Below are 115,343 nucleotides of genomic sequence, written 5' to 3'. Positions count from 1 at the left end.
GTCATCTCATCACGAATTGTCCATGGCAGCCTTAATCCCATATACCTGTTAAACGGAAATTTTGGTGCGACGTTTCCCAAACCAATAATAACTACAATAACAAAAGTAAGTTCCATAATACTCTGATTATCCTTAACAAACGGTAACTCCGATGACCAATTCATGATCCCAAAACAGACAGCTACCAGTAACATCGAGAGCAGATTCATTCTTCTCATAGTCTTAACTTTGGGATTATCTGCTGATAATCCTGCAATCTTAGGCGTATAAACGTGAAATATTATCAAAAGAATAAATATTAATATTCCTACCATAGTAAGTGCTGCATTGGTGTCCGGTGCTAGGAATCCACAAATCAATGCGACTAAAGATAAAATACAAACTATTAATTCGAAAACGCTATAATTTTTATTCATAATCTGCCCTACTCCTTTTCAAAAAATGTCATAAAGTTACTTATTGCTTCTTGTAATACGGATATATTTATTGAATATATTACATACAAGCCTTTCTTTTCAGAAGATATCAACTCAGCTTCTCTCAGAATATCTAAATGCTTTGTTATGGCCGGTTTCGACATATTAAAATTTTCAGAAATTTCACCTGCACTCATATCTTTTTCTCTGAGCAATTTTAAAATTTCCCGTCTTGTCGGATCTCCCAAAGCCTTAAATACATTCGCCACGTTACGCCTCCTTTAACTCATTTAACTATTTAACTATTTAGTTAAATAGTATCATTTAATTTTACTATTGTCAAATTGATCATTATATATTGAATGGATTTAAAATTTCGCATAAAGTTCTATCTTCTCACGAAAAAAAGTTCCATATCAACCCCGAGATAAGTTGATATGGAACTTTTTTTACATCTGAATGAAAACTCGAACCTCCTTACGGAGAATTACGTATCTTATTTATTGTTCAACACTATATTCATAAAATATCACCATTTCAAAAATCTCGTCTGAAAATCCTGTTTGCTGCTGAAAGCGTCAACAATTTCTATACGGCTATCTGCCACACGGTATACCAAAAAATGCTCTCCTTGTATTAGCTTACGCAGGTTATCATCACCAAAGCGCTCGTCCGCAACGCCTAAAAACGGAAATCCTTCAAGCCGCCTTGCATAAATTACCAAATTACTACTACTTTTTCAGCTTTATTCGGAGAAAACTGCGTTATATATGCCTTGATGGATTCAAGGCTTTCAATTGCTTGTTTGGACCAATAGATGCTGTATTTCATCGGCAAAACATCGCCTCTACCTGCTCCTGAGTGTAGACATTATCAGATTTTATATCAGAAAGACCAGCGTTGATTCCAGCCTTCAAATATGCATTATACAGTGCATCTACTAAATATTCCTCATCAAACATTATTTCGTCAGGTAATTTCATAAGCATATTAATGACATCGTTCTTTGACATCGCTTTCACGCTCCTTTATCTATAGTAAAGCATATATATAAACTATTTACACGATGGTCTCACACTTTGGTCCGATATATATTTCTTTAATCAAACTTCACTGCGGCCTGAGCGGCTGCAAGCAAAATAGGCCACATTATGGTACACTCCAACTAATTGGCATCTACTTGATTTATATATTTTAAATTTTTAATAATCAAATCACATTTCCACCAGTTTTTCGCAATCGCCCATTCTTCCTGATATTCACTCCATGACCAGGTTATCGCCCATGTTCCATCCTCTCTCTGTGTTTTAATAATAAACTTACATTCATAGTCTGCAATTTCTTTATTCTCTTTATAGAATTCATCCTCTTTTGAGCTTATGAACAAAGATGGCTTACATACATATTCAATCGCCCATTTGCTTTTATCATATGTAATAATCTCTTTTATCTGCTGACTTAAGATGTCCCTAAATTCTGTCATATCAATCAGCTCATTCACATTTGCTTCTGTCAAATACTCATATAACCGAGTAAAACAGGAAACTGTATGCATTGAATCCAATGGATAATTGTCTTTAAAATATTTATAGGATTCCTTTGCCAGCTTGCATCCTAATGTATAAATCGAACTGTCTCTGTCTGCATACTTGACAATAAACCCTGCCAGACATGCCGTCGGATTATAGGATTGCTCCTGCCCTGATGTATATCTCCACCAAGGTGCATGTGGATAATCATTATTTGTTGGTATTGAATTTGCCCAAACTTTTCCGTCAAAATCTTTATCGCTGTTTAAATAACATAGTATCCCTTGAACAATCGGATGTTTACCATCTTCTATATGTAATTCTCTGAAAATTTCTGTTGCAACCCATGTTTGTACCGGGGCTGAAGCAGGATTCCAGCAATCCGGCTCTAGTGCATTCCCAAATCCCCCATCGCGGTTTTGATACATCTCCAAAGCACTCAATACATCTTCTTTACACCCATCTTCAAATAGAAATTTCCACCTCGCTATATCTAATGGTCGTGCATTTTTGTATATATATTTTTTTGCTTTTTCAAAATGCATTTTTAAAATCCCTCCGCCATCTTTTTGCAAACATATGTTCGTAATAATTATATAGTATATCCATCTTCAAATCAAGCTTCTCACAGAACCGCACGAGAAAGTCTCCTTTCATACGGCTCTTACCTTTGAATTCATAGTTCCATACCGATTTTCCAATGAGCAAATGGTTCTCTTTTCTATATGCCTATATACAGTTTCTATTCGTCAGTGCAGGACTTTGCCTATAGCTTCCTTCAGATTCCTCCGTCGCCAAGGACACCCTTGCTATTCGGCAAATGGTTCCCACTACCAAGTCCATAGAGGTCTTTCACCGTCCAGTTACTGCCCATGTTGGGCAAACTACAAAAAACAAGGGAAGCCATAAAAGCCTCCCTTGTCCTATGCTTTACAATCTTTATTTCATCTTATTTCTGACCCAGTCCTCCGCCGCCAATTGCTGCCTGAGCCGCAGCAAGTCTTGCGATGGGCACCCGGAACGGTGAGCAGCTGACATAGTTCAGGCCCGCCTTATGGCAGAATTCTATTGAGGAAGGATCTCCCCCATGTTCTCCGCATATTCCAAGCTTGATGTCAGGTCTTGTCTGTTTTCCAAGTCTGGCCGCCATCTCCACCAGTTTGCCTACGCCTGTCTGGTCAAGCCTTGCAAAAGGATCTGATTCATAGATCTTCTTGGCATAGTAATCCTCCAGGAATTTTCCCGCATCATCACGGCTGAAACCAAAGGTCATCTGAGTCAGGTCGTTTGTACCGAAGGAGAAGAATTCAGCTTCGGCAGCAATGCTGTCTGCAATCAGAGCCGCCCTTGGTATCTCAATCATGGTGCCTACCTTGTAATCCAGATTGACTCCGGCCTTCTCTATTACTTCGGCAGCAGTCTTTACAACTATGTCCTTGACATATTTCAATTCCTTGACGTCACCAACCAATGGGATCATTATTTCAGGAACCACAGACATGCCGTTCCGGTTCACATTGATTGCGGCCTCAATAACGGCTCTGGTCTGCATTTCCGCGATTTCAGGATAGGAAACCGCCAGACGGCAGCCTCTGTGCCCCATCATAGGATTGAATTCATGCAGTCCTGCTACGATACCCTTAAGATCCGCAAAATTCATACCCATCTCGTCAGCAAGTGCTTCTATATCTTCATCGGCCTGGGGCAGGAATTCATGCAGAGGAGGGTCCAGGAACCGTATGGTTACAGGATAGCCCTGCATCTCTCTGAAAAGGCCTTCAAAGTCACTTCTCTGCATGGGCAGCAGTTTGTCAAGTGCCTTTCTCCTCTGCTCCTCGGTTCTTGCCACAATCATTTCCCTCATGGCAGGAATCCTGTCGGCTTCAAAGAACATATGCTCGGTACGGCAGAGACCGATACCTTCGGCCCCGAACTTGATGGCCTGTGCCGCATCGGAAGGAGTATCGGCATTTGTCCTGACCTTCAAAGTCCTGGCTTCATCGGCCCACTGCATAAGTGTGGAAAAATCACCGGTCATTTCAGGTTCTATTGTAGGAAGTTTGTCGCCGTAGACATTTCCTGTGGATCCATCCAGTGAGATCCAGTCACCTTCGCCGTATTTCTTTCCGTCCTTGTCTATAAAATATTTCTCTTCTTCGTTGATTTTTATTTCACTGCAGCCTGCAACACAGCAGGTTCCCATACCACGGGCAACAACGGCAGCATGGGAGGTCATTCCCCCGCGTCCGGTCAAAATACCCTGTGAAACATGCATGCCTTCTATATCTTCAGGAGATGTCTCCATTCTGACAAGTATGATCTTCTTTTCCCCGCCTTTTGCCGCTTCAACAGCTTCTCCGGCTTCGAAATATACACGTCCGGTTGCGGCACCCGGTGAGGCAGGAAGACCTTTTGCAACCGGCTTTGCCGCCTTCAGCGCTTTGGGCTCGAAGTTTGGATGCAGCAGTGCATCCAGCTGCTTTGGATCAACCTTCATCAGAGCCTCGTTCTTTGTTATCATACCTTCGCCGACAAGGTCAACAGCTATTCTCAAAGCAGCTGCTGCAGTTCTCTTGCCGTTTCTGGTCTGCAGCATGAACAGTTTGCCCTTCTCAATGGTAAACTCCATGTCCTGCATGTCTCTATAATGTGATTCAAGCGTACCTGCAATTTTGACAAACTCATTGTAGGCATCTTCATTTACAAGCTTCATTTGTTCCATGGGCTGAGGCGTCCTGATGCCTGCCACAACGTCTTCACCCTGTGCATTCATGAGGAATTCCCCATATAGCTTCTTTTCCCCGGTTGACGGGTTCCTGGTAAACGCAACGCCGGTTCCGGAATCATTGCCCATGTTGCCGTATACCATTTCCTGCACATTTACTGCCGTACCCCAGTCGCCCGGAATATCATTCAGTCTCCTGTACACTATGGCACGCGGATTGTCCCATGAACGGAAAACGGCCTTAACTGCCTCCATAAGCTGAATTTTGGGATCCTGAGGGAATTCAGCGCCCTTTTCGTTCCTATATAATTCCTTGTACCTTTTTACGACTTCCTTGAGGTTTTCTGCTGATAAATCTGTGTCAAATTTTGCACCGTTTTCTTCTTTAACCGCATCGAGAATTTTTTCAAACTTTGGTTTTTCAACCTCCATAACCACATCAGAGAACATCTGAATAAATCTTCTGTAGCTGTCGTAGGCAAACCTCTCATTATTAGTGAGTTTTGCAAGTCCGTCCACAACCTGATCATTCAGACCAAGATTCAAAATAGTATCCATCATACCCGGCATGGAAGCTCTTGCTCCTGATCTTACCGATACGAGGAATGGATTTGTTGGATCACCAAAGGTTTTCCCGACAATCTGCTCCGTTTTTGTCAGCATCTGATAGATTTCAGCTTCTATCTCAGGTGCTATTACCTTTCCGTCGTTGTAGTATCTTGTACATGCTTCAGTAGTTACTGTGAATCCTCTGGGAACAGGAAGACCCAAGCCGGTCATTTCAGCCAGGTTTGCTCCCTTGCCTCCCAGAAGGTTTCTCATCGATGCATTTCCTTCACTAAAAAGATAAACGTACTTTGACATTTAAAACCCTCCTGTACAAACTAGAATTAGATATATAAACAAAATTGCATCACAGGAACTGTTGGTTCCAGGCAATTCAGCTTTCAAATAGTGTCTGTTCCGGATAGCCCAAATACTTTAATACAGTAATTTCTGCGTTGGAAGAAAACAATTGCAGCAAATGAAATGAATTTGTTAATTACTTAACTTTCTATATAGGCAATTAATGCAGGCATAGTTATTATGCCTGCATCAGTTTATTAAAATTCAAATTTCCCGTTGAAGTATGCGTTTAATTCATCAATTTTTATCCTTACCTGCTGCATGGTATCCCTGTCCCTTATTGTAACACTCTTATCTTCAAGGGAATCAAAGTCAAAGGTAATACAGTACGGAGTTCCGATTTCGTCCTGCCTTCTGTATCTCTTGCCGATACTGCCGGTCTCATCGTACTCACAGACATAATTTTTTGTCAGCATCTGATAAACCTTATCGGCCTCTTCCCCAAGTTTCTTGGAAAGCGGAAGAATAGCAATCTTAACAGGTGCCAGAGCTGGATGAAATCTCAAGACTGTTCTTACATCACCTTCAGCCACTTCTTCTTCATCGTATGCCTCACACAGGAATGCCAGTGTGACTCTGTCGGCACCCAGAGAAGGTTCAATACAATATGGTACGTATTTTTCATTGGTTGCCGGGTCAAAATATGATAAATCATCCTTTGAGTGGAGCATATGCTGTTTCAGGTCGTAATCGGTCCTGTCGGCTATACCCCACAATTCCCCCCAGCCGAACGGGAACATGAATTCTATGTCGGTAGTCGCATTGCTGTAATGTGACAACTCTTCCTTTTCATGATCACGTAGCTTTAATGACTCGGGTTTCATGTTGAGAGCCAGCAGCCATTTATAACAGAAATCCTTCCAGTAATTGAACCATTCAAGATCCTTACCGGGCTCACAGAAAAATTCAAGCTCCATCTGCTCAAATTCACGTGTCCTGAAGGTAAAATTCCCGGGTGTTATTTCATTTCTGAAAGACTTTCCTATTTGTCCGATACCAAAGGGTATTTTCCTTCTGGTAGTTCTTTGAACATTCTTAAAGTTAACAAATATTCCCTGGGCTGTTTCAGGCCTCAAGAATATCTCAGCCTTGGAATCCTCTGTAACACCCTGGAAGGTTTTGAACATAAGGTTGAATTTTCTTATATCGGTAAAGTTGGCTGAGTCACAATTAGGGCATTTTACTCCCCTGTCCTTTATGTATTGCATCAGCTCCTCATTTTTTAAACCGTCAACTTTGAATTCTATATTATTTTCCTTGTTCCAGTCCTCGATAAGTTTATCTGCTCTGTGGCGGGTTTTACAATCCTTACAGTCGATCAGAGGGTCGCTGAAACCTCCAACGTGTCCCGAAGCCACCCAAACCTGCGGATTCATAAGTATTGCACAGTCAACTCCTACATTATAGGTGCTCTCCTGAATAAATTTACGCCACCAGGCTTTTTTTACGTTGTTTTTCAGTTCAACTCCAAGCGGACCGTAATCCCATGCATTTGCCAATCCGCCGTATATATCTGAACCCGGATAAACAAAACCTCTGTTTTTGGACAAAGAAACTATTTTTTCCATTGTTTTTTCAACTGCCACTGTTAATACCTCCTATATATGTTGGAAAACCCGTTTCCGGATTTTCTTATGCGAAGAGTAAAAAGTCTTTAATTTTGCTGAACCGGTCTGCGCATTTCCTTATTTTATGACATTCTTGGTTCTTACATAGGTTATTTTGTCTTCTGCTATTTCATGAATAGCAACAGTTACTTCCTTGTCGGAATTTACCTTTGTAAGCTTATTTGCTCCATCCACCAGCTGTCTTGCCCTCTTTGCCGTCTCAACTACCAAAGTGTATCTGCTGTCAACTTTTTTCATCAATTCATTGATTGAAGGGTAAATCATAAAATACCTCCCATTACTTTATTAAGCTATTTAAAAATTCTATATTGCGGGATGGCTTTAAACGCTCGGCATCCAAAACCTTTTCTATATTCAAAACAGCGTCGTCCACACTGTCATTTAGAACCAGATAATCATACTTGGCAACATATTTTAATTCATTTGCTGCCTGTTCCAATCTCTTTTCAATAATATCCCAGCATTCGGTAGCTCTGCTTTCAATTCTTCTTCTCAATTCCTCAAGTGAAGGCGGAACTATGAAAACCAGTACGCATTCGGGATATTTCTGCTTGATTTCGAGAGCTCCCTCAACCGTTATTTCCAGGATTACATCGGTCCCGGCCTCTATACAGCTGTCAACAAATGCCTTTGGGGTTCCGTAATAATTGTCGCAGTATTTATCCCATTCTATAAGGGCATCCTTCTCAAGCATGTCAAGGAACTGGCCTTCAGATACAAAAAAATAGTTTTGACCCTCAACTTCTCCTTCACGCGGCTTTCTGGTGGTTGCAGAAACCGAATATCTGACATTATCCCTTTCAGCCAGCAATTTTTTGCATACCGTACCCTTACCAGTACCGGAGGGCCCGGATATTACCACTAACAGACCTCTTTGCTGCATTCCTTCCTCCATAAATATCTTATTGGCAAATATTATTCTTCATCGGAATCTACTTCGGGCTCGGTCACATCAACGTCTTTTGCATTGAGTCTGTGAGCCACTGTTTCAGGCTGAACTGCCGACAGAATAATGTGGTCGCTATCGGTAATAATAACCGCCCTGGTCCTTCTGCCGTAGGTGGCATCAATCAGCATACCCCTGTCTCTGGCCTCCTGGATGATTCTTTTTATTGGAGCTGATTCAGGACTGACTATGGCAACAAGTCTGTTCGCTGAAACAATATTTCCAAATCCAATATTAATAAGCTTCATATATTTCCTCCTGGTTAATTTTAATAATGCCTTATTCTATGTTCTGAATTTGCTCTCTGATTTTCTCTGTTTCACTTTTCAATTCCAATACGTTTTTTGTTATAACGATATCATTTGATTTTGACCCTATAGTATTGATTTCCCGGTTTATTTCCTGGACCAGAAAATCCAGCTTCCGTCCTACGGGCTGTTTTTTTATGCTGAGTATATCCCTGAGCTGGAGCAGGTGGCTTCCCAATCTGACAAGCTCCTCGTCAATACCGCACCTGTCTGCAAATATGGCTACTTCCATGGCCAATCTGTTTTCATCAACGGTTTGCTGATTTAACAGCTCTTTTATTCTGTTTTCCAGCTTTTGTTTATATTCTATGACAACTTCCGGACTTCTATTTGTTATTTGAGAAATAATATTTTCCATGTAGTCGGCTTTTTGAAGCAAACTCATCCGCAGCTCATTTCCCTCTTTTTCACGCATTTGAACAAGTGAATCAACAGCAGCTTCCAGAGCTTTATTCAGGATGCCCCACAACTGCTCTTCATCATCTTCGGTCTTCTCAATACGCAGCACATCGGGAAATCTGGATACCAGTGATACACTTATATCGTCCTTCAGGCCGTATTTATCCTTAAGGCTTTCCACTGCTTGTATGTATGCACCTGCCAGAGCCTCGTCAAGCATGACGTTTTTTGAATCCTCGGAACGGTCCTCAAAAGATATGAAAATATCAACTTTGCCTCTGAAAATACTTTTTGAAACTACTTCCCTTACACGTTCCTCAAGATAAGCAATCTGTCTTGGTAATTTTATATAAAAATCTATATAACGGTGATTGACACTTTTTATTTCTACTGTGAACTCTTTACCGCTTTCATTATAGTTTCCTCTTCCGAACCCAGTCATGCTTCTAACCATAATTTCCTCCAAAAATCCGCCATGCTACTCAATCTATTTACGTCCAAATCTTGCTAACAGTAATAATCACTAGTATTATAACACAATTTCATATTATTTAAAGAATAATTTACTACTTTTCTTATATTTTATCAATTTTTCTTCAATTTCCTTCCGATATTAAGTTCTTACTCTAAATTATTACCAAATTTATAAAATTAATGCTCACACTGTCTTATCAAGGATTTATATAAAAATCCGGGTTCACTGACTACTGCCATGCTTTCCTTAACATTAAAAAAATGAGGGTCTCCCCCCATTTAATTTTCCTCTCCCGAGCAAATCTATTGCATTTTTAATACATTATCAATAGCCTGCTGAACGCGTGACTTATCAAAAGGTTTCACAATAAAGTCCTTTGCACCCATTTTTATAGCATCTATTACCATTGATTGCTGCCCCATTGCCGATACCATGATTATTTTAGTCTTGGGTGACACGCTTAATATTTCCTGGATTGCCATTATCCCATCCATTTCAGGCATTGTTATATCCAATGTCATTATATCCGGCAATAATTTTTTAGCCTGGGCAATCGCTTCATGCCCGTTAGCTCCCTCACCAACCACAACATAATTTGTGTTTTCCTCAATCATCCTTTTGATTAGCGTTCTCATGAAAACAGCATCATCAACAACTACAAATTTAAGTTCTTCCATTAGACACATCTCCCAATTCATACATCATTAGTGATAAAGCAACCATCCCGGCAGTTTCGGTACGCAGAATCCTTGGGCCAAGTGTTATTTTACGTATTCCTGCGGTTTCTGCAAGTTCTACCTCCTGTTCGGTGAACCCGCCCTCCGGGCCTATAAAAATAGCTGCGCTTTTAATACTGGAACCGGTTGCTGCTATTGCTTTAAATCCGGCAGCACTTTCCTTTTCATAAGGTATTATGGATAACTCCCTATTTGCAGCCATATGGACGGCCTGGGAAAATTTAACAGGCATCCCTATCACCGGAACAATTCCCCTGTTGCACTGTTTTGCGGCTTCCATGGCAATTTTCTGCCATCTGGAGACTTTGGCATTTGCATCCTTATCAGTATTGATTTTAGCTATGCTTCTGTCTGTTATCACCGGCACTATTTCAGAAACTCCGAGTTCTATGCCTTTCTGGACAATGAACTCCATTTTGTCGGCCTTTGGAAGCCCCTGAAAAAGTGTTACCTTCAACGCGGGTTCAGTCACATTTTGAACACTGTCTATAATATCGGAAATGATACAGTCATTGCTGATTTCAGCTATAACAGCGTTGTAATCAATGCCGTCACAGCATACCGTAATGGCATCACCCTTTATTGCTCTCAATACCTTTTTAAGATGTTGATAATCCTCACCGGTTATTCTAATTTTGTTATCTTCGATCTGAGTCTTATTTACAAAGTATCTGGACATCTGAATACCATTGCCACCCATTCACCCATTTCAAGGTCGTCTATGAAGGACATGCCGTTTTTCAAGCAGGCATCAATGACGTCCTGTTTTCTTTCTTTGATTATACCCGAAGTTATAAACAAAGAGTTCTTTTTTAAATAATAAGGTATAAGTGAGGACAAGTCAATAATTACATTAGCAATGATGTTGGCCACTATTATATCAAATTTTTCATCTCCGGCCTTCAAATCGGACAGGACAGCCTGAAAAGCCTTTATTTTACCGGCTTCTCCATTTATTTCAATATTTTCCTTAGCCACCCTTACCGCAACTTCATCGATATCAATAGCTTCTATTTTTTTTGCGCCCAGCTTTGAAGCAATAATGGATAAAATTCCGGTGCCGCAGCCCACGTCCAGAACATCATGATTTGTACTCATATACTTATCCAGCAGAATGGAGCACATCTGTGTTGTCTCATGGGTACCTGTTCCGAATGCCATCCCGGGGTCCATCTCAACAATTATGTCATTTTCTTCAGCCCTATATTCTTCCCAGGTAGGCTTTATCACAATCCTGTCAGTCAGCCTGAAGGGCTTGTAGTACTTTTTCCAGGCTGTGGACCAGTCTTCATCATCCACTTCACCATAGCCCTCAAGGCCTTTACCCGTGTCAAGAAATTGGGAGATATTCATCAAACCGTCATTTATCTGCTTCAGGAGGTCATTTATATCCAACCCGTTTTGAAAATAGGCCGAAATTATTACATCCTCGCCCAGGGCCTCAAGGAAATCGTCATCGGCATAATCCAAAGTACCGGGTTTTTCTATTTCCTTTCGTATATCAAACGGATCCTTTATGGCAACTCCGCCGGCACCCATCGTTGTCAGCATTTCAGCTACCGCATCGCTGGCCTCATCGGTGGTGCTGATCCGTATTTCATACCATTTCATATAAATTTTATCCTCCGTATTTTTATTTAAAAGCATCCTTCATCTTGTCAAAAAACCCTTTTCTCTGTTCGTGGACCTCATCGCCTCCAAGCTCGGCAAACTCCCTGAGTATTGCCTTCTGCTTCTCATTCAGCTTCTTTGGAACATCAATATTTACCTTTACATACTGGTCTCCCCGTCCGTTTCCTCTCAGGAAGGGTATTCCCTTGCTTTTCAGTCTGAACACCGAGCCTGTTTGCGTTCCTTCGGGTACGGTATATTTTACTTTTCCGTCCAGGGTAGGTACTTCAAGCTCAGCTCCCAGAGCCGCCTGGGTAAAGGTTATAGGTACTTCGCAAATAACATCGTTTCCCTGGCGTTTGAACAAAGGATGGGGCTTAACCCTGATATTCAGGAACAAATCTCCGTTGGGTCCGCCCTTCGAACCCGGATCACCTTCCCCGCGCAGTGATATGGTCTGCCCGTCATCAATTCCCGCCGGTACGTTTATTTTAAGTTTAACACTATTTCTGAGTTTACCCTTTCCGTTACACGCAGGGCACGGATCGGTAATAATCTTTCCTTCACCCTTACACACGTCACAGGTCTTTGAATTGATGAACTGCCCGAACGGTGTGTTTTGCTTGATCTGAACCTGGCCGGTCCCGTTGCAATGCTGACAGGTGCTGGCATGTGTACCCGGTTTTGCACCGGTTCCGGTACACTTTGAGCAGACTTCCATTCTGCTTATGTTTATTTCACGCTCAATACCAAAGGCGGCTTCCTCAAAAGAAATCTCCATGGCGTATTTGATGTCGGCTCCCTTCTGGGGACCCCTTCTGGTACGTGACCTGCTTCCTCCGAAGCCTGAACCGCCGAAGAAGGTTTCAAATATATCGCCTATTCCGCCGAAATCAAAGTCGGAGAAGCCGCCGGCTCCGCCTCCGAAGCCATTGGGGTCGGTACCTGCATGGCCGAACTGGTCATACCTGCTTCTCTTTTCAGGATTGCTCAACACCTCATAAGCTTCATTTGCCTCTTTGAATTTGGCTTCTGCTTCTTTATTCCCCGGATTTACATCAGGGTGATATTGTTTTGCTAAATTTCTGTATGCTTTTTTTAGATCGGCATCGGTTGCATTTTTTTGTACTCCTAATACCTCATAATAATCTCTTTTTTCTGACATCCGATTCAACTCCCGTCTCAAGCTGTTAAGCCAGCCATAGATGAAACATTTATCTTTCTGAACAATGAATTCAATTAATTATTTCCCCATCTCAAAACAAGCCAGAGCCGGTTTTCAGCTTTGGCTTATAAAAAATCATATTGAACTGACTCTCATATTATTTATTTTTAAAGGGGCCTTAACTGCTCAAAGCCCCTTTTATTATTATATAATTATTTGTCGTCGTCAACTACTTTATAGTCTGCATCAACAACATTATCATCATTTCCTGCACCCGGCGCATCCTGCTGTCCGCCGAAACCAGCTGCATTCGGGTCGGCCCCGGGCTGTCCGCCTGCCTGCTGATAGATTTTTGCAGATACATCGTAGAAAGCCTGCTGCAGTTCCTCGGTAGCCTTCTTGATGGCCTCCAAATCTGTTCCCTTTAATGTATCCTTAACCTTGTTCACACCGGCTTCGATCTTTGACTTGTCCTCTGCTGTAACCTTGTCGCCGAGATCCTTCAGGGATTTTTCAGACTGGTATACCAGGGAGTCTGCATTATTTCTTATATCTATTTCCTCTTTACGCTTCTTGTCTTCTGCGGCAAACTTTTCAGCTTCCTTGACAGCCTTGTCAATATCGGAGTCAGAAAGGTTTGTTGAAGCAGTGATTGTGATCTTCTGTTCATTACCTGTTCCAAGGTCCTTTGCAGATACGTGTACGATACCGTTTGCATCTATATCAAAAGTAACTTCTATCTGTGGAACTCCCCTTGGAGCTGAAGGTATTCCCGTGAGCTGGAATCTTCCCAGAGTCTTGTTGTATTGGGCCATTTCTCTTTCACCCTGGAGGACATGGATTTCAACACTTGTCTGTCCGTCGGCGGCAGTTGAGAATATCTGGCTCTTCTTTGTAGGAATGGTAGTGTTTCTCTCAATTAATTTTGTAAATACTCCTCCCAGAGTTTCAAGACCCAGTGACAGCGGAGTAACGTCCAGCAGAAGCAGACCTGTTACGTCTCCTGTGAGAACTCCGGCCTGTATTGCTGCACCTACCGCAACACATTCATCAGGATTTATGCCCTTGAAGGGTTCCTTGCCAAGATACTTTTTAACTGCTTCCTGGACAGCCGGAATTCTTGTTGAACCACCGACCAATAAAATCTTGTCTATTTTATCGGGTGATAGTCCTGCATCCTGCATGGCCTGTCTTGTAGGTCCCATTGTCTTCTCAACCAAATCTGCTGTTATTTCATCGAATTTAGCTCTTGTCAGTGTAACATCCAGGTGCTTTGGTCCTGATGCATCAGCTGTTATGAACGGCAGGTTGATATTTGAAGAAGTAACACCGGAAAGCTCGATTTTAGCTTTTTCAGCCGCTTCCTTCAATCTCTGCATTGCCATTTTGTCGCCTCTTAAATCTATTCCGTTTTCTCTCCTGAATTCGTCGGCGAGGAAATCTATGACTCTCTGGTCAAAGTCATCTCCGCCAAGTCTGTTGTTACCGTTTGTGGCAAGAACCTCGAATACCCCGTCACCAATTTCAAGGATTGATACGTCGAAAGTACCTCCGCCAAGGTCATAAACCATTATCTTCTGGTCATGCTCTTTGTCCAGACCATAGGCAAGAGCCGCCGCTGTTGGTTCGTTTATTATTCTAAGTACTTCCAAACCTGCAATTTTACCTGCATCCTTGGTTGCCTGTCTCTGAGCATCACTGAAATATGCAGGAACGGTTATTACGGCTTGAGACACAGTTTCACCCAGGTATGCTTCAGCATCGGCCTTTAACTTTTGAAGTACCATTGCAGATATTTCCTGCGGTGAATATTTTTTATCATCTATAGGGACCTTTCTATCGGTACCCATATCTCTCTTTATAGAAATTATTGTTCTTTCAGGGTTGGTAATGGACTGTCTCTTTGCAACCTGTCCTATCATTCGCTCTCCTGTTTTTGAGAAGGCAACAACAGAAGGAGTTGTTCTATTACCTTCGGGATTTGCTATAACAACAGGCTCGCCGCCTTCCATAACCGCCACACATGAATTTGTGGTACCTAAATCTATACCAATTACTTTTGCCATAAAAAAGCCTCCTTAATATGTTTTTACATTAAACTGTTTATCAGTAATTTACAAAATTAGTTTGCAACCTTAACCACGCTATGTCTTACTACTTTGCCCTTCATAGTATAACCCTTTTGGAATTCCTCAATAACCACACTATCTCCGAATGCATCATCGTCAACATGCATTACGGCATTATGAAGTTCAGGATCAAAGGGATTATTTACCGCTGCTATGGGTTCGACACCCATTTTTTCCAGGCAGTCCTTAAGCTGTCTCATTACCAGCTCCACCCCCTCTTTCATGGGGTTGTCATCCACTTCCTGGACGGCCTTCAAAGCTCTCTCCAGATTGTCAACCACCGGCAAAAATGCACTTACCGTATCAATTGCAGCATCCAGACTCAAAGCCTCTTTTTCCTTTATTGTCCGCTTTTTATAATTATCAAACTCAGCAGCAGTACGCTGAACCATATTCATATATTCTTCACACTGGCGGGTCTTTTCCTCAAGCTTGTTCTTTAGCTCCTCAATTTCCTTGTTTGCTTCATTAGTCTCTTCGCCATTGCCTTCTGCCCCGACTTCGGCATTTACCGCTGTGTCGTTTTCCTCAACCATGTTTACCTCATCATTGGCAGCTTTGGAATTTTTGTCTTTTTTCATTGCTAAAAAATAACCTCCTTATTTTTTATAGCTATCCATCACCCAGAAGTTTTAAAATCTCCTGATTAATTTTATTTCTTATATAATTCAATGATGAAACCACCTTTGAATATTCCATCCTCGTGGGCCCTATAATGCCTATGGACCCAATTACATAATCGTCTATACTATATGAGGCTGTGACAATACTGCAATCCTTAATTCCCTGTATAACATTTTCATTTCCTATCTGAATAACTATTTCATTGTTATTGCCATGTGTATTGAGAAGTTCGGACATCAGCTTCTTTTCGTCCAAAAGGCTTAAAAATTCCTTGGCCTTCTGAACTTCCTTAAATTCCGGGAAATTTAAAATGTTTGTTGTTCCCTCCAGATAAATTTCAGGCCTGTCAATGAGCTTTATCAGGTCTTCAATACCGTCAAGTATGGGTCTCATTAAATCATAAGGCAGCGAAGTGAGCTGCTCGGCCTCGCCGTTGAGAAAATTAGTTTTCAGCATTTCCAGAGTATAACCCTTTAGCTTGTCATTAAGCATATTTGATACCTGTATGATAACGTCCGGGGTTATTTTTTCAGGAACCCTGATAAGATTGTTGCGAACTATGTTTGAATCTGTAACAACTATGACAAGTGCTTTGCCGGGCTCTATAGGAACAACCTGGACAGCTTTCAGAACACTTCTTTTTATATGGGGTGTCACTGCCATGGAAGTATACTTTGTAAATTGAGACATTACAACAGAAGCATTCCTGATCAACTGACTCAATTCATTTATTCTGATGTCCATGGCATTCCTGATGTTTTCTATGTCACTTTCAGACAGATCATTTATTTTCATAAGCTGATCCACATACAATCTATAGCCTTTGTCCGACGGAACTCTTCCCGCCGAGGTATGGGGCTGTTCCAGGAAGCCCATATCTTCCAGATCAGCCATTTCATTTCTGATGGTTGCAGAGCTGAGACCCAGTTCATGCTTTTTGGCAATAGTTCTGGAACCTACCGGCTCTGCGGTACTTATATAATCATCTATAATAGCTTGAAGTATCTTTAGTTTTCTATCGTCAAGAAGCATGTTTACCTCCGTTCCCAGGCAACTATCCTCATACGGTTCCCGTCACCTGCGTTTAAAATAAATCTGTTTTAATTCCTTTTTGTTAGCACTCTTTTGTGTTGAGTGCTAACATATACTTAAAATAACATTAGCATTTTTGTTTGTCAAGTAGTTTATGATAAAAATTTCCCTTCGCAGGTTTAATATTTTTAACATGAAAACCCTGCTCCACTTCCCTGGTGGAGCAGGGTTTTTTTCTCATTTTTACCTGGAAACTCTGTTACTGCACCCCGCCGTCCTGGAAGCCGCCAAACTGCGGAGGAGGTTCGGGCAGTGTATATCTTCCGGTCTTCTCACGGTATACTTCAAAATAGTAAACCATAAGAATAAACTCAGCTAATCCCGATATTACAGGAGCAACAATATTTCCGATAACAGGAATCAAACCGATTACACTTCCAAGAATGAAGCCTGCAACGCTTCCTCCGAAGGTAACCAGCAGTGTGATTCCAAGTATAGGCCAGAAGCTGCCTTTTACAGTTCTGAAGGAATTTTTCAGTCCTTGAATAATATCGCTGTCTTCAACACATACCGCCGGGAACCACAAATTCAAATAATTGAACAAGACTGCAACTCCCACAAAGAATGCAAGTACGAATAAGACTATCAGTAATACGCCCAGTCCGGTTGAAACCGAAGAAACCACTCCTCCGATAACCACAAGTATCAGTAATACTACTCCGAGACCAATTGCAAAAGCGATATTCAGCAGACCGAACAATACGAATCTGCCTATGTATTTGGACATACATCCGGTAAAGTTGTTGAGCTTTGCATTTCCTGTTTCATAATGCAGGTTTATAAGTCCGTAGGTAGCAGGCCTCACAAGTATCATCAATACAAAGGAGAGCAAACCTGAAATAATTGAACTTGCAATAAATGTACTCAGATTCAATCCTGCGAATAAATCACCATAGTTCGGTATTCCTCCCCCATAAGCATTATTTTCAATCATGCGCCTGAGATTTTCAGCGATTGCACCGCTGTTGGCCACGATCCCAAGACTTCCGACACCTGAAATCAAAGCCGGTATTGCCAATGAAATCAGTAAAGGCAGGGTGAGCAGGAAGTTCTTGAAAGTAAATTTAAAAGCGTTTTCGAGATGTCTCATATACTAACCTCCATAGTTTTTAATTTTGATAATAACTTTTACAAGTTATCATTAATATATGCATTGACAAGACTGTTATAGCCTGCCATAACATGCTGGGTAGTCGCATTTGCCGCTGAATTCAGTTCACCCTGGTCAATAATCCTGACCGGTAGAACTTTTATGGAGGTTCCGGTAATAAAAGCAGCATCAAAATTTTTCAGGGAATCCAGTCCAATCAATGTTTCAATCACTTCATATCCTAATTTTCTGCAGACATCAACAACATATTGACGTGTTATACCTATAAGCACGAAATCCTCAGGAGCCGTATATATCTTTTCACCTTTTACAAAAAACACATTTGATTTTCCACCCTCCGTTATCCTGCCTTCCTCATTTACCAGCAGGGCTTCAAAGGCCTTCTTTTCCATTACGGTACGCTGTAATTCTTCCTTATAGCCTGCGTGGATCATCTTGACATTGGGATTTTTCCTCTTAAGGCTGATGGTGCAGCAAGCCACCCCGTTATTATATTCATCGGGGGATGGATAATAGAACTTGTTTATAAAAAATAATATATTCTGCTCTTCTTTATCTTGAAGTACAATTATTTTTACATTGCACTCGGTAAGGCCGTTTTGCTCACAAACAACCTTTATTTGATTCTTAATATCTTTTTTTGAAGAATTCAGTTCATATTTCAGTTTTGCCATGGAGCCCTTAAGTCTCGCAAAATGATCTTCAAAAAACAAAGGAACTCCATTTATGATCCTTATTACCTCATAAAAAGCCGTATATTTATCACCGGAGTATGAGTCAAGCTTTTCAGAAGGTACGGCCTCACCATTTATTATACATATTTTACCGATATTTTCTTCAAAATTCATTTTAAATTCCCCTTTTTTAGTCAATTGAACTGCTTTTAAAGCTGGGAACAACATAATTAATTGTAAATAGATATACTTTTTTTGTCAATTAATAAAAATTTCAGTAATTAACGCGTTGTGCTAATTTAAATTTTGTTTTTCTTGCCAGGTAATTTAAGTAGTTCAACTGGTACGCGAGGACAACTTCATGAAATAGGATGCACAGTTAAAAAATAATTGCGATAAGCGATACAATTTTCGTAATTTTTTTGGTGCGTCCCTATTTTATGAAGTTAGTACGGAAGTTACCAGTTGATATAAAAATTAACGGGTAAAACAAAATTTAAATTAATTGGCACAACGGTTACTTCAATCAATTTCGTCAAGAGAAAGGTTAAAGCTTGGAACAAACCTATCCATAAAGTATTTTACTTCCTCCAGTTCAATCTCGGCAATTGTGTTCAAAATGGTCTCACTTGCCTTTTTAAATTCATTATTACCCGCTTTCACCTCTTCAATGCATTTTATGTATGCCGCAATCCGGTCTGCCGCTTTTACAAGCTTCCAGCATTCCATATCATCAGGATTTTTGAAAAAAAGCGAATAGTATTCGTCAGCCATTTCCTCCGGAAGCATTGATATGATTTTTTCTTTGGATATATCCTCAATATCCTTGTAAATCCTGCTGATCTGAGGGTTGTAGTACTTTATGGGAGTAGGCATATCACCGGTTATTATTTCATTGCAGTCGTGAAACATTGCAAGAATGGCGACTCTTTCCGGGTTTATCTCACCGTTGTAATATGTATTTCTGATAACAGCCAGCCCGTGGGCGATAATGGCTACCTGTAGACTGTGCTCCTGAATGTTTTCCGTATAAGTATTCCTCATAAGGCCCCATCTGTTTATATATTTCATTCTCGACAGGAACGCAAAAAAATGAAAATTTTCCTTATCCATAATAAACTCCTTTAAAACGTTAGTTTTTCTATGGAGAATGCTGAAAATGAAAGGTATTTAATTTTCAGCATTCCATTTACATCCAGTAAATTTCTTCAAAACAGCTCTGCGCAAAAGAGTCGGTCATACCTGCAATAAAATCTATAACCTTTTGGGCATCGCTTTCATTCTCGTCATAGCATTTATCCGCTATAAAGTTGTAAAACATCCGGTACACTTTTATATCACTGGACTGCAGCTTTTCAATATCCGGAACACTTTGCAGAAGGTTGTCAAACAAGCCTTCAAGGGTATTTTCCGCTATTTTTTCATATCTGGTTATCTTATCGGCCTTATATATGAGCCTGACATTTTCGTTAATAAGCTTTTTAAGCGCCTCTCCCTTGGAAGGACTGAGCTGTATGCAGTCTTTACCGTAACTGTTTTCTACCAGGTCACACACAAGTGTATTTATAATCTCTCCGTTACTGTGCCCCAGTTCATTTCTGATGTCTCCGGGAATGTCCTGCATATCCATCAGTTTAACCCTTACAGCATCCTCAATATCCCTGCCCACATAGGCAATTTTATCTACAAGCCGGACAACACAAGCCTCAAGTGTGAAGGGCAGCGCACCGCGGTTCTGTATATTATGCAGTGCTTCAGGGGTTTTATCCAGATCCCGTGTCAGAATATATTCATTATAATTTTCTCCGCAGTGTGAAACAATTCCGTCCTTTACTTCAAATGTCAGGTTAAGCCCGCAATAATCATTTATTTTCTCTTTCGATATGCGTGTAGCAAGCTTTTCAACCACTCTTAAGCTGTGCAGTTCATGTTGGAAGCCCATTGAACTGTCGATTTTTTTCATGCATTTATTAAGAACTCGCTCGCCGCTGTGGCCAAAAGGTGCATGGCCCAAATCATGGCCCAATGCGATGGCGTAAGTCAGATCCTGATTCAGGTTTAGAGTTCTCGCTATCGTAACGGCAATGGACCCCACGTTTAAAACGTGCTCCATCCGTGTGCAGATATGATCATTTTTTGCATTAAAAAAAACCTGGGTTTTATGCCTGAGTCTTCTGAATTCCATAGAATATAGAATCCTGTTCCCGTCCCTTTCATAATCTGTTCTGATAGGACATTTTTCCTCAGGGACAAGCCTCCCAAAAGAATTTATACTCCTTGCGGCAAAGGGACTCAGCATATCTTCCTGCTGTTCTCTCAGTTTTCTCCATTCCATTAATACACCTCCCGGGACTTCCCGGACAAGAACAAAATCGTATCAAGATTTATTCTTTTCCGGACATAAAAAGGCTGACATTTTAACTATAATATACCATAGCAAAACATCAGCCGCAACCTGATGACCTGTTTGAATTCAGATGTTACAAACCTCCGGTGTCCAGGTCTTTTAATATTGTGTTTTTCTTGATCTGCCGCTGCAGAACATAGCTATTCCGCCTGCAATCAAAGCAATGGGAATAAATATCTCAGGTCTGATAATTGACGTTACCCTGCTGAACAGCATGCAGACCATAAAAAATGCCGCAGTTCCCCCGATTATCAGACTCGCAATAAGCAAGCCTTTTTCCCTACGAGAAAAAATATGCATTTGAAACAGGCCGACTGCAACAGAAAGAATGTATACCGGCCAGGTATATGCTGCAAAATGCCAATTCGTTGCAACTTCAAACATAAATAACAAACCTATTGTGGTAATTATTCCGCCTGGAACCAGCAAGCCCGGTTTTGAACCTGTCAGGAAGAAAGCAAACTCAAAGGAAAGGCCCACAAGTAAAACAAAAAATACCCAAAAATCCTGTGTATTAAACTCAAATAATTTGATTCCAAACAATACCCTTAGCAGCAATACAATAACACCTGCTGCTATAAGCAGTAACCCTGCAAAACTTGTATTTCTTTTCATAAACAATTCCTCCATAAACCGCGGCTTTAATAAATTTCGTACAACTATTATACAGAGTATCCAATAAATTTGTCTGAAAAATTATGAATTAACCTCCCTTTTTATGCAAATAATAAAATTGCTAATTTTATACAATTGTTAAGGAGCATTCTTTTGAAAAAACTTAGTACGAAAGTGAAAATATTTATAAGTCTTGGCACTTTATTTATAAATCTTTATTGTTTTTTTATATTGGCCAATAATTACAATATCATTTATTATCCAACAGCACAAAGGGCCAATCTCATACAGCTACTGGACAGGGCTTCACTTACCGGGGCTGATTACGCACAGCTGCTGAGGCAAACTGGTCTGGGACGGCCTGCTGTCGATGACCTGTTAAGGCAAAGTGACGGGAAAGCAGAAATTATTGCTTTCCAGCAAAGCTATTATACAAAGAATCAGTTATTTACCGAGAAATTAAACCTGTTCACCAGCCAGGAAACACTTGTTGCAAACAGCCTGAACAAGTCCGATAACTTTGGGCTTGCACCCTTGAGAAATGGTGATATTCTTATTACAAAATCAACACAGACACTCTTTTGGAGGCACGGGCACTGCGGTATTGTTACAGACGCTGAAAAGGGTATAACTTTGGAGTCTCTGGAGCCGGGAACCATCAGCATGAAACAGGATATATCCAAATGGCGGTACTATCCCACTTTAAAAGTCCTGAGGCTAAAAAATGCTGACGAAAAAGTAATTGAGAATATAGTGAAATACTCCGAAAGCAGCCTGACAGGCTTAAAATACAGTATTTTTGCTTCAAAATACCAAAACGGCATAATCCCTAAAAGTGCAAACTGCTCCCAATTAATATGGCAGGCCTTTAACAGCTGCGGCTACAATCTGGACAGTAACAGGGGAATACTTGTTACGCCGGAAGACATAGCAAAAAGCCCCTTACTTGAAATAGTACAAATAAAAGGCTTTGATCCTGAAAAGTCCTGGTAGGTGCAGCTATGCTACAAACGAACTTACAACCAGTGTTAAGATTGAAGCCGTCATTGCAATATAATCCCTTCCGCTGAAATTATATTTTTTATAGCCGCTGTTCTTCTGCCTAACGTTAAATCCCCTGAGCTCGGCTGATATGGCACTCCCTTCAATCCTTTTGACCGACGAGATCAAAAGGGGCACGCATAAGGGCAGTACCAGCTTTAATTTTTTCAGGGGGTTCTTTGTATCAAATTCAACCCCTCTGGCGGTCTGTGCTTCAATAATACCGTTCATCTCGCTTTCAAAAATAGGTATAAATCTGAGTGCCGTTATGAAGGCAAAAGTATATTTATAAGGAATATGGAGCTTCTGCACAAAAACATTGGTCAAATCGCTCATTTTTGTAACCGTAAGCATGAGCACCAGCGGCATTGTGGCTCCTACAAGTCTTAGCACAAGCAGTACCGAGAAATTCAAGCCGGTATCGGTTATATAAAGATTAAGGGGCAAATCCAATATAACATTGCCCGTCCGTATAAAAAATATTTGAAGCAAAAATAGTATTAGACCTATTTTTAATAAAGTTTTTAAGAGTGAAAATGCTTTATTTGCTATGCCGGCCATTCCGGCAACAATGATATTTATAATTATGATGCCAACTGCCATCAATATATGGCTGCTGACAAAACTGCTCAGGCACAGCAGGAATGCCAGCAGCATTTTTGTCAATGGATTCAGTCTATGTATAACAGTATCTCCCTGGGAGTACTCCAGCATTCCTTTCATATCAGCCTCCATGAGCCACATAGTGCGGCCACAAAATAGTAATGAAATCTCCACTCCTCTACCCGCTATAAGGCGAATAAAGGAGGTTAATTGGCCATTTCCTCAATTCTTTCGGCCATCTCATCAACTGCCAGTATACCGTTAAAAGCTTCCCCAAGCCTTATGGCCAGCTGGGCTATCTGCGGCGGGGCAAGGGAGGTTCTCCTCAGAACAGTATCATTTGACATCACGTTTTTGCACACATCGTCAGCCAGCACTCCGCCTTCACCTATAACCAGAACCCGCTGCGCAAAATCGGTTACCAGTTCCATATCATGACAAACCATTACCACAGTTGTTCCACGGCTATTCAAATCCTTAATCACTTCCATGATCTGCATGCATTCCTTATAGTCCAATCCGGTAGTCGGTTCATCCAGGACCATTATTTTAGGCGATAACGCCAGAACCGAAGCAAGTGCTACCTTTTGCCTCTCTCCCCGGCTTAGTGAAAATGGATCCTTATCTCCTTCAAAACCAAAGCTTTCCATTGTGGCCAGGCATCTTTCCTCAATCTCATTCTTATCTGTAAGAATGCACTTTAATCCGAATTCTATTTCAGCCTTCACCGTATTCTGGCAGATCTGCCTGTCAGGATTCTGGAAGAGAAATCCCACATGCCCGGCCAGTTCGCTGGTTCTGGCAAGCCTGGTATCCAGCCCCTCAACCGTTACAGTACCTGAAGTAGGTTTCAGAAGGCCGTTGAAAAGCTTCATCAAGGTGGTTTTTCCTGCGCCGTTGCGCCCCACTATAGCAATAAACTCTCCATCGTCTATGGTAAAGTTTATGTTCTCAAGTATATTATTTTTATCATAAGCAAAACAGACATTGCTGAATTCTATCAATCTTAACCTCCGTCATTTTATTATGTTTCTGACCATTACCTCGGCATCATTTATATTAACGGGAACTTCACCCTCATATAGCTTCCTTTCAGCCAGGGCATTGGCGAGGGATGCAACCCTTGGACAGTTGACCCCGATATCCTGCAGTTTGGAAGCATCCTTCAAAACCTCCTGCGGAGAACCGTCAAGGTATATACTTCCTTCATTAAATATAAGCAGTCGTTTTGAGAACTCACTTAAAAGCATTATCTTCTGTTCAACAACTATAATGGTAATTCCCATCTTCTCGTTAAGCATCCTGAGCATACTGAAAATCTGGTGACTGCTTTGGGGGTCCAGCTCTGCCGTCGGCTCGTCCAGGACAAGTATATCAGGCATCAATGAAACAACGGCACATATAGCTACCTTTTGCTTTTGCCCTCCGCTCAATGTACTGATATTCCTATACCTTAAATCCTCAATTCCCACCATTTCCAATATATCCGTGATCCTTGCCTCAATTTCCTCATGGGGTACACCAAAATTTTCAAGCCCAAACAGGAGCTCATCTTCAACAACCGAGGAAACCATCTGGCCGTCAATATCCTGAAAAACACTGCCAACGCTTAAAGCAAGCTCTGAAGGAGAGGAGTCTACGGTATCAATCCCTTTTACCATAACCTCACCGAAAAAATCTCCTTCGAAATGATGGGGAATGACCCCGTTTACGGCATAGGTAAAAGTGGATTTACCCGCTCCGCTATTCCCTATCACCCCTACGAAATCACCTTTGTTTATTTTGAGATTAATTCCGCTTAATGCGTTTTTTTCTCCGTTCTTATATTTAAACGAAAAATTTTTGAATTCAATCATTCTTATCTCCATTTCCATTGAGCCGGAGCAATGAATGATTAAACTGCCGTGTATCAATCATCCCTGCCACGTCCCAATGCCAGTTTTAATGGTATATAAAGTACCTGCACAATTATTGAATTTACAACAGCAGTTCCCAGAACTATTACAAGAAATACGCCGATGGGCATGGTCTTTACATTAGCACCGGTATAAAATGCCGCATAGAGAATCCCTATAAAAGCCATACCGCTTGCCAGAGTACTGAAAAATGTACCAACTATCGGTTTGAGTGAAAATTTTCCGATCTGAAGCGGCAAATATACCAGTACGGCCATTACAATTGCACCCACAGGCTCACTGATCAGGTTGATGTAGGGAGTTCCTGGGAATACCTGACAGATAGCACCTGCTATAATTCCGATTATAATTGCTTCAATAAATCTCGGTTTGATTAGCAGAATTGCAAGACAATACATGGCGATAATAAAATTTGGTTTCATACCGGCTGAAAATAATGAACCTACAAAGAATTTAAGAACTGCACCTACTGCAAGCAATACGCCTACCAGAATAATGTCTGAAATTGAAAGGCCTGCTTTCTTTTCCTTTACGACTACTCTCTTCTGAGCTGTTTCCATATAAAAAACCTCCACAAATAAATATTAGTAGAGGTTTGAAGTAATTTTTAAAATAATGTCAACTTAAGCGGTTCAATTAAAATCTTAATAATATGCCTAAATTAACAAGCAGCATTTTATATGCCGCCATGGTGGATAAATTTTTACCCTTTGTCTCATCTCATCTAATCTCATCTAAACTCTTCTCGTCTCTACTTGTAAAAAATATAGCATCAAAGAGCCTGGTTTGTCAAGCTAATCTTATGGACACAACACCTATTTTACCAGCTTTACGGGAACTGCATTTATCTTTCTTTAAAGACTTCCGCATAATAGTTTTTGTCCAGAATTTTTGTTGAATAGGTAAATTTACCGTTAACCTGTTTTGCTATTGCGGTTTTATATTCTTTGGTTATTGTGGCTTCAGACTCTCCATCAGCAGGAATCAACTTTCTCAGCTTGGAATTATACCTGGCTTTATCTGTAAGCCAGCTCCAATTGGAGAAGATAACCAGCGGCGAAGCATCCGACAGGATATCTCTGCCCATAAGCAGTCTTGAATCATACTCGACCCCCATGAGGTTTGACAATGTTGGCAGTATATCCATACTGGAGCAGGGTTTGTCAATTTGAACAGGAGTCATGCCCTTTGACCACAATAGGAATATCCCTCTGTATAGCTCGAAATTCTCTTCTACCTTGTGTCCCGCCAGCTCTCCTATTTCATCCAGGGTAAGGCCGTAAGGATAATGATCCGGGCTGATAGCTATGAGTGTATCCTCAGCCACCCCTGCCTTTTCAAGTCTGGAAATCAATTCTCCCATAGCCCGGTCCAATTCAATCTGGCAGGCCAGGTACGCCTTCACATGCTCCGAATAGGGAAGGCCTTTGACAAGTTCTTTGTTTTTGCTGGCCATGGCATTTCCTCCGAAGTTATACTGGAGATGTCCGCTGACAGTCATGTAATAGGTATGAAATGGTGCCGCACCCAGATATTCATCGGTGGTCTTCTCTATCATTTCCACATCCGATTCGGGCCAGGTTTTTTTTACGTCAAGTCCATGTCCTACAGCTTTAAAGTCATAGCCCATATTGGGATGTGACACGTCCCTGTGGTAGTAAGTATATGTGTGATCATGGTAGGCTTTAGTGCCATATCCCAGTTTTTTAAGCTGATTCCCCATGCAGAAGGGCATATAGTTTCTGCCTGATACATAGAAACTCCAGACACCTGATTTGGGCACAAGTGAATTGCATGCAACATATTCCCCGTCGGAAGTACTAACTCCCCAGATAGGTGTATAAAAATCAGTAAACCTGAAGCCCTCCTGCTGCATTTTATATAATGTAGGTGTCAGCTCCTTTTTGACAGCATAGGGTGAAAAACCTTCAGCTGTTATGAATATAAGGTTCTTCCCCTTGTACATACCGGTATATTCATTCTTCCTGGTCGGTTCTACCTTTTTGAAATATCTGTGCATTGACTGTATTTCCGGGTCGGTCTCACCGGCAATCAGTCCGTCAAAATCAATATCCATTACATTATAAGCATTCTCTGCTTTCTGTGGATTTGACCGTACCGCGTTCTGAACTGTATTTTGATCGGTATTTGGGTCCTTGTGCTCCAAACTGTCCGTTGATGGATTATTAACCTGATTATCAGTGGAAAGAGCCATTTCACCCCTTTCGGAGGAATCTGTTTCATCTGCGGCATCAAAACCATCCTCTTCCGGTAATCCCTCCTCTGCAGATTGAAACCCAAAAATCAGGTGTTTCACATCAAGCCTTGTAGTGGTAAGCATACCAAATCTGTTAACAGATAAATCGGGTATTATGGCTTCAGAATAAAGGAATCTGGTGCTAAGCTCTCCGTTGTTTGCACTGTAAACCGCCAGGGTAGCAATTATCTGGATAAATAGTACGGCAGATGCAATTATCCCCTTGATACTCCAGGCAGTTTTATCTGCTGGAATAAGTTTATTGCCGAACGCGCTTATAAATATCAGCGGAACCAGCAGAAACAGTATGGGAATAATATTCTTGCCTATTGCATTGAGTATTTCCCTCCAGAACTGTAAAACCTGTCCGGCGCCATTTATCGAGAACAATGCGAAGAAAGTGGTAAAAACCTGATAGTATACCACCTGCACAATGTATATCAACGTGATGGAAGCAGTAATTATAATGGATATTACCCTGTTTACCCTGCGTTTGAAAAATGTAGATAATATGTATAGTAAAAGTCCTGAGGAGGTTGAAAATAAAATCATGTAGAACAAACCGGAGTTAAACAGGGTTTTGAAAACAGATATTTTAAATACTATTTCCATATAAATTATTGCCAGCGGGTAAAATAGAAAAAATCTGTACAGATGCAGTATCAATCCTATTTTCCCAACTTCTTCAGCCAGCTTTGGCTTTGTATGAAGTTTACCCAGTTTGCCCGGGAGTTTACAATTTAATAGATAATTTTTAGTTTTTTCCAAAAGCTTTTCTCTTTTATTATTTAAATCTGTTGTTATTTGATTGATTTTCACAAAATCATACTTCCTGTTCTTTTATATTTTTGAGTATTTTTATTGTGCCGAACTCTCAGCTTAATAAGAATCATTTATATTAATTATTATTAATTAACTCTTCAAATATTCAATCAATAAAAACATAATTACTTTTTCTTTCCTTCCAAAAAGTATGTAGCTTCCATATCGGCAGTGTTTAAGGCAAACGCCAGAGGAAACTGTTCAAATGCATCTCCCACATTTCTCTTATCCTCAACACCTGAGAATCCCATATGATATCTTATTGCAAATGCTTCCTCCCTTGTCAGCTTCATAAAACCGGTGATAATATATACGGATTTTTCACCATGCCCATAGGGCAGCCTGTCATCATACTCATATGTAGGGACACTCTGCCAGATACCGTTCTCGTCCTTTACATTCCTGGTCCCTGCCTTATAGCAATTAATCTTGCACAGGTCATGAAGCAGGCCGACAATCGCAATACTTTCCTCATCATAATCCAGCCTGTAGACACTGTGTACCCTTTCTCTCGCCAGGTAATCCTTCAGACACTCGTAAACATTCAAGCTATGCTCGACAAGACCACCCTCGTAGGCTCCATGGAATCTTGTACTGGCAGGTGCCGTAAAAAAGTCACTTGATTTGGATAAAAGATATTCCAGCAGTTTGTCGGAGCCTTCACGATGTATGTAAGTATTATATATTTCAAGAAAACGTTCTCTATAATCCATAATAATCCCCTTTTTTTCTTTAATTATATCTTACATCTGCCGGCTTATCAATTAAGTAAATGCTGAGATGCTACCCTGTAAAAACAGCGGCAACCTTTACAATTTAAAGGTTGCCGCTGTTTTTAAATCTATATGAAAAAAGCTCTGTAAATTGAAATACCGAAGGATATTATAATCAGGAGAATACAACCAATGGCCGGATATATTTTATTGTGCTTTATGTTGTATACCGCGTAACTTAACGGATATATGGAAACAAGCATTAAAACCACCAGAAGTAAATATTTCATTGTTTACCATCCTTTGTCGGATTGGTTTTTATAAGTGTACCTGTCCTGCGTATTACAAATTGTACTTCCGTTTTAATACTGGAATCCTTAAACTTTTCAAGCCACTTGTATTCTTCCCAATCCTGGATTGTTAAAAACTTCATACTCGCCTTTTCCCCAAAACCAAATACGTCACTGTTCAGAGCCAGTGCTTTACTTATGCTTTTATCGATCTGTTCTTTTAAAAAGGTCTCCACTTTGTTCTCCAAAATGGGTTTATATTCCATACTCTCATAATTTACCGTACTTTGAAGAGCCTGAATTTCTCCTTCGAGAAAAATCTTAACCTCTATGTCAGGCTTTCCTTCTTTTTTAAAATCAATTTTTGTATCGGGTTTTTTCTGCTGATTTACAATAATAGTATCCAGCAATTTTGAGTTGTAGGGATCATGAATTACATAAGATCCTGTCTCGTATTCTCCTTTTATCATCAGTAAGGCACGGGTCTCATCACCATTAAACTCACCGACCATTTTACCCCCATTAAAAATGGCAGTTCCCAGATATTCCGTTTTATTGCCGTCACTTCTTGGCAATTCACCTGCGTAATAATCGCCGGCCGATTTGATCTCATCGGTAGGCTGCCCTTCCTTTTTATAGTTTGAAAAATCATTTATTGCTGCAAGAACAGAAACAGGCTGTATCTTATGGGATTTTATGTCGTCAATGAAGCTGCCTAAATCGTTGTCGTCAAAAAAGCCGTTGACTTTTTCCATATTCATCATACCTTCCTGAGTTTTGGACAAGGCAGTACCCAGAACCGGATTTATTTCTTTAATGAAATCTCTGGCTTTACCCTTGACAACTATCATATGCATGGTTCTTCTTATTTGTCTGTCCCGTACAAAAGCACTCATCAGATTTCCCATACCCTCCTTCGCAATATCCTCCGAAACAACAAAATATTTGGAGTGACTATAGTTTATTTTTCTTGATAGAGAAGAGTTTATCATATTAACTCCTGTGTAGAAGGTCGGACAGTCCAGAGATATTACAACAAAGTCCTTGTTTCCCGATCCTGTGGAACTCTGTCCTCCCCCGTCTATCCCGCCCCCCGAACTTTTCATGGTCGGAAGTTGAACGGTTATACGAAGTTTATTGGAGATGCCCTTATCAACTCCCATCGTATAGACATATGCCCAATCATCAACTTCCAGTGCATCATAACAGGCTGTTAAGGCAGGAAGACCGGATAGTATCAGTATTAAGACCAGGATTCTACGCATTTTGAGTACCTCCTTTCTTTTTTCTAATTGCGGCAACTATAAGTGTAATCAACGGCAATACATAAAAAATGACCCAGCCATATTCCCTTATGGCATGGACATTTCCCTCAATAACACTTGTAAAATCCCTGGGCAGCATTGCCAAAGTATATAGGAGGACCGCCATGGGTCCAATAATAGGTCTCAAATCAGACAATCTGAATATTTTAGAATAGCAGCTGACCGCACAGTAAAAAAGAATTGAAATAGCAATGTGTGAAGCAAAAATCCATAAGAATAAAAAAATTGGATCCAGTCTCTGGAAAAAGGTGCCATACTTGATTCCTCTTGCCAGAACATAAACCGGTGCGATTAATTCCTGGGTAGTTTCATACGGATATGCCATACTGAAAGCCAATAAACCAAGTGCTAATATCAAACAGGAAAAAATTAATGATATAAACCCTGCTTTCTTAATATATCCTGTTCCTTGAAGCGAACCCGCAAATACTGTTAATATCATTACCTCCCCATAAGCAGAACTTCGCCGTATTCCATGAATTAAAGTTTTATCTATACCATAACCAAAAAACGGGAATAAATTCGTAGGATTATACTGAGGTATTGCAAGCAGCAGTAAGATAAAATAGGTAACAAGCAATATATAAGCCGTTAATTTTGATATTCTGGCCAGTGTTTCAAGACCTAAAAAAGAAGAGAGCACTGCAGCAATAACCACTGTCCATATCAGAATGTCCGGCGGTGTCTCTCTGAATACATATACCTTGATAACGTCCACAAACTCCCGCAAAAGCATAGCTGCTGTTTCCAGGAAAGCTGCCGCAAATACAAATGAGAAAATAAAACCTATCAGCCTTCCAAAAGAAATATCATATATTTGAATAATATCTTTACCTGGAAACCTTTTCAGCAATATATAAACAAAACTGAATACTATTATTGAAATAATAGCGGAAATAATTGTCATCTGCCAGCCTGCATTGCCAACGTAATTTGTCAGGAAAGCAGGACTTGTAAAAAATATTTTCGTGCTCATGGAAATTGTAGCCAGGCATACAGCCTCCTGGACACCAAATTTACCTTCATTTATTTCCATTGCTGTTATCATCCTTTTGTTTCGGTTCTTCTTTAAGCGCCCAGTTTTTTACATTCTTTCCCTGCTTTTGCCGGTTGGCAGTCTGAAATGGGTCAGGACGTTTATCCTGCATCCATATGGGTGTCCTTAAAACCACATCCGGATTAGCCTTGGTCTTGGGCGCCACAGGTGTCAGGAAAGGAATACCAAAAGACTTTATACTGCAGGTAATGCACCCTAAAGTAAATATGACAAAGGCTATTCCAAAAAATCCTAAAAAAGCGCCCGCAATTATAAAAAAGAATCTCTCTATTCTTATAGCCAGACCCATGCTGTAATTTGGGATAGCGAAACTTCCCAATGCCGTGACCGAAACGATTATTACAAGCATGGGGCTTACCAGACCTGCCGATACTGCAGCCTGTCCCAAGATAAGTGCCCCGACTATACCCAGGGTTTGACCGATAATACTTGGAATCCTTATGCCTCCTTCTCTTATCAGTTCAAAAGCTATTTCCATTATAAGAACTTCCAGCAGAGTCGGAAAAGGAACCAATTCCTTTGATTTGACAATTGAGGCAAGCAGTTCTGTAGGAAGCATTTCAGGGTGAAACATCACCATTGCCACATACAGGCCGGGAAGCAGTGTTGCGCAAAAAAGTCCGAACAGCCTCAGCAGTCTTAAGAAGGTTCCAAAGGGCCAGCGTGTAAAGGAGTCCTCCGAAGTGTGAAGCAATCTGAAAAACGTCACTGGAACAGCCATTGAAAATGGTGCTCCCTCAGTTATTATTACAACCTGCCCATCCATGATGAATGAAGCGGTTCTGTCAGGTCTTTCAGTTGAGAGAACTTGCGGAAACAGCATCAGCGGCCTATCTTCAATAAATTGTTCCACCATTCCGCTTCCGATGATCAAATCTGTTTTTATGCTTTTTATACGTTTTATTACTTCCTGTACTACTCTGGGACTTGCAACCCCGTCCAGATATAATATCGCGCACATTGTATTATTAATATCGCCTGCGGGAATCAATTCAGTTACAAGCTTTTGAGTTTTCAGAATTCTTCTTACAAGGGTAAGGTTTGTGCGCAAATTTTCGGTAAAGGCTTCCTGTGCACCCATTACAACCATTTCAGTCTTGGGGGATTCGACACTTCTTTTTTCATATCCTCTGGTTTCCATGACAATACATTCGGTACAGCCTTCTACAAACAGCACACTGGCTCCGCTCAATACCTGCTTGATGCATTCACCATATAAGCTCTCTTTCTTTAGATTGTGAACAGGTATGACAGTCTCTATCAAAAAATCGACAGGAGATTGCTTTCCCATATCTTCTAAAATATCTTTTGACATAAGTGTGGGAAGCATTGACAGATTTATTGAATTCTTATCAATCATCCCTTCCACATAAATCATAAAGCAATCCAGCTTTTTACCGATTTTGAATTTTCGGAAGACAATATCCTCATTTTTGGGTACTCCGAATTTCTCTTTCAGCACATTCAGACTGTAGCTCAAATCCTTTGAAATAGTATCATTTTGAGCCTGGTTTTGGTTTTGAGTCTGGCTCGGGTTTAATTTCTGATTTTCGCCATCACCTTTTCTGCTTTTATTCCACTCACTGACCCCAAGAGGCTTTATGGCATTTTTATTTCCCTTGCTCATCTCATTATTATTAAGTCCGCTATTTTTAGTATTCTGATTTGCCTGAGTTTGATTGGGAGGCTGAAGAGCACCTTCATCATCGCTTTCCAAAAGCTCAAATCCAAGGTTATGAATTTTAGGTTCCGAATATATGAATAATTTTCTCATCGCCGTAAAAATACTCATTTTGTACCGCCTCTTGCCATATTTGTTAATAAATAAATTATGTGAATGTGTCGGCCTATTTATCCATGCCAAATATATCTAGAACAAAGACGGCAATTAAAAATTTATATTACCGGATAATAAAAACAGGCAAAAAAACAACGTTCTCAAAAGTTAACGTTGTTTTTTGCCTTTATACTTTTTTATAGCTGTAATACGATGATACTATGTATCTGAACAGCTTTTACATCTTTTATTTTGGTTGTTCATTTATAGGTAGTTCGCTGATATGGTAAGTTATACATTTTGACGCTCTGGGCACCTTGGTAACTTTTGCCGCAGTTTTTTCAACTGCATCAGTTTTAATTGCCTTGGTACCGACGGTTTTGTTGTTCTTTGCGGGAGCTGCCGCCTTAACTGTCTTATTGCTGCATTTTTTGTTGGTACAATTCCCGTTTATCATAACGGATCCACATTTACAAAATTCTGCCATTAATTTCATCCCTTCAATAGTTTTGAAATTATAGTATACCATAAAAGGCTGACTTTTACACAGAATTTTATTTTTATCTATACTTTCTTTATAATGGGCAGCCAGGCTTCACACCTGTAATCCTCCGCTCTCTGATTGCCCTCAGAATATACTTCGATATCAGGCGCATCGGCATATTCATACCCTGAGGTTGGAAGCCATTCTGTTACAATACGCTTTTGAAGCTCCTGCAAGGTTTCGGGTAACGGACCTGTACTTTCAAAAATTGCCCATGTACATTCCGGCACCATATATTCGCACATCTTTTCAGGAACCTCTCTGTCAGATGCCACCGCAATAAAGTAGTCAAAATCCGTTCCGTTCATACAGGCACTGACACCTAAAAGCCCGTAGGGTTCTTTGTTCATCAAAGAAACTATTTCGGGTATAGTGCCCCTCTCGCCTGTCTCCTGCCAAAAAGCAGGAACTTCTGCAAAATTCTCTTCAATATTGATTTTGAAGTGTTTCTTTACACCTACAACTCTAAAAGCTTCTTTCTTTTCAATCCTGTAATTCATTTCCGCCTCTCCTTTAACGGTTAATTTGAAGCTGATTGGCGGAAATGCTTTGAGTATTATACCGTTTGACTTTGCTTCTGACGGCGATATTCCATGAATATTTTTAAATGCGCGGGCAAAAGCAGTTGGCGAATCATACCCGTATTTCAGTGAAACATCAATTATTTTATAATCGTTGTTCTGTAAATCAAGGGCCGCCCGCGTCATTTTTCTGCGTCTTATGTACTCCGACAAGGGAATATCGGCTATGTAGGAAAACATCCTCTGGAAATGAAAAGTCGAACAGCATGCTATTTCAGCGACTTTTTCAAGTTCGAACCCCTCTTCCAGATGGTCCTCCATATAGACAATTGCTTTGTTTAGTTGCTCAATCCATTCCATTCAATCCTCTCCTTACCAAAAAGTATAGCTTCCGGAATCTCCATGGACCTCTCTTTTTGTGCACAAAAAAGAGAGGTCCCCATCCAAATCAATACTATATTTGCGGTGCGTATTAGTCAAGTCCCACTAATGAATAAAGGCTGTCTCAAAAAAGACAGCCCTCGCCCGGCGTTGAAACAGCAACCCGATCACGCATTCCTCTGCCGCAGAAAATGAAATTCCTTTTTCACCATGAGCATTGTCCAGATTACTATAACCGCATCAATGGCAAATGATCCGTAGTAAATACCTGCAACACCCAGCCAAATGGGCACCAGCAGCATGACCGGCACATAGAAAACAAGCTGTCTCGCTATGCCTATCAGCGCCGCAGGCTTTCCTTTATCTATCGAAGGGAATAGCGTCATTGCCATAAAAATAAATGACAGGAGAGGAAGAATTGCCATATAAATACGGAAGCTCATCAACTGGGTCCCGGTGAAATCCTGAACTTTCATCATCACACCAAGAACCAGTCCCGGTGCCGCCATGGACAGCAGCCAGAACGGAAGTGTCAGTACCAGGGCCGCAACCGCAAACAGCTTATAGGCTCCAATGACCCTGTCATACTGCTTTGCGCCATAGTTGATGCCAATAGCCGGCTGAAGTGCACGCATCAAACCGAATATGGGCGTCAGCAGAAAAGTGAACACCCGGTATACAACGCCGTAAAAAGCAATATCCGCGGTTGTTCCGTATTTAGCCAACGCGTTAAATACAAATACCGACTGGACCAGGCTCATTACACTCATAATAAAGGCCGACATGCCCAGTCTCAGGATGGAGGTTCCAATCTCCTTATCCCAGCGTATGGAAATCAATTTTGATCTGAAGGATGCGCGGCCCCTTCCGAAATAAAACCAACCGATGACCGTATAAGCCAGCATCCCTATATTCGAAGCCCATGCCGCTCCTTCCACACCCAGAGGGAATATGACAACCAGAAGATATTTGGCGGCCACATCCACAAGAAGCCCTGCTCCCATCATGACGGCTGCCATTTTCATGCGGCCTTCGGCCCTTACGATCATGTTCCCGGCAAGTCCGTATATCCAGAAGAAAGAACCCAGAATGGTAATCCTGAAATAGCTGTCGCCCAATATAAGTTCCTGCCCGCTGGCACCCATTATTTGCAGCATCTGGCTTGAGAAGAGCAGCCCTAATACGATGTACACTACCGTCACTGCAAGGGAGAGCAGGTTGAGATTGCCCAGGAGCTTTTTCTGGGTATTCATATCCCGGGCTCCCAGAGCAATGCTCAATACGGCTCCCGCACCAGTTCCCAGAAGAGATCCAAAGCCCACGCTGATCTGAGACAGCGGATAGGCAACCGACACTCCTGCCAATGCGGTTTCACCCACATACCTTCCTACAAAAAAAACATCCAGCATGGAATTCATTCCATACAACACCATGGCAACTACAGCAGGCCAGGATAAATCAACCATGACTTTCCACATATTGCCTGTTAATATGAACTGTTTTTGTTTTTCTTTTTGATCTGTTAATACACCTTCCACGTAAATCCCCCAATCTCTTATAAATCTCATATTGCGAGAATGGTTAGCAACAGCTAACTGTATATTATTATAAACGCTTTAATTAATTTTCTCAGCTCCGATGTGTTTACTTTCAATCCAATCAGACAGATAGTTGTATATATCGCTTCTGTTCTTCAACCAATTGTCCTGCAATACTGCTGACCTTTTCCAGGGTTTCCGCCAGCTCCCTTTCGGGATTTGACATTTCAACAATTCCGGCTCCTACCCTGACCCAGGTTTCTTCCTCATTCTGAAATATGCTTCTCAATACCAGCGCTGCGTCCAGGGTTCCATTGCTATCATAGGTCAGCACACCGCCGCTGTATAAATCACGTGCATCCTTCTCAATCCTTCCAATTGCTTCAATTGCTTCTTTTTTAGGGATTCCGGAAGCAGTAACAGCCGGAAACAGCTTGAAAATTGCATGCCATGGATTGTACTCGGCCCTGAGCTTTCCTCTTAATCTGGAACCCAAATGCTGTACTGTTCCACGTTCCATAACCGACATAAACTCCGTTACCGCTACCGAACCCGGCACACACACCTGTTCCAGCTCTTCATCAGCCAGCTTTACCGAAATGGCATGTTCGGCTATTTCCTTTGGATCTTGCAGTAATTCTTTTTTTAAATTTTTATTTGTTTTTGAATCTCCGGTCAAAGCCCTGGTTCCTGCAAGAGGAAAGGTATAAACAGTACCGGAAGCATCCACTTCAGCAATGGTTTCGGGGCTAAAGCCCGTCACCTCTAAATTGGGAAAACTGTAAAAGTATGACCTTGCCGGAGTGTTTCTGTGCCTTCCGTGTATGTAAGTCTGCAGCATATCCAATCTGCTGTGCACCGGAATTTTTCTGGACAGGATGACTTTCTGGTATTCTTTATTTCCTATCTCTTTCACAGCCAGTCCAACGATATTCTTATAATATTCTTCGTCAAATAACAATACTTCTTTCCCATCATAAAACGTAACGTTTTCTTCCTTCTCACCGTTTAGAAATACATTGAATATGTTTTTCTCCATGGTTTTTATATAGTCCTCATTCAAAGCCCTCAGCAGGATTGTTTCCTTATCGATTCTATATTCCCTGTCCGGTATGATCAAATGAAGAAGCTCTCCAGTTTCGGCTCCAACGTTAAGACCATATATGTATCTTGCCAGCCCGAACTTTGCAATTCCATATGCTCTCCAGGAATCAACCTCTAAGGATTTGAATAGATTATCGAGGTCCCGGCAGAGATCAGATACCTTCATACTCTGTCCGGCGTTCTTCCTTTTAATAACAATCTCTTCTGCAGTAACTATTATCTCACTATATATCCCTACGCCCACAGAGACACAATCATTGTTTTCATATAAATAAACATTATCCTTTTCACCGCTGCATAAATGGGCAGCAGTCTCGTAAACTGTATTTCTGATCTCATTTGGGATGTTTTTTTCATAATATTTTCTCATAAATAACCTCGCTTTCAAAAATCAAATTAACGGGTGGTGCCGGTTAATTTAACCTGAGTACTATTTTTATATTTTGAAGCTATCTTACGGACCAGTAACAGACTTATAAGCTGGAAAGCATATTTAATTCAACCGGCATCACGCGTTAATTCCCGTTGAAGTGCTACCATACGTGCGTATAGCCCGCCCTTTGCCATAAGTTCGGCAGGCGTGCCCTGTTCGCTGACAAGCCCCTTATCCAGAACCACAATCTTATCGGCATTGGCAACCGTCCTCATCCTGTGGGCAATGACCATCACTGTTTTCTTTCCCAGCAGCGCAGACAAAGCTTCCTGCACCAGGGTTTCACTTTCAGCATCCATGGATGCGGTGGCCTCATCCAGCAGAATGACCGGAGCATCCTTCAGTAGGGCCCGGGCTATGGAAATGCGCTGCCGTTCACCGCCCGACAGGGAGCTTCCATTCTCACCGATATTCGTCTGGTAGCCCTGGGGCAGACGGTTGATGAATTCCTCACACTGGGCGGCCCGGGCTGCGGCCCTTACCTCTTCGTCGGTGGCATCCCGGCGGCCTAACCGTATGTTTTCCATTACCGTATCGTCAAACAGCAGAACATCCTGGAAAACGACGGCGAAGTTTTTCAGCAGGGTTTCCGGTTCCACACCGGTCACATCCACTCCTCCAAGTGTAATTTTGCCGGAGTCGGCATCCCAGAACCGCGCCGCCAGTTTTGAGGCCGTGGATTTTCCGCTGCCCGACGGCCCCACCAGGGCTGTTACCTCCCCCTGTTTTGCCGTAAAGGTGATACCATTCAGCACCGGCTCCTCATTATAGGAAAAAACCACATCCTTGAATTCAATATCATACCCCTTGTTATTGCATATGACAGAACCTGTCTGCTCGGGTGTTGCATCTATGGCTTTCATCCGTTTGATGCTGACCTGTGCCGAAAAGATTTCTGCCAAAAGCATAAAGCAGCTGTTAAAGGGATCATAAATCCTTCCGGCAATTATAAGAAACAGAATAAAAAACGGAACAGACAATTCTCCAACTGCTACAAGGTATCCCCCCACAAGAAGAACCGCAACCAATCCAAAGCGCAATAAAAATTGAGCGGCGGTGGTGGAGGCTCCTGGTGCCATTTCATTTTTGAAAGAGCAGCGCACTACGTTCTCCAGCTTCTTTTCCAGACCTTCCAGGTATTCCGCCTCTCTGGAGGAGGATTTCAGTTCCCGGATTGTATCCAGATATTCCTGAACTCCGTCGTAAGCAGCTCTTTTGGCATCAAGATTGGCCAGCTCGGCTTTCTCCTGGGCCTTCCGGGCCAATATGATAACCAGCGCGGCCACCGGCACCGGAATTACGATGCAAAGTCCCATTCTCCAGTCAAAAATAAGCAGTCCGGCAGAGGTGATAATAAACATAAAAATGGTGCCGAACAGCATTGGAATGGCATTGGAAAAAGTGCGTTCAAGTGCGGTACAGTCTCCCATGATGGTGGCTGTCAAATCCGCCATGTTCTTTTTTCCGAAAAAGGACATAGGTAATTTGCGCAATTTTTCTGCCAGAACGTTTCTCCTGTTTGCACTCTCCTCATATGCCACAGTATAGGTTTTATTATATTGCAGCCATTGGGAAGCAAACACTGCCGCAAACAATACGATTGCTGCAGCGCAGTATAAGGGTACGGATTTCCCCAGCGCAGCCTTCTCCCCTGAAATAATGTCCAGAAGTTCCATTACAAGCAGCATGAGCAGACCCACCGGAAACATCAGGCAAAGATTATGTAAGGTGGCGGCGGCGATTCCCTTGTTCAAATCCCCGGAACCCCGGTCACTAAGGGCAAATGCACGTTTCAGCATACTTTCACCTCATTTCCTATATGCCACTTTGTAGTTTTCTTATAGTTATCCCACATGCGGGCGTATTCGTTATCACATTTCAACAGCTCATCATGTGTTCCGCTTTCTGCCAGACGCCCCTGCTTCATCACAAGTATCCGGTCCGCCTCCTGTACCGCTGACAGTCTGTGGGCAATCATAATGACCGTTTTTCCCTTTACCAGACCCTCAAATGCCTGCTGAATCTGGTATTCGTTTTCGGGATCGGCAAATGCCGTCGCCTCATCCAGGATCACTATGGGAGCATCTTTTAAAATGGCTCTTGCTATGGCGATCCTCTGGGCTTCGCCTCCCGATAAATAGACCCCCTTGCTTCCAATCACAGTATCAATGCCTTTGGGGAACTTCTCCAGAATATCATCACATTGGGCAAGATGCGCTGCTTTCAGAGCTTCTTCCCTTGTAGCCGTGGGACGGGCCGCGCAGATATTTGCCAATAGTGTATCCTTAAACAGCTTGGGGTCCTGGAATACGAAAGCCACTTTTTTCATCAGATCCTCATGAGACAAATCTCTCACATCCACTCCCCCGATTTTGACAGCTCCCTCCTGCACATCATAAAAGCGGGGAATCAGACTGGCTGCCGTACTCTTGCCCGAACCGGAATGACCGACCAATGCGGTTGTGGTTCCTGCTCCGGCTTTAAAGCTGAGATGGGCTACGGCAGGCTTATCTGTGTTTTCGTAAGTGAAAGTAACATCCTCGAAGGAAACATCATGTGCATTGGCAGTTCTGGGGCTGTCTGTCTCAGTTTGAGGCTCTGCGGTCAGAATCATATCAATTCTCCGCATGGACTCCTCGGCCTGCATTTTGTAACTTGTCATATACATGATTTTATTAAGCATAACAGCACAAGCAGGAGAAAAAATCAGGTAGAAAATAAAACTTTGCATAAAGCCTGCCAGGTTTGCTGACAAAGCTCCGATGATAAGAGCCGCCGGTACCAGCACAATAAAGCCCGAGTTGATAACAGACGTAAACGCCACCATCCCTTTCCGGCAGGACATGGTATAGGCAAGCGCATAATCCCGGTAGGATTTTATTGCCCCGTTGAATTTTGTAAAAGACCGCACTGTCTGGCCAAATACTTTGACAACCGAGATACCGCGTATATACTCTACCGCTTCATGATTCATAGTTTCCAGAGAATCCTGGTAGGTTTTCATAAATTCCATGCTTTCCTTGCCGATCAAAGAACCCTGCAGGAAAAAACCAATTCCGAACAGCAGCAGCAGCGGTAAGCCAACCCGCCAGTCAAAGGCCAGCATCAGAATAACGCTGGCTGCCATGGTCACATATGCCCCTACCAGGTCGGGAAGCTGATGGGCAATAAAAGTCTGGGTCTGAAAGCTGTTGTCATCAATAATCTTTCTCAGCTTGCCGCTGGGATTTGTGTCGAAATAGCCCATGGGCATCCTTGCCAAATGTGTCAGAGCCGCCATCTTCAGATTCTTTTCGGTTCTAAAGGCAACAACATGGGAACACAGCAAGGCAATAAAATAAATTGCCAATCCCACAAACTCAAAAACCAACGCATATATTCCCCACCGGAGCAGCTGGCCGTTATCCAGGGCACTCCCGGAAAAAACGGCGATCAGCTCTCTGGCTGCAAAATATACACACAGAAACGGAATAAGAATAAAAAGTGCACTGATGCCTGATAAAATACGGGACAGTGTGAGCAACCAACGGCTTCGCCCACAAAAACTAAGGAGCCGTTTTATCCTATCGTTTCCTTGTTTCATATCAAAACCTTCTTTCTCCTATAAAATGGTTAAACAGTCTCTAAATCAAAAACTTTTCCCATCCTCCATTGTGAAATAAAATAAGCTTCCGTATATGCTCCCTGGCCTTTTCGCGGTCAAATCCATGTCTGACCGTCTCAAAAAAGCCGTCAAAGAACGAACGGCTCATCATATGGATGAATTCTGCCGTAACCTTGGGCAAATCTTTTATTTCCGAATCAATGGCAATAAGATATTTTTGCGTATGCTCTGTTTCCAGAGCTGCAATCTGCTCTATGAAGTTTTCATAAACCGTTCCTTTCGAACAACAGACAATCAGATAAAAGGCATCAAAGTTGTCATAAATGTAATCCAGCAGGGTAAAAGCGAAATTACTTGAATTTTCTTTTCTGCCTTCGACCTGCTCCTCTTTCGGTGATGCCGAGAAATCCTTTAAATACTTCTCCACACCGGCCAGGAAATAATCTGAATGTTCCTTTACAAAATGAGTAAATAATTCCTCCTTATCCGAAAACCTGGTATAAATCGAACGCGGACTTGTGTTTGCCTTATCTGCAATTCTTCTTAAGGAAGCATCTATAAAACCATACTTTAAGAACTCCTCTTTTGCAGCTGCAATAATATTTTCTGTTGCTTCCTCAACCCATAAAGCCATATTAACCTCCATGAGCCGCTTAGCGGCCATAAAACTGTAATGAAATTTGTTCTGTTAAAACACTGTTTTAATCATTATACAGCTATGGTTGATGACAAACAAGACAGAAAACTTACTTTACACTCCGGTCAAATATCTGCTGATCAACTGGGAAATCAATTGAGGCTCCCTGCTTAAGACCTCTGCATGGCCTTTATTTGGAAATTCATTTATCTCGGGTGTGTTCAGGCATATGCGCTCCACCAGGGGTATGGAGCTTTTGGCGTAAATCTCATTCCCTCCCAGCATAATCCCAACCTTCATTCCCAATCTTTCGCTTCTCTCCCTTATATCATAGCTGTAGGCAGCCAGAAATGCCCTGTACAGGGCTTCCTGGGTAATGTCCGGAAAGATCAGCGGCTGCAAAACCTCAACATCATTATTTGACAGATATCCCATATTTTCTTTGACAGGAGAGATTAAATGTTCGCCGTTGATAAGCTTTTTAAATTCACCGGTCATTACTGTGGAAAATTGCTCCGTCATTTCTCCCATGGACTCATATTGTCCGCTGTCCAAAATCAAATTCGAAATACTTATTTTGTTTTGCAAGGCAATTTCCAATGCTATGCTTGCTCCCAGAGAAATACCGTAAACAGCGTCTATTTCTCTGAAATGGTTTTGCAGCAATGAATGAGTGATATTGTTTGCACTTGCATTTACAGAAACCATATTTTCCCCGGGTTCATAGCAATGCCCCTCCAGTTCGGGTATCAGCAAACAAAAATTGTCCTTCAGATCATTTACAATACGCGCAAAGCAGGTTTCCCAATAAAACCCGACTCCGTGAATCAACATTACCTTCTTTCTGCAGCTGTCTCCCATAATATGCAACTTAGACTGCTCCTTCTTCGTACTCATGTTCAAGCCTCCTCTCTTCCACATCACAAATAGTCAACCTTGCATTTAAACCCGACAGTTCTTCAATCAAGGCTTTACTGTTGATAATATCCATTGCATAATAAATTCCATTGTTTAAATTTGAAGTCAGGACGGATTTTACCGCATAAGCTGCTATTATTGCACTTATTTCACTACTGCAGTCACTGGTCATTTCAGCCTTTTTAACAATTCTTCTATTGCCGGTAATACCCTGGCCTTCAATTTTAATATAAGTGAATTGATCATTGTCCTTTACATTCTTTTGGAACATTTCTATTACTTCTCTGACAATCGCCCTATATCCGTCACCTCCCGATTTCAGCTTTATAACTGCTTCCTGCAGCTTTTGTATTATTTCATCCCCAAAAGAGGAGTTGTACCAATTTGCCTTCTGGAGAGAATACTTTCTGGCTATCCTCTCTGTTTCAACCGTGAGATAATTTTGAAATTTATATCCCTTATTTCTTATAATCTCAAATATCTCACTTTCATCCTTTTTTATTTTTCCATTATCATAGCAGCTCATGGCCACCCCGAAGCCCGACAGGTTTGTCAGGATAAAGTCTTCAATTGCGGATTGGCTGGGCGTCTCTTCACTGACACTCAGCCCGCAGATTTTTTCCGGTTTGTCAAAAGCTTCACAGATATGGCGCATTAATAATCCGCTCATCCCGGGAAAATACCCGCTGGATAAAACAAAAATATTATTCTTCTCTATATCGGATATTTTCTCTTCCAGAAATGCTTCTCCCGAGGGGTCTACATAAGGAATGCGGAGATCAGCGGCAAGTCTGGCCACTTTCTCCCCATTCAGATATGAAGCTCCAGCACAGTTTACAATAATGTCGCATTGTTCACAAAAATGCCTTATCTCTTCGGGATTCGAAATATCTATTTTAACATACGCACAATTTTTTTCTGATTCACGGTATCTGGTATAGTAGGATGCCATAAGAGAGTATTCATTTTTTAAAATATTTACCGTTCTCTTTCCTATCTCCCCCGTGCCTCCCAGAACTCCCACTCGTTTCATGTTACTACCGCCTCTTTATATTCTGAATTGCTGTGAAATTTGCGTCCCGTGTAAATTCATAATCTGCAATTTTGTCATTGTACAAAACCACCTGATGAGTGTAATAAATAGGAGTATTCAGGCAATTGTCAGCCATGACGGTTAATATTGTATTATATATATCCTGAATTCTTTTTTCATCGGTCGCAGAATTCACTTCACTGATCAGTTGTGCCTTGCCCGGCAAAAAACCCGAGATTTGAGACATTATAGGGTCCATTGACATTGCCGGGTCTATATTGCTGATAACATTGGACGGGTCATAATATCCTCCCTGTGTTTTAAAAACTGTCAAACCATATTTACCGCCTGTTATCATGGCATACCAGTCCATCATGGGAGCGGACTTCGGTGTCAGTTGAATTCCTATCTTTTTTAATTGATCACAAATATAAACCACCATGTTGTCATCAGATGCCGAGCCTGTCTGATACAAGAAATCTGCGGCCATTTTGCTTCCATTTTTTTCTCTGATGCCGTCTCCGTCATTATCTTTGTACCCTGCCTCATCCAGCAGCGCTTTTGCCTTGTCTAAATCAAAATCGTATACGGTCTGTTCAACATCACAATATGGCAATGCTTTTGAAAAAAAGGTATCTGCTTTTTCATAAAGTCCTCCATATATGTTATCCACTATATTTTGTTTGTCTATTGCCATGGATATGGCTTCTCTGACAGTCTTATCCCCGAAAACCGTATCGCTTAGGTTATATCCTATATAATAGGTTTGTGTCGCATTGTCGTCTGCTTTTGCTCCAAAGCTTCCGGAATTTTTCATTTCTTCGTAACTCTCGGAAGAAATCTTGGAAATACCAGAAATAAAATCAATTTCTCCATTTTTCAGAGCAAGAATTTTTGCGTCATTATCGGCAAGCACCTTGATTGAGAAACTGTCCACATCGGGCGCTTCTCCCCAATAGAAAGGATTTTTCACAAAATTGTATGTCTGTCCCTCCCCATCTCCCTTGTACATATATGGACCTGTGCCATAGGTTGCAGTTTTAAAACTGTCTTTTACGGTCAAGTCGTCATTCAACTGTTCACCCGAAACAATGCCAAAGGGATTTGCCAGGCACAAATCCCGCAAAGTACTGTAATAGGGCTGCGTTAAACGCAGTTCAACAGTGTAATCGTCAGTTGCTTTCACATCCTGTATAATAGTTGAAAGTTTGCCGTAGGAGCCGTTATACTGTCCTAGATTTACAGGAGAGGCCTTAAGGGATTTTGCCACATCTTCGGCGGTCAGATCAGACCCGTCGGAAAATTTGACACCCTTTCTGATATTGAAGGTATACACCTTTCCATCCTCGCTTACCGACCACTTTTCGGCCAGCAAACCGGTGAGCTCTCCGTTTTTATCATATTGTACAAGCGTGTCATAAAAACTTGTCAAATAATAGGTTATTCCATATCCGCTTGAGGAATTGGCAGGAGTTATGATTGTATAGAAGCATTCAAAATTCCAGCTTTCCGGTAAATTTATATGTATGGCCTGGGCCGTATCCTTATTTGCAGCACTATCTGCCTCTTTTTCCCCGGCATTGCTGTTTGAAGTTTTTCCGCATGCTCCCAATGTGAACACCATAATTGCAGCTATTAATAATGTAATAATTTTTTTGATTTTCATTTTACCCTCCATGTCTTTTTCCTTTCTATTTCACCAAATTTTAATTATTTCTTTCGTACGAAAGCTTTACAGGTTTATGCCGGCTTGCTCTCAACAGGATTTTACTGTACTCGTTTTGGAATACCGAAATATCGCCTGAGAATTTTACCTTTTCCAGCAGTTTTGAATCTCTCATTACAAGGATTTCATCAGCAACCTCAACAGCAAGATCTATATCATGGGTAATAAATATCAGGGTAAAACCTATAGACTCCTGTAATTGGATAATTTCTTCAATGATCTTTTTCCTTAACGGCAAGTCAAAGCCATTGGTTGCTTCATCAAAGATGAGGCATTGGGGCTGAACAGCCAGGGCCCTTGCAATTGCAACTCTTTTCTGCTCTCCTCCCGAAAGTTCGCAGGGGAGTCTTGAATAATAGTCAGCAGGCAAATTGCAGATTCCCATGAGTTCTTCACATCTCTTCCTTCTTGTGTTTTTATCCATACGGAAAAAGCAAATTAAAGGCTCTTCAATTGACCTTCCCACAAGCATTTTAGGGTCTAAAGCAGAAAGAGAATTTTGCTGGATAATTTGAACATTTTTAAAGTGTTCCTTTAAATTTTTATTTTTTCTGTAAACAGGTTTTTCTCCAACAAATACATTTCCTCCGCTGGGTTTTTGAAGCCCTGAAATCATCCTGGCAAGTGTGGTCTTACCCGATCCCGATTCTCCAACGATTGCATACCGCCCTCCTTTCCTGAATTTTATGCTGAGAGGAGATACTGCTGTAAACTTATTCCTGGAAAAAAGACTGTCAGAAAAAGAACAGCTCAGTTCCTTAAGTTCTATCATCTATATTTATTCCTTTCTATACAGCCGCATTTAAAAGCTCTTTTGTATTTAAAATATCCTCTGTTCTCCCTGCCTCTATTACCTTGCCTTTATCCATAACAAGGATTTTGTCTGAATTTGCAGCAGCATGCAAATCATGAGTGACAAACAGAATGGAAACTCCCTGTTTGCAGAGATTTCTCAGCACCTTCATCAGTTCGATTCTATTGCAGGCATCAATTGCCGTAGTAGCCTCGTCTGCAATCAGAATTTGAGGATTGTTTATAAGAGCGGTGGCTATCATGACTCTCTGCAGCATTCCGCCCGAAAGTGCAAAAGGATAACTTTTCAGAATTCTTTTGGTATCTGAAAGCCCTAAATTTTGCAGTGCCTCTTCACACTTCCTGAATATTTCGGCTTTTGGCAGCTTTACGTTATGCTGCAGATAGGTCTTTTCCATCTGCCTGCCAATACGTATGGACGGATTGAATGCAGTCATTGGATTTTGCATTATCAGGCAAATCTCCTTTCCATATATCTTAAGAAGATCTTTTTTAGGAATATTTAAAAGCTCTGTATTATTGAAACTGATACTTCCCTCTGCTTTAAAATCAGCCCCCAAAAGCCCCATTATAGCTCTGCACACCGTTGTCTTTCCCGCCCCTGAGCTTCCCACTATGGACAGCATTTCCCCCTTTTCAATTTTGAAGGAAATGTCCTCCGCTACTTTTTGACCGGATGCAAAGGAAATTTTTAAGTTCTTGACATTAAACGACATTTACTTCATCCTCCCTCCCAATAAAATCTCTAAGGCCCTCTCCTAAAAGATTAAAGCCTGCACAGCATACAACCAGGCAAATTCCCGGATAGATGATCAAACCCGGATTTGTGTAAATACTGTTTCTGGCCTCATTAAGCATGGCTCCCCATTCGGGGGTTCCTGCCATAAGTCCGATGCCTAAAAAGGCAAAACTCGAAACCGCCATAATTGCCGAGGCAATTCCCGTTGTAAAATAGACCATAAACTGCGGTAAAACATTAGGCACCAAATGTCTTGCCACTATCCGGAATTCCGATGCCCCCGCAATCCTTGACGACTCTATGTATTCCTTTCCGCACTCGGTTTTTGCATAGGAGCGGACCATTCTCATAAACCATGCAGACATTGAAATACTGATAGCTGCCAAAACGCACAGGACTGAATTGTCTATTGAAGTGACAAGCGCCATTGCTATTACAATTAAAGGGAATGCCATCAATATGTCACATAACAATCTTGCAATTTCGTCTATCACTCCGCCTTTATAGCTTGTATAGCAGCCCGCAAATAATGAAACTGCCGCAAGTAAAATCAGTACAGGCACCGACAGGCCCATGGAATATCCTGCGCCGTATATTATTCTGGAGAGCTCACATCTGCCCATTTGATCACAGCCCAGAGGAAATTCTTTTGTTGCGGCAGCATTTTTCCTGGAAAGGTCGGTGGCATTGGGATCATTTGGGGCTAAAACAGGAGCCAGCAAAGCAATTAAAATGAATGCTGCTATCAAAGCCAACCCAATAATTATTTGCAATTTTGTTTTCATATTAACTATCATTCCTTTCACTGTGCTCAAGGCACAAAAAGTGATGAAAATTTATATCCTTTATCGCAATGCGGCGAATAAAGGAGGTTAATTGACCATGTGCGCCTTCAAAGCAACTTCCTCCTGTATGCAGGACATATGATACTGGAAAGAATATCTGCTGCCGCATTAAACAGTACAAACAGGACGGCACAAACCAGGATGGCACCTGATATACCATAAATATCCATACTTTCGCAGGACTCCATAAGATAATAACCCAGGCCCTGAATGGAAAATACCCGTTCTACCAGGGCAGAAGTACCAAAAAGTGCCGCACAGTATTGTGCAAATAAGGTTATTGCAGCAGGCAGTGCATTTCTCAGTACTTCACCATAAACAATCTGGGAATTGGTAAAGCCCCGTGCTTTGGCATAAGCTACATAATCACTTTTCAGTTCATTTAATACCGATGCCCTTAACACTCTCACAGATATGCACATTACCGGAAATGCCATGGATATGGACGGTAAAATCAGGGATTTCAAACTCCCGTCAAAAATAACCTTAAATATGGGAATTTCAACCGCAAAAGCGGTCAGTAATATTAAAGCAAGCCAGAAACTGGGGACACAAATACCTATGATGCAAATGATTCTCATCACATTGTCAAAAATGCCTCCTTTAAATATCACTGACACGGCTGCTATTAATATTGTAAATACTCCAACCCAAAACATTGCCAGAATAATAAGCATACATGTTACAGGAAGTGCTCCCCGTATATTTTCCATTACAGGCTTTTTATTGGTTATGGCCGTACCCAGGTCTCCTTTAAGCACACCTTTCAGGTAGCCGGCATATCTTTCTCCGAAAGGAGCATCCAGGCCCAACTCCTTCCTGACTGCCTGTATCTGTTCCTCAGTGGCAAAAACACTCTGCTTGCGGACAATGGTTTCTGCCGGATCAGTTCCGGTAAAAAGCTGTAAACAAAAACTCAAGGTTATAACACCGAATATGACTGCGGCAAGCCCCAGCAACCTCCTTAAAAGTACTTTACTGAAACTGATCTTGTTCATCTGGTTCTACTCTCTTTCCAACGATGTTCTATTTCGCTCACTTCTTCCATTAAATTGCACCCCGACGTTTTTCACTGATATATAAAATCCAGAATCTTATCCATGTTCTTTTGCAGGTTAGGTTCAATAATACAGTCAAAATGCTGGCCGGAAATTATATCATACCTGAAATTTCCTTTTATGTATGGCTTCCAGGTGTCTAAATCCTCTCCGAAAAATTCCCGGTAGAAGCTTGCTCCCTGCTGTTCACAGGAAAAGATCCTTACATTTCCGTAATAGGGTCTTGGCTGATGGCTTGCCACACAGCCGAAATTCTGTGCAAATATGTGAAACAGCGTATTTAGCATTTTACGTTCATGTTCCATTAAATCCGAGTCGGCCCTGTCTATTGTGGCATAGAGATTATTGAGTCTTTCGGATATGGGTTTACAGGATAATCTGCGGAATTCCTCTGCAACCCCCTCAAATTCCCCCCGTAAATTGCACAATGCTTCGGCGGTCACTTCACCATTGCCTTCCCGTACTATGTAATCTATACACTTCTCCATGGTTTCTTCACTTGTGGTATATCCGGCCTTATATTCGTCGGCATTGATGAGCTTTGCAAAGGTTCTTTCCAATAATAATTCATTCTCCAGGCTGGATTTCAAAGCCCTGTCGTAAAGCCTGTCTGTCAGCCCGCTGAAAGCAGTATTATCCTTGTTCTTCTGAATGGTGGCACTGATCAATGTCACATCTGAAACCTTGAGCCCGTATTCCCGTAAATATTCGGCAGCTTCCAGCGCTATCACGCCTCCTACACAGTGCCCCATCAATATGTAATTTGAATAGCCCAGCTGTTTCAAAATCCTTCCGTATTTTTTCCCCAGCAGCTTAAAAGTGTCCTGTGTTTCCATGGAAACATATTCGGCCTCATTTCCGAAGGAGAAGCCCAGTATGCTTTCATTTTCCCTGCTGTGCTTTTCAATATGGGAAAGTAAAGCCGTATATGCCGATAAGGTTCCGGTTCCGGCATGGAACAATACCTTTGCCACCGAATTCTTATTGGAGCAATTACTGTTTTTTATCTGTATCAGGGAAGGATCAACAAAACTATCCTTCTCATTGTGAAACTTGTGAATCTTTAAGGCAAGCTCCCTGACTGTGGGTGTCTGCATCATTTCAGTCAACAGGGCACTCCATTCCCAATCTTTGGCTTCCTCTATTTCTTCTACGGTCTTTCCCACCACCTGTGCTATTAAAAGAGAATCTCCGCCCACGTTATAGAAGTTGTCATCTCTGCCGATTGACGCTGCTTTCAGCTCCCTGCGCCATATTTCGGCTATCCGTTTTTCCAGATCTGTTTCGGGCATTTCCTTTTCATCCGGCGAGGAATTACTTTCACTATTCTCAATAAATGCCCTTATTTTTTTCATATCCACTTTCTTATTTTCAGTCAGCGGCAATGACGGCAATATGACAATATTGCCCGGGACCATGTATGAAGAGATTGTTTCCAGCAGATACTTCCTGACCTGGTTCTTTTCCAGCTTCTCATATTCGCTTCCGAACCTGGCAATATAAATTGTCTGACCGGACAAATCCAGTTTACTGTCCTTTTGTGGAAACTGGTAAACTATCCCTCCGTTATGCTTCTCAAGGATGTTTTCCCACTGGTCTCTTGTAAAGAAAGTTTCTTCTTCCATACGTTCATCTAAAAATCCGGTCAAACCATCCTTGAATTCCATGGAGGTGAGAAGCATATAACTCATCCGGGTTTCCTCCAGAATTATCATGCTTCCGTTTTCCACCAGCAGGTTCCGCAGGTTTTCCATAACATAGTGCACATCTTTTGAATTGTGCAGTACATTTGCGCACAGAATCAAATCAAAGGAAAAGGCATCATACCCCTGCAGTGCAAACTCCTTGTTTATATCGAAAATCCCGTATTTTACCCAGCCGTACTTTCCGAAGTTCTCCTGTGCCTTATTCAGAAAAAACGTAGACAGATCGGTAAAGTGATATTCCACATTACAACCATCCAGAGCCGGTATCAGATCGATTGAAGTTCCTCCTACTCCTGCTCCGACCTCAAGGATGCGGAATACCTTTTCCGGATTTTCCACATTGGATTTTTTGCACAAATACAGTATCTCCTCATTTGCGATTCCATTGTGCATCCTGTTTATCTTATTGTCATGGTATGCTGCCATTGCAGGCTTTACATCCCCCTTTGGGAACAACAGGTTCAATGGATTTTCATTTCCCTTGATCATTTCGGGAAGTAAATCACTGGATTCCTTAAGATAGTCAAGAAATTCCCTGCTGTAATTAAAGGCTTCTTCTGTTTTATAGAAATCCTCCCATAAGGCTTCTGAATCAAAATTATGTCGGTTTTCAACCAGCATGTAAGCATCGTCCTGCTCTTTGACAATTCCCTCTTCCACCAAAACCTTCAGCCATCTTTTTGTTAACTTGTGGAGCTTCTCCGGAATATTCATTATCCGGGTTATATCATCAAACCGGTATGGCTGATGCAGTTCCTGAAATATTCCGTATTTTCTGAAAACATTATAAATATCACTTATGACCACAAGCTCCGACTTTCTGGTCCAGGTTTCCAACAGATCCTCATCTATGCTTCCGGCATAGGATTTTCCTGTTGAGTCAAGCAGTTGGATTTCTTCTTCATCTTTTGCCGTTTCTCTGTGTCCGCTCTTCCTTTTAGGTGATATTACCGCATTGATTTTTAATTCCTCTGTTGGGTTTCCCACTGTCAGGGTAACCGCTGAATCCACTGCCGGATACTCCATCAAAGCCGCTCTGATTTCAGCCAGTTCGATTCTGTGACCATGTATTTTTACCTGCTCATCCCCTGCTTCCCTGCCTTTGAAGATAATGATACCGTCTTTTCTATAACAGCCCCTGTCTCCCGTCCTGTAAATCCTTTCTCCTGTTCCGGGCAGTGTGCGATACTTTTCCGCATTCAGAACAGCATCATTCAAGTATCCCGCAGACAGTCCGTCACCGCCTATATACAGATTACCGTCCACATAATCGGGACAGGGCTGCAAATGTTCATTCAGTACATGGAATTTCTGATTGGCCATAGGTCTGCCATAGGGTACGCTTTTATCAAAGCTCTCATTCTTTTTTATATCATAATATATGGACCAGATAGAGGCTTCTGTGGCGCCGCCCTTGCTGATCACCAGTGTCTCCGGGAACAGACCGTATATCCTTTGAGGTAAATTGGCTGGTATCCAATCCCCGGACAATATGACCACATGTAAAAATGTGCTTTTTCTTATACCGTCTGCCGACTCCAGATAATTTACTATCATCTGGGTTTGTGCCGGCACCGTATTCAGTACGCTTACCCTGTGAAGCAAAATCAAGTCGTATAAATATTTGGGATCTTTTATATTTCCCGGATTGGGCAATACCAGGGTTCCCCCAACCAGAAAACAGCCGAAGAGGTCAAACACCGACAGGTCAAAGGACAGGTTTGCCAGGCCTAAAAATACATCTGCCTCACCGATGCCGTACCGTTCATTCACATCAAAGATTGTATTCATAGCAGCTCTATGGGTGATTATTACTCCTTTGGGTTCGCCGGTGGTTCCCGATGTAAAAATGATATAGGCCGGACGGTCGTATTCCCTATCCGTTTCAAAGCACTCCAAACCGCCGTCGCACAATTTAATGCCTCTCACATTGACATTGTCACAGTCCTGCTGCAATTCAGGCTCTTCCCTTTCTGAGAGCAGCACTTTGATTCCGGCTGTATTTATGATTTTTTTCTTTCTTACATCCGGCTGTTTCACATCAATGGGTACATACGTTGCTTTCATCAGCAAGGCAGCAATTACGGCTGCTACCTGCCATTCATTTTTATCAATATTTATACCTATTTTATCTCCCGGTTCAACAGCTTTGGCTTTTAAAACCTCCGCTGCACTATATACATATCTGGATAATGCCCTGTATGTAAATTCACCGTCATCAGTTATTAGAGCCGTTTTGTTTGGAAAAGTCCCGAGTGAATTCAGGAAGCCCTCCTCCATCATTTGAGGGGCAAAATACTTCCGGGTGTCATTGATACTCTTTCTCACATTTACCGTGCTTTGAGGCAAAACCACCGGATAGGCCCCGGAAAATACCTTTTCTGTATCACAGTAAATCGAGGTTATTAAAGCGGAAAAACTCTCGAACATATCATCTATCATATGCTCTTCAAAAACTCCCTCTCTTACATCCCAATTTATTTTTGCACCTCCGTTTTCGTCCGATACCTGACAATCAATGTATACCTGGGGCGTCTGGCTTATTTTATATTCAATAGTCCTTCTGACTGTGGCATCATCATCATTTGCAATACCTACGGTACTTGTAAAAACAACCGGAATGATTATATTCTTTTTTCTTTCCCTTGTCAGTCTTCTTAACACTTCCACACCCGAGAGAGCATTGTGCTCCAAATCGGCCCAAAGGTCTTCCTGTATTGTTTTGACTCTTTCAATGAAAGGCTTTTTTAAGTCAAGATTAACCGATAGAACATTTACATCGGTGAAATCCCCGACTACTTTATTGATATCCTCAACAACCGGAGGTCTGTTAAAAAATGTGGTGTTTATGCAAAACTTGTGATTTGAAGACCAGAGTGACACCACCTCGGCCAGTGCAGACATCACAAGCACCGATGGAGTAATACTGCTTTCCTTTGCTACATTGCAAAACCTCCTCCAAATTTCTCCATCCAAAAAAATTTTTTTCTGAAAAAATTCATGCCCTTTTAAATTTATTTTTTTAAGTACCGGAAGCTCGGGCGCTTCTCCCATCTCCGGCAGTTTATTGTCCCAGTAGGCCCCGGCATTCTGCCGTTCCTTATTATCGGAAAGCTTGATATTATTCTGGTACGTTATAATATCCCTGTATAAAGTTGAAGGCACTATGGGCAATTCAGGCTTTCTGTAAAACTCCTCCAGATCGTTTAAAATGATGTTCATACTTAGAAAATCTGCAATGAGCATATCCAGTGAGAAGTGAATAACACTTCTATTTTCCTCCACACTGACAGCTACGTCACACATGGGCCATTCTCCCAGTTTATACTGCTTATTTGCAAGATATGTCCTCAGCTTTTCCTTCTCCAGGCTGCGGTGTTCAGACTTTTCACGTAAATCTATGGAAGAAATTTTTATATGAGGAACTGTTTCCTGCACAATTTGCCAGCCTGCCTCATATATTACCGCACGGAGCATGTCATGTTTTTGGATCACTTTATTCCATGCGGTTTCAAGCTTATCAACATCCAGAATTTCATCAAACACCACTTCCAGATATCCGTGGCAGGCCACTCCGCCTAGTTCATACATGTTATTTCTGCCGACAACGTAAGAATTCTGAATATCGGTCAGCGGGAATTTTTCAAACCTTGCCGCAGCATTATCTGTAAATGGAACATTATTTTTTTCATCCAGATATTTTAAAAGTTCTGTCTTATTATTTTTTAAAAGGCTTCTGGTCTCTTCAGTTACTGCACCTTTTGGAGCTTTGAACTTTATTGCTCCGTCTTCGCTCCAGATAACGATTTCTTTCTCCCGCAATTCCTCTATTAAATTTTTAATATCCATATTTCATCTCCTTGTAAAAGAATTTAAATCACTTCTACTTCAAAATTATTGTTCAATTTATCAATTTCCAATGCAAAAGCTTGTATAGTAGGAGCCTTAAACAATATTCTTACCGAAATATTAAAAGGAACATTCACTATGGCTTCGGTCCTGGTTACTATTGCAACTGCCTTTAAACTGTCTCCTCCCAGCTTGAAAAAATTATCAAATCTTGACAGTTTCTCTCTATTTAAAACCTCTCCCCATATTTTCCCGATTTCAACCTCCAATGGATTTTGAGGCGGAACAAAAATATTCGAATCCTTTTGTTCCTTCAAAATCCTGTGAATTTCCTTCTTATCAGGTTTCCCGTTCTCCAGCAACGGCATTTTATCGGAAAAATAATATTTTTCAGGTATCATATGGCCCGGCAGATATTTTTCCAGAGCACTTTTTAATTCCTCCGGTCCCAGCCCGTTTTTTTCTTTTAAAACGATATATGCTGATAACTGCCTGCCTCCCTGCTCTTCTATAACACACACCATAGAATCTGAAACAGACGGATTTTTTTCCAGAGCACATTCGATTTCTCCAAGTTCTATCCTATAACCCTTTATCTTGACCTGATTGTCCTTTCTTCCCAAAAATTCGATGGTGCCATCCTTCCATATCCTTCCGGTATCACCGGTTTTATACCATTTGATGGAGTCTGTCATGAATTTCCTATCGGTCAGTTCTTTATCCCCCCTGTAGCCTTTGGCAACTCCCGCACCGCCTATCCATAACTCTCCCTGTACATAATGGGGGCATATGCGCCCAAAATCGTCCATTACTCTATACACCTGATTTTCAAGTGCTTTTCCATAAGGAATGGATACCCAGTTTTCAGGAATTTCCCTGGGTACAATCAAATAATTTGACCAGATAGACGCTTCGGTAGCTCCTCCCATAGCAGCAACAATGGAATTTTCACTTCTGTTGTAAAATCTTGAGGGCAGATCAAGTGCTATCCAATCTCCTGAAAGCATTGCAACTCTTATATCAATTTTTCTTTCTTTCGCCTCGGCCATGGTAACCAGCATGTCAAAAAGCACAGGAACCGAATTCCAGATGCTTATGTTATATTTGTCTATAAGAGCAAGCCACAAGGCAGGGTCCCTGTAACCGGCTTCATCCAATATAACCAGGCTGCCGCCGGCTGAAAGCATTCCAAACACATCATATACCGACAAATCAAAATCAATTGCAGAAACCATGAGAACCCTATCTTCCTGGGTTATTCCGTATTTCCGGTTGATGTCATCTATTGTATTTACAGCACTTTCATGGCAGATTTCAACACCCTTTGGTACACCGGTACTTCCGGATGTCATTATTACATAGGCACTTTCTTTGGGCGAAACCGGAACCGGTTTCTTCAAGGATATTTTTTCTTCAGCCTCATCCATGTTTATTGTCCGGATTTCTTCACCGGCCAATTGGCAGTTATGTAATGTTTCAGTATTTGTAACAATATAATCTATTCCTATTTGTTCATATATTTTCTTTCTCCTGTCTTCAGGCTGGTTCACTCCAATGGGAACATAAACCCCGCCCGAAAACAATATTCCAAGCAATGCATATATCTGTTCACATCCTCGCGGAAGTGTTATTCCAACATAATCGCCAGGTTTAATCCCTCCTTTTACCAACAGATCGGCAATAGCCATAGCTCTATGATATAATTCACCGTAAGTGATTTCTTTTTGTGTAATTCCATCAATAACAGCAACACTTTCAGGTTTCTTTTCAGCATTTACCAGAAAATCAGTTGTCAGCAATTTGCCGGGATATTTCAGAGGAAGGATTTTATCAAGTTCGGCTTTACTTTGTTCAATCTGTTTTCCCGGCAGTACGTCAAAAACAGTATTCCAGTTATCATTTCCGGACAATGTATTTATAAGCCCCACAAGCGCATTGAACATATCATCCAGCAAACCGTCGGGATATAATTCATCCACCGCATCCCAGCACAAAATAAGTGAGCCGCCTTTGATATAGGTTTGAAAATCAAGCCATACCTGCGGTGTTTGGGATACCATATAGCTTATATCCCCAAAAACCTTACTGGATAAATCCGTTTCAAGAGGAGTGTCTATATTGCAGGCAAAAACCAGAGGAGCTACAAATCCCGTACTGCCCATTGCCTTGAACATATCCCTTTGCACATTTACTCCCGAATAACCGCAGTGAGCCACATTCTCCAAAAATGTATCCCTGATTCTATTCATAGTGTCCAGAAAGGCTTCACCGGCCTTTCTTTTAAACTCCACCAAAAGGAGATTTGTAAAGTCGGCAACCATACTCCTTATTTCCTCATTTTCGGTATTGCGGTCAAATAAAGGTATATTAATCAGAAGAGAATCCTGGTTGCACCATCGTTCCAGGATTAATGCATAGCAGGTAAGTAAAAACATTGACGGGGTGGATTTATGTTTGGCCGATATCCGTTTGATTTCACTCCAGGTTTCCCTGTCTATAACACTCTTCCTTCTGCTGAATCTTGTTTTTGACACAAGCTCAGGCTTTTTTGCCAGAGGAATATTGGGTATTTCAACCAACCATTGGGACATTTTCTTTTCCCAGAACTTTTTATCCTCGTTAAGTTCCTTTTCATTTATGTCCTTCTTCCTGTTTTCCATATAGTCCTGAAAGGTATATTGGACTTTTGGAATGAATTCTTTTCCCTCATATGCCTGGGCAAGATCACGAATAATGATGCTAAGGCTGGCTACATCGGCCACAAGCAGATCCACATCAAGAAAAATCCTTGTTTTTCCCTCAGGCAAAAGTGCCAGGGAAATCCCCGCAACTTCTCCCGCTTCAACTTTTAATTTCCGGTGTGACAATACACTTCTGAGAGCAATGAGCTCTTTTTGGGCAGCGGCCTGAGACAGGCTGCTTAAATTGAATATCCCGATATCTCCGGAATACGGTGAAGGCATGATAATTTGTTTTCCTGCTGCCAAAAATCTTGCTCTTAACATTGGATGATAATTCTGAATGGTATTCCAGGCCGCTTTCAGTTTCCGGCAGTCAACATTTTCTCCGTCTATCTCCAGATATGCATGACAGCCCACTCCCCCCAGAGGCTGTTCGTCTTCTCTTCCCACAAAATATGCATATTGCACATCGGTCAAATCAAATTCACTGTTTTTATTTACCTTTACAATTCCCTGGCTTTTATTACCTTGCCTTATGTCAGAGGCATGTATCAATTCAGTCCATTCACCGAGAGTAGGCTTTTCAATCAAGCCTGAAAACGGTATTCTCAGACCATATTTTCTGAGATTATTTGAAACCTGCATTATCATGATGGAACTTAAACCTGCCTCTATTAAATTCCTGTTTTCATCAAGCTCAGAAAGAGACAGCATTTCCAGAACTTTTTTATGTATAAAATCAACAACTTCCGTTTTTAAATTATTATTTTCCATATCCAAAAGCCTCTCCTTTACCTTTTTCTCCCTTAGCGGCCTGCAACACCTAAATTCATGGGTTGCCGCCTGCTAGTTCTCTCAATTTATTTCTATCTATTTTCCCAACTCCCGTAAGGGGCCAGCTGTTCACATAAACCATCTGATCCGGCAGTTTGAAGGCAGCCACATCCCTGTCAATCAAATAGTTTCTGATATCCTTCAAGGTCATTCTTTCTGTATCATCCAATATAAATGCGCAAATTCTCTCTCCCAGCAGTTTATCTTTTATGCCCACTACCTGAATCTCTTCTATGAGCTCATTTTTCAAAAGCAATTCTTCTATTTCCGACGGTGTTATCTTTTCCCCCGCCCTGTTAATCATTTCGGTCAATCTTCCGGCCACCTGATAATTGCCGTCTTTTAACCTTCTCGCCTTATCCCCGGTTTTAAAATAGCACTCCTCAGATATGCAAAGCTTATTAACTTCTTCGAGATTGTAATAACCATAAATTGTATAGGGGCCTCTTACTATCAGTTCTCCATATTCTCCGTCGGGTACTTCTTCCCCATTTTCATCCACAATTAAGACATCATCATATTGGGATATGGGCTTTCCCTGTGTATGGTATCTGGTGTAATCACTATCGTTTAAACCTGTACAGCATATGAGTCCTTCGGCTACTCCGAATATCTGCTGCAACTTGCAATTGAAGGTTTTCTCCACCTTTTCAGCCAGGTACGGGTCAAGTACTGATCCACCCACCTGGATCACCTCCAGAGACGACAAATCATACTCCTCGCCCAGTTCCAGAAATTCAATGCACATACTAGCCATTGCAGGCACAAGTCCCGTGATTGTAACTCTTTCTTCCTCAATTAAAGGAATTATTTCATCGGGGCTTGTAACATTGCATATGACTATACTTCCGCCGGCACTTAAGGTTCCCATCAGCCCCGGACAACCCAACGGAAAATTATGCGCCAGAGGAAGTGCTGCCAGATATACGGAGTTTTGAGACAGGTTGCACCTCTCTGCTGTTTGTTTTGCCACATATATATAGTCGGTATGCCTGCGAGGAATGAGCTTCGGTACTCCGGTCGTCCCTCCCGAAAGCAGGAATAAACCCACCTCTGCATGATCCACAGCCACAGTTTCGGATAATTCTCTGTCTGCTTTCAGTTCCTTTAATGATGTAAATTCGTCATTATGTCCTATCACTATTATTTTCAAATCTATCCCCGGTTCATTAACCATTTCCCTCGCCATTTCCTTATAATCAAAACCCAGATACCTGTCTTTAATGATATAACCCCTGGCACCTGACTTTTCCATTATCCCTTTGATTTCCGTTTTTCTTTGAGCAGGCAGTGCCATAACCGGAATAATACCTGCTTTGAAAAGAGCAAAAATTATCACAATGAACTCAATGGAATTGGGAATTTGCAAAACAACTTTATCCCCCTTTTTAAAACCATAACACCGAAAACCCTCTGCGATCCTTCCAGACTCATTTTCCAGCTGTCCATAGGTCAGCTGCCTTCCGCTTTCGGTGACAGCTGTATTGTCCCGGTACCGCTGACTCCACAAAGACAGCGCCTGACCCAATGCAACGGGTTCCCAGACATTTTCCCTGTAGAATTGTTCCAGTTTGTTTTTTGTCTGCATATTCATGGACTTATCCTCCCGTATCTGACGGTACAATCCCGTCCCCGTATACTTGAAACACTCTCTTTTACTGCACCTCTATGTATTGTTACAGCTCTGTCCATTTATAAAATCCCTTATTGCATCTATTGCCATTGCCCTGTATGTATTTATAAACATATGTGCACCTTCCACACTTTTATAAATGAATTCCTTATTTGTATATTCCCTCCAGGTCAAGAGTTCTTCCAGTGTTAATTCCGGATCAACTGTTCCCATTAACGCCAATACGGGACAATTTATTTTTTCCGCCGTTTCCCTTTGATAGGTTTCATCCATTTTGAAATCGGCTCTTAACATAGGCATAAATACGTCCATTAATGACCTTGTTCCCAATATCTCTTTTGGCGTTCCTGAAAATCTGCTTATTTCCCTGATGAAGTTAGCAGTGTCTAACTCATGTATAGGATTTTTCTCTTTGAAGCAGGGTGCTTTACCGGCCGATATAATGACTCCTTTTGGCTGATAGGGCAAATTACTTTTTTGGATAAGTAATGCTAATTCATATGCAACCTTTGTTCCCAGGCTATGGCCGAATAAAAAATACGGAATACCGTCATTGATTAAAGGTTTTATATCATTGAAAACTTCTTTTACCAGCAAATCCAGATTGTCAACAGGCTCCTCTTTTATCCGGTTCTCTCTTCCCGGATATTGGGCTGCCAAAATTTCAGTGTCGTCAAATTCATCCTGCCAATTTTTAAAAGCAGAAGCGCCCCCACCCGCATATGGAAATATAAAAATTTTATTTCTTTTTGGCTGCTGACAGGAAGCAGCAAAGTATCGGCTCTTCATAAAACACCTCGGTTCATTTTTATTATCATCAACCGCTTTTTCCATAGTCTGTCACTAAAACACCGTTTCATTATGTCCAAAAAAAATAACACCTTGAGTTAATTACTTCTATTACTTGTTTTACCATTGTTAAGCAATTTTACGGTTATTCCAATTCAGTTAGCCATTGCTAACTGCTGATATTGTATCATCAATGAAACAGCATTTCAATAGATTTATATAAATATTTTTCTCATATTAGTTAATTTCAGTAAATCATGCGCATTATCTTTTAGTGAAGCTTTTTTTAAGTCCTGTTTATTTGTTCCCTTGTCTGTTCCGATTACTTTTATGATTTCGTCCACAGGTACGTCAGCCAGCATAGCTATACAGGACTGCCCGCATAAATAACCTGTAGGTTCTTTTATATATTTTATTTCGTTAATTTTTCTTATGGGATTCTCAAGACTGTAAGGACTTCCCTTGACCTGCCTGGTTTGCTTTTGTGAATTACCGCTTCTTGGCGTTGGTTTCCTACTGTACTTGTCTATTCCGTCGGCATTGATACACTCAAAACTCATTTCCGATATATTAAATAATTCAATAAAGTCTTCTCGAGTCAGATAGTAACATGCCTTTGCATTAGGGTTATCCTGGCTATGTTTCGGATATATGCCGAAGAATTTGAATTTGCATTTCTCTATAACTCTTTTGGAACGCTGGTTAAAAACCTTATGTGAAACAGTCATAACGTCGCATTTTAAGCCTATAAAAGCTACTGCATTATCTTCTATACCGCTTCTGCGGCGATTCCCTGACCCCAGTATTCCTCTGCAAGCAAATACCCAAAGTCAAAGCATAAGTCTAAATTTTTAAATGCAACTTTGCTCATGCCAATAGAACCGATTATTTGTGGAAATGTAACTACTTTTAATGCAATTGCCCACTCGTCGGCCTCTCTTCGAATAAAGCTGTCTATTTTATTTTTTGCCTTTTTTTCGCTGTCAATCAAGTTCCAACCACCCGCAGAATTTATAATACGCTCATTTGATGCAAAAGCAAGCATATATTTTGCATATTCTACTTTCCACGGAAGAAGAATAAGACGATTTGTTTCCAATGTCGGAAGCATATTTTTCCTCCAGCTGCATTTTTATAAACAGACTTATTACAACATAAGTTTTCTCGCTGTAAATACTTGTAATTATAACAAAATTTGCCTTTTTTCACAATCTTAAATATCACCCAGAAGAGCTATTCAGCCGGTTACCATATATAACCGACCAATACTTTGGCTTGGACTTATGCAAATTATTCATGAACTGCTGCAACCAGCCGGTTGTTCGTAAGGTAGTACAATTATCATTTTGTTGAGGTCAGCAATACGATTGAAATTTCAATTGTGCAGACGGCACCTGCACTTTTATACTATTTTTAGAAGGATAAAAGCCTGTCTTTCAACTCTATGATGTTTTTGTTAGGAAAAGAGTAACTATTATATATGGAGGCAATAATGATTTGATGGTCTGTAAAATTCTCGGCAAGGATAGCCATCATTTCATTGATGTTCTCCATGCTCACTTCGCGTCCGCTTGGCGAGTCCAAAATTATAGGCAAGCAAACACCCGTGTGCTGTTGAATCAGCTTAACATACGAAATCTTGAAAGAGAAGACAACCTTGTGAAATATCGCTCCTGACAACGACTTTAAGTCATTGGTAAAAATGTAGTCGTTTCTTGCGCTTATAAATTTATCGTCTAACCCGAGCCGCACTGCATACGAGGAAATCAGTTCGTGCAGTTCTCCAATGAGCGGATTATCCTGCTTAACACTCTTTATTACCCTTTCTTCTAATGACCGTCTTTCTTTTTCAAGTTTATCAATTATCTTTCGGGTTGCTACGGCATCGACATTGATTCTGGTGATTTCAGAATCAAACTGTTGTAGGCTTGTTGTCACATTGACCAAGGTAACCCCTTGATCTTGCTGTGCTTTTAGAGCGGTTATTTTTCTATCGATGGCGGAAAGCTGCTCAAAATATATTTTCTGTTTTGCCACAAGCAAATCAGCATTATCTTCATAACCGATTAACGTCTCTTTGTTGACCGGCACCTCGTCACCGTTCGGGGCTTTAACCCTAAGCCTAAAAGAGGTGATGAACTTCTCAAAGCTCGTATTCTTGCGGATTACGCTTTTAATGCGAGATAGCTCTTCCTCGATTGGTTTCCGCTCGCAATACAAGACTTCCAGCGTGTTTTCAATATCGTCTGCCGGAGAATCGATAAAGGCGGTTTCTCCAAGCTGATTGATTTCGGCTTTATAAGCCGCCACATCAACCATATGCTTATATTTCTGTATCTCGCGTTTGACGACGGCAAGTCGTTGTGCCAGCTCATCGTTTGTCCGATTTGATAGACCACGAAGCAAAGACTCAATTGAAAAGTGAATGTTTCCTATCGCTTTGCCACGGTTTAACAATGTCCAGCCTTTTTCTTGATCAACATAAAAAGCTCCGAGCAGGTTATCGACTACTTCGAGATTGGAAATACCGAATACTAACGAGTGCAATTCATTCTGCTCAACAGGAAGCGAATAGCCCTTTTCAACCCCGTCTTGTAGAACCTCAATGTAATCCCTATTTCTCGTCAGCACAAAAGTGGCGTTATTTGCTCCAACGACCGTCAGGACGGTTTCATAGTCGGAAAAGCGAATCCCGCGAGTGTTTGGTATGGGATAACCCAAAGCGTACATCATCAGCCGAAGCAGCGTTGTCTTGCCGACGCTGTTTTTTGTGCTGAAAATAATGTTTACATTTTCCCCAAACGAGAACACCTTTTGGTCATCGCTCAAAAGGGTTAGTTGTCTGGCGTTAACCTGCAATGAAACTATTCTCATAATTTCACCTTGCCTTTAATTTCCGTAATAACCTTGCGGCTTCTCAGAACATTGGCTATCGTGAGGCGAATAATCACCTCTTCGGTTGCTGTGTCCGCACTCTTTAGGTCGAAACTGTCTTTGTAATTCTGCCAGCTTTCCTCGATGAATTTCTGGGTTCGTTCCTTTGACTTCATCTCTGGATTATAATCTGAATAATCACTCAGGATGCGAGACACAAATTCGAAACGCTCGCTGTTGTTGTTGATAACACCTCTGTATTTCTGGAGTATCTCGGCGACATCACTATTGTCATAATCCTCGAGTTCGGCATCATCTTCTCCCACCTCACAAAGGATTGCGATAACCGGCCATACCATCCGCTTTTTTGAAATCAATGTGGATAATTGGGTCGCGTTAACGGCAAAGGAATGCTGCCATAGGGTGAGCAAAGTGTCTGTCGATATTTTATGCACCCCAAGGTTATTCAGAAACTCAGTGGTCAGAGAGGTAAGAACTTTATATCGCTCATCATCATTTTCGCCATGGAACTGCATAACGCAAACCGTGAGCTTCGCTGTATCAAAATCATAACCTTTCGACGAGCAGATGTCGGTTATGGTTTGCTGACAGGCGGCAGGCAGTTCCGCGAAAGGCACCGTATTAAGAGGGCTGCTGAATTTGAACATCGTTCTTGGGTCGTTAAACGGGTTAGGCGAGTTTGTGACGAAAACAAGCTGTTCGACATTAGACAGTTTTGCGGCGTTATTAAGGGTTCGTAACCCTGCCTCTAATTTCTCTTTGACGTGACTGGTATCGTCAGGCGTTGCGACCGCCTTCACCTGCGACATCAGCATTTTCCCGTCAGCAAGTGTTATTTCAACATCTTCGGTCTGCCCTTCAACTTTGACTTTGGAGGCCCTTTCCATATTCTTAAGCATCAGCATAATTGCCGCATTGCTCTGAAAATCCCAGCCAAAAGCAGATGCCGATGCGTTCGATGATTTCATTTGGCGCCCCTCCTTTCACAAAACTTACTCGTTCTTATCTGATTCACCTTTCAGATATTTGGACATCTCTTTATCAAACTGCGAAATATATTCTTTGTCCTGTCGTACTCGGAATTGTTCATAAATTTCCTCAGCCTTTTTTACGGCATCCTCATGTGACACTTTACCTTTCCCTTCAAGGACTCTTCGGCGGTTATTCTGCAAGAAATTATCTGTTTCTCGAAGCCAGTCTGCCATACTCATCGGGATTTCATCTTCTGCCATTAACTCTGCATAGTCAATGAACATTGTTACGATTCGGTTCATACGTGAAAGTTCTTTTTCATTTAAATAATTCTTTGCAATAACCACATCTTGCTTAATGATTTTTCCACCCGGCGCCGCCTTCCAAGTGGTCAGTCCCATTGACGGATGCTCAGGCTCAACTCTCTCGGCAATCAATTCTGCTGCGGTTTTACCTGTTATGGCATAGTGTAGTTTGTTCTGAACAAAGGCATAGAACTCCCGCGTTAGGCTGCTGTTTTTATCATAATCGAAGCTACATTGTTCGAAAACGTCAGCAATCTTCTGATAAGCTCTCCGTTCACTGGCTCGAATCTCACGGATACGTTCCAGCAATTCATCGAAGTAATCCTTGCCAAAAGGGTGACCATTTTTAAGTAGTTCATCATTCAAAATAAAGCCTTTTTGAATATATTCATGTAGAGTTTTTGTCGCCCACTGGCGGAATCTTGTGGCTTTCTTTGAATTGACACGATACCCAACAGCGATAATTGCGTCAAGGTTATAGAAGTCTACTAATCTTGAAACCTCACGGCTACCTTCAATTTGAACTTGTGCAAATTTTGCACAAGTTGAATTCTTGTCTAATTCTTCTTCCTCATAGATATTGGAAAGATGCTTTGTTATAACACTCCGCTCTATTTCAAACAGATCCGCAATCGCTTTTTGCGTCATCCAAAAGTTATCATCCTCAAAGCGAACTGAAACGGTCACTTTACCGCTGTTTGTAGTATATAAAATAATTTTATCTTCATGTTCCAATTCATTATCCCCTTCCGTTATCTCTAGTAAAATCATACCATGTATCGAACGTACGTTCAATATATAATAATCCTCAACAAAACAAAAATTCAATATTTAAACCCCTCGAATTCGAGGGGTTTGCCCGTTCCAAAAAAGTTCCTCTATTCAGATAAATTATACCAAGATATTCCTCTATTCACAATCCGGATTCTATCCCGCAAGCTCTTTCGCCACTCCTCTGGCTTCTACTATCAGCACATCATCAATTTCAACATCCTTCGCCATTGCCATGACCATCGGCAGCCCAAACATCTCTTTCATCTCCACATACCCGATGAATTTATAATGGATATCCACCCGCTGGCTTTTGCTGCCGTCAGGATTGTCCGTCTTTTCATATACAACAATTTTCTGTATCAGTTCATTTAGAATGTGCGTATTGAGTTCATTGATATCAGTATACTTCTGTATAATCGGCAGGAATTTATCAATGTTTTCATACGCCGACTCAGCGCGGGTAATCAGTTCGGTGAGATGATTCCGCCGCTCCTTAGTCCTGACTGTTCTTCCTCATAGCCTTTAGACATGACTTAGCGTTGATGGTTGTATGACAAAAGCACCATTAGCCGAGGAATCTGTCGGTCCAAATCCAACGAATCGGGGGAAAAAATGGGAGCAAGCGTCACCTCCTCGTCGACGGGAGAGGCGTTCCCATAGCCTTAGTGATAAGAGGAGCCCAAAGGCATGATGTTTCACAGTTGAAACAGGTTCTAATGTCCATTGTAACTGAGCGGCCCGAACCAACCGCAGACAAACCCCAGCATTTATGTGCTGATAAAGGCTATCACGGCGAGCCTTCACTGGAAACCGTGGTATTACGAGGGTATATCCCTCACATTGTAAGCCGTGGAGAAGAAAAGAAGAACAAGGAGCAAAATCCAAACTACAAAGCACGTCGCTGGGTAGTGGAAGCCTGTCATTCATGGTTAAACAGGTTTCGGAAGCTCTTGATTCGGTTTGAGAAAACAGATATTGCATACCGGGGACTCCTTTTCTTCGCCTGTGCAATTTATTGCTTTTAGAAAAGCTGATATTATTTAGGGATAAGCTCATAATCCATAGCAATAAACTCCTGTCGAAGTATGACAGCATTATTATACATCTCTCAAGCGAACAATACAAGATTCATTATCCTTTTACTGGATACGAAACTCACATCAGCACTTGTCACTTTACTAGTTACGAATGAGCAACAAAAAAACGTGTAGCCATTGAAACTACACGTTTTTCATTGGAGCTGGTGAAAGGAATTGAACCTTCAACCTGCGGTTTACGATACCGCTGCTCTGCCATTGAGCCACACCAGCATATATTGAGGACGGGACTTACACCCCCGGTTTTATATATTAAATGGTTTTAAAAATGACACCTAATCTTATCAGCAATCACAGACCTGATGATTAAGAATCACCAGTCTGAATCAAACAAATTTATATTAACATGAAATTACTATTAATTCAATTCTAAATTATAATCCCGGAATTATTTTATGGATAATTTCATAAATGGCATGGCAGTCATTACTGACAGTAATCATATCTGCTGCCATTTTGACGTCTTCACTGGCATTTTCCACTGCTATTCCCACATCAGCCAACTTTATCATTTCAATATCATTATCATAATCTCCCACCGCTATTATGGTTTTGTCCCTGAAATGCTCCAATTTTCTCATGCTATGTAATGCCGAGCCCTTTGAAATACCCTTCTTTAGAATTTCCAGATAAAATTCGAAAGAAAAAACATTATCAAAACTTACACTTAGCCCGAATTTTTCCAAAGCCCTTCTAGCTTCCAGAAGTTTGTCACGTTTATCATTCAGTATCAATTTAAACCAATTGTTTTTCAGCATCTCATTTAATTCCGAGCTGATAAACGGCTGTTCTTCCCGTAACACATATTCATCCACATTGCTTTCTGGAGAAACCGTATACATTCCCTCGGGAGTAAAGATTTCAATCACCATCTGATCAAAGGTGTCCAGGCAATAATTTATGTAATCAACCAGAAGTTCCTTTTCAAGATACTCCGCTCCGAGGATCCTCTCATTATGGAAATCATAAACAGCGGCGCCATTGTAAAGAATGCATGGACCATTGAGTTCCAGATTCTTTATAAAGGGCCTTGTATTTTGAATTGTTCTCCCGGTGGCTATGGCAAAGCGCCCGCCTTGTTCAGTGAAATAATTGATTGCTGCCAGGTTCTGTTTTGAAATTACATGCTGTGAATTAATCAGTGTACCATCCAGATCACTAATAATCAGGTATTTGCTATAATCGTTCATCCGTACCTCGTATGTATAATTTCTAGGAATATTATCATTATAACAGCTTTGTGCCATAGAAGCAAAATCCTTTAAAAGTACGCGCCTGAAATTGCAGATGAAATGGATCACTTATGATGAAATGCACTGATTTCAGGCGCGTACTTTATAGATTACGGAAGCTGGTCCTTGTACTGCTGATTGGAAATCTTGTCTATTTCCTCCACAATCCCCTGGTTGTCCAGCTCATTGGTATAATATTCTTCAAAATCGGCATATCCCCCCATATCCTGAGGTGAATCCGATGAACCGTATTTTAAAACATCGTTCAGCATATCCATACCCTCAAATTCATCATCCTCCTGTTTATTAAGATACTTTCTTCCGAAAGGAGAATCAAATATTTCACCATATTGCTGATCGGCAGTATTTATTTCTTTAGCTTCAAGATTCATTTCACATTCGTAGCACAAGCCTGCACTGGGCTTTGCGTTAAGTCTTTCGAAATCTATCTCCTTTTGACAGTGCTCGCATATTCCATAGGTGCCATTGTCAATTTTTTTCAGCGCTTTTTGAATATCATTCAGCTTTGTCTGTTCATGAACCTTCAGTGCCATATTCAACTCAAGTATATACAGCTCAGTTCCGTGGTCTGCAGGATGATTGTCATAATTGGACAGCTCTGTTGGATAATGCTCGCTCATATCTGCATCACCGTTTTCATGCATTGTTTTGATTGTATTTATCATTTGCTTTTCCTGCTCTTTAAGTTTTCCCTTTAATTGGTCTAATCTATATTTTTCCATATGGCCGCCTCCGTAATATTTTATCTGACGTTGCGCATACTGCTTTGGACTATCTTTACAATTTCACTAATAAACTCTCCAATATAAGGTAGATTATATTGAACTATTTTATTCAGTATATAAATGGCCACGGCGCCTAAAAGTGTAAAACCTATTGCAATACCAAAGCCCCTTGCCATTCCGCTTATAAAGTTAGCCCATAGCATCTTCCTGGGATGCTCCAGAAAATAAACATAATCAACAAATTTCATTTTTTCCATTTTCAAGGACATTTCATCGATTTTTTTATTCAAAGAATCGAGAAGTTGATTATTGTTTGACATCTGCAAGACTAACTCCTTTCTTTTGTCATTTCTTATAACATTATGTTTGTTTAGTTTTACTTTATTTATACCTTGGGTAAAAATAACTAATGCATAACAAAAAACAGCCGGAAAACTTTTCCGGCTGTTTAAAATTGCTAACTTATATATATATTTATTTAGCAAGATCGAATAATACTTTTCTCAACAATCCGGTATCCTCTATGGTACACTGGAATACTTCCCCTATTTTCCTCGGAAGTATGAATTTCAGCTTGTTGTCCTTCACCTTTTTATCATAGAATATCTGATCAAAAACCCGGTCAACATCCATACCCGGAAGCGATACGGGAAGTTCCAGCTTCACAAGCATTGCCTTGACCTGATCTACAACCGACTCCGGCAGAATATCCATATACCTTGACAGTTTGAAAGCTCCCACCATACCTATGGCAACACATTCGCCATGTAAAAGTTCAAAATTCCGGGCAGTTTCAATAGCGTGACCTATTGTGTGGCCTAAATTCAAAACAGCTCTCAGGTCGTCCTCCTTCTCATCCTGTTCAACGACACTGCCTTTTATTGACACGTTTCTTTTTGCCAGAAACTGAAGGACATTTTCGTCAAAAGCAAAGATTTTTTGAGCGTTATAGTTCAGATATTCGCAGAACTCTTCATCCATAATAAAACCATGTTTGATTACCTCTGCCAGCCCTGCCGACACTTCACGCTTCGGAAGTGTTTTTATGGTATTGACGTTCATATATACCAGCTTTGGCTGATAGAAAGCTCCAACGGCATTTTTGTGTCCGTCGAAATCGACCCCTGTCTTGCCCCCGACACTGCTGTCGGCCTGTGACAGCAATGTCGTAGGAATCTGGATGAAATTAATGCCCCTCATGTATGTAGCGGCGGCAAAGCCTGAGATATCTCCGACCACGCCTCCTCCCAAAGCAACCAGTGAGCTGCTTCTATCCAGTTTGTATTCTATCAGCTTTTTGTATATTCCGTAAACGGCGTCAATAGTCTTGTGCTCTTCGCCGGAAACAAGCACGTGCTTATATACTTCAAACCCGCTTTCTTCAAGTCGGCTGATACATTCCTCCGAATGAAATCCGTCCACGTTTTCATCGGTGACAATCATTACTTTTTTACCGGTCCTCAAGGATAAAACAGCTTTGCCCAATTCATCAAAATTTGTTGTTATACAAATCGGATAGCTTCTTTCCTTTAAGTTAATAGTATGTCTAATCATTTTACACTCCATGTCCCATATGTACGGGGCCAGGTATACCCGGCCCTGTATCTGATGCATTAATCAATTACTTCCGAACATCTCCTGCAAAGTGTGGGATGCTTTTCATCTTTGCCTACATATTCACTGTACATCCAGCATCTTTCACATTTTTCCCCGGTCGCCTGCTCTACAGCAATTTTTATGCCTGGCATTTCTTCACCGTTCTGAACCTCTGCAGGTGCTTCCTGAAGCTTTTTGAGCTCGACATCGGAAATTATGAATATTGTTACCAGTTCCGCTTCGATGCTCTTTACGAAATCGTAATCGGCTCCATCGGCAAATATTGTCACTTTGGCATTCAGGGAGTGTCCAATTATCTTGTTGGCCCTTGAGACTTCAAGCGCCTTTGAAACATCCGAACGAAGGGCAAGTATCCTATCCCATTTTTCAGCCAAAGCAGTATCTATATATTTTTCATTGACTTCAGGCCAGCTGTTGAACTGAATGCTTTCAATATCATCACCGGCTCTGTGCGGCATAAACTGCCATATTTCCTCTGTTGTGAATGCCAATACGGGAGTGAGCATCCTTACCAGAGCCTGGAGTATTTCGTACATTACTGTCTGCGCAGCTCTTCTTTCCTTTGAATCCGCCTTTGATGTGTAAAGTCTGTCCTTTATTATATCCAGATAGAAATTACTCATGTCAACAACACAGAAATTGTGTATTGCATGGAACATCATATGGAATTCATATGAGCTGTAGGCATCGTTAACCTTTCTGATCAGGTTTGTCATCTTGTACAGCGCCCACCTGTCAAGCTCGTTCATCCCGCTGTAGTCAACGCTGTCGGTGTCCGGGTCGAAGCCGTTAATATTACCCAGGATGTATCTTGCGGTATTCCTGATTTTCCTGTAAACTTCCGAGAGCTGCTTCAACAAGTCCTTTGATATCTTTATATCAGTGGTGTAATCGGAGGAAGCAACCCAAAGCCTTAATATGTCGGCACCGTATTCTTTTATAACATCAGCCGGATCAATACCGTTGCCCAGTGATTTTGACATCTTTCTCTTTTCTTCATCTATGACATAGCCGTGAGTCAGAACCTTCCTGTAAGGAGCACCTCCTCTTGTAGCCACAGATGTCAAAAGTGATGACTGGAACCAGCCGCGGTGCTGGTCGCTGCCTTCCAGGTACAAGTCCGCAGGCCATGCCAGTTCGTCTCTTTCCTCCAGTACCGCTGCGTGGCTGGAGCCGCTGTCAAACCAAACATCCATGATATCGGTCTCTTTTGTAAATTCCCCATGCCCGCAGGAGCATTTGGTATCCTTCGGCAAAATTTCAGATGCCTCAAGGGCATACCATGCATTTGAACCCTTTTCTCTGAAGAGATCAGCAACAGCTTTGATACTTTCGTCGGTTATCAATTCCTTGCCGCAGTCTTTACAATAGAATATGGGAATAGGTACTCCCCAGATTCTCTGTCTTGAAATACACCAGTCTCCTCTGTCCTTAACCATATTGGTTATTCTTTCCTGTCCCCATTCAGGAACCCATTTGACGGTCTTTATAGCCTCAAGGGCATCGTCCCTGAAGCTGTCTATTGATGCAAACCACTGTTCGGTAGCACGGAATATGATGGGCTCTTTACATCTCCAACAGTGTGGGTACTGGTGGGATATTTTTTCAGAGGCCAGAAGCCTTCCGTCCTGTGTCAGTCTTTCTATGATGGCGGGATTTGACTTTTCATAATACAGGCCTGCAAACGGTCCCGCTTCCTTTGTCAGGTAACCTTTGCTGTCAACAGGCACCACTGTGGGTATCTTGTATTTCTGACAGACGATAAAGTCCTCGGCACCGTGTCCCGGAGCTGTGTGAACACAGCCTGTACCGGCTTCAAGGGTTACGTGGTCACCCAATATGACCAGTGAATCCCTGTCCAGGAAAGGATGCTTGCATACCATTCCTTCAAGGTCTTTACCCTTATATTTCGCTACAGTCTCATATTCGGCTATGCCTGCTGCTTTCATGGTATTTTCAACCAATTCTGTCGCAAGTACATAGTATTCACTGTCAGCCTTGACAATTGAATATTCATAGGCTTCATTCAAACATACCGCAAGGTTTGCAGGCAGTGTCCAGGTTGTTGTTGTCCATATTACAAAGTTTACCTTGTCCTTATCGGCTATTCCTCCAAACAGTCCCTTGTCATCCTTAACCTGGAATTTAACGTATATTGACAAAGTCGTGTCGTCGGCATATTCGATTTCGGCTTCTGCCAGGGCGGTTTCGCAGTCAGGGCACCAGTAAACAGGCTTCAGGCCCTTGTATATATGCCCCTTCTTGCACATTTCTCCGAAAACTTCTATCTGCTTTGCTTCAAACTCAGGTTTCAAGGTGATATATGGATTTTCCCAGTCAGCTCTCACCCCGAGGCGTTTGAAAGCATTCCTCTGGATGTCCAGGTATTTCATTGCAAACCCTTCGCAGGCTTCTCTGAACACCACTGGGCCCACCTCATGCCTCTTGAGACCCAATTCCTTTATTGCTCTCTGCTCTATGGGAAGTCCGTGTGTATCCCAGCCCGGCACATACGGAGTATAATAGCCTGCCATGCTGTGATATTTAACAACAATATCCTTTAATATTTTATTTAAAGAAGTACCCAGATGGATTCCGCCGTTTGCATAAGGCGGCCCGTCATGCAATATAAAAGCAGGTCTTCCCTTAGCCTTTTCAAGCTGTTTATGATAAATATCCATCTCTTCCCATTTATTCAGGAATTCAGGTTCTCTCTGCGGCAGATTTGCTCTCATTGGAAAGTCTGTCTGCGGCAAATTCAAGGTCTTTCCGTAATCTTCTGACATTTACAATACCTCCAAATTTAATTATTGATTTCATAGTTGATTTAACCGTGCTGATGCTTCGGTGTTCAGACAGAAGCAAATTGGTTTCCTGGCAATAATAAAGCCCCGTTCCCAAAGCCAATGAAGTTGGCTCTTAAGGGACGAGGCTGTTTTCGCGGTACCACCCAATTTATTTTGTCACATACTAATAATCCTGACATAAAAATTAAAACGTGACAATAATCACTTCATTCTATAACGGCTCGTCACCGGCACACCTTACCTACGTTTCATTCAGGCTGCAACTCATGGATGATTTTCAAAAGCTTGAACCTGTGAACTCCCACCAAATGCTCACTCTCTTTGAAGCCAATTGCCTTCTACTCTTTCCAGTCATCATATTTATAATATTATCTTATTTATAAGCCGATTTATTGTCCATAGTCAATAAAACCAACTTTGTAGTTTATAAATTATCATACATCAACAGAAAATATTCGTCAAGGCCAAAGCTATGCTTTTTATGTGCTTTTTTATATGTTTTTATTTATTGTAACACACCTGACATTCGGCTAATATCCTGTAGTATGATTAAAATGTGTTGTGTGATATATGGATTATAATTATCAGGATATTCTAAACAAAATTAAAAACGGTGAATACAGGCTTATTGGTTTTGGCTCCTGCAGGCGAGTATTCAGCATGAATAACGGGTATGTCGTAAAAATGGCCAAAGATATCCGTGGTATAGAGCAAAACAAAACCGAATACGATATTTATAACAGCAGTAACTCCCGTCTTTTTGCAGAAATACCCTATATTTCTGAGGACAACAGGCTTCTGGTCATGGCCCGTGCAAAAAGGATCAGGAAAATGAGAACAGTTTATTCCTACTATAAAGTTAATAATATTAATTCATTGTTAAAAGTAAATAACCTCCATGCAGATTTAAAAAATAATGATCTGGGTACTGGAGATTTGCGGCGTGCATCCAGTTGGGGCTTTATTAACGGAACCCCAGTTATAATTGATTATGGCCTTACACATAACCTATTCAGAAAATATTATAAGGGGAACCTATTTCTAAAGAAGAAATTCCCCCCATTACTCTACACGTAATTACATAATGTCAACAGCAGGTATTGTATCATCCAGACACTTTTCCAGAATTGCCATACCACACCTTATTTCTTCAATGTTTGAGGATGCAAAGCTCAATCTGAGGCTTCTGTCCTTGCTTTTATTATCCAATTCGTAAAAAACTCCCGAGGGTATCAGCACCAATCCGTTTGCCCTGCATTCATTATAAATCTCCCGTGCCGAAAGCTTCTTTGGCAGGCTGATCCAGAAATACAGCCCTCCGTTGGGCCTGTTATATTTAACTCCCAGCTTCTCCAATCTCTCAAGCTGGGCCAGCATGAACTCATATTTTCCCCTGTATATTTCTTTCATGTACTGGAGATGCTCCTCCCATTTTCCTGTTCTGAAATAAAGATCCAAAGCCCTCTGTATAAGACCGGATGACGATAGGTCAGTGTTATGCTTGATTTTGGTAAAATCCTTCACCAAAACATCGGGAATTATCATACACCCCGCTCTCAATCCCGGCATAAGTATTTTGGAAAAGCTCTTCAAATAAATTACGCAGGTATTCTCTTTATCCAGGCACTTTAATGTTGTCAGCTCCCCATTGTCAAAATTAAGTTCTGACATGGAATCGTCTTCAACCGCATAAATATTATACTTCCTGATCAACTGTAGGACCTGGTTCAATTTCTGGCGGCTGTAGCTTACTGTTGTGGGATTTTGGTAACAGGTCATAAGGTATATGAGCCTGGGCTTGCATATTCTGATCTTTTTCTCAAGATCAATCAAATCAATTCCATCCTCCTCCATGTTGACCCCTACCACACGGGCACCCCTTGATTTGAATACGGCAACGGCACCGTCGTAAGTGGGATTCTCAGTAATGACATAATCTCCAGGATTTAACAATACCTTTCCCACAAGGTCAATTCCCTGCTGTGCCCCCGAGACTATCAGTACATTTTCCTCATTTGCCGCTCTGATATTATACTTCCTTGCGAGATACTCAAGAATGGAGTTTCTCAAAGGAATAAATCCATTGCTTTCCTGATATCCGAAGGCAAAACCCCTGTCTCTTTCAAGAACTTCGATTATGCATTCCTTGAAGGATTCTGCCGGAAAAATAGATGGATGCGGCGTGGCACTGGCAAAATTTATTGTATCTGGTGCAATTGACATTCCAAGATCGCCGGAGGAAAGAGTATCTTCCTTCTGCATTTTTATGTTTGATACAAAATAGCCGCTTCCCTTTTTGGCAGTGACGTATTTATGGATTTCCAGCTGCTTGTATGCATTTACAACTGTAATATTGTTTACATTCAGGCTCCGTGACAGATTCCGGACGGTTGGAAGCCTCTCTCCGGGTTTCAATTGGCCTCCGCTTATCAGTTTTTTGATATGTTCGAATAGCTGTAAATACTTTGGTTGTTTATCATTATCAAATTGTATCGTTACAATATTCATTTCGCCTCCGCTATTTGATTAAATATATTGACTTATCAGCCCCGTTATGTAAGAATATACAAAATTTAAATAGAATTTATCTAAATTGTTTCGATACAATTTAGTATAATAAAAATTCTTTAATATGTAAAGGAGAATGTTGCAATGACTGAAAGATATGAATTAAACAAAAACCTGGCACAAATGCTTAAAGGCGGAGTAATAATGGACGTTGTAAACGCAAAAGAAGCCGAGATAGCCCAAAAAGCAGGCGCAGTTGCTGTTATGGCCCTTGAAAGGGTTCCCTCCGACATCAGGAAAATGGGCGGAGTTGCCAGAATGTCCGATCCAAAAATGATCAGGGAAATACAGAGTGCGGTGTCCATCCCTGTCATGGCCAAAGTGCGCATAGGTCATTTTGTTGAGGCTCAGATACTTGAATCCCTGTCAATTGACTATATAGATGAAAGTGAAGTTCTCACTCCTGCCGATGAAGATTTCCATATAGACAAGCACGCCTTCAAAGTCCCCTTTGTCTGCGGCGCCAAAAATCTTGGTGAAGCCTTGAGAAGAATCGGTGAAGGCGCCTCTATGATAAGAACAAAAGGCGAAGCCGGCACAGGTAATGTGGTGGAAGCCGTAAGGCACATGCGGACCGTCACTTCCGAAATGCGCAAGGTGCAAGGCGCCTCAAAGCAGGAACTTATGACTGTTGCAAAAGAATTCGGCGCACCCTACGATCTGGTGGTCTATGTCCATGAGCACGGCAAGCTTCCTGTCATCAATTTTGCTGCCGGCGGTATAGCTACACCTGCCGACGCGGCTCTCATGATGCAGCTGGGCTGTGACGGCGTTTTTGTGGGATCGGGCATTTTCAAATCCTCCGACCCGGAGAAGAGAGCCCACGCAATAGTAAAGGCTACAACCTACTTCAACGATCCGGCCGTTATTGCAGAAGTATCTGAAGAGCTGGGTACTGCCATGGATTCCATAGATGTGAGAGAGTTATCGGGAAACAGCCTCCTTGCCTCCAGAGGCTGGTAAAAAGAAGATTGTAAAATGAAATTTCTTTCATTTTACAATCTTCCTATAGAAAAAGTGCTTGTGGGCCAAACGCCAAGGCCCACATTTTGCATCTATTTTTCGTAAAAATAAATGCAAAACCGCACTTTTTCCTTTTCAATTTGTATGTTTATATGTTTTGCATCAGTCCATTGGAAAAATCTTCAATTTTTCTTCAAAACATATAATCAATGTTGCCCACGAAAGGAAATTTTTATGAAGAGAATAGGAGTACTAGGCCTGCAAGGGGCGGTTCAGGAACATCTCGACATGCTGGGCCGGGTAGAGAATGTAGAACCTGTCCTTGTAAAATATAAAAGTGATATTGAATACATAGACGGACTTATTGTCCCAGGTGGCGAAAGCACTGCCATCGGCGGGCTGCTGGCCGACTTTGAGCTTACCGGCCCGCTTAAAGTCCGCATAGAAAGCGGAATGCCGGTATGGGGTACCTGTGCAGGCATGATAATTCTGGCCAAAAACATCGCCAATGATGAGAGAAGATATCTTGAGGCAATGGATATAGAAGTTATGAGAAACGCCTACGGAAGGCAGCTGGACAGCTTCACCACCAGTGTGGATCTGCCCGGACTGTCAGCCGGCAAAATACCTCTGGTCTTCGTCAGGGCACCCTATGTGGTGAGCGTTGCCCCGCAGGTTGAAATATTATTAAAGCTGGATGAACACATTGTAGCCTGCCGCCAGGGGCATATGCTGGCAACGTCCTTCCACCCCGAACTGACGGCCGACCTGAGCTTTCACAGATACTTTGCAGGCATGATAAAGTAATAGCTGTATAGTTAAATAAAAAAACTGCTTCTGTTTACCAAAAGCAGTTTTTTATTTAATATATGTTACGAATGTTTAATTGAAGAATACATGAAAAGTTCAGTAATCAGCAGTTTACATCCATTTGCGGCAGGAAGCCCTAACTAATTAAGCTTTTCAGGTTTATTCACGACAATTGTGCCTATCAATCGCTATTTAAGCGATGCCGATGCTGAAAAACTGCCTTCAGCCTTCCAATCATCCTTGAATATTCCTTCCTTGCTTATATTGACCAGATTGTTAGGATTACCGTTACTTGTGGCCGAGCGGACATTTGTAAATGTAAATGCCAGGTCCCTGGAATTGTCCAGATACTCCTGGGGAACTCCGATACCCTTAAGCAGAGGAAGTGAATTCATATATATGCTTTGATCCGCACTCTGAGAATCCTGCAGGGTCATGGTCTCACCAAGTGTGTATGAGTTTGGAGACCAGCTGGTCAATACTCCCTCTTTGAAGCCGATACCCAGGATGTCTGCATTTATTACACCGGGGTTGACATGTGTAAATGTCATTTCGGCATAGACCTTCCATACATGCAGGTATTGGGAACCGATATAGTATACTTGATAATCATAAGCTTCGGCTTTCAAATTAAGATTGGATAAGAATGACACCGTACCTCCATAATTATCATCATTCAAGTCAACCATCAGGTCTACTTCAGCTTTACTGCTGAAAGTACCGGTACCGCCGAAGCCGGTGAAAGTAGGCCCGCTGTGAAAGGTATCCGAGGCAAAACTGAAAAATGTGGTGGGTGGTACCAACGGTATCAGCTGAACATTTGTTGAGTCAACTTCTTGCGCAAAACACGGGATTGCAGAGGCCAGTAGAAACAGAATCAATACTAAGCTAACAAATTTCTTCATAACAAAACCTCCTTATTAACTTTTGTGTTTTTACCCAAATGGATGTTTTAAAACCAGTCCAAGCTTCCACCTATATTATATAATAAATATTACAGACAATATGTCTTATGGAAATATTTCCCATATATTTTGTTGCATTAACTTGTTGTGCCAGTTAAATTAATATTTATTATTTACTTAGCCGTTCCTTCAATCCTGGCTAACATCTGGTTTATTGTCTCAATATACGGAGACTCCAGTTCCCTGGCCTTCTGAAGATGTTCCCGGGCCGTGTCATACTGGGCGGTATTAAAATATATAAATCCCAGCAGGAAGTGACCGTCAACAGGGCTTATTTTCACAAGCTGCTCTGCATGCGGTATTCCCTCCTGATACTTTTGCTGATTTATTTCAGCTCTTGTTATGCTCCAAAGCACACTTGTACGGATATTTTTGCCGGAGGGGCTTAAATCCATTATATCCTCTCCCAGCTTTTCAGCCTGGGCCCAATTTTCCTGTGTCTCGAAAGTCTGCATTTCTGTCAGTATCGGAACAATTTTGCTGTTCTGATTGTTAAACCCGTACAGCGTAGCTGCTATTGTGACAATTACAGCCATTATAAGGGAAACAACTTTCACAAGCCTGTCCCTGGAGGTTTCTTCCTTTGAATTATATACTATGCCGGTAGTCAAAAAACCGCCTGCAAACCCACCCAAATGAGCATTATTATCTATCCGGCTGTTCATAAAACCATAGGCAAGGTTTATGGCTACAGTAGTGATCAGGTTTGCTCCAAAACTGCTTTTTAAAAGGGACGGACGCTTTAAGGCAAAAAACAGCATTGCACCCATCAAGCCAAATATGGCGCCGGATGCTCCCACAGCAACATTTATCGAAAAGGCAAGGCTCACAATATTGCCAAGTATACCCGAAAACAGGTATATAAATGCAAAGCGTCCCCGTCCGAAAAGCTTCTCAACCTGTGAACCGACAATAAACAACGAGTAACAATTTACAGCCAGATGGATTTCATCGGCATGTAAAAACATGGGTGTAAAAAACCTCCAATACTGTCCCTGCAATATATACGAATTGATTTTTGCTCCAAAAGGAACCAGAAGATTGGAATAGGATTGTCCGGTCCTTATGGATATAAGTTTGATTATCAGCCATACGACAATATTTATAACTATTATCCCATAGGTCAGCCAGGGTTTTTTTACCTTTAGCTGTATCTCATAATCTTTTTTCCTGTTTCCAATAAGCCTTTGAATATCTTCAACTGTAGTTCCGCTTTTATCAAGGTTTTTTGCAAAAAATCTTTTTACCGTCCTTACAATATGGGCATCAAAGGCCGGTACGGTAAAATGCTTTTGAATAGCACCCTGTGAGCAATTTACCGAAAATGTCCTCAGGAACTTTCTTTCTGCAGTTATATCCGCCTGTCCCTTTGATATGATATCAAGCCTTTCGGTATCCGGCTGATTTTCAAATAGGAACAGCTTGAACACTGTGGCATTCCTGCCGTTGATATTATTGATGAGAGCAGTTCCATGCTCCATGGACATGGCTATCTGCCGGCTGTCCATCCTGTCTGCATCAATAATTTCCAGCAGCACCGAAGTACCGTGAAAATCCTTTATAAGGCTTGTGGTACCACTGCTGAAATCCAATTCCTCTGTTTCAGGACTTATCAAATTGAAAAATTCCTTCTCAATCAGATAGCCCACAAGTGATGTAATTAAACTATTTTTCATTGATCAAAAAGCCTCCGCAATCAACAGCACCATATTTTTCAAACATTCCGGCCGCTTGGGGAGCATGTGATATATATCCCGCTCTTCCCTTATAAACTCGCAGTGCGGCGTCAAGTACTTTTATGTTGTTGGATTTTAAGATAAAAGGCTGTTTCAGGTAGGTTTGAGCTTCCTTGACAACCTTTGCCAGCAGCAGGGAGTCCTCTGAATTCTCCAGATCTGCGTCTACTATAATAATATCACTCTCTTCATCCAGAAGATCCATGGCTGCATCGGTAACGGCATCTATATCCCCATCCTTCAAAGAATCCCTTAATGTCGCATCAGCATTCACATCAAGCCTTCCAAGCCCGGCGGCACCTATGGCTGCAAAGGGGATCTTCTGTGAAGCCGAGGTGATATAATCCACATCGGGCCTTATGCCTGTAATTTCTTTATTTTCAGCATCAGTTTCCCTTACCAGTTTGGCAATCTCGGCTATATACCGGGGAGTTGTACCGCAGCAGCCTCCCAGCAGTCTTGCACCGTTTCTCAAAAACTCTGGTACAAACCCTGCAAAGCCTTCGGGCGTTTCCTTGAATACCTGCTTGCCGTCAACAATTTCGGGCAGCCCGGCATTTGGTTTCACACTGAAGGGGAGCCCCGTTTTCCCGTAGCTTTCTGCTATCCTGATCATATATTCAGGCCCGAAGGAACAGTTTGTTCCTATCAAATCGGCGCCCATGGAATGCAGTATTGCGGCACATATGCCGGGCTCGGTCCCCATCAGGGTCCTTCCGTTCTGTTCGTAGGAAACGGAACAAATAACAGGAAGGCTGCAATTTTCCTTTGCCGCAAGCAGTGCAATCCTCAATTCGCTTATATCGGTGAAGGTTTCAAGACTGATAATATCTGCACCTCCATCCGCGACAGCAATAATCTGAGCTTTAAAGGTGTCATATGCCTTTTCAAAAGTCAGATCACCAAAGGGCTCCAGCAACTTTCCCAGAGGTCCCATGGATGCGGCAACATAACACTTACCGCCGGCGACCTCTTTTGCTAGCTTTGCAGCCTGATAATTTATCTCATAATGCTTGTCCTTAAGTCCATATTCATCCAATTTTATAATGTGGGACTGGAAGGTATTTGTCTGGATAATATCCGAACCGGCATCCACGTAACCCTTGTATATCTTCCTTAATATCTCTGGGTGTGACAAATTCCATTCCTCGGGACAGGTTCCGACCCCAAGCCCGTTTTCAAAGAGCATCCTTCCCATTGAACCGTCGAACACCAAAACTTTTTGTTTTAAATCATCTCTGAAAGACATGGTTCCTCCACAAATTAAATTTCTATATATTAAACAAATTGCCAGTTTTTTAGACTGGCAATCATGAGCTTATTAATAAATTATAATAGTGTATCAGCTTAATGTAAAGGTAAGCTGACCCGATTACTGCTGTAAAACTGTTTTAAAATCAACTAAAAAGTAATTATAAATGCAATTATTAATACAATTATCAAGCCGTTTCAATACCTGCTTCATCCTGCAGGCCCAGCTGAACTATGGCATTTTCACGCATTTTGTACTTCTGTATCTTACCGCTTGCAGTCATTGGGAAGCTGTCGACAAAGCTCACATATTTTGGAGTCTTATGCCTTGCCATATGTGACCTCACTGCATTCTTAACATCATCTTCGGTCATGGTACAGCCTTCCTTCAAAACAACGCAGGCCATTATTTCTTCACCGTAAGCCCTGGAGGGGACACCGATTACCTGGACATCCTTTATTTCAGGCAGCGTATACAAAAATTCCTCGATTTCCTTCGGATAAATATTTTCTCCGCCTCTTATTATCATGTCCTTGATTCTTCCGGTGATTTTGTAATAACCATGCTCATCCCTGACGGCAAGGTCACCGGTATGTAGCCAGCCGTCGGGGTCAATGGCCTGTGCTGTGGCTTCGGGCATTTTGTAATATCCTTTCATGACATTATAACCTCTTGCAACAAACTCTCCGGGTACTCCGTCAGGCAAATCCCTGCCTGTTTCGGGGTCCACTATCTTGCACTCGATAAATGGAAGCGAACGGCCCACAGTGGCAACTCTGCGCTCCAGGCTGTCCCCTATTCTGGTCTGGGTGCAAACGGGCGAAGCTTCGGTCTGTCCGTAAGGAATGGTGATATCTTTCATATTCATTTTGTCAACCACCAGTTCCATGTATTTTACAGGACATGGGGAACCTGACATGATACCTGTTCTCAATGATGAATAGTCATAATTATTAAATTCAGGGTGTTCAAGTATGCCTATAAACATGGTGGGTACACCATACACAGCGGTGCATTTTTCCTCCTGTACCGTCTGCATTACCTTTAGAGGCTGATAGTATTCAAGGGGTATCATTGTGGTTCCGTGGGTAACGCAGGCCATTACGGCAAGTACAAGACCAAAGCAGTGGAAAAACGGAACCGGAATGCACAATCTGTCCTGGTGGGTAAAATGCATGCAGTCACCGATACACTTCCCATTATTAATTATGTTGTAGTGTGTCAGCATGACACCTTTAGGGAAGCCAGTAGTTCCGGAGGTGTACTGCATATTGATAACATCATGGCAGTCAAGGGAGCTGCTTATGGCATAGAGCTCATCATCTGGAATGTCACTTCCCATGTCTAACATATCAGACCAGCCGAACATTCCAGGGTATTTGTTTTCACTGACGCTGATAACATTTTTAAGGAAAGGAAGCTTTTCAATATTGAGCTCCCCGGGTTTTGAATCCTTTATCTCAGGACATAGCTCATTTAGTATCTGAATATAATTGGAATCCTTAAAGCCGTCGATTAAAACCAGGGTATTGCTGTCCGATTGCTTGAGCAGGTATTCCAGCTCGAAAATCTTGTAATTTGTGTTTACAGTAACCAGAACAGCGCCGATTTTCGCCGTAGCAAAAAGCGTAATCAGCCATTCCGGAACATTTGTAGCCCACATGGCTACGTGGTCACCTTTTTTAATACCCATTTTCATAAAGCTTTTTGCAACACTGTTGCATATGGAATTGAATTCCGAGTACGTTTTTCTAAAGGGGCGATCAGAGTATAAAAGGCACTCGTGGTCGGGGTATTTTCCTGCCATTTCCTCAAGCATTCCGCCAACTGTTATTTCAATAAGCTTTTCCATATAAGCACCTCCAAAAATGATAAATGTCTAAATCAGATAAATTAAAGCAATAAAAAAGCTCTTCATCTCAGAAATGAGACGAAAAGCATGTTCCGCGGTACCACTCAAATTAATTCAACCAATAGCGTAATTGGCTTATTGAATTCTCTCTTTAATCCTATAACGGTGAATACCGTTCCGGCCTGACTATTCAGCCGGAATGCTCCCGGGCGAGCTTCAACTTTTCAAAATCACCATCTCTCACCGTACGATAGCTCTCTTTGGATTTTTAACAGTCTACTTTTCCCGTTCTCAGCAGTTTTTTATTCAAATTATTAATATAATACTATGTAAATTGTACAAATGTCAATACATTTATTAATGCTTTAATTTAATAAATTCCGCAGCCGGGATTATCAAATCAGGCCTTAATGTTATGTTTGAATGCATAAATGGCGGCTTGTGTCCTGTCGTTTACATCAAGCTTCTTAAATATGTTGGATATATGATTCTTGACTGTCTTTTCGCTTATGTAAAGGTTTTTTGCGATTTCCTTATTTATCATGCCTTCGGCTATAAGCTTTAAAACCTCTATTTCTCGGGTGGTCAAATTGTTGGTCAAAGATCTGTCATGTTCATACAGTGTAACTCTGTTGAATTCCTTGACCAGTTCACTGGTCATATTGGGCTGGATAAAGGTCTGGTCATGGAATACACTTCTTATGGCTTCAATCAATACAGACGATTCGGCATCTTTTAATACGTAGCCCTCACAGCCCATTTGCAGCGTTTTAAACAAATATTCCCTATCCTGATGCAGTGTTAAAACAATTATTTTAAAGCGGTCATTTCCTTCCTTCAACATTTTAATGGCCTGCAGTCCGTTTAATACCGGCATGTTTATGTCCATCAAAATAATATCCGGCTTGAGGGATTTTGCAAGATCCACTGCCTCACCGCCGTTAGAAGCCTGGGCTACGACACATATATCCTCCTCCAGCTCAAGAATTGTTTTTAATCCCTGCCTCACCATGGCATGATCATCTGCAATCATTACTTTAATCTTATCCATTTACGAGTGCCTCCCCTTCATCAATGAGTGGTATTTGTATGTTTATTCTTGTACCTTTCTGTTCTTCGGACACTACGTTAAATTCTCCTTCAAGCAGGGCAACTCTCTCCTTCATGCTAAAAAGACCAAATCCTCCGGATAAATCCGAGTTAGTCATACGTATGGTTTTGGTATCAAAGCCCACACCGTTGTCAAATATGATGATACTGAGTTTCTTGTCGATTTTCTCCAAAGCAACACCTGCCGTTTTTGATTTGGAATGTTTAAGCACATTATTCAGCGCTTCCTGTACAATTCTGAAAACTGTAAGTGAGATAACCGGCTTTATTATTTCTTCATCTATTCCTCTGCACTTGAATGTCACATTTATTCCAGTTGTCTCCTTAAAAGAAATAACATATCTTTCTAAAGTTGGCAATAGCCCCAGATCATCAAGTGCCATAGGTCTAAGGTTGTAGATAATTTTCCGAACCTCCTGCAAGCTGTCTCTCATGACCTTCTTCAGGTTTTGCAGCTCAGTTTTGGCCTCTTGAATATTTTTATCCAATAACCGCTCACATATCTCTGCCTTTATTACAGCATTGGATATTGACTGTGCAGGCCCGTCATGGATTTCCCTGGCAACACGCTTTCTCTCCTCCTCCTGAGCTTCGATTATTCTCAGTCCGAGTAATTGTTTCTGCTGCAGATTATCCAGCTGCTCACCCACGCCCTTCAAATCGCTGCTCAGGTATTCCAGTGCTATACCCACGTGCCCGATAAGATTGTCGGCTCTTTCAAGGGTCTTTAACGAATCCCTGATCCTTATTTCAAGGTCATTGCGTCTCTTTATCAAAAAGCTTTCCTGTTCCCGTTTTACAGCAAGCTTGACTCTCAAATCGTCTGCCGCCTGATAGGCCTTTGCCAGATCTTCCTGGCTGTATCTCTTAAAATCCCTGTTTACGTCGGACAGCTTTTTCTTACTTGTCTTCAATGCAAATTCAAGATTCTCAATTTCGTTAATGCTGCTAGCCACCTGCATCTTCAGGCTTTCAAGTTCTTCTTTAAGACGCGAACATTCTTTTCTGGAATTTTCTGCAATCTCAATTATTTCCATCTTACCCGAATCAAGAGCCTTAATGGTCTTATTAATTATCTCATCCATTTGTATGGCATTATGTTTAAAATTCGGCATTATTCCACCATTTTTCATCCATAAGATTTTTTCTTTATTCAAACTGATAAAACATTTATGTAACTTTCTTGTAACTTTTATGTAACTTTATAGAACTATTTTAACCAATATGTTGCTCCCTCACAATAGGGGTTGACCATTTTTGTTAATATTTTCTTAAATATATCATTACTCTTCATGCAATGCTACAATTCTGACAGCAAACTGATACTTTTATTAATACTTTATTAGACAATAAAAAAACTTCTACTTTTTGTAGAAGTCTTCTGGTGCGCCATCAGGGATTCGAACCCGGGACACCCTGATTAAGAGTCAGGTGCTCTACCAACTGAGCTAATGGCGCATTTTCAAGCGTTTGGGGCATTGGTGTTTCCCGAACACTTTTATATTATAAGAGCTAAGTATTGTATTGTCAACCCTTATTTTTATTTTTCTCTTGTTTAAATGTCAATTCTTGCTATTGCTCTTACCATACTGGAATCGGCATTGATTTTCAAGGGAAATGCGAATACTTCGAATACATCGGCTTCAGATATTAAATCGAGATTTGTCAGATTTTCTAATATAAAAATATTATTTTGAAGCAGGAATTTATGAATTTCAAAGGGAAGCCTGTCAGGAGAAGGCATATCAACTCCGACCAACTTTATATTATTGGCTGCAAGACATTTACAGATTGATATGTCCAGAACAGGATGATCATTATAGTATTTTTCACTTCCATAAAATCTGTCCATTCCGGTATGAAACAGGATTATATCTTTTCCTTCAATTATTTCCTGATAACCGGGTTTCAATGAAATAACACTCTCATTTTCAGAATGTATTATCCCCCCTCTTCCGCTGAATTGCTCAAGGGGCATATTTCCGATATACTCGTCAACATCAAGCATATGCATCCTTCCGTCAATATGGGTTCCTACATGCATTCCCGTCTCAAGGCTGTGGTTGTTGTATTGTTCCCTGCTGTAAACCCTATCATGTTTAAGTATAACAGCACTATCTCCGGGGTATACCGGCATACCTGTATGTATTGGTTGTGACAGATCTACATATTTCATTTGGGCTTCCTTCTTTCATGAATACCAGTTATTATATTTAAATAAACGGTATAATTGCTGTTTCTTTAAGTAAACATACTGTACTTGCTTATTTTAGCATATTATTTTCAGGCACAAAAGAGGCTGTCTCCAAAATAAAATGAATGCAATACATGAATTTCATCATCTTATTATGAGACAGCCATTTTCCGTTTCCCTATTGAACAACATAGTTTGTAACAAGCCGGCTTCCTCCGCTGACCACTTCAATCTGGTAGGTACCTGTATCGGTATTTTTGTCGACTTTCCAGGTACAGAGAACACTGCCGTCATTACCTGCAACTATGTTTCGTGTGGTTGTAAAATCCTGGCCTCTTATCCTATAGCTGCATATAATCCTGCAATTGTTGTTGGGAGTGCATCTTAATGCCAAAACTCCTACCTCACCCCTTTTGATATATGGTCTCTTTGCTATAACCTGAATTTGATTTCCATCTGCTTGTGCAAGCAAATTATTTTGCTGCATGACCTGTCTGCTTTCATTAACTTTATGAACTGCAAAAAAAACGTTAAATAACAAGCTGACACATAATAAACAAGGTAAAATACGTTTCATGCCATCACCTCAAAATAGTATTTTACCTTATTTTCTCCACTGCATATTTTTTTATTTACAGGTAATTCATACATGTTTTTCCTGCGCTTTTTCTATTATTAGGGTAAATACCCCAAGCCAAAGCACCCCAAAGGAAAAACCTCCCAAAACATCACTGGAATAATGAACGCCCAGGTATATCCGGCTCAAACCCACAAGAGCAATCAATATGACAATCGGAAAAATAACCAGATTTTTATATTTACCTTTATAGAATCTGCCGCACAGATAAATTATAAACCCGTAGAAACTAATTGCTGCCATCGAATGTCCGCTTGGAAAACTAAGCCCGGTTACCTCAACCAGTTTTAAAATATCCGGCCTGTTTCTGTTGATTAACCATTTTAATCCTACATTGATTATTGAACTTAGAGATATATTTATAATTGTCATTGCAGCATAGAAGGAATACTTTTGCTTTTTTGTAAAGATACTCAGGAATACTAATGCACAAATTATACCTAGAAACTGTTGTGAAGCCAGAAAAGTAATGAATTTCATAAAAATGGTCATTTTTCCGGATATGATTTTGGAAACCATTGAATAAACATAAGCATCAAAGGCCTGAATATTATTGTTCAGAACATTAACAGCCAAAAATAAAAACATCAGCAGTGGTAATACAATTGTTAAAACAAATCTGGTAAATTTCAATTTGGAACTCCATTCGTATATTACTCTCTTAATATAAATAAGCCTCTTATATATATATTACAAATATAATTTTTAAATATTATAGATAATTATTCCTGGTTAGTCAAATCAGAAAAAAGCCGTGAATACCATTATTTTTTTCAGCTCCAGGCAACTAAGAGATTATTTTGATTGAAACCGGGTATAAATCTACAAGAAATTAGTATATGCTTATATATAAAACAGCTGTATTGCCAGCTGGTTGATTAATATAACATACGTAAAAATGCTAAACTAGGAGGTTAGGATGGACAAAAAAATATATAAAAAAGTTTCTGATTCTAAAACAGAGCAAATACAAATAATCATGCCCGAGCATATTAATGGCTTTAACCGGCTTTTCGGAGGCAGACTTATGGAATGGATTGATATTGTTGCCGCTGTGGTAGCCAGAAGGCATTCCGGCTGTAATGTAACTACCGCTTCAATAGATAATCTGCAATTCAAGGCTGCTGCTTATGTTAACAGCACAATCTTCCTCGTAGGACAGATTACTTATGTGGGGAGAACCTCCATGGAGGTTCGGGTATCCACTTATGTTGAAAAACTGGATGGAATGCGGTATATGATAAACCGTGCCTACCTTGTCCTTGTGGCATTGGATGAAAATGACCATCCTGTCCAGGTTCCGGGTCTGACCCTGGAAACCGAGGAAGAAAAGCTGGAATGGGAGGCGGGTAAAAAGCGGTGTGAATTAAGAAAACAAAGAAGACTTGAAGCTTTTTAGTTTCATATTTCATTAAATAAATATTCCAGCATTTTTTCAGGATTATTTAAAAATTGCCTGGTTATATTGTAGTGTTCCGTTTCTTTATAAAGAGTTTTTGTTATTCCTCCGTCATCCAGCATTAAAATATCGGAGTCGGGATATGCCAGCAATATGGGTGAATGTGTCGCAATAATAAATTGTGAATTATCCTTTGCCAATTCATTTATATGGACCAGTAAGGACAGCTGTCTTGTGGGTGACAGGGCAGCTTCCGGCTCATCCAGAATATAAAGGCCCTTTCCCCTAAACCTGTTTTGGACAAGTGCCATGAAGCTTTCTCCATGGGATTGATTATGAAGGGATTTGCCGCCGTATACATGTATAAAAGGATTGAATCCCGTCTTATCCAATCTGTCAATTTCGGTTGCAACATTGTAAAAACTCTCGGCCCTGAGAAAAAAACCGTCTTTAGGCCGCTTAACACCTTTGACCAAAGTCATGCTTTTATACAGCGCCGAATGAGTTTCCTGGGATGCAAAATTAAAATTCATGGTCCCTCCTTCGGCATTAAAGCCCATATTTATGGCAATTGCCTCAAGAAGAGTGGATTTTCCCGAACCGTTTTCACCGATGAAAAAAGTGACTTTTTTGTTAAAGGACAGTTGTTCCACATTCTTTAAACTCGGAAGCTCAAAAACATATGAATCCTGACATCCGGTATTCTTTTGCAATTTTAATCCGCTAATATATAAATCACTGAACATTATTTCCGGCTCTCTCATTTCTTATTGGATTGATTCTGCCAATTATTACAATTATTACAACTATTATTATACAATATATACATGATAATTTCAAGAACATTTGTTCGCCTTTTGATAGCCATTTAGAAAATTCGATTAAAGCGTGCTATTTTTCCTGGAATATGAAATAATTACTTTATACAATGGTAAGTATATTAATAAATAGACGGAGATGATTTTGTGGATGTAAAACAGTTATCCGAAATTTTAAAGGGCAGCAATAATATTGTCTTTTTCGGAGGTGCAGGTATGAGCACCGAATCGGGAATAGCCGATTTCCGTTCGGAAAACGGCCTTTACAAGACAGCCCTGGGGTTTGAATACCCTCCTGAAACCATGCTCTCCCATAGCTTTTTTATATCTCACACAGCTGAGTTTTTCAAATACTATAAAGAGAAAATGATTTTCAAAAATGCGTCCCCCAACCCTGGGCATAAGGCACTTGCGATTCTGGAGGAAAAAGGAAAACTCAAAGCAGTTATTACTCAAAATATTGACGGACTTCACCAGCTTGCAGGAAGTAAAAAAGTTTATGAACTGCACGGTTCAATCCATCGCAATTTTTGCATGAACTGCAACAAGTTTTACGGGCTCGAATATATAGTCGGTTCGGAGGACATCCCCCTCTGTACTGTCTGCGGGGGCATCATAAAGCCTGATGTCGTCCTGTATGAAGAGGCCCTGGAGGACAGCGTCGTAAACGGTGCCGTCAGTGCCATAAAACAGGCCGACGTCATGATAATAGGCGGTACTTCACTGGTAGTTTATCCGGCCGCCGGCCTGATAACTTATTTCCAGGGAAGTAAGCTCGTATTGATTAATAAAAGCCCGACACCTTATGACTCCAAAGCGGATATTGTAATCAACGACTCTGCAGGTAAAATTTTGGGCACTGCCGTAGAAATGTTGTAAGCACTGATAAATCATGCGTTTGCAATAATTCCAGCCAGTATTTTTCCCAGGAATGCACCTGAAATGCAAAAAACAATGTTAAAAATTATATTTAATGCGGCATAGAGCATATTTCCGCTTTGGTATAGATTCACCGTCTCCAGACTGAAGGTTGAGAAGGTTGTAAATCCTCCCAAAATCCCGGTTGTCAAAAAAAGAAGCAGTTTTTTATTGCTCGGATACAGACTGAAAAAAAGCTGCCGGCAAAATCTCCTGTACTTTTGGATATTATTCACTAAAATCATGCTTTCTATTTGGTTGTATCGCCAAATTTACCAGCTGGTAAAAAAAACTTTTGCCCTCCAATGTATATTATGTTAAATTAATTATTGCGAGTTTTATCAATTTATAAATTTATTCCGCTAAAATAAATTTATCTATTTATCAAACTGCTCTCTGGAGAGTCCCAGCTATTGGGCGCCGAAGGTGCAAGGAAAAGTGTGGCTTTTCCGGTCTCTCAGGCAAAAGGACAGAGCTTTTCAGCTTGATGTCTTTCTCTTTTGAGGGCCAAAACAAAATGTTTTGGCTTTTTTGATTTTCAAAAATTCAAGAAGGGATTGGTCAAAAATTTATGTTAGAACAAATCAATAGTTTTGTAACCTGGTTTGATGGTATTGTTTGGGGGCTCCCCCTCATAATCCTGGTTTTATTGGTAGGAATTTTAATGACAGTCCGCACCGGTCTGTTACAGGTAAGACATCTCCCCCGTGCATTAAAGTATATGGTTAAAAATGAAGAAGGCGGAACAGGAGAAGTATCCAGCTTCGGAGCCTTATGTACCGCTCTGTCGGCCACCATCGGAACCGGCAATATCGTGGGTGTTGCCACCGCAATTGTTGCGGGCGGTCCGGGAGCACTTTTCTGGATGTGGATCGCAGCCTTTTTTGGTATGGCGACAAAATATGCAGAAGGACTCCTTGCCATAAAATACCGTACGGTGGACAGCGACGGTCATGTATTGGGCGGACCTTTCTACTACATAGAAAACGGTATGGGCAGGCGCTGGAGATGGCTTGCAAAAGCTTTTGCCTTCTTCGGGGCCGCCGCGGGACTCATGGGTATTGGAACTTTCGTACAGATCAATGGTATTTCAGATGCTGTTCACAATTATTTTGACAAAAATAATGAATGGACCGTTTCCCTTTTGGGAAGGGACTATTCATGGACAATAGTAATTACTGCAATCGTTGTGACACTCTGCGCAGGGCTGGTCATAATCGGTGGATTAAAAAGAATAGCAAGCGTATCGGAAATAATTGTACCATTCATGGCTATCTTTTATATAATAGCTACATTGATCGTAGTGTTTGCAAATTATAAAGCCATACCTGCTGCCATTGTTGAAGTATTTGAAGGAGCTTTCGGTTTGCGTGCCATAGGCGGCGGAGCGCTGGGCGCAATGCTTGTGGCCATGCAAAAGGGTATTGCGCGCGGTATCTTCTCAAATGAATCAGGTCTGGGAAGTGCGCCCATAGCAGCTGCTGCCGCAAAGACCCATGAACCGGTACGACAGGGCCTTGTATCCATGACAGGTACATTCGTGGACACAATAATAATTTGTACCATGACAGGTCTTTGTATTATAACGACAGGCTCCTGGAATATAGGTCTGAAAGGTGCGGCAGTGACACAAAATGCCTTCCGGTCAGGTTTCAGCTTCGCTCCCTCCCTGGGTTCCTTTATACTTATGATAAGCCTGGTTTTCTTTGCATTTACCACTATCATAGGCTGGAACTACTACGCCGAACGCTGTATGGAATACCTTACAAACGGAAATATGAAAACAGTCAAAGTCTACCGCTGGATATACATCATAGCCGTATTTGCCGGTCCCTTTATGACAATTGAGATTGTTTGGAATATTTCCGATATATTCAACGGAATGATGGCATTTCCAAATCTGATTGCTCTTATAGCCCTCAGCGGTGTTGTAGCTGTTGAAACAAGAAAGTATTTAAAAAAATCAGTGAACAGAAATTAAAATAATAACAATAAAAAAGAATGGGTTCAAGTTTGCAACCCATTCTTTTTTGTTATGTTGTGATATTACAATTCCAACACAGAGACGATTTCCTCCCCGTAAGAAAGCCAGCAGTATTTTGCCGGGCCGCATGGCTCAGTGCGCAAATACTCAATGGCCTTGGCGAGTGCTGCTTTTCCCTGAAGTGACTGTAGCATATGCTTCCAGGAGGCTTTGGGTATTTGTTGCCACAAACCCCTTCTGCTGCTCCTTTACAGAAAGGTTAACCACCTTCCATAGATTTTTTGAATCAATTTTTTGAACCCGAATACCACCCTTTTGGACACAGAAAAAGACATACCTCCCCTTGACGGAAGATATGTCTCTTGGTCGGAATGACGTGACTTGAACACGCGACCTCTTGCACCCCAAGCAAGCACTCTAGCCAAACTGAGCTACATCCCGATAACGCTCAATCATTATAACATATCAAATTTTCAATGTAAAGATAAAATAGCAAATTTCGCCTCATAAAAATCCGTTATCAGTGAATTTATATATCACTTTTACAAAGGATCTGGGTTTTTATTACTAGCTTTCATGTTTTTGGCTCTGTTTGTTGGTTCCAGACGCCTTATCTCTTTTTTTCAACAACAGGGCTTTTTCAAAATCTCTGTCCTCCTTCTCTTTTTCCTGGCTCTTTTGATGTATCAAGCTGTCTGTTTTTAAAATTCTTGATACCGGATATACTTTTGATACTCTGTCAATTTTCATAGTGCCACCTCCTCACCGGATCTGAAAATATATAGGTCTCATATTATATATATCGGCATAAAATCAAAAGTGCCAAAGCCGCTTTTATTTATTGTGTATTGAAAAAACAGCCCTTACTGGTTTCCAATAACGACTGTCTCATCTAAAATATTTAAGTGAAGGTACAACATCATTAATATTTCCGGGCACTGCCTTTGTTTATGAGTCTGAAAACAATGTAGCCAATCACACCGATAATTGCAACAGGTAAAATCAGACTGAGTACCCAGCCAACAATTCTCAATGCAATTATAAATAAAAAGATCATAACGATAACGGTTATCAGTTTTTTAAATTTATTATCCATTTTTTTTACCTCCAAGATTAATATAGGTAAATTATACACCCGGATGATATATTTGTCTACAAGTAATTTAAAAATATTTAATCAACTTATTAATATTTTTAATATTCTAATCAATTTACTTAATATTTATTAACCACATCATATATTATACGGTTAATTGCCAAAATTGTATTATCAATTTCATCCATTGTATTAAAATATCCCACACTCAATCTGATCATACCTGTCTTATTTGTATTAAAATGCTTATGGGCAAGAGGGGCACAGTGCAGTCCGGATCTGCATTCTATTGAATACCTTTTATCCAGAAGTGCACATATCTCGGACGAATCGGTATCCTTGACATTAAAAGCCACAATCCCGGAATTTTCGTTAACGTCTTGAGGATTATACAGTTTAATGCTTCTGTTTTGTGAAAGGCCGTCATTGAGCCTCTTTATCAGCGTATCCTTTTTCCTCTTTATTTCGGATAAACCTGTTTTAAGTACAAATTCAACGCCGGCGCCCAACCCGACTATACCGGGAGTATTAAGAGTCCCGCTTTCAAACCTGTCAGGCATTATATCAGGCTGCAGCAAATATTCCGATTTACTCCCTGTCCCGCCGCTCATCAAGGGGTTCAGCCGGACTCCCGACGAGACGTACAAGCCCCCTGTCCCCTGGGGCCCCAGCAGTCCTTTATGTCCGGGAAAGGCAAGCATGCTTGTGTATATCCTTCCAAGATCAATATCTATGCTGCCCAAGCCCTGGGATGCGTCCAAAAGGAATAATATACCTTTGCTTTCTGCTATTTTGCTTATTTCCCGGACAGGCATAATAATTCCGTTTACATTTGACGAAAGAGTACACGCTATAAGTCTGGTTTTCTTATTTAAATGTCTCTTTATTATAAAGGGATCTATTCTTCCCACCCCGTCACCCTCAACTATAGTCAGCTTTATGCCATTATATTTTTCCAGAGTTTTCAGAGGCCTCAGCACAGAATTATGCTCCATGCATGTTGTTATGACATGGTCACCTTCTTTCAGGCATCCCAGAATGGCCATATTTAAAGCTTCGGTGGCATTTTTTGTAAAACATATGTTTAAAGAATCGTTTGTTTTAAGCAGCGAAGCCAATTTTTCACGGGTGCTATTTACCTCCAATGAACTTTGGACAGACATGGAATGGCTCCCTCTCCCGGGATTGGCACAGTAGGTTTTAATGCATTTCTCCATTGACGTATAGACATTTTCAGGTTTTGGAAAGGATGTAGCGGCATTGTCCAGATATATCATAATATTAACCTCGTCTTTTTTAGTTTACTTAATATATGGTATGAATCCGGGGTTAACATGTTTACATTAGTTGATTTTAGCGGGATGCAATGACAAGTAATTATTATGGTAAAGTCTTTATTTATCAATTTCTTCCTTCAGTATTTCTCCCAGGATGCTGATGCCCTTCCTGATCTTATCCTCCCTGATGCCTGAAAAATTCAACCTCATTGTATTTTCGTGCCCGCCGTTGGGGAAAAATGCACTTCCCTGAACAAAAGCCACCCCTCTTTTCAAGGACTTTACCAAAAGTTCCCTGGTATTGATGCTTTCAGGCAATGTAACCCACAGGAACATTCCGCCTTCAGGCCTAGTATACTCCACCTCCTTGGGAAAGGTCCTTTCAATGGTATCCAGCATTGTATCCCTTCTGCTTTTATAAATTTCTATATTGCTCTTTAAGTGTTCCTTTATATCGTATTTCTCATAGTAGCGGGCAATTTGCATTTGAGCGAAGAAATTTGTATGAATATCCGTCCCCTGCTTGAAAAGTACATATTTATTGATAATCTCCTGCGGAGCACATACCCATCCGATCCTGTAGCCCGGACAAACTGTCTTTGAAAACGTGCTGACATATATTACTCTTCCCTGGGTATCAAAGCTTTTTAAAGGGGGAAGTTTCCTGTTGTCAAAACAGAGTTCACTATATGGACTATCTTCAATTATTATAAGTTTATACTTGTTTGCAATCTCAGCTATTTCTTTTCTTCTCTCCAGGCTCAGGCGTCTCCCGGTTGGATTCTGATAATCAGGTACGGTATATAAAAATTTTATTCTGCTGTTTGATTCAATTTTTCTTATAAGGTCTTCCGGAACAAGTCCCTCCTCATCCATATCAATCTCGGCAAATCTGGGATAAAAAGGTTTGAATGCATTAATTGCAGATAAATATGTGGGACTTTCACAGAGTATGGTATCGCCTTCGTCCAAAAAAACTTTGGCAGTCAGATCAAGTCCTTGCTGAGAACCGGAGGTTATAAGTATGTCGTCGGGACTTGTATGTATTCCCTTTTCCTCCATAAGTTTTACGATAATATTCCGAAGGCCGGCATGTCCCTCGGATATTGCATATTGCATGGACTTTACACCGCTTTCCTCCAATATTTGATTGCATATTTCACGCATTTCTCCCACCGGAAAAGATTCTTCAGCCGGCAGTCCTCCTCCAAAGGATATGATTTCATCCGAATCGGAAAGTTTCAGCAGTTCCCTGACCTCCGATGCCTTTAAAAACTCAGTTCTCCTTGCAAACATAACAACCTCCGTTTGCTGCGTCCTGGCAGCACAAATTATAATAAAATGATCAAAGTTTTATAGAGCATTACAAATATGGATTTAATACTGTTTCTACAGGATGCCGGACCTTGACATTGCTGTTTGAGCATTTAACTATACAGTCAAGCAGTTTTTCTATCCCATCCTTTATATCCTGTTCTTTGGGATAGGAAAAATTCAACCTTATGAAGTTGCTTTCTATATTGTACTTTGGATAAAAAACATCCCCCGGCATCACTATTATCCCCTTATCTCCCAGCAGCTTGATCAGTTCATTCATTCTGATGTTGTTGGGCAGTTCAAGCCATATAAAATATCCCCCGCCCGGAATAAAAATCCTCATTCCCTCAATACTGCATTTATTGAGTTGGGCTATCATAAGGTCTCTCTTCTTCCTGTATTTGTTTCTGATTTTTTCAAGATGGTTTTTCAGATACCCCTGTGCTACAAATTCATGTACAAAATACTGGGAAAGCGTATTGGTCTGTATGTCTGTGATCTGCTTGAACTTTATGAACCTGTTGATTATGTTTTCACCTGCAACAACATAGCCTACTCTCAAACTAAAGGAAATGGTTTTTGAAAATGAACTGACATATATGACATAATCATTATTGTCCAAACTTTTCAGTGAAGGAAGCTTTTCTCCCTCGTAATAAAGCTCTTCATAGGGGTTATCTTCAAGTATTGGAATATTGTAATAGTATGCGAGCTTCAGCAATTCCTTCCTCCTGTTCAGACTCATGGTCATACCGGTTGGATTGTGGAAGGTGGGCTGTGTGTATATGAGTTTCGGTCTGTATTTGACAAGGCAGGTCTCAAGTATGTCCAGCCTTATACCCTCTTCATCCATTGGTATGCCTATGAGCCGGGCATCATAGCTCTCAAAGGCCTGAATGGCACCTATATAGGTGGGTTCCTCCACCAGAACAACATCTCCCGGCTCGATCAGCAGCCGTGCCAAAAATTCAACTGCCTGCTGTGAACCCGAAGTGACCATTATTTGCTTTGTACCTGCATTAATCCCGTTCTGCTGCAGATAGGACCTTATTGTATGCTTAAGTTCGGAACAGCCGTCCACAGGTGTGGGCATGAGAACCTTTTCCCTGTATTTTTCCAGCAGCCGGGTCTGAATGCTTTGCAGCAATTCCATATCATAGCTGTCCTCCGAGGCAACTCCCGAAGCAAAGGAGATCACCTTCTCCTTCTCAAATACCGACAGGATATTATTTATAGTTTGTTCATTGGATTTGGTGACTCTTCTGCTTTCCAGCTGGTTCCACCTGAGCGGCGGAACGTACATTTTCTCCTGAATACCGTCTTTTGAGAAAGGCGCCAAAACCACTGTTCCGCTTCCCACCCTGGATTCTACCAGTCCCTCTGCCTTGAGCTCCATATATGCCTTGATGACCGTACTCCTGTTGATCTTAAGTCTTTCGCCCAGCACTCTCTCTGCCGGAAGAATAAAATTGGGAGGAAGCTTCCCGGAATTGATCATGGCTTCTATTTGCTTCTTTATTTGCAGGTATATTGGCGATTTAGACTCTCTATTGATAGTGATTTCCATATGGTATTGTCCTCCATTTGCAAATTGGCATCATCCAATTATATTATATAATTTATTTTTCATTATAAAACACCCAATTTTTAAAATTTAAAACCATCCAATTATATTTTGGATGGTTTATATTGTATTCTGACATTTGGATGGTCATATAAAATTTTCATCTAAGCTTTCATCTCTATTATCTGATTTTAAGTGCTTTTCTTACACTGTAGATCACAGGTATTGCTACCAGCCCTCCTATGACTGCTGTTAAAAGCTGAGGCCAGCTGAACAGTTCAAAGAGCTTTTGGGTAAACTTGGGAAACGAAAAAATATTGAGGAATATTCTTATTCCCAGGAAAAGTACACCAAATTTGAGTACGGCTCCAACTCCCAGGCCTATGAATTTATTTTTATTGTATAACAGGTAAAATGCAAGCACAAAAATTATATTGGCTAAGGCTATAACCGGTGCAAAGGGCAGCAGTGCTGCTGCAATTGGAGCATTATTGTTGATAAGCGAAGTAAAAGGTGAAAGAATTGCTATTGTGATGCCTCCGGCCATACCTGCAGTCATTGCAGCCAGCAGCAGACACATATTCACCAGGGGACCTACTATAAAATTATTGTTGGGCAGACTTCTCCCCACTATCTGAACTACTACCACAACCGCCAGCAATACTGCTGTTCTTGTTATCATTCTTATATTGTTTCGATTATTGACCTGATTCATATGTCCCTCCATATGCGATTATTTACGCAATTAATTATAAAATAAACCCCCGTGTTATTCAAGCACGCATTGCATCCGGAGCGTTATATCACCGTCAGGAGATCAAATCCCCATTGATGATATACCACAATATTGTAATTTATAACATATTTATAATTATTTCAACAAAACTTCTATGTTTTATCAAGGTATTATGGTAAATTAATTTTTTCTATAGACTTTTTTTTTGAAAAGTAGCATAATAAAACTTGTAATTTTCCAATTTGATTGCATCTTTCTTTGGAACAGCATATTAACTGCTGCGTAATACAATCAATTTATAAAATAAATACTTTGAAGGGAGTATTATAGATAATGAATATTTCTATTACAAAAACATCACATCCTAAACAGAAACCTGATAAAAATAATCTGGGCTTCGGACAATTTTTTACAGACCATATGTTCATCATGGATTACACCGAGGGAAAGGGCTGGCACGATCCCAGAATAGTCCCGTATGCTCCTCTGGAACTGGATCCCAGCTGTATGGTGCTGCATTACGGTCAGGCTATTTTCGAAGGTTTGAAAGCGTATAAGACAAAGAATGGTGAAATATTATTATTCAGACCTGAAAAGAATATGGAAAGAGTAAACAGCTCCAATGACCGTCTGGTTATTCCCAGAATCGATGTGGATTTTGGTGTAAAGGCCATTAAAGAACTGGTCAGGGTTGACGCAGACTGGATACCGGATGCTCCGGGAACCTCGCTCTATATACGCCCATTTATAATAGCTACTGATCCTTATCTTGGGGTAAGACCTTCAGACACCTATAAATTCATTATAATTCTCTCCCCTGTGGGCGCTTACTATAAGGAAGGTATAAATCCTGTAAAGATCTATGTTGAAAGCAACTATGTACGTGCCGTCAAGGGTGGTCTGGGCTATGCAAAAACGGTGGCAAACTATGCTTCCAGCTTAAAAGCACAGGTAGAGGCAAAGCATGCCGGTTATACCCAGGTTCTCTGGCTGGACGGTATTGAAAAGAAATATATTGAAGAAGTGGGCACAATGAATGTATTCTTTAAAATAAACGGAGAAGTTATTACTCCGGCCCTGGAAGGTTCAATACTTCCCGGAATCACCAGAATGTCAACTATTGAATTGTTGAGAAAATCAGGAATTCCTGTTACTGAACGCAAGCTTTCCATTCGGGAATTATACGATGCGCATGCCTCCGGTAAACTGGATGAGGCTTTTGGAACAGGAACGGCAGCGGTAATCTCACCTATCGGTGAATTCAACTGGAACGGCGACTCCATCACTGTTAACGGAGGAAAGATCGGACCTGTGGCTGCAAAGGTATATGAAACCATTACAGGCATCCAAAGCGGTGATCTTGCTGACACTTATGGATGGACACAAAAAGTTTTATAATAATAAGTTAAACATACAGGGGAATGCCGGCTATAGCCGGCATTCTTTTATTTGTCTATTTCACAGTTTATTGCCGTCTTTAAATGGCTTTAATGAACTTCTGGTAATATTCTTATCCTCCGGAGTATATATTTTATAACGAGGCAACAGATGTCCATGGTGTCCTTCAGTACCCCTTTGCCTCTACTGGTGTCGGGTACCTCTTTGGGTCTCGGGCGGCAAACACAGAGCTCCTGCCCCGTTGAAACGCGCAGAGGTAATAGAATGTCCGGGTTAATTCCCGGTCAAATGGAAGAATAGCCGGAGAAACGGCTTAGGAGGCTTGCTTGAATTGGTTTTTACTGTCATCGTTCATATTTCTGCTTTCAACTATTTTCTTAAGTTATAAGAAAACAGTTTTTGCCTATTTGAAGAATAGCATGCTGCCCATAATGGCTTTTCTTTTTATCCTATCGCTTATTATATTTCCGAAAACTGCTGTAAGTTCTGCTTCAAAAGGCATCAAGCTGTGGCTTGAAATAGTCTTTCCATCTTTATTCCCATTTTTTGTAGCCACCCAGCTCCTGAGCAAATCCGGGGTTGTCAGTCTTTTCGGAGTAATCCTGGAACCGGTAATGCGTCCGATCTTCAATGTCCCAGGCTGCGGTTCCTTTGCTCTGGCCATGGGAATAGTCAGCGGTTATCCGGTGGGAGCCTCCATTACCGCAGACCTCAGGAAACAGGATATGATAACGCGGTTGGAGGCAGAAAGACTTCTCACCTTTACAAATAATTCAGGTCCGCTGTTCATAATGGGTGCTGTGGGAGTCGGTATGTTTAATCAGCCCAGGCTGGGCTATTTACTTTACATAAGCCATATCGCGGCTTGTTTGACAGTGGGTTTTATTTTCAGATATTATAAAAAAAGACAAACCGGATCTATTAATAAACGAAAGGTAAATATGCCGGACAATATTAAAATTGAATTAAAGAAATTAAAGAATTCCCAAACCAATCCCTGGACGCTTTTCGGTGACTGCATAAAAAATTCGGTATATACTATATTGGCAATTGGCGGATTTATAATATTCTTTTCCGTTTTGATAAATATAATGCTCTCAAGCGGGCTGATAGGAGCTATAGGCCGGCTGCTTCCGAATTTTGCCGGTTTGGCGGGACTGGACTCTAAAACTGTGGAAGGATTCCTGTGCGGAATATTTGAGATAACTACCGGAGCCAGCTATATAACCCACTCGCCGTCAGCTCTGGCGGTGAAACTTTGCTGTGCCAGTCTCATAATAGGCTGGGCGGGCTTTTCGGTTCACACTCAGGTTATGAGTATTGTAAGCACAACCGATATAAGAGTTAAACCCTACCTGCTTGGTAAAGCACTTCAAGGTGTTATCTCCTGCTTTTACACTTTTATCGGCTACTCCCTTTTCAGCAGTCTGCTGCCCGGGGAATCGGCCGTCTTTGCACACAGCTCAAGCAGTATTACCAAAGGATGGGGAAATATATTTGCAGACTCCATACGATACATTGGCATTTCTGCCTTAATAATGATAATAATAACAGTAATATATATATGTATAATCAGCTTATCATCAAAAAAAAGCTTATTTTAACTCAGACCTGTTGGTTCTGATAACATCAGTTGCATCAGTCAGTATTTCCTCAACCTTGTTCAGAACACTGTCGGCATATTCCCTGGCTCCAAGCCGGATTTCCCTTGCATTCTTCTGAGCACCTGCAATTATCTCATTTGCCTGCTCATAAGCCTTTTTGGTGATTTCATGTTCATCAACCAGGGATGCAATCTTGTTCTCAGCGTCCTTCATTATATTATTGGCTTCCTTCTGTGCTTCCAGCAATATTCTCTGGCGCTCTTCCTTTACCCATTTGGCCTGCTTGATATCATCAGGCAGCTTTATCCTCATCTCTTTTATTATTTCAAAAACTTCTTCCCTGTCTATGAGACACTTGCCGGAAAAAGGCACGCTGGCACTTCTTTCAACCAGTTCTTCCAATGTTTCCAGTATGGTAAGTATTTCCATATTGACCTCCCAAGCCATATTATGGCTTTGAGCCGCATAGCGGCCACAAAATGTAATGAAATCTATATCCTTTATCTACTTTTTAAACTTGTTTAATACATCCTCTTCTATACATTCAGGAACAAGTCCCCTGATATTTCCGCCATATCTCGCCAGTTCCTTGACCATGCTGGAACTTAAAAAAGAAAAATTAATATTTGACATCATAAAAAGCGTTTCAATATCCGGTGCCATTTTTTGATTCAACAGGGCCATTTGCAGTTCGTACTCAAAATCAGACACAGCTCTGAGCCCTTTTATGATCACATTTGCATTCTTTTGAGCCACGTAATCCACAAGCAGTCCCGAAAAACAATCTATTTCCACATTCTTGCAGTGGCCGACCGCCCTTTTCAGTAAATTTACCCTCTCCTCCATTGAAAACAGAGGCTGTTTGTTATGGCTGATCAGCACAGCTACTATCAATTTGTCACATATCTTTGAGGCCCTGTCTATTATGTCCATATGTCCATTTGTAACCGGGTCAAAACTGCCTGGATATATAAATGTATTCATCGATTCATCCTTTATTAGTTTCTTTTATAAAAAGTCAATTTCGTACTCCCGTACACCTGTACCTTTGAAGTTACCATGCAGCCGGTACTTTCCGGAAGTTCATCCGATATATCTGTTTCAGCGATAATAATAAATTTTTCATCTAAAACACCGTATTCTTCCAAATGCTGCAGGATTTGAGGTATGATTCCCTTTTTGTACGGTGGATCTAGGAAAATTATATCAAATTTTTGTCCGTGTTGGGAGAGTTTTTTTAATATTAATGCCGCTTCTCCCAAAAAAACCCCGGCTTTTTCAGTCATTTTAGTATGTTCAAGATTTTTTTCAATTATCTGAATACATTTTTCATTCTGGTCCGAGAATACGGCACTTTCCGCCCCTCTGCTCAGGGCTTCTATTCCAAGGCTGCCTGAGCCTGCAAACAGATCCAGTACTTTTGAATTCTCAATATAGGGTGCCAGTATATTAAACAGATTTTCCTTTACCCTGTCTGTGGTAGGTCTGGTGCCCGCACCTTCAAGGGTCTGAAGTTTCAAGCCCTTAGCGCTTCCTGCTACAACTCTGAGAATGATTATCCCCCCTGTCGGCATGTGGTTTTATTTATGCTAGTGTTACTTTTTCTCCGAAGTAATTGGACAGGTATCCCTTCAGCTTTTTATTCCCTTTAAGTCCCGGATCAAGCTCCAGCAGTTCTTTGGCACTTTCCTGGGCAAGCTTCAGTACTTCAATATCCCTGTACAGGTTTGCAATTTTCAATTCAGGCAGGCCGTGCTGCTTTGTTCCGAAAAAATCACCGGGCCCCCTGATTTCGAGATCCTTTTCAGAAATTACAAAACCGTCATTGGATTGTGACATTATTTTCATACGTTCACGTGAAACCTGGGATTTTGACTGATTAAAAAGAACACAGTAGGATTGTTCGGCTCCCCTGCCCACTCTTCCCCTCAACTGGTGCAGCTGTGCCAGTCCGAATCTTTCGGCATTTTCTATTACCATGAGCGTGGCATTGGGCACATTCACTCCCACTTCGATTATGGTGGTGGATACCAGGATACTGATTTCGCCGGCAACAAAGCTCTTCATAATGGCTTCCTTTTCTGCAGCTTTCATTTTGCCGTGTATTATCCCCACTTTCAGATCTTTAAAAACATTATTGCTTATTTCCTCGGCTGTAATAACAGCCGATTTTGCCTCTATTTCCTCGGATTCCTCAACCAGCGGACAGACAATGTATACCTGTCGGCCCTCCATAACCTTTTCCCTTATAAATTTATTTATACGTTCTCTCATAGCCTCATTCACCGTATAAGTCTTAATGGGCTTTCTGCCCGGAGGCAGCTGGTCTATTATGGAAATGTCCAGATCCCCATAAAGTATAAGCGCCAGTGTCCGCGGTATAGGAGTGGCAGTCATGACCAGAACATCCGGATTCTGCCCCTTTTCGGCAAGTATGGTTCTCTGGCGGACACCGAACCGGTGCTGTTCGTCGGTCACTACCAGCCCCAGTTTTTGAAATTGTACCGCAGTCTCTATCAGGGCATGTGTTCCAATAACAACATCTATACTGCCCTCACTCAAGCCCTCAAAAACCCATTGCTTTTGCTTCTTTGGCTGACTGCTGGACAGGAGCTCTACAGAGATATTATACTTCTCAAATAAAGGTTTTATAGATTTAAAATGCTGTTCAGCCAAAATTTCAGTGGGCACCATCAGTGCGCCCTGGTATCCGCATTTCACAGCCTTGAACAGGGCCAGCACGGCAATTATTGTCTTACCTGAACCTACGTCCCCCTGTACCAGTCTGTTCATTACATTCTCGCTTTCCATGTCCTTTTCAACTTCATACATAACTCTTTTCTGTGCAGCAGTCAGCTCAAAAGGCAGTGCTTGCAGGAAAGAATCCATTTCAGGAGGTTTGTGAAAGCGTATGCCAAAACCGGAATCGGCCGCAAGGCTTTTGTAATTGAGCAGACCAAGCTGGAGCATGAAAAGCTCTTCAAAAACCAGCCTGTATCTTGCCTCTTCCTTTTGTGCAAAGGATTCGGGAAAATGTATCTGCTTTATGCATTCAACAAATCCGGAAAGGTTGTACTTTTTTCTTATATTCCCGGGCAGCATGTCCTCCATTTGTGTGCCGTCAAGAGTTTTTAGTGCCTCCTGCATGATAACTCTTATTACATTCTGTCCCAGATTTTTAGTGGAAGGATATACTGGGAATATTTTCAGGCTCTTCTTCATATCGTCGCTGCCAACCAATTCAAATACCGGGTTTACAATCTGAAGCTTGTTTAATTTTCTGTCGGCTTTCCCATAAAAAATATAATTTGAACCCACTGCAAGTGAATTCTTAACATATTGCTGGTTGAACCATACCGCAGTTATTTTACCGGTACTGTCCCGCACCGAAACTTTCGATATCACCATACCCCTTCTTGGCCTGGCCTCACTTACATTTGAAACCACCGTACCCTCAAAAGAGCAGACTTCCCCAGGTTCAAGATCGGCTATGTTTTTTATCCTGCTCCTGTCTTCATAATCCCTGGGATAATAGGTCAGAAGATCATATACCGATCTGATGTCAAGTTTCTCAAAAAGTGACAGTCTGGATTCTCCAACTCCCTTGACATATCTGATGGATTTATTTTTTAAATCTTCAAAAGCAATTAAATTCAAGCCTACCTCCAGAGATCATTCAATAGGTAATCAACATATAAATTAATTTTAACATAAAAGACGTAAAGAACAAAACTTATATCAAAAATGTAAACAAACTGAAAACCTGAAAAAACGAAAATAATTAAAGAAACACAGACCCTGCTTTTATTGCATTGTCTGTGTTTCTTGTCCATGGTACTTGAAAAATTCCAGGCTGACTGACGGCACAAACTGCACTGTTGCCGGTGTACCTATGGAATACGCAGTAAATCTGCCTTCAGCATTTCCAGACTTCTTTTCCTCTCCTCCGGATCCATAACAGGAAGCTTTTCCATTTTCACCAGCTGCAATACTGATGGGACAGGTTTACTTTCATGCCGGACGGCGGTCTGAACCGGAACAGGCCGGACCACTGTTTCTGCTTCGGCAGTATTAACCAATGAATCATCCTTGAAGGAAACCTTATAGGTTTGATATTCAAATGGATATGTGGGCAGAGGTATCCTTCGGGTATTTTTTCCGTAGAGCCTCCCCGGATTGAATCTGGCTCCGCAGGTATATAAACCTGCCAGAAGCCTATGCACAGGCTCCTCGGATAATGGTTCCGACAGATCTTTGGAAAACATTCCGAAGGCCTTACTATTGTATTGTTTCAGGTCTTCACAGTTTGACTTTATAAAAATCAGAGCATCATCCTTACCTGCCGAGGAATTGATCCATCCTGCGTTGACTTTGAAATTGTAAATCTCCCGGTTTTGCACATACCAGACAAGATTTTCGTTTGAGACCGGACCCTGCTCCGTGATTACCTCACAGTTGCCGAACAAAGCCGCAGTTATTCCTTCCGGCTCCTCAGCAACGGGGTTTATCTCACAAACCATGGCAGCTGCTTGCTTTAGTGAAACAATTCCTGTTAACGCCATTGCTGCAGCAATTCCTGTTCCTCCTGTAAAAATGCCTGACGGTACAACATCAAAATCATGCAGCAGAACACCGGCAGCATAATGGAAGGAAAATAACCTGACCCTGTCATGAACAATCCCATCCCTGGTGTCCGCACATTCAGTGCATATGTCCATGCACCTCCCATAAGCTTCGCCAAATATCCTGTACCGTTTCCCGATTGTGTCAACAAGGCCTTCACTTAATGGCTCTTCATCCTGCATCACAAGATAAACAGGCATTTCTCTGTTGGGGTTGGAACGGCCTTTAAAAATATTGCCTTGCAAATTACCATTTTCAATGGCTTCCAAAGTCTCAAGCAGTTCCTCTTTATTACTGATTGTGGCTGCCAGCTTAAAGGACATTTCCTTTTGCGCATTATTCATGGTATAGCAGACAGAGCCTGCATCCACACCGCTTTGGATCACGTAATCCTTTAATTTGGCGGCAATTATTTTTATCACTTTTTCATTTCTTCCGGTTAGTGTAAGAATATATGGCGTTTTCTCACCAGCTTCCTGCTCCGCTTCTGTTTCCGGTGCCTCCTCCAGGATCACATGAGCGTTGGTCCCTCCAAACCCAAAAGCATTGACACCCGCTCTCCTGGGGAAGTCCCCCGTACTCTCCCATTTCTTCGGTGCCTTGCTGATTACATAAAAGGGAGAGCTTTCAAAGTTGATATTGGGGTTTGGCCGGTCAAAATTCACCGTTTGGGGAAGCATTCTGTTATTAAGGGCCAGAACAACCTTGATCAGGCTGACGATGCCCGCTGCCGACAGCATATGGCCAATGGCTGCTTTGGCTGATCCTATACCGCAAAAAGTTTTTTTATCGGTAAAGGTTCTCATTGCAAGAGTCATTCCCTCAACCTCAATAGGATCTCCCAACGGCGTACCTGTACCATGGGTCTCGATGTACGAAACGGTTTCGGGATTTATTCCGGCCTTCAGGTAAGCGTTTCTAATGGTTTCGGCCTGACCCTGGGGCCTTGGCGCCGTTATTCCCTGTGATCGGCCGTCATTATTAATTGCAGAGCCTTTAATAACCGCATAAATGAAGTCCTTATCCTGTACTGCATTTTTTAAAGGTTTAAGCAGTACAGCCCCCGTCCCTTCGGAAAGTACCAGACCATCCGCCCTGCTATCAAAGGGATAGCAGGCTCCCGTTGGAGATAGCGCCGTCACACGGCTCAAGCAGATGAAGGGAGTGGGATTCAGATTAAGATTAACTCCTCCGGCAATTGCCATATCGGCCTGACCGGAGCGCAAATTTTCACAGGCAAGGTGTACCGCCACAAGAGAGGAGGAGCAGGCTGAATTGACAATCAGGCTGGGTCCGGTCAGGTTCAGGCAGTGGCTGACCCTTGCGGCTATTTCATTAAGACCGTTACCTGCCGCCGCATCGGCAACCATTTTAGCCGGTTCAAGTGTGTTAAGAATACCTGACAATATCTTTTCCTGCTTGTCTTTCTCCAGACTCTTAAAAGCTTCATTCTCGCCCAATTTTCTCTTAATCCGCATATATGAATTGTAGCCTGCAAAATGTTCCATATATGTATTCTGCTCTGTGCCTGCAAATACTCCTATGCGGTTTGTACAGTGTTTTCCCCCGTAACCGGCAGATTGAAGGGCTTCCCATGCCACCATCAAAAAAATACGCTGCTGCGGATCCATTACTTCTGCTTCGTTGGGTGAGATTCCGAAAAACAAGGGGTCAAAATCATAAGGATTACGGATAAAACCACCTTTTTTACTATACATGGTATGAGCAGAGCCGGAATCGGTACTGTAGAATTCTTCCGCATCCCAGCGTTCGGCAGGGATATCCCCTATGACACACTTTCCTTCCTTTATAATATCCCAGTACTCCGTAAGGGTATTGGCACCCGGCACCCGCAAGCTCATGCCGATAATAGCAATATCATCATCTTCCGCTCCATGAGCTGCCTCACCGGCCTGACCGGATTTCGTTTCAGCGGGACTGCCTGATTCTCCGGCCTGTTTCAAGGTATTCTCAATATATCGTATCAATTCCTCGGGAGTCTGGTACTCAAATACCAGAGTAGGATACAGCTCCATGTTCAGCAGGCGGCTTATGTCGCTGATCATCCGGGTTGCACCTATGGAATCCAGTCCGATTTCCATGAAGTTGGCGGATATATCAAGCTGGCCTTCCGGGATATCCAGATAGCCCGCAATCAAATTCAATACCTGGCCCCTTACATTCTTAACAGGCAGGACACTGTCTCCCCTTGAAAAACTTTTGTCAGTTGCCATTTTCTCTATTACCGGCAAGTTTGGGCTTTTTCCGGTAGCCGGGATCAGGTCCAGAATGTGAATAACACTTTCCTGCTTAAACTGAAGGGCCGGAAGAAAGGCAGCAGCTGCTGTTTCGGCTTTCAAGGGATTGAGCCCCTGGGCCTTGACAGCCAAAAGCGTTGCATCCCCGAATTTTTGAACCATGCCCTTCTCAGCCCATAATGAATAGTTTAATGCCACTGTCTTTCCGGGAGCACCAACTGAATTTCTATAATATGCGTAGCCATCTAAGAAAGCGTTGGCAGCTGCATAGTCTCCAAGTCCTGCAGACCACAATTTTCTGGAGGCAGAAACCGAGGACAGCGCTGCAAAAAATTTTAAGGGCTGATCCCTGGTAACCAGATCAGTGATAATTGTTCCCTGAACCTTCGGCTGCAGTACCTTTTTAATTATATCAAGTTCCTTGGACAGAAGCTGGAAGGAGGACGCATCCCATAAACCCGCGGCATGAACCACTCCATTGACAGGTCCCCATTCCCGGTTAACGGTTTGGATCAATTCCTTCATTTGTTCCGGATCATTGACATCAACCGGATAATAGACGGCTTTTGAACCAGCCTGCTCAATGGACTTGAGTACCTCCAGCTTATCTGCAATTGAAGGATCAGCATCCGATGATACAGCCTTTTCTCCCTCAGGCAATGGTTTTCTGCCGGTTAATATCAGATTCAGCTTTGCCTGCCCTGCAAGCACCCTGCAAATTTCACCCGCTACCGGGCCGGTTCCGCCGGTGACCAAATAGGTTTCTCCGTCAATGAATTCCACTTCCTGCTGCTGAATGCTCTCATCCAGCTTTTGAAGTTTACGGACATATCTGCATCCCTTGCGCACAGCTGCCATTGATTCGTCCGGAAACCCGGAGTTTAATTCGCTGACGGCAGCCTCCAGCAGTTCTTTTCCGGAGGGATACTCGGCTCTGTCCAGGTCAAGCACACATAATTCAATTCCGTTATTTTCCTGGTCTGCAGCAAGTCCTAAAGCTGCTGCCATAAACTGATGAGGATTTTGTGAAGTATCTCCTTCCATAACCGGGGACATGCGATTGGTTACAACCATTACCCTTGACTTCCCTGCCCGTTCAGCAAGGGCCTTTCCAAGGTGTATCAGGCTGAAAGCCCCCTGTTCCAGCAGTGTATCGTTTGCCAATATTTCCTGCGGATTGCAGCATTCCTGCTGACAATTCCACAGGTGGAGTACGTTGACCTGCTGTTCCGGAATATTTTCAAGAACTTTCTTAAAGTGGGCTGAATTGCCCGGATTCACGGTGAAAAACCCATCCCCGTCAAAATTATATTCCCTGCCGGAAACAACCTGAAAAATTTTGCTGTAATTCAAATTCTGCCACTCCGAAAGAATATCCTTCAGGTTTCCGTCATGTAATATAATTAAGGAACCGTTCCTGTCAATCTGCTCCTCTATCCGTTCCTCCCTATCCCATGCCCATTGATGGAACAGCTTTTTAAACACGGCTGTGCTGCCCGAGCTGCCAAAATCCGGTTTAAAAGCCCTATGTTTGAATGGATACGTACTCAATGGCAGAACCCGGGGTTTACTATTGTAATCAAGCTTTTTCAAATCCAAATTTAAACCGTTGCCGTACATACTGCCAAGCGTGTTGAGAAGAACGTTAAGCCCTTTCTTTTTCCTGTCCTGTGTCTCCAGTATCAGGATATCCTTCCGGTCCACTGCACCCCGGGCCATACCCGACAATATTTTATCCGGCCCCACCTCTACAAAGCTGTTGACACCCATTTCCCCGGCACGTTTCACACTCTGTTCGAATTTGACCGCGCTGAGGATATGTTTCGTCCAATAGACGGCACCTGGTACTTCGGTCATCACATCACCGGTGACATTTGAAATAATAGGAATGACGGGCCGACAAAATTCAACCTTGTTCAGCGCTTCTTCAAATATCTCCAGCATGGGGTTCATTAACGGGGTATGGAAGGCCTGGGATACCTTGAGCTTTTTGCAGACAATACCGTTTTTTTGAAGCAGGCCGGCAAATTCCTCCAGAGTATGGGAATATCCCGACACAACCTGATGCGTTGCGTTATAGGCCCCGATCCATAATCTGTCCCGGAATGGTGCTATGAGCTCTTCCACCTTGCCGGCAGGAGCAAATACAGCCGCCATTGAGCCCTCCGCCTTTAATTCCTGCATCAGTCTGCCGCGCAGGGCAACCAAACCAGCGGCATCCCTGAGGCTGACGCAACCTGCCAGGCATGCCGCCACCCATTCTCCGAGGCTGTGGCCCATCATATACGCCGGTTGTATACCCAGTGACATTAAGTATTTACCGATTGCATAATCCATTGAAAAAACCACCGGCTGGGTTATCCCGGTTTGCGACAAAACCGGTTCGTCGGCTTTTATACCGAAAATCAGGTCTGTAATGGAATTATCAAGATGGGGTTTAAATGCATCCGAGCATTGGTCCAGAATGTCTCTGAAACCTGGAAGGCACTCATACAGTTCTTTTCCCATGCCGACATACTGAGACCCCTGCCCTGTAAACATGAACGCTGTCCTGATCTGTCTCTTTTCCAAAAAACCTGTGCAGGCAGCATTTTTTAACCTGCCCAGAAGTTCTTCACAGGAGGAGGCTGCAGTGGAATAACGGTATTTTCCGTAATTCTCCCTGTTACTCAAGGTGAAACAAATGTCCTCCAGCCTATACTCAGGGTGGACCTCCATATCTGCTGCCAGGTTTTGAATTTTTGCATACAGTGATTCTTCACTGTGGGAGGAAATGCACAAAATACCATCTGCCGCCGGTACCGTTTCAGGAAGAGAATGATTTGCTGTTTCGGGCGGCTCCTCCAATACCATGTGGCAGTTGGTTCCTCCAAACCCAAAGGAATTAATGGCAGCCGTACGTTTTTTACCCCTGGGTTTTTTCCACTCCCGGGCTTCCCTGAGCATATTAAAAGGTGTCTGTTCAAATTTGATAAGCGGATTTGGTGTGTTTACATTGACCACCGGCGGCTTTATACCATAATTCAATGCCATCAGCACCTTGATAAAGCTGGCGATTCCGGCAGCATTCAATAAATGTCCGATATTGGCTTTTACCGAACCTATAGCAATGGACTGTTTCTGCGGCCCCCAGGTGCCAAAGGCTTTGGCCAGTGCCCGTATTTCACTTGGATCGCCGATAGCCGTGCCGGTACCGTGGGCTTCCACATACTGTATATCGCACGGGTTCATTCCGTATTTTTTATAAAGTGCTTCAATGACCTCCCTTTGTCCGTCGGGGTTTGGGGCCATAACACCGATGGAACGGCCATCGTTATTTATCATGCTGGCCTTGATGACACCCAGAATCCGGTCTCCATCAGCCACCGCTTTATCAAATGCTTTTAGCATGACCATTCCAGCCCCTTCTCCGGGCACGAAACCGTCGGCTCCGGCATCAAAAACACGGCATTCTCCCCTGTTGGAAAGAGCCCCCGCATAACTGAAATACAGATAAGGTGTTGGTGTCAGCAGGAGATTAATACCACCTGCAACAGCCATATCACACTCCCCGCGCTGTATTGCTTCACATGCCAGGTGGATGGTCACAAGCGCCGAGGAACAGGCCGTATCCACTACAATACTGGGCCCTTTGAGATTAAATTCCTGGGATATTCTGGATGCCACCATATTGGGAATATTATCTACCAGAATGTTGGGATGGGGTTCGGTTTTTCCAAATCTGTTCTTCCATTCCTCCATAATTTCAGTTTGCTGTTTATCCGAAAGTGCCGAGAAACTGTTAAATTCCTGAAACTTCTCCATCTGGAGTGTATTGAGGTGAAATTCGTAAAATTGGTTCACACCCGGACTAAGGTACAGGCCTACCAATTTCTTTTCCATTTCGCCTTTGCTGTATCCTGCCCTTTCCACAAGCTCATGAAACAATTCCAGCATGATCCTTTGCTGAGGGTCCATAATGGCCGCTTCCCTGTCGTCAATGTTAAACATTTCGGGTTCAAAGCCGTATACATCCTCAATAAATGCCCCGGTCCTACAACCGGTCTTTCCAAAGACCGGTTCAGGACTGTAATGCTGCTCGATGCTCCACCGGTCTGAAGGAACTTCCTTGAAACTGCACCTTCCATTTACAATATTGTCCCAGAAGGCTTCGGGTGTGTCGGCATCCGGAAATCGGCAGGCTGCCGCTATCACGGCAATTTCCCTGCAAGCCTTTGAAGTCTCCTGACTGTTATTGGTCAAACTTTCTTTTTTTGGTTTTTTCATTTTTCAATTCCCCCTTTGCATACAAGCTGTTGAATTTTTCCTGGAACGTCTTAAAGGTTAAATATATGAGGAAGGCGAAAAAAAGCACAAGGCACATGGTGAAAATATGTTTGTCACCGTAAAGGTATATTAAAAGTGATGTCATAAATGGACCTGCAGCCGACCCGAAACCGTAGGAAAATGTAAAAAACGAGGTAGCCGAAGCCAGATCATTTTCTTTGACCTCCTCAACCGACAGGGCCAGCGACAGCGGATAAAGCGGTCCGATTACAAAACCGGAAAAAAAGGAAAAGAACAGACGGGACTCATAACCCCCGAACAGGACAATCCCAAGGACGGCAAAACAAGACAATGCCATACACCCTGCCAGTATCTTTTTTCTTCCGGCCCGGTCGGACAGCAGGGTAACAGGCAGTATTCCAACCAGGCTGCCCACCACAAAAACCGCAAGGAAAAAACCCATCTTCTTTAAATCGTAATGCTGATTGATCAAAAACATTGGATACATAGTCACCAAGGTAGTTTCGGAGAATCCATAGACAAAGGCACTAAAGAGCGGAAGCTGAATTTTGTGAATGATTCTTTCTTCCAGTGCTACCGGAATTGTTACGACATACTTTACAAAAAAGTATACCAATGCCGCATCTATCACAAGGCAAGCTGTTCCGACGAGGAATGCCGCCCAGGAAACCGCTTCATAAATAGCCGGTCCGATTACAGAGCTGACGATAAAACCCACTGCAAAAAAAAAGCTGTATAAGCCGCTGACAACTCCACGGTTGTTTTTATTTGATACACTGTGCAGGATTGCCTGCACACCTGTCATATTAAAGCTGATTCCAATCCCCATTAAAGCCATAAGTAACAGCCAAAGGATAATATTATTCAACACAGGAAACAGTGCCGCACATACCGCCGCAGTAATTAATCCGGCTATCATGAGGCTCTTTACATTTTTCCCTTTTAATTTAAGTACCGACAGTATGGCTCCTATGGAAAGGAACACAAAATAGGCCGAAGATATAACTCCAATCCAGACACTTGATGTATTGCAGGTTGTCATATGGGTTGTTGCAATGGGGTTGATGATCCCCATTGCACAACCGATCAAAAGTGCCAGAATAAAGTACAATGCCATAACATGTTTTGATTTCAAGTTATCCTGATTCATTTTATTCTCCGCAAATTTTATAGTATAGATTTCAGAAGTCCTGCATGTTGAGCTCCGAACCAGTTCATATCCTGGTTTCCGTAAACCTTCAGTGCCTCACCGGTGATGCTGTTGGATTTCTGAGATGCAAGGAACACCGCAACCTCCGCAACCTGAGAGGGATCTATTGCTCTTGACCTGAAAGCGGCAGGTGCCATATCGGTATTGACCATGGCAGGGCAGATCACATTGACCTGTATATTGTAATTCTTCAACTCTTCGGAAAGCGACCTGGTAATGCCCAGAATTCCATGTTTTGATGCGGCATAGGCACTCATAAGAGGATAGCCGATGAAGGAGGAATCGGAGCCGATGTTGATGATTTTTCCCGATTTCTGCCTTATCATATGTGGAATAACTGAATAACACAAATTATAGGTTCCGAAAAGATTGACCTCCACTATTTTCTTCCATTCCTCCGGAGGAGTAGTCAGTACAGGCATCATTTTTGTAATTCCGGCATTATTCACCAGAATATCGATTTTGCCATACCTCTGAATAACTTCCTTTATCAGGCCCTTAACAGCAAGTTCATCGGTGATGTCACCGGGAAGTGCCAATACATCTCCGCCCGAATTCCGGATCTGGGCCATGGTCTCTTCCAGCTGGCTTACCGTTTTGGCCATGATGGCAACACTGGCACCCTCCTTTGCCAGGGATAGTGATATTGCTCTTCCGATTCCTCTTCCACCGCCTGTGACAAGGGCTACCTTCCGGTCCAGCGCGCCGGCCTGCCTGTGGAGATGTACAGCCGGAGCACCGGCCTGCCTCCTTCCAGAGGAGGCAATCAATTCTTTCAGAGCATCCATATATTGTGTGCCCAGAGCGGTAACCGTTTCGGCCCTGAACATGTTGCCGGAATACTCTATGGAAAGCTTCAGTTTCTTTTCCTCCACTCTGAAGAAGAATTCCAGTATTGAGATTCTCTTTTGATCCGGTGATGAATACCTCCGGTCCATATCCTCTTTTGGGAATTCAAAGGTCTGATGGGCCATTGTATCGGTAATTCCGAGATAATTAGCCCTGATGCCGGCAAGTTTTATATCGGGGTACAGATACATGGGGAACATCTCGGCACAAAGATCATAGCTGATCCCGTTCAAGGGTACCCTAGACATCTCACGCTGAAATTGTTCCACAGCTTCGGCCCAGCCGGCTTCAGGATCAACCTGCACGGCGAGCGGATAATTAACTGCGAAATTTCCGGCAGTATGCAGAAATGTTCTCCCGTTTCCAATATCTCTTCCATGTACCCTGTGGCCCACCACCACCTTTTCCCTTCCGGTTTTTCGGGCCAGCATCCTGTATAACGGAGCCATCAGCAAGGAATATACACCGGCATTCATTTCTTTTTTTAACTTTCCTGTCAGCAGTGCCGTACTTTCCTTATCCAATTCGAAATGCACCATCTGCGCAGAGCCTTCATTATTCGGTCCTTTGGTGAAATCTGCCGGCAGCAGAAATGCCGAATCAGGACTTGGGAACTTTTCTCTCCAATATTCCAGATAGCTTTCCATGTTTTCCGACTTTGCAGACTCTGTCAATTGGATGTAATCCGTATATTGATCCAGGTTATGAATATCTGATAAATTGGGATTTGAGAGCAATTGACTGTATATTCTCCAGATTTCTCTGAATAGAAGATGGTTGGTCAGCATA

94 protein-coding genes, 3 tRNA genes, 1 pseudogene, 1 riboswitch and 2 other annotated features (2 of these 101 cut by a window edge) are annotated in these 115,343 nt (G+C 41.7%); of the genes and pseudogenes, 10 read left to right on the top strand and 88 right to left on the bottom strand.

From position 1 onward, the window contains the following. The 22 genes from T344_RS0105535 to T344_RS0105410 all read right to left on the bottom strand — a co-directional run. Nucleotides 1–416: the 5' portion of an SdpI family protein gene (locus T344_RS0105535; RefSeq protein WP_027627875.1), read on the bottom strand. The gene continues 184 nt to the left of window position 1, outside the view; 416 of the gene's 600 nt are visible here — the first part of the coding sequence; it begins with the start codon at nt 414–416; the stop codon falls past the left edge of the window. Between the two features lie 8 nt (nt 417–424). Then, nucleotides 425–685 (bottom strand): autorepressor SdpR family transcription factor, encoded by a 261-nt coding sequence (locus T344_RS0105530; RefSeq protein WP_027627874.1) that lies wholly within the window; start codon nt 683–685, stop codon nt 425–427. A 558-nt stretch (nt 686–1,243) separates the two neighbouring features. Further along, nucleotides 1,244–1,429, bottom strand: coding sequence for a hypothetical protein (locus tag T344_RS0105520; RefSeq protein ID WP_027627873.1), 186 nt, complete (start codon nt 1,427–1,429; stop codon nt 1,244–1,246). A gap of 152 nt (nt 1,430–1,581) precedes the next feature. Beyond that, a complete protein-coding gene (locus T344_RS0105515) occupies nt 1,582–2,490 on the bottom strand; it encodes a hypothetical protein (protein ID WP_027627872.1) in 909 nt (302 codons plus the stop codon). 404 nt (nt 2,491–2,894) lie between these two features. Further along, on the bottom strand, nt 2,895–5,534 hold the full coding sequence (ppdK, locus tag T344_RS0105500) for a pyruvate, phosphate dikinase (protein WP_027627871.1): 2,640 nt from the start codon (nt 5,532–5,534) through the stop codon (nt 2,895–2,897). 239 nt (nt 5,535–5,773) lie between these two features. Further along, nucleotides 5,774–7,162: a glycine--tRNA ligase gene (locus tag T344_RS0105495; protein ID WP_027627870.1), complete on the bottom strand. Its 1,389-nt coding sequence runs from the start codon at nt 7,160–7,162 to the stop codon at nt 5,774–5,776. Between the two features lie 99 nt (nt 7,163–7,261). Then, the gene (gene rpoZ, locus T344_RS0105490) at nt 7,262–7,468 is read right to left on the bottom strand and encodes a DNA-directed RNA polymerase subunit omega (protein ID WP_027627869.1); all 207 of its coding nucleotides are present in this window, start codon (nt 7,466–7,468) and stop codon (nt 7,262–7,264) included. Nucleotides 7,469–7,481: 13 nt separating this feature from the next. Further along, nucleotides 7,482–8,087, bottom strand: coding sequence for a guanylate kinase (gmk, locus tag T344_RS0105485; RefSeq protein ID WP_027627868.1), 606 nt, complete (start codon nt 8,085–8,087; stop codon nt 7,482–7,484). A gap of 32 nt (nt 8,088–8,119) precedes the next feature. Next, nucleotides 8,120–8,398, bottom strand: coding sequence for an extracellular matrix/biofilm regulator RemA (gene remA / locus T344_RS0105480; protein ID WP_004624165.1), 279 nt, complete (start codon nt 8,396–8,398; stop codon nt 8,120–8,122). A gap of 31 nt (nt 8,399–8,429) precedes the next feature. Beyond that, nucleotides 8,430–9,311, bottom strand: coding sequence for a YicC/YloC family endoribonuclease (locus T344_RS0105475; protein ID WP_004624305.1), 882 nt, complete (start codon nt 9,309–9,311; stop codon nt 8,430–8,432). 323 nt (nt 9,312–9,634) lie between these two features. Then, nucleotides 9,635–10,009 (bottom strand): response regulator, encoded by a 375-nt coding sequence (locus T344_RS0105465; RefSeq protein ID WP_027627867.1) that lies wholly within the window; start codon nt 10,007–10,009, stop codon nt 9,635–9,637. Beyond that, nucleotides 9,996–10,748, bottom strand: coding sequence for a 16S rRNA (uracil(1498)-N(3))-methyltransferase (locus T344_RS0105460; protein WP_027627866.1), 753 nt, complete (start codon nt 10,746–10,748; stop codon nt 9,996–9,998). Before T344_RS0105460 ends, T344_RS0105465 begins: the two co-directional genes overlap by 14 nt. After that, nucleotides 10,730–11,680, bottom strand: a complete 951-nt coding sequence (prmA, locus tag T344_RS0105455) for a 50S ribosomal protein L11 methyltransferase (RefSeq protein WP_027627865.1) — start codon at nt 11,678–11,680, stop codon at nt 10,730–10,732. Before prmA ends, T344_RS0105460 begins: the two co-directional genes overlap by 19 nt. 22 nt (nt 11,681–11,702) lie before the next feature. Then, nucleotides 11,703–12,845 (bottom strand): molecular chaperone DnaJ, encoded by a 1,143-nt coding sequence (gene dnaJ / locus T344_RS0105450; RefSeq protein ID WP_027627864.1) that lies wholly within the window; start codon nt 12,843–12,845, stop codon nt 11,703–11,705. A gap of 212 nt (nt 12,846–13,057) precedes the next feature. Continuing rightward, nucleotides 13,058–14,911, bottom strand: coding sequence for a molecular chaperone DnaK (dnaK, locus tag T344_RS0105445; protein WP_027627863.1), 1,854 nt, complete (start codon nt 14,909–14,911; stop codon nt 13,058–13,060). Between the two features lie 56 nt (nt 14,912–14,967). After that, nucleotides 14,968–15,555 (bottom strand): nucleotide exchange factor GrpE, encoded by a 588-nt coding sequence (grpE, locus tag T344_RS0105440; RefSeq protein ID WP_027627862.1) that lies wholly within the window; start codon nt 15,553–15,555, stop codon nt 14,968–14,970. A 31-nt stretch (nt 15,556–15,586) separates the two neighbouring features. After that, nucleotides 15,587–16,630, bottom strand: a complete 1,044-nt coding sequence (hrcA, locus tag T344_RS0105435) for a heat-inducible transcriptional repressor HrcA (RefSeq protein ID WP_027627861.1) — start codon at nt 16,628–16,630, stop codon at nt 15,587–15,589. Nucleotides 16,631–16,889: 259 nt separating this feature from the next. Next, nucleotides 16,890–17,780, bottom strand: coding sequence for a DUF7847 domain-containing protein (locus T344_RS0105430; RefSeq protein ID WP_027627860.1), 891 nt, complete (start codon nt 17,778–17,780; stop codon nt 16,890–16,892). A gap of 38 nt (nt 17,781–17,818) precedes the next feature. Further along, nucleotides 17,819–18,649: an aminotransferase class IV gene (locus T344_RS0105425; RefSeq protein ID WP_027627859.1), complete on the bottom strand. Its 831-nt coding sequence runs from the start codon at nt 18,647–18,649 to the stop codon at nt 17,819–17,821. Nucleotides 18,650–18,997: 348 nt separating this feature from the next. Next, a complete protein-coding gene (gene yfbR / locus T344_RS0105420; protein ID WP_004624292.1) occupies nt 18,998–19,588 on the bottom strand; it encodes a 5'-deoxynucleotidase in 591 nt (196 codons plus the stop codon). 76 nt (nt 19,589–19,664) lie between these two features. Continuing rightward, on the bottom strand, nt 19,665–20,810 hold the full coding sequence (locus T344_RS0105415) for an HD domain-containing protein (protein WP_027627858.1): 1,146 nt from the start codon (nt 20,808–20,810) through the stop codon (nt 19,665–19,667). Nucleotides 20,811–20,981: 171 nt separating this feature from the next. Beyond that, on the bottom strand, nt 20,982–21,497 hold the full coding sequence (locus tag T344_RS0105410) for a hypothetical protein (RefSeq protein ID WP_027627857.1): 516 nt from the start codon (nt 21,495–21,497) through the stop codon (nt 20,982–20,984). Nucleotides 21,498–21,650: 153 nt separating this feature from the next. On the opposite strand from T344_RS0105410, the gene T344_RS0105405 reads away from it, so the two are divergent. Beyond that, complete coding sequence (locus T344_RS0105405; protein ID WP_027627856.1) at nt 21,651–22,490, top strand: hypothetical protein; 840 nt, start codon at nt 21,651–21,653, stop codon at nt 22,488–22,490. Between the two features lie 6 nt (nt 22,491–22,496). Here T344_RS0105405 and T344_RS0105400 read toward each other — a convergent pair whose 3' ends face one another. From T344_RS0105400 to T344_RS31890, 33 genes and pseudogenes are all read right to left on the bottom strand, one after another. Further along, entirely contained in the window at nt 22,497–23,261 is a 765-nt protein-coding gene (locus T344_RS0105400) for an energy-coupling factor transporter transmembrane component T family protein (protein ID WP_027627855.1), read from the bottom strand. Between the two features lie 86 nt (nt 23,262–23,347). Continuing rightward, nucleotides 23,348–24,145 (bottom strand): energy-coupling factor ABC transporter ATP-binding protein, encoded by a 798-nt coding sequence (locus T344_RS0105395; protein WP_027627854.1) that lies wholly within the window; start codon nt 24,143–24,145, stop codon nt 23,348–23,350. Nucleotides 24,146–24,157: 12 nt separating this feature from the next. After that, the gene (locus T344_RS0105390) at nt 24,158–24,997 is read right to left on the bottom strand and encodes an energy-coupling factor ABC transporter ATP-binding protein (protein WP_027627853.1); all 840 of its coding nucleotides are present in this window, start codon (nt 24,995–24,997) and stop codon (nt 24,158–24,160) included. A gap of 53 nt (nt 24,998–25,050) precedes the next feature. Next, nucleotides 25,051–25,617, bottom strand: a complete 567-nt coding sequence (locus T344_RS0105385; RefSeq protein WP_004624078.1) for a tryptophan transporter — start codon at nt 25,615–25,617, stop codon at nt 25,051–25,053. A gap of 284 nt (nt 25,618–25,901) precedes the next feature. Next, nucleotides 25,902–28,133, bottom strand: coding sequence for an LTA synthase family protein (locus T344_RS0105380; protein WP_027627852.1), 2,232 nt, complete (start codon nt 28,131–28,133; stop codon nt 25,902–25,904). A gap of 128 nt (nt 28,134–28,261) precedes the next feature. Further along, nucleotides 28,262–28,849: an HD domain-containing protein gene (locus T344_RS0105375; RefSeq protein WP_027627851.1), complete on the bottom strand. Its 588-nt coding sequence runs from the start codon at nt 28,847–28,849 to the stop codon at nt 28,262–28,264. Between the two features lie 286 nt (nt 28,850–29,135). Next, on the bottom strand, nt 29,136–30,404 hold the full coding sequence (locus T344_RS0105365; protein WP_027627850.1) for a Ger(x)C family spore germination protein: 1,269 nt from the start codon (nt 30,402–30,404) through the stop codon (nt 29,136–29,138). Then, nucleotides 30,397–31,500, bottom strand: a complete 1,104-nt coding sequence (locus T344_RS0105360) for a GerAB/ArcD/ProY family transporter (RefSeq protein ID WP_027627849.1) — start codon at nt 31,498–31,500, stop codon at nt 30,397–30,399. Before T344_RS0105360 ends, T344_RS0105365 begins: the two co-directional genes overlap by 8 nt. Beyond that, nucleotides 31,487–33,313: a spore germination protein gene (locus T344_RS27650; RefSeq protein WP_084331123.1), complete on the bottom strand. Its 1,827-nt coding sequence runs from the start codon at nt 33,311–33,313 to the stop codon at nt 31,487–31,489. The genes T344_RS0105360 and T344_RS27650 overlap by 14 nt, the downstream gene beginning before the upstream one ends. Before the next feature lie 232 nt (nt 33,314–33,545). Next, nucleotides 33,546–33,755: a hypothetical protein gene (locus T344_RS0105350; protein ID WP_242842029.1), complete on the bottom strand. Its 210-nt coding sequence runs from the start codon at nt 33,753–33,755 to the stop codon at nt 33,546–33,548. A 107-nt stretch (nt 33,756–33,862) separates the two neighbouring features. Continuing rightward, nucleotides 33,863–34,723 carry an AraC family transcriptional regulator gene (locus T344_RS0105345; RefSeq protein ID WP_027627847.1) on the bottom strand — a complete coding sequence of 287 codons (861 nt, stop codon included), beginning with the start codon at nt 34,721–34,723 and terminating at the stop codon, nt 33,863–33,865. A gap of 188 nt (nt 34,724–34,911) precedes the next feature. Then, the gene (locus T344_RS0105340; protein ID WP_027627846.1) at nt 34,912–36,282 is read right to left on the bottom strand and encodes an MATE family efflux transporter; all 1,371 of its coding nucleotides are present in this window, start codon (nt 36,280–36,282) and stop codon (nt 34,912–34,914) included. A gap of 121 nt (nt 36,283–36,403) precedes the next feature. Then, a complete protein-coding gene (locus T344_RS27645) occupies nt 36,404–37,756 on the bottom strand; it encodes a salicylate synthase (RefSeq protein ID WP_034860617.1) in 1,353 nt (450 codons plus the stop codon). Nucleotides 37,757–37,884: 128 nt separating this feature from the next. Then, the gene (locus tag T344_RS0105330) at nt 37,885–39,618 is read right to left on the bottom strand and encodes an ABC transporter ATP-binding protein (RefSeq protein ID WP_027627845.1); all 1,734 of its coding nucleotides are present in this window, start codon (nt 39,616–39,618) and stop codon (nt 37,885–37,887) included. After that, nucleotides 39,612–41,402, bottom strand: a complete 1,791-nt coding sequence (locus T344_RS0105325) for an ABC transporter ATP-binding protein (RefSeq protein WP_027627844.1) — start codon at nt 41,400–41,402, stop codon at nt 39,612–39,614. The genes T344_RS0105330 and T344_RS0105325 overlap by 7 nt, the downstream gene beginning before the upstream one ends. A 40-nt stretch (nt 41,403–41,442) precedes the next feature. Continuing rightward, a complete protein-coding gene (locus T344_RS0105320; RefSeq protein ID WP_027627843.1) occupies nt 41,443–42,057 on the bottom strand; it encodes a TetR/AcrR family transcriptional regulator in 615 nt (204 codons plus the stop codon). Nucleotides 42,058–42,174: 117 nt separating this feature from the next. After that, the gene (locus tag T344_RS0105315; RefSeq protein ID WP_034860616.1) at nt 42,175–42,957 is read right to left on the bottom strand and encodes an alpha/beta hydrolase; all 783 of its coding nucleotides are present in this window, start codon (nt 42,955–42,957) and stop codon (nt 42,175–42,177) included. Further along, a complete protein-coding gene (locus T344_RS0105310) occupies nt 42,932–44,011 on the bottom strand; it encodes an NAD-dependent epimerase/dehydratase family protein (protein ID WP_027627841.1) in 1,080 nt (359 codons plus the stop codon). Before T344_RS0105310 ends, T344_RS0105315 begins: the two co-directional genes overlap by 26 nt. Nucleotides 44,012–44,015: 4 nt before the next feature. Continuing rightward, entirely contained in the window at nt 44,016–45,677 is a 1,662-nt protein-coding gene (locus T344_RS0105305) for a nickel ABC transporter substrate-binding protein (protein WP_027627840.1), read from the bottom strand. A gap of 40 nt (nt 45,678–45,717) precedes the next feature. Then, nucleotides 45,718–46,509 carry an ABC transporter ATP-binding protein gene (locus T344_RS0105300; protein ID WP_027627839.1) on the bottom strand — a complete coding sequence of 264 codons (792 nt, stop codon included), beginning with the start codon at nt 46,507–46,509 and terminating at the stop codon, nt 45,718–45,720. A gap of 16 nt (nt 46,510–46,525) precedes the next feature. After that, complete coding sequence (locus tag T344_RS0105295; protein ID WP_027627838.1) at nt 46,526–47,266, bottom strand: ABC transporter ATP-binding protein; 741 nt, start codon at nt 47,264–47,266, stop codon at nt 46,526–46,528. Next, the gene (locus T344_RS0105290) at nt 47,256–48,074 is read right to left on the bottom strand and encodes an ABC transporter permease (RefSeq protein WP_027627837.1); all 819 of its coding nucleotides are present in this window, start codon (nt 48,072–48,074) and stop codon (nt 47,256–47,258) included. Before T344_RS0105290 ends, T344_RS0105295 begins: the two co-directional genes overlap by 11 nt. A gap of 107 nt (nt 48,075–48,181) precedes the next feature. Continuing rightward, nucleotides 48,182–49,132 (bottom strand): ABC transporter permease, encoded by a 951-nt coding sequence (locus T344_RS0105285; RefSeq protein ID WP_027627836.1) that lies wholly within the window; start codon nt 49,130–49,132, stop codon nt 48,182–48,184. Nucleotides 49,133–49,203: 71 nt separating this feature from the next. Next, on the bottom strand, nt 49,204–54,747 hold the full coding sequence (locus T344_RS0105280) for a non-ribosomal peptide synthetase (RefSeq protein ID WP_027627835.1): 5,544 nt from the start codon (nt 54,745–54,747) through the stop codon (nt 49,204–49,206). 23 nt (nt 54,748–54,770) lie between these two features. Beyond that, nucleotides 54,771–58,202: a non-ribosomal peptide synthetase gene (locus T344_RS0105275; protein WP_027627834.1), complete on the bottom strand. Its 3,432-nt coding sequence runs from the start codon at nt 58,200–58,202 to the stop codon at nt 54,771–54,773. 55 nt (nt 58,203–58,257) lie between these two features. Further along, entirely contained in the window at nt 58,258–59,856 is a 1,599-nt protein-coding gene (locus T344_RS0105270; protein ID WP_027627833.1) for a (2,3-dihydroxybenzoyl)adenylate synthase, read from the bottom strand. 72 nt (nt 59,857–59,928) lie between these two features. Continuing rightward, complete coding sequence (locus T344_RS0105265) at nt 59,929–60,684, bottom strand: thioesterase II family protein (protein ID WP_027627832.1); 756 nt, start codon at nt 60,682–60,684, stop codon at nt 59,929–59,931. Between the two features lie 215 nt (nt 60,685–60,899). Next, on the bottom strand, nt 60,900–61,412 hold the full coding sequence (locus tag T344_RS0105260) for a GNAT family protein (RefSeq protein WP_027627831.1): 513 nt from the start codon (nt 61,410–61,412) through the stop codon (nt 60,900–60,902). A 41-nt stretch (nt 61,413–61,453) separates the two neighbouring features. Continuing rightward, on the bottom strand, nt 61,454–61,795 hold the full coding sequence (locus tag T344_RS0105255) for a GNAT family N-acetyltransferase (RefSeq protein ID WP_027627830.1): 342 nt from the start codon (nt 61,793–61,795) through the stop codon (nt 61,454–61,456). Nucleotides 61,796–62,097: 302 nt separating this feature from the next. Next, complete coding sequence (locus T344_RS0105250) at nt 62,098–63,558, bottom strand: hypothetical protein (protein ID WP_051571591.1); 1,461 nt, start codon at nt 63,556–63,558, stop codon at nt 62,098–62,100. Beyond that, nucleotides 63,555–64,547: a hypothetical protein gene (locus T344_RS0105245; protein WP_027627828.1), complete on the bottom strand. Its 993-nt coding sequence runs from the start codon at nt 64,545–64,547 to the stop codon at nt 63,555–63,557. Before T344_RS0105245 ends, T344_RS0105250 begins: the two co-directional genes overlap by 4 nt. A 24-nt stretch (nt 64,548–64,571) precedes the next feature. Then, complete coding sequence (locus T344_RS27640; protein WP_051571598.1) at nt 64,572–65,627, bottom strand: RhuM family protein; 1,056 nt, start codon at nt 65,625–65,627, stop codon at nt 64,572–64,574. Between the two features lie 279 nt (nt 65,628–65,906). After that, nucleotides 65,907–66,095: pseudogene (locus T344_RS31890) on the bottom strand (DUF4368 domain-containing protein); the annotation flags it as partial. Between the two features lie 113 nt (nt 66,096–66,208). Here T344_RS31890 and T344_RS27635 point away from each other — a divergent pair. After that, complete coding sequence (locus T344_RS27635) at nt 66,209–66,655, top strand: IS5 family transposase (protein WP_084331120.1); 447 nt, start codon at nt 66,209–66,211, stop codon at nt 66,653–66,655. 210 nt (nt 66,656–66,865) lie between these two features. Here T344_RS27635 and T344_RS0105225 read toward each other — a convergent pair. The 6 genes from T344_RS0105225 to ileS all read right to left on the bottom strand — a co-directional run bounded on the left by T344_RS0105225 (nt 66,866) and on the right by ileS (nt 73,108). Then, nucleotides 66,866–66,940 (bottom strand) — tRNA-Thr (locus T344_RS0105225). Between the two features lie 161 nt (nt 66,941–67,101). Continuing rightward, nucleotides 67,102–67,917, bottom strand: coding sequence for a Cof-type HAD-IIB family hydrolase (locus tag T344_RS0105220; RefSeq protein WP_027627827.1), 816 nt, complete (start codon nt 67,915–67,917; stop codon nt 67,102–67,104). Between the two features lie 152 nt (nt 67,918–68,069). Beyond that, nucleotides 68,070–68,702: a TraR/DksA C4-type zinc finger protein gene (locus T344_RS0105215; RefSeq protein WP_027627826.1), complete on the bottom strand. Its 633-nt coding sequence runs from the start codon at nt 68,700–68,702 to the stop codon at nt 68,070–68,072. A 20-nt stretch (nt 68,703–68,722) separates the two neighbouring features. Continuing rightward, nucleotides 68,723–69,025 (bottom strand): DUF5665 domain-containing protein, encoded by a 303-nt coding sequence (locus T344_RS0105210; protein ID WP_027627825.1) that lies wholly within the window; start codon nt 69,023–69,025, stop codon nt 68,723–68,725. Nucleotides 69,026–69,179: 154 nt separating this feature from the next. Next, a complete protein-coding gene (gene aroB / locus T344_RS0105205; protein WP_027627824.1) occupies nt 69,180–70,259 on the bottom strand; it encodes a 3-dehydroquinate synthase in 1,080 nt (359 codons plus the stop codon). 59 nt (nt 70,260–70,318) lie between these two features. After that, nucleotides 70,319–73,108: an isoleucine--tRNA ligase gene (ileS, locus tag T344_RS0105200; RefSeq protein ID WP_027627823.1), complete on the bottom strand. Its 2,790-nt coding sequence runs from the start codon at nt 73,106–73,108 to the stop codon at nt 70,319–70,321. 133 nt (nt 73,109–73,241) lie between these two features. Next, nucleotides 73,242–73,493, bottom strand: a binding site (T-box leader). A 206-nt stretch (nt 73,494–73,699) separates the two neighbouring features. On the opposite strand from ileS, the gene T344_RS0105195 reads away from it, so the two are divergent. Further along, a complete protein-coding gene (locus T344_RS0105195; RefSeq protein WP_027627822.1) occupies nt 73,700–74,206 on the top strand; it encodes a hypothetical protein in 507 nt (168 codons plus the stop codon). Here the strand turns inward: T344_RS0105195 and pdxR (T344_RS0105190) are convergent, their stop codons facing one another. Beyond that, nucleotides 74,207–75,637 (bottom strand): MocR-like pyridoxine biosynthesis transcription factor PdxR, encoded by a 1,431-nt coding sequence (pdxR, locus tag T344_RS0105190; RefSeq protein WP_027627821.1) that lies wholly within the window; start codon nt 75,635–75,637, stop codon nt 74,207–74,209. It abuts the gene before it with no gap. 144 nt (nt 75,638–75,781) lie between these two features. Between pdxR (T344_RS0105190) and pdxS the strand changes: the two genes are divergently transcribed. Continuing rightward, complete coding sequence (gene pdxS / locus T344_RS0105185) at nt 75,782–76,660, top strand: pyridoxal 5'-phosphate synthase lyase subunit PdxS (protein WP_027627820.1); 879 nt, start codon at nt 75,782–75,784, stop codon at nt 76,658–76,660. Between the two features lie 234 nt (nt 76,661–76,894). Further along, the gene (gene pdxT / locus T344_RS0105180) at nt 76,895–77,467 is read left to right on the top strand and encodes a pyridoxal 5'-phosphate synthase glutaminase subunit PdxT (protein ID WP_027627819.1); all 573 of its coding nucleotides are present in this window, start codon (nt 76,895–76,897) and stop codon (nt 77,465–77,467) included. 191 nt (nt 77,468–77,658) lie between these two features. On the opposite strand, the gene T344_RS0105175 is transcribed toward pdxT, so the two are convergent. The 10 genes from T344_RS0105175 to T344_RS27630 form a co-directional block, all read right to left on the bottom strand. Further along, nucleotides 77,659–78,375, bottom strand: coding sequence for a hypothetical protein (locus T344_RS0105175; protein ID WP_027627818.1), 717 nt, complete (start codon nt 78,373–78,375; stop codon nt 77,659–77,661). A gap of 173 nt (nt 78,376–78,548) precedes the next feature. After that, the gene (locus T344_RS0105170) at nt 78,549–80,111 is read right to left on the bottom strand and encodes a rhomboid family intramembrane serine protease (RefSeq protein ID WP_027627817.1); all 1,563 of its coding nucleotides are present in this window, start codon (nt 80,109–80,111) and stop codon (nt 78,549–78,551) included. Beyond that, nucleotides 80,101–81,420, bottom strand: coding sequence for a homocysteine S-methyltransferase family protein (locus T344_RS0105165; protein WP_027627816.1), 1,320 nt, complete (start codon nt 81,418–81,420; stop codon nt 80,101–80,103). The genes T344_RS0105170 and T344_RS0105165 overlap by 11 nt, the downstream gene beginning before the upstream one ends. Before the next feature lie 190 nt (nt 81,421–81,610). Then, nucleotides 81,611–83,275, bottom strand: coding sequence for an AMP-binding protein (locus T344_RS0105160; protein WP_027627815.1), 1,665 nt, complete (start codon nt 83,273–83,275; stop codon nt 81,611–81,613). A 71-nt stretch (nt 83,276–83,346) separates the two neighbouring features. Beyond that, nucleotides 83,347–83,577 (bottom strand) — a binding site (T-box leader). A 98-nt stretch (nt 83,578–83,675) separates the two neighbouring features. Continuing rightward, a complete protein-coding gene (locus T344_RS0105155; RefSeq protein WP_027627814.1) occupies nt 83,676–84,326 on the bottom strand; it encodes a response regulator in 651 nt (216 codons plus the stop codon). Then, nucleotides 84,319–85,500 (bottom strand): sensor histidine kinase, encoded by a 1,182-nt coding sequence (locus T344_RS0105150; RefSeq protein ID WP_027627813.1) that lies wholly within the window; start codon nt 85,498–85,500, stop codon nt 84,319–84,321. The genes T344_RS0105155 and T344_RS0105150 overlap by 8 nt, the downstream gene beginning before the upstream one ends. 267 nt (nt 85,501–85,767) lie before the next feature. Beyond that, nucleotides 85,768–85,843 (bottom strand) — tRNA-Lys (locus T344_RS0105145). A 97-nt stretch (nt 85,844–85,940) separates the two neighbouring features. Then, nucleotides 85,941–86,561, bottom strand: coding sequence for a cyclase family protein (locus T344_RS0105140; protein ID WP_027627812.1), 621 nt, complete (start codon nt 86,559–86,561; stop codon nt 85,941–85,943). Between the two features lie 196 nt (nt 86,562–86,757). Continuing rightward, entirely contained in the window at nt 86,758–87,066 is a 309-nt protein-coding gene (locus T344_RS0105135; protein ID WP_242834933.1) for a hypothetical protein, read from the bottom strand. A 156-nt stretch (nt 87,067–87,222) separates the two neighbouring features. Beyond that, the gene (locus tag T344_RS27630; protein WP_051571590.1) at nt 87,223–87,849 is read right to left on the bottom strand and encodes a phosphatase PAP2 family protein; all 627 of its coding nucleotides are present in this window, start codon (nt 87,847–87,849) and stop codon (nt 87,223–87,225) included. Nucleotides 87,850–88,135: 286 nt separating this feature from the next. Here T344_RS27630 and T344_RS0105125 point away from each other — a divergent pair, with 286 nt between their 5' ends. Next, the gene (locus T344_RS0105125; RefSeq protein ID WP_027627810.1) at nt 88,136–88,615 is read left to right on the top strand and encodes an acyl-CoA thioesterase; all 480 of its coding nucleotides are present in this window, start codon (nt 88,136–88,138) and stop codon (nt 88,613–88,615) included. Nucleotides 88,616–88,617: 2 nt separating this feature from the next. On the opposite strand, the gene T344_RS0105120 is transcribed toward T344_RS0105125, so the two are convergent. Further along, nucleotides 88,618–89,361 (bottom strand): AAA family ATPase, encoded by a 744-nt coding sequence (locus T344_RS0105120; RefSeq protein ID WP_422784857.1) that lies wholly within the window; start codon nt 89,359–89,361, stop codon nt 88,618–88,620. 219 nt (nt 89,362–89,580) lie between these two features. Here T344_RS0105120 and T344_RS0105115 point away from each other — a divergent pair, with 219 nt between their 5' ends. Continuing rightward, complete coding sequence (locus T344_RS0105115) at nt 89,581–90,312, top strand: NAD-dependent protein deacylase (RefSeq protein ID WP_027627808.1); 732 nt, start codon at nt 89,581–89,583, stop codon at nt 90,310–90,312. 11 nt (nt 90,313–90,323) lie between these two features. On the opposite strand, the gene T344_RS27625 is transcribed toward T344_RS0105115, so the two are convergent. Then, the gene (locus tag T344_RS27625; RefSeq protein ID WP_084331118.1) at nt 90,324–90,596 is read right to left on the bottom strand and encodes a fluoride efflux transporter FluC; all 273 of its coding nucleotides are present in this window, start codon (nt 90,594–90,596) and stop codon (nt 90,324–90,326) included. A gap of 141 nt (nt 90,597–90,737) precedes the next feature. Next, nucleotides 90,738–90,834: riboswitch (glycine riboswitch) on the top strand. Nucleotides 90,835–90,922: 88 nt separating this feature from the next. On the opposite strand from T344_RS27625, the gene T344_RS0105105 reads away from it, so the two are divergent. Further along, entirely contained in the window at nt 90,923–92,332 is a 1,410-nt protein-coding gene (locus T344_RS0105105) for an alanine/glycine:cation symporter family protein (RefSeq protein WP_027627807.1), read from the top strand. 366 nt (nt 92,333–92,698) lie between these two features. Here the strand turns inward: T344_RS0105105 and T344_RS0105100 are convergent. From T344_RS0105100 to T344_RS0105070, 7 genes are all read right to left on the bottom strand, one after another. Next, nucleotides 92,699–92,776, bottom strand: a tRNA-Pro gene (locus T344_RS0105100). 126 nt (nt 92,777–92,902) lie between these two features. Further along, on the bottom strand, nt 92,903–93,085 hold the full coding sequence (locus T344_RS0105095; protein ID WP_027627806.1) for a hypothetical protein: 183 nt from the start codon (nt 93,083–93,085) through the stop codon (nt 92,903–92,905). 172 nt (nt 93,086–93,257) lie between these two features. Continuing rightward, nucleotides 93,258–93,431 carry a hypothetical protein gene (locus tag T344_RS31215; RefSeq protein WP_004624186.1) on the bottom strand — a complete coding sequence of 58 codons (174 nt, stop codon included), beginning with the start codon at nt 93,429–93,431 and terminating at the stop codon, nt 93,258–93,260. 119 nt (nt 93,432–93,550) lie between these two features. Next, nucleotides 93,551–94,708 carry an aminotransferase class V-fold PLP-dependent enzyme gene (locus T344_RS0105085; protein WP_027627805.1) on the bottom strand — a complete coding sequence of 386 codons (1,158 nt, stop codon included), beginning with the start codon at nt 94,706–94,708 and terminating at the stop codon, nt 93,551–93,553. A gap of 117 nt (nt 94,709–94,825) precedes the next feature. Then, nucleotides 94,826–96,004 (bottom strand): aminotransferase-like domain-containing protein, encoded by a 1,179-nt coding sequence (locus T344_RS0105080; RefSeq protein ID WP_027627804.1) that lies wholly within the window; start codon nt 96,002–96,004, stop codon nt 94,826–94,828. A 67-nt stretch (nt 96,005–96,071) separates the two neighbouring features. Continuing rightward, the gene (gene pdxR, locus T344_RS0105075) at nt 96,072–97,592 is read right to left on the bottom strand and encodes a MocR-like pyridoxine biosynthesis transcription factor PdxR (protein ID WP_027627803.1); all 1,521 of its coding nucleotides are present in this window, start codon (nt 97,590–97,592) and stop codon (nt 96,072–96,074) included. Nucleotides 97,593–97,770: 178 nt separating this feature from the next. Continuing rightward, complete coding sequence (locus tag T344_RS0105070; protein ID WP_027627802.1) at nt 97,771–98,304, bottom strand: ECF transporter S component; 534 nt, start codon at nt 98,302–98,304, stop codon at nt 97,771–97,773. A gap of 354 nt (nt 98,305–98,658) precedes the next feature. Between T344_RS0105070 and T344_RS0105065 the strand changes: the two genes are divergently transcribed. Both T344_RS0105065 and ylbJ read left to right on the top strand, forming a co-directional pair. Beyond that, on the top strand, nt 98,659–99,723 hold the full coding sequence (locus tag T344_RS0105065; protein WP_027627801.1) for a branched-chain amino acid aminotransferase: 1,065 nt from the start codon (nt 98,659–98,661) through the stop codon (nt 99,721–99,723). Nucleotides 99,724–100,049: 326 nt separating this feature from the next. Beyond that, on the top strand, nt 100,050–101,327 hold the full coding sequence (gene ylbJ / locus T344_RS0105060; RefSeq protein WP_027627800.1) for a sporulation integral membrane protein YlbJ: 1,278 nt from the start codon (nt 100,050–100,052) through the stop codon (nt 101,325–101,327). On the opposite strand, the gene T344_RS0105055 is transcribed toward ylbJ, so the two are convergent. From T344_RS0105055 to T344_RS0105025, 7 genes are all read right to left on the bottom strand, one after another. Further along, nucleotides 101,319–101,756, bottom strand: coding sequence for a hypothetical protein (locus tag T344_RS0105055; protein ID WP_004624051.1), 438 nt, complete (start codon nt 101,754–101,756; stop codon nt 101,319–101,321). The two genes, ylbJ and T344_RS0105055, sit on opposite strands and share 9 nt — an antisense overlap. A gap of 75 nt (nt 101,757–101,831) precedes the next feature. Further along, nucleotides 101,832–102,311, bottom strand: coding sequence for a pantetheine-phosphate adenylyltransferase (coaD, locus tag T344_RS0105050; RefSeq protein ID WP_027627799.1), 480 nt, complete (start codon nt 102,309–102,311; stop codon nt 101,832–101,834). Between the two features lie 14 nt (nt 102,312–102,325). After that, on the bottom strand, nt 102,326–102,901 hold the full coding sequence (gene rsmD / locus T344_RS0105045) for a 16S rRNA (guanine(966)-N(2))-methyltransferase RsmD (RefSeq protein WP_207641821.1): 576 nt from the start codon (nt 102,899–102,901) through the stop codon (nt 102,326–102,328). A 10-nt stretch (nt 102,902–102,911) separates the two neighbouring features. Continuing rightward, on the bottom strand, nt 102,912–104,984 hold the full coding sequence (gene recG / locus T344_RS0105040) for an ATP-dependent DNA helicase RecG (RefSeq protein ID WP_034860615.1): 2,073 nt from the start codon (nt 104,982–104,984) through the stop codon (nt 102,912–102,914). A 233-nt stretch (nt 104,985–105,217) separates the two neighbouring features. Further along, on the bottom strand, nt 105,218–112,474 hold the full coding sequence (locus tag T344_RS27620; RefSeq protein ID WP_034860614.1) for a type I polyketide synthase: 7,257 nt from the start codon (nt 112,472–112,474) through the stop codon (nt 105,218–105,220). Continuing rightward, nucleotides 112,440–113,645 carry an MFS transporter gene (locus tag T344_RS27615; protein ID WP_051571588.1) on the bottom strand — a complete coding sequence of 402 codons (1,206 nt, stop codon included), beginning with the start codon at nt 113,643–113,645 and terminating at the stop codon, nt 112,440–112,442. The genes T344_RS27620 and T344_RS27615 overlap by 35 nt, the downstream gene beginning before the upstream one ends. 17 nt (nt 113,646–113,662) lie before the next feature. Further along, nucleotides 113,663–115,343, bottom strand: partial view of a non-ribosomal peptide synthetase gene (locus tag T344_RS0105025; protein WP_242842028.1) — the end only. Its footprint extends 4,367 nt past the window's final position; the window shows 1,681 of its 6,048 coding nt (coding positions 4,368–6,048); its start codon lies off the right edge, out of view — the gene reads right to left on this strand; the stop codon is at nt 113,663–113,665.

This window comes from Ruminiclostridium cellobioparum DSM 1351 = ATCC 15832 (genome assembly GCF_000621505.1).
Lineage (GTDB): Bacteria > Bacillota > Clostridia > Acetivibrionales > DSM-1351 > Ruminiclostridium > Ruminiclostridium cellobioparum.
The sequence above is the reverse complement of the archived record's forward strand: the minus strand, read 5'-3'. Positions and strand labels throughout refer to the sequence as shown.

Bases quoted from the DNA above. Each gene is read 5' to 3' on its own strand.
- T344_RS0105460 (WP_027627866.1), bottom strand. From the start codon at position 10,748: ATGTCCAGATACTTTGTAAATAAGACTCAGATCGAAGATAACAAAATT.
- T344_RS0105520 (WP_027627873.1), bottom strand. From the start codon at position 1,429: ATGTCAAAGAACGATGTCATTAATATGCTTATGAAATTACCTGACGAA.
- T344_RS0105120 (WP_422784857.1), bottom strand. From the start codon at position 89,361: ATGTTCAGTGATTTATATATTAGCGGATTAAAATTGCAAAAGAATACC.
- T344_RS0105375 (WP_027627851.1), bottom strand. From the start codon at position 28,849: ATGGATTATAGAGAACGTTTTCTTGAAATATATAATACTTACATACAT.
- T344_RS0105385 (WP_004624078.1), bottom strand. From the start codon at position 25,617: ATGGAAACAGCTCAGAAGAGAGTAGTCGTAAAGGAAAAGAAAGCAGGC.
- T344_RS0105250 (WP_051571591.1), bottom strand. From the start codon at position 63,558: ATGAGAATAGTTTCATTGCAGGTTAACGCCAGACAACTAACCCTTTTG.
- T344_RS0105080 (WP_027627804.1), bottom strand. From the start codon at position 96,004: ATGTTTGCAAGGAGAACTGAGTTTTTAAAGGCATCGGAGGTCAGGGAA.
- T344_RS0105245 (WP_027627828.1), bottom strand. From the start codon at position 64,547: ATGAAATCATCGAACGCATCGGCATCTGCTTTTGGCTGGGATTTTCAG.
- T344_RS0105325 (WP_027627844.1), bottom strand. From the start codon at position 41,402: ATGAAACAAGGAAACGATAGGATAAAACGGCTCCTTAGTTTTTGTGGG.
- yfbR (WP_004624292.1), bottom strand. From the start codon at position 19,588: ATGGATAAGGAAAATTTTCATTTTTTTGCGTTCCTGTCGAGAATGAAA.
- T344_RS0105065 (WP_027627801.1), top strand. From the start codon at position 98,659: ATGAATATTTCTATTACAAAAACATCACATCCTAAACAGAAACCTGAT.
- T344_RS0105280 (WP_027627835.1), bottom strand. From the start codon at position 54,747: ATGGATATTAAAAATTTAATAGAGGAATTGCGGGAGAAAGAAATCGTT.
- dnaJ (WP_027627864.1), bottom strand. From the start codon at position 12,845: ATGTCAGAAAAAAGAGATTATTATGAGGTATTAGGAGTACAAAAAAAT.
- T344_RS0105475 (WP_004624305.1), bottom strand. From the start codon at position 9,311: ATGGTTAGAAGCATGACTGGGTTCGGAAGAGGAAACTATAATGAAAGC.
- prmA (WP_027627865.1), bottom strand. From the start codon at position 11,680: ATGAAATGGTATGAAATACGGATCAGCACCACCGATGAGGCCAGCGAT.
- T344_RS0105390 (WP_027627853.1), bottom strand. From the start codon at position 24,997: ATGATTGAATTCAAAAATTTTTCGTTTAAATATAAGAACGGAGAAAAA.
- T344_RS0105320 (WP_027627843.1), bottom strand. From the start codon at position 42,057: ATGGCTTTATGGGTTGAGGAAGCAACAGAAAATATTATTGCAGCTGCA.
- grpE (WP_027627862.1), bottom strand. From the start codon at position 15,555: ATGAAAAAAGACAAAAATTCCAAAGCTGCCAATGATGAGGTAAACATG.
- aroB (WP_027627824.1), bottom strand. From the start codon at position 70,259: ATGATTAGACATACTATTAACTTAAAGGAAAGAAGCTATCCGATTTGT.
- T344_RS0105425 (WP_027627859.1), bottom strand. From the start codon at position 18,649: ATGAATTTTGAAGAAAATATCGGTAAAATATGTATAATAAATGGTGAG.
- pdxR (WP_027627821.1), bottom strand. From the start codon at position 75,637: ATGAATATTGTAACGATACAATTTGATAATGATAAACAACCAAAGTAT.
- T344_RS0105275 (WP_027627834.1), bottom strand. From the start codon at position 58,202: ATGGAAAATAATAATTTAAAAACGGAAGTTGTTGATTTTATACATAAA.
- T344_RS31215 (WP_004624186.1), bottom strand. From the start codon at position 93,431: ATGGATAATAAATTTAAAAAACTGATAACCGTTATCGTTATGATCTTT.
- T344_RS0105330 (WP_027627845.1), bottom strand. From the start codon at position 39,618: ATGCTGAAACGTGCATTTGCCCTTAGTGACCGGGGTTCCGGGGATTTG.
- T344_RS0105085 (WP_027627805.1), bottom strand. From the start codon at position 94,708: ATGATATATCTGGACAATGCCGCTACATCCTTTCCAAAACCTGAAAAT.
- T344_RS27645 (WP_034860617.1), bottom strand. From the start codon at position 37,756: ATGAGAAAATATTATGAAAAAAACATCCCAAATGAGATCAGAAATACA.
- pdxR (WP_027627803.1), bottom strand. From the start codon at position 97,592: ATGGAAATCACTATCAATAGAGAGTCTAAATCGCCAATATACCTGCAA.
- remA (WP_004624165.1), bottom strand. From the start codon at position 8,398: ATGAAGCTTATTAATATTGGATTTGGAAATATTGTTTCAGCGAACAGA.
- T344_RS0105400 (WP_027627855.1), bottom strand. From the start codon at position 23,261: ATGAAAGGAATGCTGGAGTACTCCCAGGGAGATACTGTTATACATAGA.
- T344_RS0105195 (WP_027627822.1), top strand. From the start codon at position 73,700: ATGGATTATAATTATCAGGATATTCTAAACAAAATTAAAAACGGTGAA.
- T344_RS27620 (WP_034860614.1), bottom strand. From the start codon at position 112,474: ATGAAAAAACCAAAAAAAGAAAGTTTGACCAATAACAGTCAGGAGACT.
- T344_RS0105255 (WP_027627830.1), bottom strand. From the start codon at position 61,795: ATGCTTCCGACATTGGAAACAAATCGTCTTATTCTTCTTCCGTGGAAA.
- T344_RS0105260 (WP_027627831.1), bottom strand. From the start codon at position 61,412: ATGACTGTTTCACATAAGGTTTTTAACCAGCGTTCCAAAAGAGTTATA.
- T344_RS0105360 (WP_027627849.1), bottom strand. From the start codon at position 31,500: ATGGAAATAAATGAAGGTAAATTTGGTGTCCAGGAGGCTGTATGCCTG.
- T344_RS0105285 (WP_027627836.1), bottom strand. From the start codon at position 49,132: ATGAACAAGATCAGTTTCAGTAAAGTACTTTTAAGGAGGTTGCTGGGG.
- T344_RS0105125 (WP_027627810.1), top strand. From the start codon at position 88,136: ATGGACAAAAAAATATATAAAAAAGTTTCTGATTCTAAAACAGAGCAA.
- hrcA (WP_027627861.1), bottom strand. From the start codon at position 16,630: ATGCTTCTTGACGATAGAAAACTAAAGATACTTCAAGCTATTATAGAT.
- T344_RS0105165 (WP_027627816.1), bottom strand. From the start codon at position 81,420: ATGTCTTTCAGAGATGATTTAAAACAAAAAGTTTTGGTGTTCGACGGT.
- ppdK (WP_027627871.1), bottom strand. From the start codon at position 5,534: ATGTCAAAGTACGTTTATCTTTTTAGTGAAGGAAATGCATCGATGAGA.
- T344_RS0105265 (WP_027627832.1), bottom strand. From the start codon at position 60,684: ATGAAGAGCCGATACTTTGCTGCTTCCTGTCAGCAGCCAAAAAGAAAT.
- T344_RS0105465 (WP_027627867.1), bottom strand. From the start codon at position 10,009: ATGGAAGAACTTAAATTTGTAGTTGTTGATGATGCTGTTTTCATGAGA.
- pdxS (WP_027627820.1), top strand. From the start codon at position 75,782: ATGACTGAAAGATATGAATTAAACAAAAACCTGGCACAAATGCTTAAA.
- coaD (WP_027627799.1), bottom strand. From the start codon at position 102,311: ATGAATACATTTATATATCCAGGCAGTTTTGACCCGGTTACAAATGGA.
- T344_RS0105300 (WP_027627839.1), bottom strand. From the start codon at position 46,509: ATGATAGAACTTAAGGAACTGAGCTGTTCTTTTTCTGACAGTCTTTTT.
- T344_RS0105095 (WP_027627806.1), bottom strand. From the start codon at position 93,085: ATGAAAATTGACAGAGTATCAAAAGTATATCCGGTATCAAGAATTTTA.
- T344_RS0105350 (WP_242842029.1), bottom strand. From the start codon at position 33,755: ATGATAAACGGGAATTGTACCAACAAAAAATGCAGCAATAAGACAGTT.
- T344_RS0105310 (WP_027627841.1), bottom strand. From the start codon at position 44,011: ATGAAACGAGTGGGAGTTCTGGGAGGCACGGGGGAGATAGGAAAGAGA.
- T344_RS27615 (WP_051571588.1), bottom strand. From the start codon at position 113,645: ATGAATCAGGATAACTTGAAATCAAAACATGTTATGGCATTGTACTTT.
- T344_RS0105415 (WP_027627858.1), bottom strand. From the start codon at position 20,810: ATGGAATGGAGAAAACTGAGAGAACAGCAGGAAGATATGCTGAGTCCC.
- T344_RS0105210 (WP_027627825.1), bottom strand. From the start codon at position 69,025: ATGTCAAACAATAATCAACTTCTCGATTCTTTGAATAAAAAAATCGAT.
- T344_RS27650 (WP_084331123.1), bottom strand. From the start codon at position 33,313: ATGAGTATTTTTACGGCGATGAGAAAATTATTCATATATTCGGAACCT.
- T344_RS0105305 (WP_027627840.1), bottom strand. From the start codon at position 45,677: ATGAAAATCAAAAAAATTATTACATTATTAATAGCTGCAATTATGGTG.
- T344_RS0105150 (WP_027627813.1), bottom strand. From the start codon at position 85,500: ATGCCGAATTTTAAACATAATGCCATACAAATGGATGAGATAATTAAT.
- dnaK (WP_027627863.1), bottom strand. From the start codon at position 14,911: ATGGCAAAAGTAATTGGTATAGATTTAGGTACCACAAATTCATGTGTG.
- T344_RS0105345 (WP_027627847.1), bottom strand. From the start codon at position 34,723: ATGGAATGGATTGAGCAACTAAACAAAGCAATTGTCTATATGGAGGAC.
- T344_RS0105135 (WP_242834933.1), bottom strand. From the start codon at position 87,066: ATGCAGCAAAATAATTTGCTTGCACAAGCAGATGGAAATCAAATTCAG.
- T344_RS0105295 (WP_027627838.1), bottom strand. From the start codon at position 47,266: ATGTCGTTTAATGTCAAGAACTTAAAAATTTCCTTTGCATCCGGTCAA.
- pdxT (WP_027627819.1), top strand. From the start codon at position 76,895: ATGAAGAGAATAGGAGTACTAGGCCTGCAAGGGGCGGTTCAGGAACAT.
- rpoZ (WP_027627869.1), bottom strand. From the start codon at position 7,468: ATGATTTACCCTTCAATCAATGAATTGATGAAAAAAGTTGACAGCAGA.
- T344_RS0105290 (WP_027627837.1), bottom strand. From the start codon at position 48,074: ATGAAAACAAAATTGCAAATAATTATTGGGTTGGCTTTGATAGCAGCA.
- T344_RS27640 (WP_051571598.1), bottom strand. From the start codon at position 65,627: ATGATTTTACTAGAGATAACGGAAGGGGATAATGAATTGGAACATGAA.
- T344_RS0105220 (WP_027627827.1), bottom strand. From the start codon at position 67,917: ATGAACGATTATAGCAAATACCTGATTATTAGTGATCTGGATGGTACA.
- T344_RS0105070 (WP_027627802.1), bottom strand. From the start codon at position 98,304: ATGAATCAGGTCAATAATCGAAACAATATAAGAATGATAACAAGAACA.
- T344_RS0105430 (WP_027627860.1), bottom strand. From the start codon at position 17,780: ATGAGACATCTCGAAAACGCTTTTAAATTTACTTTCAAGAACTTCCTG.
- T344_RS0105055 (WP_004624051.1), bottom strand. From the start codon at position 101,756: ATGGAAATACTTACCATACTGGAAACATTGGAAGAACTGGTTGAAAGA.
- T344_RS0105215 (WP_027627826.1), bottom strand. From the start codon at position 68,702: ATGGAAAAATATAGATTAGACCAATTAAAGGGAAAACTTAAAGAGCAG.
- T344_RS0105140 (WP_027627812.1), bottom strand. From the start codon at position 86,561: ATGAAATATGTAGATCTGTCACAACCAATACATACAGGTATGCCGGTA.
- T344_RS0105515 (WP_027627872.1), bottom strand. From the start codon at position 2,490: ATGCATTTTGAAAAAGCAAAAAAATATATATACAAAAATGCACGACCA.
- T344_RS0105365 (WP_027627850.1), bottom strand. From the start codon at position 30,404: ATGCGTAGAATCCTGGTCTTAATACTGATACTATCCGGTCTTCCTGCC.
- T344_RS0105155 (WP_027627814.1), bottom strand. From the start codon at position 84,326: ATGGATAAGATTAAAGTAATGATTGCAGATGATCATGCCATGGTGAGG.
- T344_RS0105160 (WP_027627815.1), bottom strand. From the start codon at position 83,275: ATGGAAAAGCTTATTGAAATAACAGTTGGCGGAATGCTTGAGGAAATG.
- T344_RS27625 (WP_084331118.1), bottom strand. From the start codon at position 90,596: ATGATTTTAGTGAATAATATCCAAAAGTACAGGAGATTTTGCCGGCAG.
- T344_RS0105315 (WP_034860616.1), bottom strand. From the start codon at position 42,957: ATGAGTACGAAGAAGGAGCAGTCTAAGTTGCATATTATGGGAGACAGC.
- T344_RS0105410 (WP_027627857.1), bottom strand. From the start codon at position 21,497: ATGAAAAGAAATACAAGTTTTGCAGGGTTACTGCTTATAGCAGCAGGT.
- T344_RS0105270 (WP_027627833.1), bottom strand. From the start codon at position 59,856: ATGAATATGCAGACAAAAAACAAACTGGAACAATTCTACAGGGAAAAT.
- T344_RS0105105 (WP_027627807.1), top strand. From the start codon at position 90,923: ATGTTAGAACAAATCAATAGTTTTGTAACCTGGTTTGATGGTATTGTT.
- T344_RS0105175 (WP_027627818.1), bottom strand. From the start codon at position 78,375: ATGAAGAAATTTGTTAGCTTAGTATTGATTCTGTTTCTACTGGCCTCT.
- rsmD (WP_207641821.1), bottom strand. From the start codon at position 102,901: ATGCCGACAGGGGGGATAATCATTCTCAGAGTTGTAGCAGGAAGCGCT.
- T344_RS0105170 (WP_027627817.1), bottom strand. From the start codon at position 80,111: ATGAAAAATAGTTTAATTACATCACTTGTGGGCTATCTGATTGAGAAG.
- ileS (WP_027627823.1), bottom strand. From the start codon at position 73,108: ATGTCAGAAGATTACGGAAAGACCTTGAATTTGCCGCAGACAGACTTT.
- gmk (WP_027627868.1), bottom strand. From the start codon at position 8,087: ATGCAGCAAAGAGGTCTGTTAGTGGTAATATCCGGGCCCTCCGGTACT.